This is a genomic window from Pseudomonas sp., from assembly GCF_049653025.1.
GTDB lineage: Bacteria > Pseudomonadota > Gammaproteobacteria > Pseudomonadales > Pseudomonadaceae > Aquipseudomonas.
In genome coordinates, this window is the sequence record NZ_JBASFM010000008.1 from 114,520 (window position 1) to 229,053 (window position 114,534).

General features: G+C 63.2%; 97 protein-coding genes, 1 tRNA gene, 2 pseudogenes and 1 riboswitch (2 of these 101 cut by a window edge). Of the genes and pseudogenes, 50 read left to right on the forward strand and 50 right to left on the reverse strand.

Features of this window, described 5'->3' with window-relative positions; genetic code table 11:
• Positions 1-707, forward strand: partial view of a lipid IV(A) 3-deoxy-D-manno-octulosonic acid transferase gene (gene waaA, locus WBK23_RS08360; protein ID WP_424483521.1) — the 3' portion only. Its footprint begins 577 nt before the window's first position; only the last 707 of its 1,284 coding nucleotides appear in the window; its start codon lies beyond the left edge, outside the window; its stop codon occupies positions 705-707.
• 68 nt (positions 708-775) lie between these two features.
• Here the strand turns inward: waaA and WBK23_RS08365 are convergent, their stop codons facing one another.
• Positions 776-2,218: a TolC family outer membrane protein gene (locus WBK23_RS08365; RefSeq protein WP_424483522.1), complete on the reverse strand. Its 1,443-nt coding sequence runs from the start codon at positions 2,216-2,218 to the stop codon at positions 776-778.
• A 221-nt stretch (positions 2,219-2,439) separates the two neighbouring features.
• Positions 2,440-2,546, forward strand: a riboswitch (TPP riboswitch).
• A gap of 93 nt (positions 2,547-2,639) precedes the next feature.
• On the opposite strand from WBK23_RS08365, the gene thiC reads away from it, so the two are divergent.
• The 10 genes from thiC to WBK23_RS08415 all read left to right on the forward strand — a co-directional run bounded on the left by thiC (position 2,640) and on the right by WBK23_RS08415 (position 13,881).
• Entirely contained in the window at positions 2,640-4,532 is a 1,893-nt protein-coding gene (gene thiC / locus WBK23_RS08370) for a phosphomethylpyrimidine synthase ThiC (protein WP_424483523.1), read from the forward strand.
• 90 nt (positions 4,533-4,622) lie between these two features.
• Positions 4,623-5,222, forward strand: coding sequence for an NUDIX domain-containing protein (locus WBK23_RS08375; protein ID WP_424483524.1), 600 nt, complete (start codon positions 4,623-4,625; stop codon positions 5,220-5,222).
• A complete protein-coding gene (locus WBK23_RS08380) occupies positions 5,213-5,677 on the forward strand; it encodes a DUF1249 domain-containing protein (protein ID WP_424483525.1) in 465 nt (154 codons plus the stop codon). Before WBK23_RS08375 ends, WBK23_RS08380 begins: the two co-directional genes overlap by 10 nt.
• A gap of 173 nt (positions 5,678-5,850) precedes the next feature.
• Positions 5,851-6,675, forward strand: a complete 825-nt coding sequence (gene cpdA, locus WBK23_RS08385) for a 3',5'-cyclic-AMP phosphodiesterase (protein WP_424483526.1) — start codon at positions 5,851-5,853, stop codon at positions 6,673-6,675.
• Between the two features lie 65 nt (positions 6,676-6,740).
• Complete coding sequence (locus WBK23_RS08390) at positions 6,741-7,352, forward strand: YqiA/YcfP family alpha/beta fold hydrolase (protein ID WP_424483527.1); 612 nt, start codon at positions 6,741-6,743, stop codon at positions 7,350-7,352.
• 15 nt (positions 7,353-7,367) lie between these two features.
• The gene (gene parE, locus WBK23_RS08395) at positions 7,368-9,272 is read left to right on the forward strand and encodes a DNA topoisomerase IV subunit B (protein ID WP_424483528.1); all 1,905 of its coding nucleotides are present in this window, start codon (positions 7,368-7,370) and stop codon (positions 9,270-9,272) included.
• On the forward strand, positions 9,272-10,255 hold the full coding sequence (locus tag WBK23_RS08400; protein WP_424483529.1) for an esterase-like activity of phytase family protein: 984 nt from the start codon (positions 9,272-9,274) through the stop codon (positions 10,253-10,255). The genes parE and WBK23_RS08400 overlap by 1 nt, the downstream gene beginning before the upstream one ends.
• A gap of 35 nt (positions 10,256-10,290) precedes the next feature.
• Complete coding sequence (locus WBK23_RS08405) at positions 10,291-10,776, forward strand: retropepsin-like aspartic protease family protein (protein WP_424483647.1); 486 nt, start codon at positions 10,291-10,293, stop codon at positions 10,774-10,776.
• A gap of 7 nt (positions 10,777-10,783) precedes the next feature.
• Positions 10,784-13,039: a DNA topoisomerase IV subunit A gene (parC, locus tag WBK23_RS08410; protein ID WP_424483530.1), complete on the forward strand. Its 2,256-nt coding sequence runs from the start codon at positions 10,784-10,786 to the stop codon at positions 13,037-13,039.
• 137 nt (positions 13,040-13,176) lie between these two features.
• Positions 13,177-13,881 carry a PqiC family protein gene (locus WBK23_RS08415; protein ID WP_424483531.1) on the forward strand — a complete coding sequence of 235 codons (705 nt, stop codon included), beginning with the start codon at positions 13,177-13,179 and terminating at the stop codon, positions 13,879-13,881.
• Positions 13,882-13,933: 52 nt separating this feature from the next.
• On the opposite strand, the gene WBK23_RS08420 is transcribed toward WBK23_RS08415, so the two are convergent.
• Complete coding sequence (locus WBK23_RS08420) at positions 13,934-15,490, reverse strand: AhpA/YtjB family protein (RefSeq protein ID WP_424483532.1); 1,557 nt, start codon at positions 15,488-15,490, stop codon at positions 13,934-13,936.
• Positions 15,491-15,663: 173 nt separating this feature from the next.
• Here WBK23_RS08420 and serB point away from each other — a divergent pair, with 173 nt between their 5' ends.
• Positions 15,664-16,878 (forward strand): phosphoserine phosphatase SerB, encoded by a 1,215-nt coding sequence (gene serB, locus WBK23_RS08425; protein ID WP_090249722.1) that lies wholly within the window; start codon positions 15,664-15,666, stop codon positions 16,876-16,878.
• A gap of 58 nt (positions 16,879-16,936) precedes the next feature.
• On the opposite strand, the gene WBK23_RS08430 is transcribed toward serB, so the two are convergent.
• From WBK23_RS08430 to WBK23_RS08450, 5 genes are all read right to left on the reverse strand, one after another.
• Entirely contained in the window at positions 16,937-19,006 is a 2,070-nt protein-coding gene (locus tag WBK23_RS08430) for an EAL domain-containing protein (protein ID WP_424483533.1), read from the reverse strand.
• 63 nt (positions 19,007-19,069) lie between these two features.
• Positions 19,070-20,875: a molecular chaperone gene (locus WBK23_RS08435; protein WP_424483534.1), complete on the reverse strand. Its 1,806-nt coding sequence runs from the start codon at positions 20,873-20,875 to the stop codon at positions 19,070-19,072.
• 255 nt (positions 20,876-21,130) lie between these two features.
• Positions 21,131-21,991 carry an archaetidylserine decarboxylase gene (gene asd / locus WBK23_RS08440; protein ID WP_424483535.1) on the reverse strand — a complete coding sequence of 287 codons (861 nt, stop codon included), beginning with the start codon at positions 21,989-21,991 and terminating at the stop codon, positions 21,131-21,133.
• Positions 21,992-22,029: 38 nt separating this feature from the next.
• Entirely contained in the window at positions 22,030-22,845 is an 816-nt protein-coding gene (locus tag WBK23_RS08445; protein ID WP_424483536.1) for a rhodanese-like domain-containing protein, read from the reverse strand.
• Positions 22,846-22,890: 45 nt separating this feature from the next.
• Positions 22,891-24,405, reverse strand: coding sequence for an HDOD domain-containing protein (locus tag WBK23_RS08450; protein WP_424483537.1), 1,515 nt, complete (start codon positions 24,403-24,405; stop codon positions 22,891-22,893).
• Between the two features lie 119 nt (positions 24,406-24,524).
• Between WBK23_RS08450 and motA the strand changes: the two genes are divergently transcribed.
• Positions 24,525-25,376: a flagellar motor stator protein MotA gene (gene motA, locus WBK23_RS08455; protein ID WP_424483538.1), complete on the forward strand. Its 852-nt coding sequence runs from the start codon at positions 24,525-24,527 to the stop codon at positions 25,374-25,376.
• Between the two features lie 8 nt (positions 25,377-25,384).
• Positions 25,385-26,422 (forward strand): flagellar motor protein MotB, encoded by a 1,038-nt coding sequence (gene motB, locus WBK23_RS08460; RefSeq protein ID WP_424483539.1) that lies wholly within the window; start codon positions 25,385-25,387, stop codon positions 26,420-26,422.
• A gap of 120 nt (positions 26,423-26,542) precedes the next feature.
• Here the strand turns inward: motB and rsgA are convergent, their stop codons facing one another.
• Positions 26,543-27,574, reverse strand: a complete 1,032-nt coding sequence (gene rsgA, locus WBK23_RS08465) for a small ribosomal subunit biogenesis GTPase RsgA (protein WP_424483540.1) — start codon at positions 27,572-27,574, stop codon at positions 26,543-26,545.
• Between the two features lie 112 nt (positions 27,575-27,686).
• On the opposite strand from rsgA, the gene WBK23_RS08470 reads away from it, so the two are divergent.
• Positions 27,687-28,463 carry a class I SAM-dependent methyltransferase gene (locus WBK23_RS08470; RefSeq protein WP_424483541.1) on the forward strand — a complete coding sequence of 259 codons (777 nt, stop codon included), beginning with the start codon at positions 27,687-27,689 and terminating at the stop codon, positions 28,461-28,463.
• 95 nt (positions 28,464-28,558) lie between these two features.
• A complete protein-coding gene (gene orn / locus WBK23_RS08475; protein WP_424483542.1) occupies positions 28,559-29,101 on the forward strand; it encodes an oligoribonuclease in 543 nt (180 codons plus the stop codon).
• A 55-nt stretch (positions 29,102-29,156) separates the two neighbouring features.
• Here orn and queG read toward each other — a convergent pair whose 3' ends face one another.
• Positions 29,157-30,218, reverse strand: coding sequence for a tRNA epoxyqueuosine(34) reductase QueG (queG, locus tag WBK23_RS08480; protein WP_424483543.1), 1,062 nt, complete (start codon positions 30,216-30,218; stop codon positions 29,157-29,159).
• Between the two features lie 54 nt (positions 30,219-30,272).
• Between queG and WBK23_RS08485 the strand changes: the two genes are divergently transcribed.
• The 14 genes and pseudogenes from WBK23_RS08485 (at position 30,273) to WBK23_RS08550 (ending at position 45,387) form a co-directional block, all read left to right on the forward strand.
• A complete protein-coding gene (locus WBK23_RS08485) occupies positions 30,273-31,748 on the forward strand; it encodes an NAD(P)H-hydrate dehydratase (protein WP_424483544.1) in 1,476 nt (491 codons plus the stop codon).
• Between the two features lie 11 nt (positions 31,749-31,759).
• Positions 31,760-32,227 carry a tRNA (adenosine(37)-N6)-threonylcarbamoyltransferase complex ATPase subunit type 1 TsaE gene (gene tsaE, locus WBK23_RS08490; RefSeq protein WP_424483545.1) on the forward strand — a complete coding sequence of 156 codons (468 nt, stop codon included), beginning with the start codon at positions 31,760-31,762 and terminating at the stop codon, positions 32,225-32,227.
• Positions 32,228-32,249: 22 nt separating this feature from the next.
• Positions 32,250-33,668 (forward strand): N-acetylmuramoyl-L-alanine amidase, encoded by a 1,419-nt coding sequence (locus WBK23_RS08495; protein ID WP_424483546.1) that lies wholly within the window; start codon positions 32,250-32,252, stop codon positions 33,666-33,668.
• Complete coding sequence (mutL, locus tag WBK23_RS08500; protein ID WP_424483547.1) at positions 33,665-35,563, forward strand: DNA mismatch repair endonuclease MutL; 1,899 nt, start codon at positions 33,665-33,667, stop codon at positions 35,561-35,563. Before WBK23_RS08495 ends, mutL begins: the two co-directional genes overlap by 4 nt.
• A 36-nt stretch (positions 35,564-35,599) precedes the next feature.
• Positions 35,600-36,574 (forward strand): tRNA (adenosine(37)-N6)-dimethylallyltransferase MiaA, encoded by a 975-nt coding sequence (miaA, locus tag WBK23_RS08505; RefSeq protein ID WP_424483548.1) that lies wholly within the window; start codon positions 35,600-35,602, stop codon positions 36,572-36,574.
• A 102-nt stretch (positions 36,575-36,676) separates the two neighbouring features.
• Positions 36,677-36,937 carry an RNA chaperone Hfq gene (gene hfq, locus WBK23_RS08510; RefSeq protein ID WP_090249679.1) on the forward strand — a complete coding sequence of 87 codons (261 nt, stop codon included), beginning with the start codon at positions 36,677-36,679 and terminating at the stop codon, positions 36,935-36,937.
• A 14-nt stretch (positions 36,938-36,951) separates the two neighbouring features.
• The gene (gene hflX, locus WBK23_RS08515) at positions 36,952-38,253 is read left to right on the forward strand and encodes a ribosome rescue GTPase HflX (protein WP_424483549.1); all 1,302 of its coding nucleotides are present in this window, start codon (positions 36,952-36,954) and stop codon (positions 38,251-38,253) included.
• A 96-nt stretch (positions 38,254-38,349) separates the two neighbouring features.
• Positions 38,350-39,501, forward strand: a complete 1,152-nt coding sequence (hflK, locus tag WBK23_RS08520) for an FtsH protease activity modulator HflK (protein WP_424483550.1) — start codon at positions 38,350-38,352, stop codon at positions 39,499-39,501.
• Positions 39,501-40,370 carry a protease modulator HflC gene (gene hflC / locus WBK23_RS08525; RefSeq protein ID WP_424483551.1) on the forward strand — a complete coding sequence of 290 codons (870 nt, stop codon included), beginning with the start codon at positions 39,501-39,503 and terminating at the stop codon, positions 40,368-40,370. Before hflK ends, hflC begins: the two co-directional genes overlap by 1 nt.
• Positions 40,371-40,469: 99 nt before the next feature.
• Positions 40,470-40,655 carry a DUF2065 domain-containing protein gene (locus tag WBK23_RS08530; protein WP_296216989.1) on the forward strand — a complete coding sequence of 62 codons (186 nt, stop codon included), beginning with the start codon at positions 40,470-40,472 and terminating at the stop codon, positions 40,653-40,655.
• A 37-nt stretch (positions 40,656-40,692) separates the two neighbouring features.
• Positions 40,693-41,880, forward strand: a complete 1,188-nt coding sequence (locus WBK23_RS08535) for an ATP phosphoribosyltransferase regulatory subunit (RefSeq protein ID WP_424483552.1) — start codon at positions 40,693-40,695, stop codon at positions 41,878-41,880.
• A 66-nt stretch (positions 41,881-41,946) separates the two neighbouring features.
• On the forward strand, positions 41,947-43,242 hold the full coding sequence (locus WBK23_RS08540; RefSeq protein ID WP_160085653.1) for an adenylosuccinate synthase: 1,296 nt from the start codon (positions 41,947-41,949) through the stop codon (positions 43,240-43,242).
• Between the two features lie 1,089 nt (positions 43,243-44,331).
• Positions 44,332-44,529, forward strand: a pseudogene (locus WBK23_RS08545) (HAMP domain-containing protein); the annotation flags it as partial.
• Positions 44,503-45,387: a methyl-accepting chemotaxis protein gene (locus WBK23_RS08550; RefSeq protein WP_424483648.1), complete on the forward strand. Its 885-nt coding sequence runs from the start codon at positions 44,503-44,505 to the stop codon at positions 45,385-45,387. The pseudogene WBK23_RS08545 and the gene WBK23_RS08550, both read left to right, overlap by 27 nt.
• A 116-nt stretch (positions 45,388-45,503) precedes the next feature.
• Here WBK23_RS08550 and WBK23_RS08555 read toward each other — a convergent pair.
• A tRNA-Leu gene (locus WBK23_RS08555) sits at positions 45,504-45,590 on the reverse strand.
• 215 nt (positions 45,591-45,805) lie between these two features.
• Here WBK23_RS08555 and rnr point away from each other — a divergent pair.
• From rnr to dnaB, 7 genes are all read left to right on the forward strand, one after another.
• Positions 45,806-48,352 carry a ribonuclease R gene (gene rnr, locus WBK23_RS08560; RefSeq protein ID WP_424483553.1) on the forward strand — a complete coding sequence of 849 codons (2,547 nt, stop codon included), beginning with the start codon at positions 45,806-45,808 and terminating at the stop codon, positions 48,350-48,352.
• Positions 48,349-49,101: a 23S rRNA (guanosine(2251)-2'-O)-methyltransferase RlmB gene (gene rlmB / locus WBK23_RS08565; protein ID WP_424483554.1), complete on the forward strand. Its 753-nt coding sequence runs from the start codon at positions 48,349-48,351 to the stop codon at positions 49,099-49,101. The genes rnr and rlmB overlap by 4 nt, the downstream gene beginning before the upstream one ends.
• A gap of 227 nt (positions 49,102-49,328) precedes the next feature.
• A complete protein-coding gene (gene rpsF, locus WBK23_RS08570) occupies positions 49,329-49,751 on the forward strand; it encodes a 30S ribosomal protein S6 (protein ID WP_305622542.1) in 423 nt (140 codons plus the stop codon).
• Positions 49,752-49,779: 28 nt separating this feature from the next.
• Positions 49,780-50,010 (forward strand): 30S ribosomal protein S18, encoded by a 231-nt coding sequence (rpsR, locus tag WBK23_RS08575; RefSeq protein ID WP_069519637.1) that lies wholly within the window; start codon positions 49,780-49,782, stop codon positions 50,008-50,010.
• 36 nt (positions 50,011-50,046) lie between these two features.
• Positions 50,047-50,940 (forward strand): hypothetical protein, encoded by an 894-nt coding sequence (locus WBK23_RS08580; RefSeq protein WP_424483555.1) that lies wholly within the window; start codon positions 50,047-50,049, stop codon positions 50,938-50,940.
• 21 nt (positions 50,941-50,961) lie between these two features.
• Complete coding sequence (rplI, locus tag WBK23_RS08585; protein WP_424483556.1) at positions 50,962-51,408, forward strand: 50S ribosomal protein L9; 447 nt, start codon at positions 50,962-50,964, stop codon at positions 51,406-51,408.
• A 117-nt stretch (positions 51,409-51,525) separates the two neighbouring features.
• Positions 51,526-52,920: a replicative DNA helicase gene (gene dnaB / locus WBK23_RS08590; protein ID WP_424483557.1), complete on the forward strand. Its 1,395-nt coding sequence runs from the start codon at positions 51,526-51,528 to the stop codon at positions 52,918-52,920.
• A gap of 24 nt (positions 52,921-52,944) precedes the next feature.
• Here dnaB and WBK23_RS08595 read toward each other — a convergent pair whose 3' ends face one another.
• On the reverse strand, positions 52,945-53,646 hold the full coding sequence (locus WBK23_RS08595; protein ID WP_424483558.1) for a helix-turn-helix transcriptional regulator: 702 nt from the start codon (positions 53,644-53,646) through the stop codon (positions 52,945-52,947).
• Between the two features lie 64 nt (positions 53,647-53,710).
• On the reverse strand, positions 53,711-54,076 hold the full coding sequence (locus WBK23_RS08600) for a VOC family protein (protein ID WP_173209701.1): 366 nt from the start codon (positions 54,074-54,076) through the stop codon (positions 53,711-53,713).
• 249 nt (positions 54,077-54,325) lie between these two features.
• Here WBK23_RS08600 and alr point away from each other — a divergent pair, with 249 nt between their 5' ends.
• On the forward strand, positions 54,326-55,405 hold the full coding sequence (alr, locus tag WBK23_RS08605; RefSeq protein WP_424483559.1) for an alanine racemase: 1,080 nt from the start codon (positions 54,326-54,328) through the stop codon (positions 55,403-55,405).
• A 1-nt stretch (position 55,406) separates the two neighbouring features.
• Here alr and WBK23_RS08610 read toward each other — a convergent pair whose 3' ends face one another.
• Complete coding sequence (locus WBK23_RS08610; RefSeq protein ID WP_424483560.1) at positions 55,407-57,311, reverse strand: diguanylate cyclase domain-containing protein; 1,905 nt, start codon at positions 57,309-57,311, stop codon at positions 55,407-55,409.
• 122 nt (positions 57,312-57,433) lie between these two features.
• Positions 57,434-59,311 (reverse strand): diguanylate cyclase domain-containing protein, encoded by a 1,878-nt coding sequence (locus WBK23_RS08615; RefSeq protein ID WP_424483561.1) that lies wholly within the window; start codon positions 59,309-59,311, stop codon positions 57,434-57,436.
• A 231-nt stretch (positions 59,312-59,542) separates the two neighbouring features.
• Between WBK23_RS08615 and WBK23_RS08620 the strand changes: the two genes are divergently transcribed.
• Positions 59,543-61,858: a YgiQ family radical SAM protein gene (locus WBK23_RS08620; protein ID WP_424483649.1), complete on the forward strand. Its 2,316-nt coding sequence runs from the start codon at positions 59,543-59,545 to the stop codon at positions 61,856-61,858.
• Positions 61,859-61,917: 59 nt separating this feature from the next.
• Here WBK23_RS08620 and WBK23_RS08625 read toward each other — a convergent pair whose 3' ends face one another.
• The 4 genes from WBK23_RS08625 to WBK23_RS08640 all read right to left on the reverse strand — a co-directional run bounded on the left by WBK23_RS08625 (position 61,918) and on the right by WBK23_RS08640 (position 65,773).
• On the reverse strand, positions 61,918-63,183 hold the full coding sequence (locus tag WBK23_RS08625) for an Hsp70 family protein (protein WP_424483562.1): 1,266 nt from the start codon (positions 63,181-63,183) through the stop codon (positions 61,918-61,920).
• 162 nt (positions 63,184-63,345) lie between these two features.
• The gene (locus WBK23_RS08630; protein WP_424483563.1) at positions 63,346-64,299 is read right to left on the reverse strand and encodes a lysylphosphatidylglycerol synthase transmembrane domain-containing protein; all 954 of its coding nucleotides are present in this window, start codon (positions 64,297-64,299) and stop codon (positions 63,346-63,348) included.
• A gap of 261 nt (positions 64,300-64,560) precedes the next feature.
• On the reverse strand, positions 64,561-64,998 hold the full coding sequence (locus WBK23_RS08635) for a YqaA family protein (protein WP_424483564.1): 438 nt from the start codon (positions 64,996-64,998) through the stop codon (positions 64,561-64,563).
• 46 nt (positions 64,999-65,044) lie between these two features.
• Positions 65,045-65,773, reverse strand: coding sequence for a VC0807 family protein (locus tag WBK23_RS08640; RefSeq protein WP_424483565.1), 729 nt, complete (start codon positions 65,771-65,773; stop codon positions 65,045-65,047).
• A 417-nt stretch (positions 65,774-66,190) separates the two neighbouring features.
• Between WBK23_RS08640 and WBK23_RS08645 the strand changes: the two genes are divergently transcribed.
• The 6 genes from WBK23_RS08645 (at position 66,191) to WBK23_RS08670 (ending at position 71,153) form a co-directional block, all read left to right on the forward strand.
• Positions 66,191-67,066 carry a substrate-binding domain-containing protein gene (locus WBK23_RS08645; protein ID WP_424483566.1) on the forward strand — a complete coding sequence of 292 codons (876 nt, stop codon included), beginning with the start codon at positions 66,191-66,193 and terminating at the stop codon, positions 67,064-67,066.
• 95 nt (positions 67,067-67,161) lie between these two features.
• Positions 67,162-67,941, forward strand: coding sequence for a substrate-binding periplasmic protein (locus WBK23_RS08650; RefSeq protein ID WP_424483567.1), 780 nt, complete (start codon positions 67,162-67,164; stop codon positions 67,939-67,941).
• 70 nt (positions 67,942-68,011) lie between these two features.
• Entirely contained in the window at positions 68,012-68,749 is a 738-nt protein-coding gene (locus WBK23_RS08655; RefSeq protein WP_424483568.1) for a substrate-binding periplasmic protein, read from the forward strand.
• Between the two features lie 69 nt (positions 68,750-68,818).
• A complete protein-coding gene (locus WBK23_RS08660; RefSeq protein ID WP_424483569.1) occupies positions 68,819-69,808 on the forward strand; it encodes a type II secretion system F family protein in 990 nt (329 codons plus the stop codon).
• 138 nt (positions 69,809-69,946) lie between these two features.
• Positions 69,947-70,810: an isocitrate lyase/PEP mutase family protein gene (locus WBK23_RS08665; RefSeq protein WP_424483570.1), complete on the forward strand. Its 864-nt coding sequence runs from the start codon at positions 69,947-69,949 to the stop codon at positions 70,808-70,810.
• A 76-nt stretch (positions 70,811-70,886) separates the two neighbouring features.
• Positions 70,887-71,153 carry a DksA/TraR family C4-type zinc finger protein gene (locus WBK23_RS08670; protein ID WP_424483571.1) on the forward strand — a complete coding sequence of 89 codons (267 nt, stop codon included), beginning with the start codon at positions 70,887-70,889 and terminating at the stop codon, positions 71,151-71,153.
• Between the two features lies 1 nt (position 71,154).
• Here the strand turns inward: WBK23_RS08670 and WBK23_RS08675 are convergent, their stop codons facing one another.
• The 29 genes and pseudogenes from WBK23_RS08675 to WBK23_RS08815 all read right to left on the reverse strand — a co-directional run bounded on the left by WBK23_RS08675 (position 71,155) and on the right by WBK23_RS08815 (position 103,724).
• Positions 71,155-71,631: a hypothetical protein gene (locus WBK23_RS08675; RefSeq protein ID WP_424483650.1), complete on the reverse strand. Its 477-nt coding sequence runs from the start codon at positions 71,629-71,631 to the stop codon at positions 71,155-71,157.
• Positions 71,632-71,713: 82 nt separating this feature from the next.
• Complete coding sequence (ureC, locus tag WBK23_RS08680; RefSeq protein WP_424483572.1) at positions 71,714-73,414, reverse strand: urease subunit alpha; 1,701 nt, start codon at positions 73,412-73,414, stop codon at positions 71,714-71,716.
• Positions 73,414-73,719 (reverse strand): urease subunit beta, encoded by a 306-nt coding sequence (locus tag WBK23_RS08685; RefSeq protein WP_424483573.1) that lies wholly within the window; start codon positions 73,717-73,719, stop codon positions 73,414-73,416. The genes ureC and WBK23_RS08685 overlap by 1 nt, the downstream gene beginning before the upstream one ends.
• Positions 73,716-74,249, reverse strand: a complete 534-nt coding sequence (locus tag WBK23_RS08690) for a GNAT family N-acetyltransferase (protein ID WP_424483574.1) — start codon at positions 74,247-74,249, stop codon at positions 73,716-73,718. The genes WBK23_RS08685 and WBK23_RS08690 overlap by 4 nt, the downstream gene beginning before the upstream one ends.
• Positions 74,246-74,758, reverse strand: coding sequence for an N-acetyltransferase family protein (locus WBK23_RS08695; protein WP_424483575.1), 513 nt, complete (start codon positions 74,756-74,758; stop codon positions 74,246-74,248). The genes WBK23_RS08690 and WBK23_RS08695 overlap by 4 nt, the downstream gene beginning before the upstream one ends.
• A 155-nt stretch (positions 74,759-74,913) precedes the next feature.
• Positions 74,914-75,216, reverse strand: coding sequence for an urease subunit gamma (ureA, locus tag WBK23_RS08700; RefSeq protein ID WP_172143556.1), 303 nt, complete (start codon positions 75,214-75,216; stop codon positions 74,914-74,916).
• Entirely contained in the window at positions 75,216-76,049 is an 834-nt protein-coding gene (locus WBK23_RS08705; RefSeq protein ID WP_424483576.1) for an urease accessory protein UreD, read from the reverse strand. Before WBK23_RS08705 ends, ureA begins: the two co-directional genes overlap by 1 nt.
• Complete coding sequence (locus WBK23_RS08710) at positions 76,046-76,462, reverse strand: hypothetical protein (protein WP_424483577.1); 417 nt, start codon at positions 76,460-76,462, stop codon at positions 76,046-76,048. Before WBK23_RS08710 ends, WBK23_RS08705 begins: the two co-directional genes overlap by 4 nt.
• A gap of 63 nt (positions 76,463-76,525) precedes the next feature.
• Entirely contained in the window at positions 76,526-77,224 is a 699-nt protein-coding gene (gene urtE / locus WBK23_RS08715) for an urea ABC transporter ATP-binding subunit UrtE (RefSeq protein ID WP_424483578.1), read from the reverse strand.
• Between the two features lie 95 nt (positions 77,225-77,319).
• Complete coding sequence (urtD, locus tag WBK23_RS08720) at positions 77,320-78,171, reverse strand: urea ABC transporter ATP-binding protein UrtD (protein WP_424483579.1); 852 nt, start codon at positions 78,169-78,171, stop codon at positions 77,320-77,322.
• Positions 78,168-79,259, reverse strand: a complete 1,092-nt coding sequence (gene urtC, locus WBK23_RS08725; protein WP_424483580.1) for an urea ABC transporter permease subunit UrtC — start codon at positions 79,257-79,259, stop codon at positions 78,168-78,170. The genes urtD and urtC overlap by 4 nt, the downstream gene beginning before the upstream one ends.
• A complete protein-coding gene (gene urtB, locus WBK23_RS08730) occupies positions 79,259-80,830 on the reverse strand; it encodes an urea ABC transporter permease subunit UrtB (protein ID WP_424483581.1) in 1,572 nt (523 codons plus the stop codon). The genes urtC and urtB overlap by 1 nt, the downstream gene beginning before the upstream one ends.
• Before the next feature lie 116 nt (positions 80,831-80,946).
• The gene (gene urtA / locus WBK23_RS08735) at positions 80,947-82,212 is read right to left on the reverse strand and encodes an urea ABC transporter substrate-binding protein (RefSeq protein ID WP_424483582.1); all 1,266 of its coding nucleotides are present in this window, start codon (positions 82,210-82,212) and stop codon (positions 80,947-80,949) included.
• An 82-nt stretch (positions 82,213-82,294) separates the two neighbouring features.
• Positions 82,295-83,026, reverse strand: a complete 732-nt coding sequence (locus WBK23_RS08740; RefSeq protein WP_424483583.1) for a GntR family transcriptional regulator — start codon at positions 83,024-83,026, stop codon at positions 82,295-82,297.
• A 2-nt stretch (positions 83,027-83,028) separates the two neighbouring features.
• Positions 83,029-84,831 (reverse strand): allophanate hydrolase, encoded by a 1,803-nt coding sequence (gene atzF / locus WBK23_RS08745; protein WP_424483584.1) that lies wholly within the window; start codon positions 84,829-84,831, stop codon positions 83,029-83,031.
• A 149-nt stretch (positions 84,832-84,980) separates the two neighbouring features.
• On the reverse strand, positions 84,981-85,583 hold the full coding sequence (locus WBK23_RS08750; protein WP_424483585.1) for a MarC family protein: 603 nt from the start codon (positions 85,581-85,583) through the stop codon (positions 84,981-84,983).
• A gap of 62 nt (positions 85,584-85,645) precedes the next feature.
• Positions 85,646-88,387, reverse strand: a complete 2,742-nt coding sequence (locus WBK23_RS08755) for a response regulator (RefSeq protein ID WP_424483651.1) — start codon at positions 88,385-88,387, stop codon at positions 85,646-85,648.
• 152 nt (positions 88,388-88,539) lie between these two features.
• Positions 88,540-89,832 carry a phosphoribosylamine--glycine ligase gene (gene purD / locus WBK23_RS08760; RefSeq protein WP_424483586.1) on the reverse strand — a complete coding sequence of 431 codons (1,293 nt, stop codon included), beginning with the start codon at positions 89,830-89,832 and terminating at the stop codon, positions 88,540-88,542.
• 198 nt (positions 89,833-90,030) lie between these two features.
• Positions 90,031-91,638 carry a bifunctional phosphoribosylaminoimidazolecarboxamide formyltransferase/IMP cyclohydrolase gene (purH, locus tag WBK23_RS08765; RefSeq protein ID WP_424483587.1) on the reverse strand — a complete coding sequence of 536 codons (1,608 nt, stop codon included), beginning with the start codon at positions 91,636-91,638 and terminating at the stop codon, positions 90,031-90,033.
• A gap of 91 nt (positions 91,639-91,729) precedes the next feature.
• Positions 91,730-92,050, reverse strand: coding sequence for a DNA-binding transcriptional regulator Fis (fis, locus tag WBK23_RS08770; RefSeq protein ID WP_160013071.1), 321 nt, complete (start codon positions 92,048-92,050; stop codon positions 91,730-91,732).
• Positions 92,047-93,045, reverse strand: coding sequence for a tRNA dihydrouridine synthase DusB (gene dusB / locus WBK23_RS08775; protein WP_424483588.1), 999 nt, complete (start codon positions 93,043-93,045; stop codon positions 92,047-92,049). The genes fis and dusB overlap by 4 nt, the downstream gene beginning before the upstream one ends.
• 179 nt (positions 93,046-93,224) lie before the next feature.
• Positions 93,225-94,583: a DUF3426 domain-containing protein gene (locus tag WBK23_RS08780; protein ID WP_424483589.1), complete on the reverse strand. Its 1,359-nt coding sequence runs from the start codon at positions 94,581-94,583 to the stop codon at positions 93,225-93,227.
• Between the two features lie 76 nt (positions 94,584-94,659).
• The gene (gene prmA, locus WBK23_RS08785) at positions 94,660-95,538 is read right to left on the reverse strand and encodes a 50S ribosomal protein L11 methyltransferase (protein WP_424483590.1); all 879 of its coding nucleotides are present in this window, start codon (positions 95,536-95,538) and stop codon (positions 94,660-94,662) included.
• A gap of 143 nt (positions 95,539-95,681) precedes the next feature.
• Positions 95,682-97,031, reverse strand: a complete 1,350-nt coding sequence (gene accC, locus WBK23_RS08790; RefSeq protein WP_424483591.1) for an acetyl-CoA carboxylase biotin carboxylase subunit — start codon at positions 97,029-97,031, stop codon at positions 95,682-95,684.
• A 17-nt stretch (positions 97,032-97,048) separates the two neighbouring features.
• The gene (accB, locus tag WBK23_RS08795; protein ID WP_424483592.1) at positions 97,049-97,510 is read right to left on the reverse strand and encodes an acetyl-CoA carboxylase biotin carboxyl carrier protein; all 462 of its coding nucleotides are present in this window, start codon (positions 97,508-97,510) and stop codon (positions 97,049-97,051) included.
• A 23-nt stretch (positions 97,511-97,533) separates the two neighbouring features.
• Positions 97,534-97,983 (reverse strand): type II 3-dehydroquinate dehydratase, encoded by a 450-nt coding sequence (gene aroQ / locus WBK23_RS08800; protein ID WP_424483593.1) that lies wholly within the window; start codon positions 97,981-97,983, stop codon positions 97,534-97,536.
• 120 nt (positions 97,984-98,103) lie between these two features.
• A complete protein-coding gene (locus WBK23_RS08805) occupies positions 98,104-99,870 on the reverse strand; it encodes a protein-disulfide reductase DsbD (RefSeq protein ID WP_424483594.1) in 1,767 nt (588 codons plus the stop codon).
• 126 nt (positions 99,871-99,996) lie between these two features.
• Positions 99,997-100,512: pseudogene (locus WBK23_RS08810) on the reverse strand (methyl-accepting chemotaxis protein); the annotation flags it as partial.
• Positions 100,513-102,107: 1,595 nt separating this feature from the next.
• Positions 102,108-103,724, reverse strand: coding sequence for a diguanylate cyclase (locus tag WBK23_RS08815; protein ID WP_424483595.1), 1,617 nt, complete (start codon positions 103,722-103,724; stop codon positions 102,108-102,110).
• Between the two features lie 322 nt (positions 103,725-104,046).
• On the opposite strand from WBK23_RS08815, the gene WBK23_RS08820 reads away from it, so the two are divergent.
• The 4 genes from WBK23_RS08820 (at position 104,047) to speA (ending at position 108,411) form a co-directional block, all read left to right on the forward strand.
• On the forward strand, positions 104,047-105,120 hold the full coding sequence (locus WBK23_RS08820) for a DUF2333 family protein (RefSeq protein ID WP_424483596.1): 1,074 nt from the start codon (positions 104,047-104,049) through the stop codon (positions 105,118-105,120).
• Between the two features lie 3 nt (positions 105,121-105,123).
• Positions 105,124-105,660, forward strand: coding sequence for an NUDIX hydrolase (locus WBK23_RS08825; RefSeq protein WP_424483597.1), 537 nt, complete (start codon positions 105,124-105,126; stop codon positions 105,658-105,660).
• Positions 105,661-106,001: 341 nt separating this feature from the next.
• Positions 106,002-106,373: a translation initiation factor Sui1 gene (locus WBK23_RS08830; RefSeq protein WP_424483598.1), complete on the forward strand. Its 372-nt coding sequence runs from the start codon at positions 106,002-106,004 to the stop codon at positions 106,371-106,373.
• 124 nt (positions 106,374-106,497) lie between these two features.
• A complete protein-coding gene (gene speA, locus WBK23_RS08835) occupies positions 106,498-108,411 on the forward strand; it encodes an arginine decarboxylase (RefSeq protein WP_424483599.1) in 1,914 nt (637 codons plus the stop codon).
• Positions 108,412-108,481: 70 nt separating this feature from the next.
• On the opposite strand, the gene WBK23_RS08840 is transcribed toward speA, so the two are convergent.
• Together WBK23_RS08840 and WBK23_RS08845 are read right to left on the reverse strand one after the other, a co-directional pair.
• Positions 108,482-110,545: a putative bifunctional diguanylate cyclase/phosphodiesterase gene (locus WBK23_RS08840; RefSeq protein ID WP_424483600.1), complete on the reverse strand. Its 2,064-nt coding sequence runs from the start codon at positions 110,543-110,545 to the stop codon at positions 108,482-108,484.
• Between the two features lie 182 nt (positions 110,546-110,727).
• Positions 110,728-112,083: a 3-oxoacyl-ACP reductase gene (locus tag WBK23_RS08845; protein WP_424483601.1), complete on the reverse strand. Its 1,356-nt coding sequence runs from the start codon at positions 112,081-112,083 to the stop codon at positions 110,728-110,730.
• A gap of 165 nt (positions 112,084-112,248) precedes the next feature.
• Between WBK23_RS08845 and WBK23_RS08850 the strand changes: the two genes are divergently transcribed.
• Positions 112,249-113,526: an acetyl-CoA C-acetyltransferase gene (locus tag WBK23_RS08850; protein WP_424483602.1), complete on the forward strand. Its 1,278-nt coding sequence runs from the start codon at positions 112,249-112,251 to the stop codon at positions 113,524-113,526.
• Between the two features lie 101 nt (positions 113,527-113,627).
• Here WBK23_RS08850 and ada read toward each other — a convergent pair whose 3' ends face one another.
• A protein-coding gene (gene ada / locus WBK23_RS08855; RefSeq protein WP_424483652.1) for a bifunctional DNA-binding transcriptional regulator/O6-methylguanine-DNA methyltransferase Ada crosses the window boundary here: on the reverse strand, positions 113,628-114,534 show its 3' portion. Its footprint extends 134 nt past the window's final position; only the last 907 of its 1,041 coding nucleotides appear in the window; its start codon lies beyond the right edge, outside the window; its stop codon occupies positions 113,628-113,630.

The following is a 114,534-nucleotide window of genomic DNA, read 5'->3' on the forward strand; positions in this document are numbered from 1 at the left end:
CCGAGCGCTTTCGCAGCCTGGGCGCGCGCCCTGAGTGCGTCGAAGTCACCGGTTCGATCAAGTTTGACCTGAGCATTGACCCGGAGCTGCTCAGCCGTGCGGCCTTGTTGCGTGAACAATGGCAAGCCGAGTCGCGGCCGGTGTGGATCGCGGCCAGCACCCATGCCGGCGAGGATGAGATCGTTCTGGCGGCGCACCGTGAGCTGCTCAAGCAATGGCCCGAGGCGCTGCTGATTCTGGTGCCACGCCATCCTGAACGCTTCAATGCGGTGTTCGAGTTGTGTCAGCGTGAAGGCTTTACCACCCAGCGTCGCTCCACCGGCGCAGCGGTGCAGGCGGCGGATCAGGTGCTGCTTGGCGACACCATGGGCGAACTGCTGTTTCTCTATGCGCTGGCCGACACCACATTTGTCGGCGGTAGCCTGGTGGCCAACGGCGGGCATAACCTGCTGGAGCCGGCGGCGCTGGGCAAACCGGTGCTGAGCGGGCCGCAGCTGTTCAACTTCCTGGAAATTGCCGCGCAGTTGCGTGCCGCTGGTGCCTTGGTCGAAGTGGCGGATGCGTCGGGCCTGGCGCAGCAGGTGGCGCAGCTGTGGCGTGAGCCTGAGGCCGCACAAGCCATGCGCACGGCGGGGCTGGCGGTGATGCAGGCCAATCAGGGCGCGCTGGCGCGCTTGCTCGCAGGCTTAGGCCGTTTGCTCGGCTAGCCCGTGCGCGTTAAACCCCACGCATAAAAAAGCCCGGAGCAAGGTCCGGGCTTTTTTATGCGACTAACTCAGTAGTCCGTGTTGCCACGCAGTTGCGCTTCGGCGGCCTTGGCCAGATCCGGCGGCAGGAAGTCCTCGTCCGGGTTGTAGTCGGATTTCAGGTACTGCTCGAGGGCGTTGAGGTCGTCCGGGCTCAGGGTGCCGGCGGCCTGCTTCAAGCGCAGGTTATTGAGGATGTAGTCATAGCGCGCGTTGTTGTAGTTGCGCACCGAGCTGTACAGCTCGCGCTGGGCGTCGAGCACGTCGACGATGTTGCGCGTACCGACCTGGTAGCCGATTTCGGTGGCTTCCAGGGCGCTCTGGTTGGAGATGATCGACTGCTTGCGCGCTTGCACGGTTTCCACGTCGGTGTTGACCGCGCGGTGCAGGTTGCGGGTGTTCTGCACCACCTGACGACGCAGGCTTTCGCGCAGCTGCTCGGTCTGGTTCAGGCGCTGGTAGGACTCGCGCACCTGGGAGCTGGTCAGGCCGCCGCTGTAGATCGGGATATTCAGTTGCAGGCCGATGCTGGTCTGTTCGGCATCGCCGTTGTAGCCCGGCAGCCCGTTGCTGTTGCTGAAACCCAGCGAGTCGTTGTCGCCTTTCTGGTAGCTGGCAACCGCATCCAGGGTCGGTGCGTGGCCGGCTTTACGCTGGCGCAGGGTTTCTTCGGCAGCGTTCACCGCATAGTTGCTGGCCTGCAGATTGAGGTTCTGCGCGGCGGCGGTGTCGACCCAGGCTTTGGCGTCATTCGGCGTTGGCGCGAGGATCGGCAGGCTGTGCTCGATGCCTTCCAGCGCATTGAAGTCGCGGTTGGTCAGGGTGATCAGCGCCTGGAAGGCGTCCTCGACCTGGCGCAGGGCGATGATGCGGTTGGCGCGGGCGGTGTCGAAACCGGCCTGGGCTTCCAGTACGTCGGTCTTGTCCGAGAGGCCGACGTCGAAACGCTCATTGGCCTGGTCCAGCTGACGCTTGAACGCCGCTTCTTCGGCCTTGGTCGAGGCCAGGTTGTCCTGGGCGCGCAGCACCGCGAAATAGGTCTCGGCGCTCTGCAGAATCAGGTTCTGTTCGGTGGCCGACAGTTCCAGTGCTGCTTGCTCGTTGCTCGCCTCGGCGGCCTGCAGCTGGAACCAGCGGTCGGCACGGAACAGCGGTTGGCTCAGGTTGGCGCGGTAGGACGTGCCGCTGCGCGAGGAGTCCACGTCACTAATGCTGCGATCAACCTTGGTTTCGGTGTTGGCCATGTCGGCGCCAGCGGACAGGTTCGGCAGCAAACCGGCACGGGCCTGCGGCACCACTTCGCGGCGCGCTTCATAGTCAGCGCGGGCGGCGGCCAGGTCGGCGTTATTGTTGGCGGCTTCCTGGTAAACCGTGACCAGGTCGGTTTTGCTGGACTGCGGGGCTTGTTCGGCCCAAGCCAACCCATTGGAGGCGGCGGCCACGGCGATAGCCAGAGAGAGTCTGCGCAACATTAGGGGAATCATCCTGAATTTGGCGGTAATCCTCAAGGCTAAGGGGCCGTGCCGAGAGGGTCAAGGACAGTTATGGCGGCTGGAGTGTAGTTTGCAACAAGCTATGTTGCCTTAGCGCAACAATCCAGGTGATTTTGTTCCTGTCGTCACTATCCGACGCGTGGGTCATGAATATTTGACCCGCGGGTTGGTTTTATTGGCTGGGGTTGATTAGACTGGCCGCGTTCTTGTCGGGGTGCCCCAATTGCGGGGCTGAGATTGGCAGCTGCCGGATCCCGTTGAACCTGATCAGGTTAAAGCCTGCGTAGGGAACAAGATGTGCTCGCCCATTCTCTGGCGAGCCTCTGGCACCGCCCCAGGTGCGCCTCTCGCCGCTCATCCGTCCAGGTTCGCTCCGACATTCAGCCCTGGAGAGCCGCCGATGAGCACACAAGAAAAAAACCTCAATCCGATCCTGAGTGAATCCGCCCAGGTCGACCAACAGTCGATCCAACCCTTCACCCGTTCGCAGAAAGTTTACGTCCAGGGTTCGCGCCCGGACATTCTGGTGCCGATGCGTGAAATCAGCCTGGACGTTACCCCCACCGACTTTGGCGGCGAGATCAACGCCCCGGTGGTGGTCTACGACACCTCCGGCCCGTACACCGATCCCAAGGTCATCATCGACGTGCGCAAAGGCCTGGCCGACGTGCGTTCGCCGTGGATCGAAGCGCGTGGCGATACCGAGCGTTTGAGCGGTCTGAGCTCGAACTTTGGCCAGCAGCGCCTCGCCGATGCCGAGTTGACCAAGCTGCGTTTCGCTCACGTCAACAACCCGCGTCGGGCCAAGGCCGGGGCCAACGTCAGCCAGATGCACTACGCCCGTAAAGGCATCATCACCGCCGAGATGGAATACGTCGCCATCCGCGAGAACATGAAGCTGGAGGTGGCGCGCGCCGCCGGCCTGCTCGATCAGCAGCACGCCGGGCACAGCTTCGGTGCCAGCGTACCGAAGATCATCACCCCCGAATTCGTCCGCGAAGAGATCGCCCGCGGTCGCGCGATCATCCCGGCCAACATCAACCACACCGAACTGGAACCGATGATCATCGGCCGTAACTTCCTGGTGAAGATCAACGGCAACATCGGCAACTCGGCGCTGGGCTCTTCGATTGAAGAAGAAGTGGCCAAGCTGACCTGGGGCATTCGCTGGGGCTCGGACACGGTCATGGACCTGTCCACCGGCAAGCACATTCACGAAACCCGCGAATGGATCATCCGCAACTCGCCGGTGCCAATCGGTACCGTGCCGATCTATCAGGCCCTGGAGAAGGTCGGCGGCGCAGCCGAAGAGCTGACCTGGGAGCTGTTCCGCGACACCCTGATCGAGCAGGCCGAGCAGGGCGTGGACTACTTCACCATCCACGCCGGCGTATTGCTGCGTTACGTGCCGATGACTGCCAAACGGGTCACCGGTATCGTTTCCCGCGGTGGTTCGATCATGGCCAAGTGGTGCCTGGCGCACCATAAAGAGAACTTCCTCTACACCCATTTCGAAGACATCTGCGAAATCATGAAGGCCTACGACGTCAGCTTCTCGCTGGGCGATGGCCTGCGTCCGGGTTCGATTGCCGACGCCAACGACGAAGCGCAGTTCGGTGAGCTGGAAACCCTCGGCGAGTTGACCAAGATCGCCTGGAAGCACGACGTGCAGACCATGATCGAAGGCCCCGGCCACGTGCCGATGCAGCTGATCAAGGAGAACATGGACAAGCAGCTGGAGTGCTGCGACGAGGCACCGTTCTACACCCTCGGCCCGTTGACCACCGACATTGCGCCGGGCTACGACCACATCACCAGCGGCATCGGTGCGGCGATGATCGGCTGGTTCGGTTGCGCCATGCTCTGCTACGTCACGCCCAAGGAACACCTGGGCCTGCCGAACAAGGATGACGTCAAAACCGGCATCATCACCTACAAGATCGCCGCTCACGCTGCGGACTTGGCCAAGGGACATCCGGGCGCGCAGATTCGTGACAACGCCCTGTCCAAGGCGCGCTTCGAGTTCCGTTGGGAAGACCAGTTCAACCTCGGTCTGGATCCCGACACCGCGCGCAGTTATCACGACGAAACGCTGCCCAAGGACTCGGCGAAGGTGGCACACTTCTGCTCCATGTGCGGGCCGAAGTTCTGCTCGATGAAGATCACCCAGGAAGTTCGCGTCTATGCTGAAGAGCAACGCATCGCCGCACTCGACCTGGATGCCGAGGCGGGTATGCAAGCCAAGGCAGAGGAGTTCAAGGCGCAAGGTGCGCAGCTCTACCACAAGGTCTGATAGAGCTTCTGCTGCGCCATGTTTCGGCGCAGCATAGGGTGTAACCAGAACGGGCCTTCGGGCCCGTTCCTGTTAATTCAGGGGGACGTTATGCAGCGGGATGATGTCGAAGTGATCCAGCGTGAGGCCTGCTTTAGCGGCTTCTACAAGCTCGATCGACTGCGTTTGCGCCATCGCCAGTTTGCCGGTGGCATGGGGCCTGAGCTGAGTCGTGAGCTATTTGTGCGTCACGATGCGGTGTGCGTGCTGCCCTACGATCCGCAGCGCGATTGCGTGGTGCTGATCGAGCAGTTCCGCGTTGGTGCGCTGGATAAAAGTGCCAATCCCTGGCTGCTGGAGCTGGTCGCCGGCTTGATCGACAAGGATGAGGTGCCGGAGGAAGTAGCCCGTCGTGAGGCGCTGGAGGAAGCCAATCTGCCGCTGACCTCGTTGTGGCCGATTACTCAGTACTACCCGTCGCCGGGTGGCTCGGATGAACGTGTGCATTTGTTCGTCGGCCGCTGCAACAGTGAAGGTGCGGGCGGCGTGCATGGGTTGGCGGAGGAGGGCGAGGACATTCGCGTGCATGTCTGGCCGCTGGAAGATGCCCTGGATGCGCTGAAAGATGGGCGGATCGACAATGCCGCCAGCATCATCGCCCTGCAGTGGCTGGCGCTGAACCGCGCCGAAGTGCGGGGGCTGTGGTCGTGAACCTGCTGCGCGAGCGTTATCGGGTCGACCTGGTCGAGCTGCAAGCCGCTTGCGAGGCTAACTATGCACGCCTGATGCAATTGCTACCGGCGATGCGCGAGAGCCCGGATGCTTATCGGCAGGCGCGCCGTGTGGCCATGAGTCAGGGTGAGCAGCAACTGGGGGTGCTGGCGCTGCAAGTGCTGGAAACCTGCCCCTACACCTCGACCCTCTCCGTGTGTCAGGAGCACAGCCTGTCCTGGTTGCCGGCACCGCAGATGGAGGTGCGCGTGTACCACGATGCGCGCATGGCGGAAGTTATCGGGGCGCAGAGCGCACGGCGGTTTCGCGGCATCTATCCCTATCCCAATGCGGCCATGCACCAGCCGGATGAGAAGACCCAGCTCAACCTGTTTCTCGGTGAATGGCTAAGCCACTGCCTGGCCTGCGGTCACGAGCTAGTCCCGGTACGTTAGGCTTTTCCACGTTCTGCCGATAACCCGTCGCAGGCGCATCGTTCCTATACGCGCTAGCCTTAAGGCGGGCGCTGGATTTACAGCGGACGTTCTGTGACCTATTCCCCTTTCGCGGGTTTACCGGCGGCAGGGCTAGCCAGCATAATTCACGCATTCCGCTCAAGGAGAAGGTCTTGCCGGGCGCGCCAACGAAAACCACTGCTGCTGTTGATCGCTCGGTACTGCTGGTGCAGTTATCCGACAGTCATCTGTTTGCCGATGCGGCAGGCAAGCTATTGGGCATGGATACCCAGGACAGCCTGCAGCGGGTGATTGAGCGCGTGTTGCAGGAACAGCCGCAGATTGACCTGATTCTGGCCAGTGGCGACCTGTCGCAGGACGGCAGCGCAGAGTCTTATCAGCGTTTCCGCGAGATGACCGCCGCCATCCCTGCGCCCGCGCGCTGGTTCCCCGGTAACCATGATGAGGTGCCTGCTATGCAGGCGGCCTGCGTTGGCAGTGATCTGTTGGAGCCGGTGATCGACCTGGGCAACTGGCGCGTGACCCTGCTCGACTCCTCGATCCCCGGTGCCGTTCCCGGCTATCTCGATGATCAGCAACTGGCCTTGCTGGAGCGCGCACTCAGCGAAGCGCCGGATCGTCATCACCTGATCTGCCTGCACCATCACCCGGTGTCCATCGGCTGCAAGTGGATGGAACCCATCGGTCTGCGCAACCCGGATGCTCTGTTTGCCGTGCTGGAGCGTTTCAGCCAGGTGCGAGCGGTGCTCTGGGGGCATATCCATCAGGAACTCGATCAGCAGCGCGGCCCGATTCGCCTGCTGGCGTCGCCCTCGACCTGTGTGCAATTTGCTCCCGGCAGCGAGGAGTTTCAGGTGGATAAAACCGCGCCGGGCTATCGCTGGCTGCGCCTGTTCGACGATGGTCGCCTGGAAACCGGGGTGTCGCGGGTTACTGGCATCAAGTTCGAAATCGATTACACCATCAAAGGCTATTAAGGCCTTTGCGGCTGCGTGGCTAACCGGTTGCAGCCGGTCGCCGCAACCGGTTAGCCTCCCGCCCCATGACCACATCCATTCTCTATATCCACGGGCTTAACAGCTCTCCGGCGTCGCTCAAGGCCAGCCAGTTGCAGCGCGCTATGGCGCAGCTGGGCCTGGCCGCGCAGCTGCGGGTGCCGGCCCTGCATCACCATCCGCGCCAGGCCATTGCCCAGCTCGAAGCGCTGATCGCCGAGCTTGGTCGGCCCGTGCTGGTTGGCAGCTCGTTGGGCGGCTACTATGCGACCCACTTGGCCGAACGCCACGGCCTGCCGGCGCTGCTGATCAACCCGGCCGTGCGTCCGCACCTGCGTTTCGACGGCTACCTGGGTCCGCAGAAGAATTATTACAGCGACGAGACCTGGGAGCTGACCGCCGATCATGTGGCAGCCCTGGCCGAACTGGATGTGCCGGCCCTGCAAGATCCGGCGCGTTATCAGGTGTGGCTGCAGACTGCCGACGAAACCCTCGATTACCGCGATGCCCAGAGCTATTACCGCGCCTGCGCGCTGCGTATCCAGGCCGGCGGCGATCATGGTTTTCAGGGTTTTGCCGAGCGTCTGCCGATGCTTTTCGCTTTCGCCGGTATTCCTCGCCATCTGTGGCAGGATATCGACTTTTCCGCTCTCAATTGACGAACAAGAGACCCCATGGCCCAGCAAGGTTCTAGCTCTTACAACGCCGATGCCATCGAAGTCCTTTCCGGCCTCGACCCGGTGCGCAAACGCCCGGGCATGTACACCGACACCAGCCGGCCCAACCACCTGGCCCAGGAAGTTATCGACAACAGCGTCGACGAAGCACTGGCCGGGCATGCCAAATCGATTCAGGTGATCCTCCACGAGGACAACTCTCTGGAAGTGCTCGACGACGGTCGCGGCATGCCAGTGGACATCCACCCGGAAGAGGGCGTGCCGGGGGTCGAACTGATCCTGACCAAGCTGCACGCCGGCGGTAAGTTCTCCAACAAGAACTACCAGTTCTCCGGCGGCCTGCACGGCGTGGGCATCTCGGTGGTCAACGCGCTGTCGACCAGCGTGATCGTCACGGTCAAACGCGACGGCAACGAATACCAGATGAGCTTTGCCGACGGCTACAAGGCCAGCGACCTGGCCGTGGTCGGCACGGTGGGCAAGCGCAATACCGGCACCAGCGTACATTTCTGGCCGGACGCCAAGTATTTTGACTCCTTCAAATTCTCCGTCAGCCGCCTTAAGCACGTACTCAAAGCCAAGGCGGTGTTGTGCCCGGGGCTCGCGGTCAGTTTCGAGGACAAGGCCAGCGGCGAGAAAGTCGAGTGGCTGTACGAAGACGGCCTGCGTTCCTATTTGGTGGATGCGGTCAGTGAGTTTGAACGGCTACCCACTGAACCCTTCTGCGGCAGCCTGGCAGGCAATAAGGAGGCGGTCGATTGGGCGCTGCTGTGGCTGCCGGAAGGCGGCGACGCGGTGCAGGAAAGCTACGTCAACCTGATTCCCACGGCCCAAGGTGGCACCCACGTCAACGGCCTGCGCCAGGGCCTGCTGGATGCCATGCGTGAGTTCTGCGAGTTCCGCAGCCTGCTGCCGCGCGGGGTCAAGCTGGCTCCGGAAGATATCTGGGAGCGCATTGCCTTCGTTCTGTCGATGAAGATGCAGGACGCGCAGTTCTCCGGGCAGACCAAGGAGCGCCTGTCGTCTCGCGAGGCGGCCGCCTTCGTCTCCGGTGTGGTGAAAGATGCCTTCAGCCTGTGGCTTAACGGCCATCCGGAACTCGGTCAGCAGCTCGCCGAACTGGCGATCAGCAACGCCAACCGCCGCCTCAAGGCCGGCAAGAAGGTCGAGCGCAAGCGCATCACCCAGGGCCCGGCGCTGCCCGGCAAGCTGGCCGATTGCGCCGGCCAGGACCCGATGCGCTCCGAGCTGTTTCTGGTGGAAGGTGATTCCGCCGGTGGCTCGGCCAAGCAGGCGCGCGACAAGGAGTTCCAGGCGATCCTGCCGCTGCGCGGGAAAATTCTGAACACCTGGGAAGTCGATGGCAGTGAAGTGCTGGCCAGCCAGGAAGTGCACAACATCGCCGTGGCGGTTGGCCTCGATCCGGGTTCCAGCGACCTCAGCCAGCTGCGCTACGGCAAGATCTGCATCCTCGCCGACGCCGACTCCGACGGCCTGCACATCGCCACCTTGCTCTGCGCCTTGTTCGTCCAGCATTTCCGCCCGCTGGTGGATGCCGGTCACGTCTACGTGGCCATGCCGCCGCTGTACCGCATCGATCTGGGCAAGGAGATCTTCTATGCCCTCGATGAGGGTGAGCGCGATGGCATCCTCGATCGCCTGGTGGCCGAGAAGCGCCGTGGCAAGCCGCAGGTCACCCGCTTCAAGGGCCTCGGTGAGATGAACCCGCCGCAACTGCGCGAAACCACCATGGACCCCAACACTCGGCGTCTGGTGCAGCTGACCCTGGATGATTACCCTGGCACCCAGGAGATGATGGACATGCTGCTGGCGAAAAAACGCGCCGGCGACCGTAAATCCTGGCTGGAGTCCAAGGGCAACCTGGCCGAGGTGTTGCTCTGATGCAACGGCTGCTGGCCGTCTGTTTGCTGGCCTGTTCACCGCAGCTGGCCGCCGCCTCGGCGCTGGAAGAGTTGAAATTACTCAGCGAGCAGCCGGTCGAGGGCATCGCCGCCGGCAATCTGTCCGGGCTGGCCTGGTGCGAGGGCGCGCTATGGGCGGTTTCGGACCGCGAAGACGAGCGCCTTTATCGACTGCAGCCGGGCACCACGCAGTGGCAGGCCGAGGCCGAGCACTTTGTCGCCCCTAACCCGCCTGAAGTGCGCTTGCCCTGGGGCTTGCGCATGCGCGGCTGGGTGGCCGGCCTGGTGCGCGGTGGGGCACTGGATTTCGAAGGCTTGAGCTGTGACGCCGCCGGTAACCGTTACCTGGTCAGTGAGGCCAAGGCCGCAGTGCTGCAATTGCCAGCGATCGGCGAGCCGGTTTGGCTGAAACTCCCACAAGGTCTGCTGCGCCAGGCGCGGGCCAGCGGCATGCTGCTGCATTACAACTCGTTGTTTGAGGGCATCGCGGTCGACCCCGCGGGTGCGCGTCTGTGGCTGGCCGCCGAGCGCATGCGCCGTGGCCTGCTGGTGGTGCACAAGCAGCGCTCAAGCTGGGACTGCACCGGCGGTTGCGTGTTGTTCAGCGAAGCCGGCAGCGAAGCGGGGCCCGCACAGTTGGGCGGCAAGGAGCAGCCGCTGGATTTTTCCGGGCTGGCGTTCCATAACGAAAAACTCTTCACCCTTGAGCGTCAGGCCCATCGTATTTGTCGGCGCAGCCTGAGCGATGGCAGTGTTGAGCGCTGTTGGTCGTTTGCCAGCGAGGCACTGACGGACGCGCGGCGCTATAGCCCAACGTATGGCCTGGCGGAGGCGCTCTGGGTCGACGCCGACGGTGCCTGGATCGGTGTCGACAATGGCCGCTTCAGCCGCGCCGATGGCGAGCAACGACCGATCATCTGGCGCTTTGCCGCGCCGCAAGGCGGTTGGGGGAGCACTCAGTGAGCCAGCAGAGTCCGAGCCAGCGTGCCGGCCGGGTGATGCTGGTGCTGGCCTGGGGGGCCGGCTTGTGGCTGGCCACGCATTTCTTCGGCAGATGGGAAGACGCTCAGCGCAATCCCAACAGCGCTCCCGAATCCGTGCATGGCAGTGGCTATGTGGAAGTGCAACTGGCCAGCAGCCGTCAGGGCCACTACCTGGCCAGTGGCAAGATCAACGGCGAGGAAGTGACCTTCCTCCTCGATACCGGGGCCACCCAGGTGGCGGTGCCGATCGAAGTGGCGCAGCGTTTGGGTTTGCAGGCGGGGGCGCCGATCACCATCAGCACCGCCAATGGCCGCGCCACGGCGCACCGTACGCGCCTGCAGCGTTTGCAGCTGGGCGATATCGTGCTGACCGAGGTGGACGCCTTGATCGCTCCCGGCATGGGCGGCGATGACGTATTGCTGGGCATGAGTGCCCTGAAACAACTCGAATTTACCCAGCGCGGCGGCACCTTGCTGTTGCGCCAATCCACCTTGCAATGAGGCACGCATGAGCGAATCCCTCGATTTGAGCCTGGACGGTGTTGAACGCCGTTCCCTTGCCGACTTTACCGAGCAGGCTTACCTCAACTATTCCATGTACGTGATCATGGACCGCGCGCTGCCGCATATCGGCGACGGCCTCAAGCCCGTGCAGCGGCGCATCGTCTACGCCATGAGCGAGCTGGGCCTGGACGCCGACTCCAAGCACAAGAAGTCGGCGCGTACCGTCGGCGACGTGCTCGGCAAGTTCCACCCGCATGGCGACAGCGCCTGCTACGAAGCCATGGTGCTGATGGCGCAGCCGTTCAGCTATCGCTACACCCTGGTCGACGGCCAGGGTAACTGGGGTGCGCCGGATGATCCGAAGTCCTTCGCCGCCATGCGTTACACCGAGGCACGCCTGTCGCGCTATTCGGAAGTACTGCTGACCGAGCTGGGCCAGGGCACCGTCGACTGGGTGCCGAACTTCGACGGCACTATGAATGAGCCGGCGACCCTGCCGGCACGCCTGCCGAATATCCTGCTCAACGGCACCACCGGCATCGCGGTCGGCATGGCCACCGACGTGCCGCCGCACAACCTGCGTGAAGTCGCGGCCGCCTGCGTGCGCTTGCTGGATGAGCCGAACGCCACGGTCGAGCAGCTCTGTGAGCATGTGCTCGGCCCGGACTATCCGACCGAAGCCGAGGTCATCACCCCGCGTGCCGATCTGCTGAAGATCTACGAAACCGGCAAGGGCTCGGTGCGCATGCGCGCGGTCTATCGAGTGGAAGACGGCGACATCGTGGTCACCGCGCTGCCGCACCAGGTCTCCGGGGCTAAGGTGCTGGAGCAGATTGCCGCGCAGATGCAGGCGAAGAAGCTGCCGATGGTCGCCGACCTGCGTGATGAGTCGGACCACGAGCACCCGTGCCGCATCGTCATCATTCCGCGCTCCAACCGGGTGGATGCCGACGAGCTGATGCAGCACCTGTTCGCCACCACCGAGCTGGAGTCCAGCTACCGGGTCAACACCAACGTCATCGGCCTGGACGGCAAACCCTCGGTCAAGGACCTGCGCACTCTACTGACCGAGTGGCTGGTGTACCGCGTCAACACCGTGCGTCGTCGCCTGCAGTTCCGCCTGGACAAGGTCGAGAAGCGCCTGCACCTGTTGGAAGGCTTGCTCACCGCCTTCCTCAACCTGGATGAAGTGATCCACATCATCCGCACCGAGGATCAGCCCAAGCCGGTGCTGATGGAGCGTTTCGGTCTCACCGATATCCAGGCGGACTACATCCTCGACACCCGCCTGCGTCAGCTGGCCCGCCTGGAGGAGATGAAGATCCGCGGCGAGCAAGACGAGCTGGCCAAGGAGCGCGCCAAGCTGCTGGCCCTGCTCGGCAACGAAACCAAGCTGAAGAAGCTGGTGCGTGACGAAATCATCAAGGATGCGGAAACCTATGGCGACGACCGTCGTTCGCCGATCGTCGCCCGCGCCGAAGCCAAGGCGCTCAGCGAAACCGAGTTGATGCCGACCGAGCCGGTCACCGTGGTGATCTCCGAGAAGGGCTGGGTGCGCTGCGCCAAGGGCCACGATATCGACGCCACTGGCCTGTCGTACAAGGCCGGCGACGGCTTCAAGACGTCCGCGCCAGGCCGCTCCAATCAATTCGCCGTGTTTATCGACTCGACCGGACGCAGCTACTCGCTGGCCGCGCATTCGCTGCCGTCTGCCCGTGGCCAGGGCGAGCCGTTGACCGGTCGCCTGCAGCCGCCGCCGGGCGCGATCTTTGAGTGTGTGCTGTTGCCTGATGACAGCGCGCTGTATGTGATCGCCTCGGACGCCGGTTATGGCTTTGTGGTCAAGGGCGAAGACCTGCAGGCCAAGAACAAGGCCGGCAAGGCGCTGCTCAGCCTGCCGACAGGCGCGCTGGTGGTGCCGCCCAAGCCGTTGGCCAATCGTGAAGAGGACTGGCTGGCTGCGGTGACCACCGAAGGTCGTCTGCTGCTGTTCCCGGTGCGCGATCTGCCGCAACTGGGCAAAGGCAAGGGCAACAAGATCATTGGCATCCCCGGCGAGCGCGTCGCCAGCCGTGAGGAATACCTGACTGATCTGGCTGTGTTGCCGGCAGGTAGCACCCTGGTGCTGCAGGCTGGCAAACGCACTCTGTCGCTCAAGCCCGATGATCTGGAACACTACAAAGGTGAGCGCGGCCGTCGTGGCAACAAGCTGCCGCGTGGCTTCCAGCGCGTCGACAGCCTGTTGGTCGAAGCGGGCTGACGCATGCCGCTACAGTGCTGCGCTGGAGTCGCAGGCGGCTTTCAAGGATGATACGCGGCCGCGAGGTGGGCTGGTTAAAGCGGCCCACCTGCACGTATTGGTAGGCACGCCGGCGACTTGCCGGCTGGATGAGTGAGATGACTGCACTGCGTTTTCCCGGAATTCTGCTGCTGGCCGGCGTGCTCAGCCTGGCAGGCTGCGCGCGTTACCAGCAGGTACCGCTGTATCAGCTCGATAGCGGCACTATCAGTGTGCCGACGGCCGAGCAGGGCGTCGCCGTATTGCTCGGGCCGGTAGCCATTGCCGACTACCTGCAACGCGAGGCGCTGTTGCAGCGCCAGGTCGATGGCAGTCTGACCAGCGCCGAAGATGCGCGCTGGGCTGGCAGCTTGGCTGCTGAGATCGATCAGCAGCTGTTGCGTCAGCTGGCTTCGCGCCTCGACAGCCAGCGCCTGGTGTTGGCCCCGGCGGCGCCTGGTTTTATCCCGCAGGTGCGTTTGGCATTGTCGATTACCCGCCTCGATTCGGGCCCACAGCGCCCGGCGGTGCTGGAGGCGCAGTGGCGTCTGGCCGGAGCCGACGGCAAGTTGCTCGATGGTCGCCTGGTGCGTCTGGAAGAGGCCCATGGTGGTGCTATCGTCGATCAGGTGCGCGCGCAGAGCCTGCTGGTGCAGCAACTGGTCGAGCAGCTGGCTGTCGCGGTGGAAGAGCATGGCGCGCCGGCACCGGCTGTCGCGCAGCCGGCGCGCAAGCCCGCTCCAGTGAAGCCTGCGCCGCCGAAAACACCGCGGATTCCGGTGGCGGATCCAATGCGTGGTGAGAGTGAGGTGTTCCGCTTCTAAGCGCAGCCAACAAAAAAGCCCGCCAATCGGCGGGCTTTTTTGTTGGGTTGGATTAACGGCTTTCGTGCATCCGCGCCAGTTGGCGCTCCAGCAATGACGGGTAAGGCTCCAGCAGCCGTTCCACGCAGCAGGCCCCTTGCGGGCTGGCGATGGCGCGAATGCGTGCGCGCTGGCTGACCAGGGCATCGTCGGCAATGCTGCGCTCGACCAGCAGCAGATTGCGGCTGTGTTGCGACAGCGCCAGGGCGTTCTGCGCGGTTTCACTGAGCAGCAGGTCGCCCTGGGTCAGGCCGCTGAGGTTTTCACCGAGGGTCAGGCCCAGCTGCAATTGCAGGGTGATACCGCTGTCAGCGACCTCGATCTGCAGGGCGTGACCGAGGGCGCGCATCAGTTCGCCACAGCAGATGGCGTGGGTCAGGTAGTCCTCGCCGCAATCCTGCTGGTGGAACAGCATCAGGCTGCTGCCGTCGCTGAGGGTATGCAGCTCGGCCTGATACAGGCTGGCGGCTTGGTCCAGGCAATCGCGGTAGCGCTGCAACAGTTCCATCAGGCGGGTGCGCGGCAGGCGGCGCAGTTGTTCCTGGGCGCCCAGCTGAATCGCCAACACCGCGCTGGGCAGTTTTTGTTGCGGCACTACGGGTGCACTGAGCGGCGCTTCGTCGAATGCCGTGTCGTCGCGCAGTTCGGCAAACGGGTCATCGGCCATGTTGCTGTCGAGTTCGCGGTGGGCGTTAGGTTCGGACGCTGCTGGCTCGTCGAGGTCTTCCAGTTCGTCGAGATCGTCGAAGCGTTCGTCACGCAGATTGGGTACTTCGAAATCCGGGTCGTTATCGAACTGCTCCGCTGGATAATCGTCATCATCCTCTGCGGCCGGTTCGGAATCGTAGAAGGCGGGCTCTTCCACTGGCGCGGGCTTCTCCGGCACCAGGCGCGCTTGCAGCTGACGGGCCAGGTCACCGATCTCATCCTGCCGCCCGGCACCAGGGGCCGGGTCATCGGGGTCACGCAGCCATACCCGCAATTGCAGCAACGGGGTGGAGATATGCCGACCCAGGCGCATGCTCAAGGATAGGGTCAGGGCCAGCAGGATCAGGCTGAGAATGCCCATGCTCTGCAGGCTGATGGTCATCGGTTGCTGGAATTGCTGCATGTCCAGGCTGATGCGCAGCTGCCCGGCGATCACCTCCTGGAAGGTGATCGGCGTCGAATACAACCCCTCGGTTTCGCCGAGCATGCTCTGGCTGGGGCGCGATCCGGCTTCGGCGAGGATGCGGTTGTCCACGCTGTAGATGGCCGCATGCGCCACCAGCGGGTTTTTCACCAGGTTATTCAGCAGCACGTTGAGGCTGAGAATGTCGTTGGACACCAGCAGCTCGGTGGCAGAAGCAGCCGTCTGGGTAATCAGGCTGGTGCCCAGGGCTTCGGCCTGTTGCTGCATGGCATGCTTGAACTGCATGCCGATCACCCAGCCATAGATCACCAGGGCCAGCGCCACCAGCAGCAGGCTATGGCTGACAATGCGCAGCGCCAGGGGAATGCGCCGTTGACGCAGAGCCTGGAACAGCAGCAGGAAGAAATTATCGGGTTTTACGGGGGCGGGCCGGTTCACAGAGCTCGGCTCTTGTCGACTTAGTTGGCGCGCAGTATAGCGGTGCCCCCGCAGTGGGCAAAGCGCCGTGCGTGGCTGTTTACCGGTGAAAATGGGTAGAATGTGCGCCTTTTCCACGGCTTGTGATCTGTTCAGCAAGCCGCTGCCCCTGACGCTGTCCTGGAGACCGAGCCTTGCGCGAAATCGTCCTGATCAATATCACCGGCGAAGATCGCCCCGGTTTGACTGCCGCCATCACCGGCGTGCTGGCCCAGGGCGGGGTGAATATCCTCGATATTGGCCAGGCGGTGATCCATGACACCCTGTCGTTCGGCATCCTGGTCGAGATTCCTGATACCGAGCGCGCCTCGTCGGTGCTCAAGGACATTCTGTTTACCGCCTACAAGCTCGATCAGCAGGTGCGCTTCACCCCGGTATCCGAGGCGGATTACCAGCAGTGGGTCAGTGGCCAGGGCAAGGCGCGGCACATCGTTACCCTGCTGACGCGCAAGGTCACGGCCGAGCAGCTGCAGCGCGTCAGTGCGATTACCGCGCGTTATGACCTGAATATCGACCATATCGACCGCTTGTCCGGGCGCATGCCGCTGGATATGCCGGCCGAGCAGGGCAAAGGCTGCATCGAGTTCTCGGTGCGCGGCGAACCGGCCGATCCGGCGGCCCTGCGCGCCGAGTTCCTCAGCGTGGCCCAGGAACTCAACGTCGATATCGCCTTCCAGCGCGACTCACTGTTCCGCCGTAATCGCCGCCTGGCGGTGTTCGATATGGATTCGACGCTGATCGAGGCCGAGGTGATCGACGAGCTGGCCAAGGCTGCCGGCGTCGGCGAGCAGGTTTCGGAGATCACCGAGCGTGCCATGCGTGGCGAGCTGGATTTTGCCGCCAGCTTCCGCGAGCGCCTGGCGCTGCTCAAGGGCCTGCCGGAAACTGTGTTGGCCGATATCGGTGCGTCCCTGCGCCTGACCGAGGGCGCGGAAACCCTGTTCAGCGAGTTGCGCCGCCTGGGGTACAAGACCGCGATTCTCTCCGGTGGCTTCACCTACTTTGCCAAGCAGCTGCAGGCCAAGCTCGGCATCGACTATGTGTTCGCCAACGAATTGCAGATTGTCGATGGCCTGGTCACCGGGGTCGCGGTCGAGCCGATTGTTGACGCTCAGCGCAAGGCTGACCTGCTGCGCGAACTGGCCGCCAAGGAAGGGCTGCGTCTGGAACAGACGATTGCCGTGGGCGACGGTGCCAATGATTTGCCAATGCTGGCGATTGCCGGGCTGGGCGTGGCGTTTCGCGCCAAGCCGCTGGTCAAGCAGTCGGCCAAGCAGGCGATCTCGACCCTGGGCCTGGATGGCATTCTGTATCTGCTCGGCTTTCGCGACCGCGACGGGCTGGAATAGAACTCTGTCTCAATAAAAAAGCCGCCTTCGGGCGGCTTTTTTATTGCAGACGATAAAACTACTCGTCGCCAGCCGAGAAGTCGTAATCCATCGACTGGCTGGGGCCTTGCAGGTAATGGCCCTGGATATAGTTGACCCCGGCCTGCCAGAGCGTCGCCAGCACGCTGGCGCTTTCGACGAAGGGCACGATGGTCAGCTTGGCCTGGGAGTGCAGGCTGGCCAGCATGGTTTTCAGTGCTTCCTGATTCTCCGCCTTGCTCAGGTCCTGGGAGAACGAGCTGTCGACTTTGACGAAATCGATATGCAGGTGCTTGAGCGTGTTGAACGGATTCAGCGAACAGCCGAACTGGCTCAGGGCGACCTTGCAGTGCAGTTCGTTGAGGCCCTGGGTAATCGCCTTGGCCTGCTTGAGGTAGGCGATGGCATCCGGTTCGCTGAACTGGAACACCAGCGAGTCCGACGGCAGGCGTGCGGCTTTCAGAGCCACGCTGAGCCACGGCAGCAGGGTCTGGTCCTGCAGGCTGGCGCTCGACAGGTGCACGAACAGGCGGGTGTTGTGGCCCTTGCTGCGGTGGTCGGCGAGCAGCTTGATCGAGTTGAGGATCACCCAGCGGTCGACCTTCTCGGCCAGGCCGGCATCCTTGGCCGCACTGAACAGCTCCAGCGGCGGGATTTCCTCGCCTTGCGGGCTGATCAGGCGCAGCAGCGCCTCATAGTGCTCAAAGCTGTCGCCGCGCAGGCTGATTATCGGCTGGAACAGCAGGCGGAAGCTGTTGTTCTCCAGCGCCTGCTGGATCATCGCGACGATGTTGCCGCGGCTGGCGGCGGCGGCCAGTTCATCGGCCGGGTTGAACAGTTTCAGGGCGTTGCCCTGGCTCAGTTCGTCGGCACAACGGTGGGCGCGATCCACCACTTCCTGGGCCTTGGCGGTTTTTTCGTTGAGTCCGGCGACACCGATCGACAGCGTGCTTTGCACGGTGCGGCCGCTGACATCGAACAGGTGGCTTTCGACCTTTTTCAGCAGGCTGGCCAGGCTGTCCTTGGCGTTCTCGGGGGTGATGCCTTGCTGCAGTACGGCGAATACGTCATCGCCAAAGCGGGCCAGCTGCGCATCGCTGCTGAAGTGCGCGCGCAGCATGCCGGCCAGGTCGGTGAGCAGCATGTCGATGCCGGCCAGACCGACTTCTGCGAGCAGGCTGGCGTAACGGTCGACGCGGATATAGGCGAGGGTGGACGGCTGCCCGGCATTCACGGCGCGTTCGGCGGCCGAATCCATCAGTTCGAGGAAGTGGCTGCGGTTGAACAGGCCGGTGACCAGGTCCTGGCTGCTGATTTCGCGCAGCTTTTCTTCCAGCTCGGCGTTGCCGCTTTCGGCACGAATCACCACCTGGATGCAGGGTTCGCCATCGTAGGTGGCCGGGGAAAAGCTCATCTGCGCCGGGAAGCTCTGGCCGCTGGCCTTGATCCCTGCGCAGTTGAGTTCGGCGTTACCTTCGACGCCGTGGTAGTTCTTCAGGAAGTCCTTGAAACTGGCCTGGTCGCTGCTGCCGATCAGGTCGATCATCGGCATGCCTTCGAGTTCGTCGGCATCTTCGTAGGCGAACAGCTCAAGGTAGGCGCGGTTGGCATAGATATGCATGCCATCGTGCACATAGGTAATCGCGTCGACGGAGCTGTCGAGCAGCAGCTGGCAGCGTTTCTCCGCTTCGCGCAGGGCCACTTCCGAGGCGCGGCGGGCGCGGCGCTCTTCCAGATTGGCCAGTTCGCGTTTGGCCACCAGCACCAGGCGCTCGTCCTCGCCTTGCGGCAGGGCGTCCTGGGCACCGAGCATCAGCGCTTCGGTGATGCTGTCGGAGTCGTTATCGGTCAGCAATTGAATGACCGGAATGTCTTTGGCCTGACGGCGGATCGCGCCTATGGCTTCGCTGGGGGGCAGTTGCTCGCTGCTGGGGGCGCAGATCAGCAAGTCCCAGCTTTGTTGCAGCGCCTCGTTGAGATCGTCGCTGGACGTCAGGCGATGCACGCGGGTCGCGCGCCCGGCGTTACGAAACAGGCTGACCAGGCGCTCGGCCTCGTTCTGCGAGTCTTCGAGAATCAGTAGCCGAATAGTTTTTTTTTCGATGGCCATGGTGGGTATCAAATCTGCGCCGAACGGACGCGAAAAGGCGACAAAAGGGGGTGCGTCGGCAATCTACAGCGACTTCCAGAGCGAGTCAAAGTCTTCCTCCCCGCCTGGGCCGCGGCTTTTCTGCGCTGTGACGGGCTTCCCGTGCTCACTTGTGGGCTGCTCTACACCGCGGTATTCGAACTGGTTGAAGCTGCCGGTGCTGGTCTGCCGGCGGCTGAGTACGGCGCGGTGTTCATTGCCATTGAGGTTGATGCTGACCTTGTTGCCTTCCTGAAACGGCAGGCGTGCGGTGATCAGGCTGGCCGGGCGCGAGATCGCGCTGATTTCAGGCAGCAGCAGGGCGCGCAGGTACTGGCTGTTCTGTTCGGCCTTGCGCACCAGCTGCAGGCCGCAGGCCTGTGCGTGCGGGGCAATCAGCTCGATGCCCATCTGGGTGCCGCCGCCGCGTACCTGGCGGATCCAGCGCACCACGGCAATGCTCCAGCCTTGTTGCTGCAGGCTTTGCACGCCGAGCAGCTCGCCGGCTTGCAGCTGGCTGGGCACCTCTTTATGCCAGGACAGGCAGTAGCCGCCCGGGCTGATATTGACGATGGCGACTTCGTACGTCGGGTAGCTTTCCGGGCCGCTGGGTTCGGCTGGCGCGTTGGGCTTGTGCGGCTTGCTGTACTGGATCTCCTCAAAGGGCATGCCGTTGTCCCATTGATTGGTCTTCTGCGCATCAAAGGCATTCGACCAAACATCGGGGGCTCCCGTATCGGCTTTGAACACTGCAGTGTTGGTGGTGGCGGGCAGCTGCAGCACTTCGTTGAACGGGCGTTTGCCGGCCAGGTAGAAGTGCAGCGCGCTCATGCCGATACAGAGGGTCAGTGCTCCCTGGCCCTGGCTGCGCTGGAAGGTCCGTTCGGCGATATCACCCCAGGCGGCAGCGAGGTGCTGGAGCATGTCCTGGCTAAAGCCTTCCGGGACATTCAGGCGCGACTGGCTGAGGCTTTCGGCCGGCAGCAGCAGGTGTTCCTTGATGGCATCCACCAGCGTGGCGGGGTCGATGCCCACGGCGTTATGCAGTTCGTTCTGCTGGAACAGCGAGATATAGCGCGGCGGGCCATCCAGTTGCGGGGCGATGGCGAACAGGCTGGAGGGCACATCGCCTGCCTGCAGGGTCACCATTGTGCTCCAGGGTTCGAGCACTTCTGCCAGGCGGGCAATCGCGCCCTGGCGCATCTGGTTGCAGCGCGCGCAGCCGAGCAGCAGGGCCACCAGGTAGCTTTGCTCGCAGCTCAGGCCTTGCGTGTGGCGCGCCTGAGCGTCGCGGATCATGGTCTTCTGCAGGCCGCGGCTGACGGCGATCTGGTACAGCTGATGCAGCTCCAGCCACAGCCCTTCGGGAACCGGGCAATACAGCTGGCTGGCGCGAATCAGTGGGCCGCAGAGGCTGTGTGTGGCGCGTTGCAGGGCTACGGCCAGCAGTTGGTTGCGTGCCGGGTTACCTTGCGCGGCGAGGCGCGCCACGATCAGTTTGTAGCCGACGGCCAGGTGGTTTTGCAGCGCCTGGCATAGGTTGGCGACCTTGCGCGGACGTTCATCCAGCACGATGGCCTGATTGAGGAAGTGCTTTTCCAGCTGCTTGCAGACGAAATAGATTTCCGGGCGCAGAATTTCCAGCAGTTGCAGGCGGTTTTCCGAAGGGGTGAGCAGCTGGTTGAGTTCCACCAGCGCCTGATAAAGCTGGCGGGCGGTTTCACCAATGTTGGCCTTGGGCAGGCCGTCGACCCATTTCTTCAGATCGCGTGGACTGGCTTCGCAGAATGACAGGCTTTGCTTATCCGGTGTGGTTACGCGGAGCAGCAAGTGAGAATTCTGTTTATCCATCTAAATCGGATACTCCAGCACGCAGGCAAGGCAGGTGATTCTAGGAATTATGTTTCGACTCTAGCAGCATCTGGCGGGCCTCGCAGCCCTACGTTTGGCTGTACAGGCGCTAGAGTTCGGCCGCACGACGACGACCGAATCGGCGGAAGTCTTTGTTGTGACTCGTTCTCGTGGGCTGAGGTTCAGTCGCGGGTGCGTTGAGCAGCATGGCAGCGTGCGGCTTGGTACTTATCGAGCCGCACGGTGATCGGGTGATCAGCCCTTGGCGGTGCCCAGGCGTTCGCCCATTTGCACGGCGCTGTTGGCCGCCAGTTGCTCGGCCCACTGCACTTGCTCTGGGCCAAACAGCACGATGGCAGTGGAGCCCAGCTTGAAGCGGCCCAGCTCGGCACCTTTCTCCAGAACGATCGGCGCGCGCGACGCTTCGTCATATTTGAAGGTTTTCAGCTCGCGCTTGGGTGGCGTCACCAGGCCGGCCCAGACGGTTTCGATCGAGGCGACGATCATTGCGCCGACCAGCACCACCGCCATCGGCCCGCGCTCGGTGTCGAACAGGCAGACCACGCGCTCATTGCGGGCAAACAGTTCCGGCACATTTTCCGCAGTGGTCTGGTTGACCGAGAACAGCCGGCCCGGCACGTAGACCATCTCGCGCAGGGTGCCGGTCAGCGGCATGTGCACGCGGTGGTAGTCCTTGGGCGACAGGTAAATAGTGGCAAAGTCGCCGCCCATAAATGGGTTGGCGCGCTGGCTGTCGCCGCCCAGCAGTTCGATCACGCTGAAGCTGTGGCCTTTGGCCTGGAAGACGCGGCCTTGCTCGATCTTGCCAAGCTGGCTGACAGCGCCATCGGCGGGGCAGAGCACGGCACCGGGCGTGCTGTCGAGCGGACGCGCACCGTCTTTCAGGGCGCGGGTGAAGAAGTCATTGAAGTGGGCGTAGGCGTTCAGGTCTTCGACCTGGGCTTCGCTCATGTTGACCTGGTACTGCTGGGCGAACCAGTTGATCAGGCGGCTCTTGAACCAGACGGCGCGGTATTCGGCGGCGCAGCCGATCAGGCGCGACAGCAGGTGATGCGGCAGCAGGTACTGGCTGAGGATAAACAGGCGGTCTTTCATTGGGTTTCCTTAAAAATGGTGGTCGGTCTGTCGAGCGCTCAGCGTTCGACCGGCGTATCCGGGTGGTTGCCCCATTCGCCCCAGGAGCCTGCGTAGGCCTTGACCCGTGGGTAGCCGAGGATCTTGGCGACCAGGTAGGTAAAGCCGGAGCGGTGGTGGGTCTGGCAATGGGTGATGATTTCTTTGTCTGCCGTGATGCCGCGGCTGTCGAGCTGGGCCTGGATGTCCTGACGAATGCGCAGGGCGCGGGACGGGTCCATACCGGCGGTCCATTCGAAGTTGACCGCGCCGGGGATGTGCCCGGCCTTTTGCGCCAGGGCTTTCTCGCCGCTGTATTCGCCGGGGGCGCGGGCGTCCCAGATGGCCAAATCGGCCGCGCCGAGACGGCTCTGCAGGTACTCGCGGGTGGCCGTGGGCGCGGGGTCGATGCTCAGGCTGGCGGTGCGAGTGCCGGCTGGCGGCACTAGGGTGCTCAGTTCACGGCTTTCCGCCTGCCAGGCCGGCAGGCCGCCATCCAGGTAGTGATAGTTACGATGGCCGATCACATCCAGCAGCCAGATAAAGCGCCCGGCCCAGCCGCCGCCTTCATCGTCATACACCACATAGACCGCATCCGGGTTATGCCCCAGCTCGCCGAACAACTGCTCAAGCTGCGTCAGTTCTGGCAGCAAGCCAGGAGCCGGAGGCTGTCCGAGTTGGGTGCGCTTGGGGTCGACAAAGTGCGCGCCCGGGATGTGGCCTGCGGCGTAGCGTGCGCTGCTGGTCAGGTCGACCAGGATCAGCTCGGGCGTATCCAGGCGGCTGGCCAGTTGGGCGGGCTCGATCAGCAGTGGCAACTCTGCGAAGGCGGTCATGTCGGGCCTCTTTTGACAGGAAAGGGACGGATTGTAGCGGAAAGCCTAGCGCCCGCGGTTGGCAAAGCTGCTCAGGGCGCGCTCAATGCATTGCACGGTTTTGCCAAAGCCCTGCACGCTGGCATCGCTCAGGGGCTGGCCGCCCTGATCGGCGAAGGTCAGCATGACCACGCGGCTATTGCTGGCGATCGAGCGAATCAGCAGGTGTTCGCTGGGGAACAGGCTCTTCAGGGTGCCGGGTAGCATGGCGGAGAACTGCGCAATATTGGCCGGGCTCAGGCGCAGCTGTGCAGGGGCGCTGAGCAGGCGGCGTAGCACCTGGCTCTGTTGCGGGTCGAGGCTGAGGCTGGCCGCGGCCTTGTCCAGGCCGCTCTGTTGTTGCGCGATCAGGCGAGTATGGTTGCGGTCGGCCAGCAGGATCAGCACGCGCTGCATGCCGCAGGCTTGCAGGGCCTGGTTGGCGCAGGCGGTGAGCTGCAGAACGTTGGTAAAGACGCTGGGTTGCGCCAGCAGTTGCGCGCACTGCTGACGCCAGGCACTGACCACGGGTGTCTTGGGCTGTTCCACGGTGGCGCGCAGGTGACGCGCGGCCCATGGCCACAGCAATGCCTGCGCCGGGTGCCAGAGATCGGCGGCCGGGTGCTGGCGAGCGCTGCTGGCGGCCTGCTGGTGGATCAACTGCTGCACATCATCCAGCGGCAATTGCATAAACAGGCCGGTCAGGCGCTGCCAGCGCAGGCTGTGTTGGCTATTCCACGCATAGTGGGCGGAGAGCGCGATGCCGTTGGCCAACAGGATGCTATTGGCCGGCTGGGTCAGCCAGCGGCGCAGGTGGCTGTCGGCGTCTAGGTATTGCTGTTGGTGCAGTGGGTGCTGGTTGTCGCGGGCGATATGCAGGGCTTTCACCAGCAGGCGCCGGTCGCTGACCAGTAGGCGATAACCTTGGGTGATCCACTCAGGCAGGTGCCACTGCTCGCTCAACTTCAAACACAGTTGCAGCAGCGGCACGCCCAGCAACTCCTGTTCGACCTTGGCTGCTGGCTCGCCCTTGACCAGCACACGCTGTTCCCACACTTCAAACAGTTCGGGATGGGCGGCGAGCAGGGTCCAGATGGGGGCGAGAAACAGCAGGCTGCCCCAGTGCACTTCCTGCCAGAGCCGCGCCAGTCGCCCGGCAAACAGCCCATTGGCTTGTTGGCTGGCATGTTGGCTGATCAGCAGGATCTGTCTGAGGGCCTTGGGCAGCTCCAACTCGGGCAATGCCGGCAGGCGTTCTAGCAACTCTTCGGTGCGTTTCAGGCCAAGACGACTGATGGCCGCTTCCAGGCTCTCGGTCTGTTCATTCAGTCCAGTGCTTTTGCGATTGGCTTCGCGCAGCACACTCAACGCCAGGGCTGGGCAGTCCTGCATCAGCTCGGCCAGATCGCGCATCGAGCGATTACTGTCAGCCAGGGCACGGCGAACCCGTTGCAGGCTGCCGCTGGAGGCAGGCAATAGCTGACTGTCTAGCTGTTTGAGCCAGTCGGTCAGGGTGCGCGGGTAGTGGGCGGGCTTTGGCATGCGGGTTGAGACAAGCTGGCTTTTGACCTTAACTGGCTATAGTCTCGCGCAAAACTTCCGATAAATAGAAGGGTTGTTTTGCAAAGCCCCTTTCTACCCTCTCTGGCAAGTCTCTTTCTATGGCAAAGATCATTGGCATTATTGTTGTACTCGCCAGCGTTTTAGGGGGGTTTATCCTCTCTGGCGGTAAGTTTATGGCGCTGGTCCATCCCTTCGAAGTGATGATCATTGGCGGGGCCGCATTGGGGGCTTTCCTGCAGGCCAACCCCGGCAGCATGTTTATGCAGGTGTTCAAGAAATCGCTGAGCATGTTCAGCTCGCGCTTCACTCACCACTACTACCTGGATGTGCTCAAGCTGCTTTACGAGATTCTCAACAAGAGTCGTCGTGAAGGCATGATGGCTATCGAGGCGGACGTCGAAGACCCCGCCGCCAGCCCGATTTTCAGCAAGTATCCGGGCATCCTCAAGGATGCGCGGATGACCGCGTTTATCTGCGACTACCTGCGCATTATGTCCTCCGGCAACATGGCTCCGCATGAGCTGGAAGGACTGTTCGACATGGAAATCACCAGCCTCAAAGAAGAGCTCGAACACCCCTCCCATGCCGTGGCCAAGGTTGCCGATGGCATGCCGGCCATGGGGATCGTGGCGGCGGTGCTGGGGATTGTGATCACCATGTCGATTCTCGCCTCGGCGGATAACGCCGAGATTGGCGAGAAGGTCGGTACCGCATTGGTGGGGACCTTCCTCGGTATCCTCGCCTCCTATGGCTTCTTCGGCCCGCTGGCCGGCGCGCTGGAGCATGATGCCAAGGAAGAGCTGAATGTCTACGAGGCGATCAAGGCGGGTCTGGTGGCCTCAGCCTCGGGTATGCCGCCGTCGCTGGCCGTGGAGTTCTCGCGCAAGGTGCTCTACCCGGCGCATCGCCCAAGCTTTACCGAGCTTGAACAGGCCATGCGTGGGGGCTGACGCGAGCCATGGAAAATAACCAGCCGATTATCGTCAAGCGGGTCAAGAAGATTGCCGGTGGCCACCACGGTGGTGCCTGGAAAATCGCCTTTGCCGACTTTGCCACGGCGATGATGGCGTTCTTTATGGTGATGTGGCTGATGTCTTCGGCCACGCCGGAACAGAAGAAGTTGATCTCCGGTTACTTCCAGGACCCGGTCGGCTTCTCCGAAAGTGCCAGCCCCTATGTGATCGACCTGGGTGGCACGCCTACGCCGGCACCCGACCGCACCCTTAACGACGAGCCGCAGGAAGAGCAAAGCCCGGCCGAGGATGCGCAGGCTGATGTCGACAAGCAGCAGGCCGAGTCGATTGCCGAGGAAATTGAGCGCGAGCGCCTGGAGTTGCTGCTGCAGGAGTTGCAGAACAAGGTCGAAGAAAATCCCCAGCTGAAGAACTTCAAGGACCAGATCCTCTTCGAGATTACCCAGGATGGCCTGCGTATCCAGATCATGGATGCCGAGAACCGGCCGATGTTTGCCTCCGGTAGCGCGCGCTTGCAGCCGTATTTCGAGGACATTCTGCTGGCCATGACCGATACCATCGCCGCCGTGCCGAACAAGATCAGCGTCAGTGGCCACACCGATGCCCAGCCGTTTGCCGGCACTGGCGGTTACGGCAACTGGGAGCTGTCGGCCGATCGCGCCAATGCCGCGCGGCGGGTGTTGATCGCCGGTGGCTATGACGAAGGGCAGGTGGCGCGGGTGGTTGGCTATGCCTCGTCGGCGCTATTTGATCGTGAAGACCCGCTCAATCCGGTCAACCGCCGTATCGATATCATCGTGCTGACCAAGAAGGCCCAGCGCGCCATCGAGGGCTCGCAGGGCGCTGGCGAAACTGAGGCGGCTCCCGAGGAGGGCGCTGCTGTGCCGGCTGTCCCGGGCGAGGTGCCGCCCGTTGATGCGCTGCCAGCGGCGGCCGATCAACCGGCGCAGCCCGCCGAATTGCGCGAGAAGCTGAATATCTTCGAGGACGGCACGCTGAAGTTCGACGAGCCTGCCGAGTAGGCCCCGCACAGACAAAAAGACCGCGATGATCGCGGTCTTTTTGTTTATGGCCAGCCATCCCTGGCTGCCACCCTGCGGGCCGTCGCTGCGCGACGTTAAAAATCGCTCCCAGCGATTTTTTCAGTATTCGGCTGCGGGCAGGCTGGCCAGGATATGCCGGTAACTGGCCATGCGTTGCGGGTGCAAGCGGCCGTCTTCCAGGGCCTTGAGCAGGGCGCAGCCGGGCTCGCGGTCGTGTTTGCAGTCGCGGAAGCGGCATTGGCCGATCAGGTCGTGAAACTCGATAAAGCCCGCTTCGACGTCATCACGACTGACATGCACCAGGCCGAATTCGCGAATCCCCGGGGAGTCGATCAGTTCGCCGCCGCCCGGGAAGTGGAACAGCCGCGCGGTGGTGGTGGTGTGAGTGCCTTTGCCGGTCAGTTCCGACAGCGGGCCGACGCGGGTATCGACTTCTGGCAATAGGCTGTTGACCAGCGATGATTTGCCCACCCCGGACTGGCCGACGAACACGCTGACATGGCCGTCGAGTTGTCGTTGCAGCTGCTCCATGCCGTCGCCGCCGTGGGCCGACACTTCCAGCAGTGGATAACCCAAGTCGCGATAAACGCCGAGCATGCGGTTGAGTGCCACGGCGTTTTGCTCATCCAGCAGGTCGGTCTTGTTCAGCAGCAGCAGCGGGCGGATGCCGGCGTGCTCGGCGGCGACCAGGTAGCGGTCGATCAGGTTGGCATGCGGCTCGGGCAGTGGGGCGAATACGATCACGATCAGGTCGACGTTGGCCGCCACCGGCTTCAACTGGCCACGGGTATCCGGGCGGCACAGTTCGGTGCTGCGCGGCAGCTGGGCGACGATAACGCCGATGCCCTGGTTGCCGGCCCGCCATACCACTTGGTCACCGGTGACCATGGTCGGCAGGTTGGCGCGCAGGTGACAACGGAATACCTGGCCGGCCAGTTCGCCATCCAGTGCTTCAACTTCGATCTGCACGCCGAAGTGGGCGATCACCAGGCCGGTCTGCTCCGGGCCGAGGTCGCCGCCTTCGAGGGTTTGCACGGCTTGTGACTCGCGCTTGGCGGCGCGTGCGGCGCGCTCGCCCTGAATTTTTTCGATGCGCCAGTTTTGCCGGCGGTTGAGTTGGCGTTTGGCCATGAAGGTTCCGAGTGTGGAGTTGCAATGAAATCGCCCGCGAGTTTAGCAGCCTATTGCCTGCAGGCTGCGGCTAAACTGCGCAGCATCAATAGCCGGGCGTCTGGAGGGAAGCATGAGTGTGCGGTTAGCCAGGCAATACCCGGCGCTGCTGGCGTTACTTGCGCAGTTGCTGGCGACGCTGCTGATCGCCGTGCTGGTCTATCTGGCGGCGCACTTCTCGACCTGGCGGCCAAGCGTGCTGGCTGCCGGCCTGGCTCAGGGCGTACTGGCTGCCGGCCTGGCACGCGGGCTGGGTTTGTCGCGCTGGTGGTGCGCTTTGAACCTGCTGTTTGCTCCGGCGTTGCTGCTGGCTAGCGGCTCGGCGTTGCCGTCCTGGGTATTTCTGGCTGGGTTTGTATTGCTGTTGTTGCTCAACTGGAACAGCGTCAGCGAGCGTGTGCCGCTGTATCTCACCGCTGCGCCGGCGCGGCGTGAGCTGCGCGGGTTATTGGAGCAGCAGCCGGCAGAGTTCCGGTTTGTCGACCTCGGCTGCGGCCCTGCCGGCACCCTGCTGAACCTGGCGCGGCAGTTTCCTCAGGCGCAGTTTGTCGGTGTGGAAACTGCGCCCTTGTCGTTTGCCTTGGCCTGGCTGCGGGCGCTGCCGGTGCGCAATTGCCAGATTCGCTATGAAAATCTCTGGCGCTGCGACCTGGCGGCATTCGACGTGGTGTATTGCTTCCTCTCACCCGCGCCCATGGCCGAGCTGTGGGCCAAGGCGCGCGGACAGATGCCGGCTGGCAGCTGGTTGCTTAGTAACACCTTCGAGGTGCCGGGGGTGCCGGCCGATGAGCAGATCGAACTGCACGATTGGCGCAAGTCGCGGCTGTTGTTGTGGCGCATGCCGGGCTGATTTATTCGCCAGCAGGTCGAGTTCAACGTTGCATGGCCGGTGCAGTAGTTTTTCGGCGGCCTGTTAAACTGGCGGCATTAGACGAGGAGCACAGCATGCAGAACCCACAGAATTTGATCTGGATCGACCTGGAAATGACCGGTCTGGAGCCCGAAACGGATGTCATCATCGAAATGGCCACCATCGTCACCGACAGCGAGCTGAACATCCTTGCCGAAGGGCCGGTGATCGCCGTGCACCAGAGCGATGCGCTGCTGGCTGGCATGGATGAGTGGAATACCCGCACCCACGGCGCCAGCGGCCTGACCCAGCGCGTGCGTGAGAGCAAGATTGGTCCGGCTGAGGCTGAAGCCATGACCATCGCCTTCCTTGAGCAGTGGGTGCCGAAAGGCAAGTCGCCGATCTGCGGCAACAGCATCGGCCAGGACCGGCGCTTTCTCTACAAGTACATGCAGAACCTGGAAGCCTATTTCCACTACCGCTATTTGGATGTGTCGACCCTGAAGATCCTGGCGGGCATGTGGGCACCGCAGGTCAAGGAGTCATTCCAGAAGCAGGGCACCCACCAGGCGCTGGACGATATCCGTGAGTCGATTGCCGAGCTGAAGCATTATCGCCAGCATCTTTTAAAGGTGTGATGGGCGAAAAAGCCCGCGAATGCGGGCTTTTTTATGCGGACTTAACCGTATTTGGCTACAGGCCGTGGCGTGCCAGCGCCCATTCGACGTGCTCGCGCACTAGCTCAGACGGATAATCGCGGCGCGCCTTGAGCGCCTCCAACACGGGGATGCTCGACGGTGCATTGCCCAAACCGACCGCCAGGTTGCGCAGCCAGCGCTCGTAACCGGCGCGGCGCAGCGGCGAGCCTTCGGTGCGGCTGAGAAACTCTTCCTCGCTCCAGCAGAACAGCTCGGCCAGTTCGGCATTATCCAAACTGTGGCGCGGTTGAAAGTCGCTTTGCTCGGTGGGTTTGGCGAAGCGGTTCCACGGGCAGACCATCTGGCAGTCATCGCAGCCGAACACCCGGTTGCCGATGGGCGCGCGCAGCTCCTCGGGAATCGGGCCCTTCAGCTCGATGGTCAGGTAGGAGATACAGCGCCGCGCATCCAGCAGGTAGGGGCCGACGAATGCGGCGGTTGGGCAGATGTCCATGCACGCCGTGCAGCGCCCGCAGTGCTCGCTGGCGTGCGGCTCATCCACCGGTAGCGCCAGGTCGACGAACAGCTCGCCGAGGAAGAAGTAGCTGCCGGCCTTGCGGTTGAGCACCAGGGTGTTCTTGCCGATCCAGCCGAGGCCGGCCTGTTCGGCGATGGCTTTTTCCAGCACTGGCGCGCTGTCGACAAAGGCGCGAAAGCCGAAGGGGCCGATCTCTTGCTGAATGCGCTCGGCCAACTGCTGCAGGCGTTTGCGGATCAGCTTGTGGTAGTCGCGGCCCAAGGCGTAGCGCGACACATAGGCTTTCTCCGGCTGGCCGAGGCGCTGCGCCATCTGCGTGTCGCCGGGCAGGTAGTCCATGCGCAGCGACACCACGCGCAGGGTGCCAGGCACCAGTTCATCCGGGTGCGAGCGCTTGCTGCCGTGGGCGGCCATATAGTCCATTTCGCCCTGGTAGCCGGCGTCCAGCCAGCGCTGCAGGTGCTGCTCATGCTCGCCCAGCTCCAGCCCGGCGATGCCGACCTGCTGAAAACCCAGCTCGCGGCCCCAGTCTTTGATCGACTGGGCGAGGGCGGCGAGATCGAGAGGCGCGCTGGACATAGGGGGAAACCGGGCTGAGGTGGGTATAATTCTGCCAGACATCGGAGCCAACGCATGCCGCATTCGCCAGACAATCTTCCCTTGAGGCTGTATAGCGCCGCGCAAGTGCGTGAGCTGGACGCTCGCCTGATCGCCGCGGGAACCCCAGGGTTCGAGCTGATGAGTCGTGCAGCTACTGCCATCTGGCGCGCGCTCCAGCAGCGCTGGCCGGATATCGGGGTGCTGACGGTGCTCGCCGGGCGCGGCAATAACGCCGGCGACGGCTACCTGGTTGCCGCGCTGGCGCTGCGTGCGGGCTGGCGGGTGCAGCTGTTGGCGGTGGGTGATGCGGCGCAGTTGCAGGGCGATGCGGCATTGGCCCGCGACCAGGCGCTGGCCTCCGGAGTGCCTATGCTGCCGTGGAGCGAGTGCGCCGAGCTGCAGGGCGTGGTTGTCGATGCCTTGCTCGGTACCGGCTTGCAGGGGCCGGTGCGCGAGCCTTATGCCCAGGCCATCCACTTGCTCAATGCCAGTGGCCTGCCGGTGCTGGCGGTGGATCTGCCGTCTGGGCTGTGCGCTGATACCGGCCAGGTGCTGGGCGTGGCGGTACGTGCGCAGCTGACGGTCAGTCTGATCGGTTTGAAGCTTGGCTTATGCAGTGCGGCCGCCGCTGAGTGGGTCGGTGAATTGCTGTTCGATGATCTGCAGGCTGATGCCCAGCTGCTGGCTGCGCAGCCCTACACTGCGCAACGCCTGACAGCAGTTAATCTGCCGCGGGTGCCGGCGCGTACGGCGGCGACGCATAAAGGGCAGCTGGGGCATGTGCTGGTGGTGGGCGGTGATCGCGGCTTTGCCGGCGCCGGCCTGCTCGCGGCGCAAAGCGCGCTGCGTGCGGGTGCCGGGTTGGTGAGTCTGGCCACTCGCAGTGAACACCTGGCGGCTGCCCAGGCCCGTGTGCCGGAAGTAATGGCGGCCGGGGTGGCGTCGGCCAATCAGTTGCTGGCGTTAGGCGCGAATGCCAGTGTCTGGGTGGTCGGCCCCGGCCTGGGTCAGGCGGCCTGGGGGCGGAGCCTGTTGTCGGCAGCAGCGATCAGCCAGGCGGCGCAGGTGTGGGATGCCGATGCCTTGAATCTGCTGGCGCAAGGCCTGGTTGAGTTGCCGCCCGGTGCGGTGCTGACGCCGCATCCGGGTGAGGCGGCGCGCTTGCTCGGTATCAGCAGCGCCGCAGTGCAGGCGGATCGCCCCGCCGCTGCGCGCGGGCTGGCGCAACGCTATCAGGCCGTGTGTGTGCTCAAGGGGGCAGGCAGCTTGATTGCCGATCCCGATGGACGGTTGTGGTTGTGCGAGCGTGGCCATCCGGCGATGGCGGGTGCGGGGCTGGGGGATGTGTTGGCTGGCCTGATTGGCGCGTTGCTGGCCCAGGGCTTGGCTCCGCTGGCGGCAGCCCAACTGGCGGTATATCAGCACGCCTGTGCGGGTGAACGCCTGGCGCAGCAGGGCTCGGGTATGGCGGCCAGCGATTTGTGTGCAGTTATTCGTGAATTATTGTAGGAGCAGTCCGTGTGTCTGAATTAGAGCTGTTTGCCGCCGATGAAGAGGCGATGCTGGCGCTGGGTGCGCGTCTGGCCGAGGCGACCGGCGGTAGTGGGGTGATTTATCTGCATGGCGACCTGGGGGCCGGTAAAACCACCCTGTCGCGTGGGATTATCCGTGGCCTGGGGCATGTGGGCGCGGTGAAGAGTCCGACCTTTACCCTGGTTGAACCCTATGAAATTGGCGACCTGCGCGCCTTTCACTTCGACCTCTACCGCCTGGTGGATGCCGAAGAACTGGAGTACCTGGGGATTCGCGACTATTTCGACGGCGAGGCGCTATGCCTGGTCGAGTGGCCGCAGCGCGGTGCAGGCGTTTTGCCAAAGGCTGACCTGGACATTACCATTAGCCCGCAAGGGGCCGGTCGCGTGCTGCGTCTGCAGGCGCACAGTGTGCGCGGTTCCACCTGGTGCGCCGCTTTGGCCGTCGGGGCATGAATAGAATAATGGGGTTGGCTCTATGCGCATAAGCGCGCGTTTCATCGCAATTGGCGTGGCATTGGTGGGGCTGACCGCCGATGTGCTGGCCGCCTCGGATGTGCGCAGCGTGCGCCTGTGGCGCGCACCGGACAACACCCGCCTGGTCTTTGACCTGTCTGGCCCGGTGCAGCACAGCGTGTTCCTGCTGTCCGCGCCCAACCGCATCGTTATCGATGTCAGTGGGGCCAAGCTGGCGACCCAGCTCGACCAACTGACCCTGAGCAATACCCCGATCACCGGCGTGCGCTCGGCGCAGCGCACCCCCGAAGACCTGCGCGTGGTCATCGACCTGTCGGCCGCAGTCACCCCGAAGAGCTTCACCCTGGCGCCGAACCAGCAGTACGGCCACCGCCTGGTGGTTGACCTGTTTGACCAGGAGTCCGGTGCGGCACCAAGCCTGCCGTCCACCGCTGTAGCTACTGCGCCGCAGATCCCGGTGACGCCGACCCAGGCCCCGGTCAAGTTAACGCCAGTGCCCAATGGCAAGCGCGATATCGTTATCGCCATCGACGCCGGCCACGGCGGCGAGGACCCGGGTGCGTTGTCGCCGGTCAAGGGCCAGTTCGAGAAGCACGTGACCCTGGCGATCGCCAAGGAGCTGCAGCGGCAGATCAACGCCGAGAAAGGTTTCCGCGCTGAGCTGGTGCGTACCGGCGACTATTTTATCCCCCTGCGCAAGCGCACCGAGATCGCCCGTAAGAAGGGTGCAGACCTGTTTGTTTCCATCCACGCCGATGCCGCGCCACGGGCGGCGGCCTTCGGTGCCTCGGTGTATGCGCTGTCGGACCGCGGCGCAACCTCGGAAACCGCGCGCTGGCTGGCCGATTCGGAAAACCAGTCGGACCTGATCGGCGGTGCCGGCAACGTCAGCCTGGACGACAAGGACAAGATGCTCGCCGGGGTGCTGCTCGATCTGTCGATGACCGCCTCGCTGTCCTCCAGTCTGAATGTCGGCAACAAGGTGCTGGGCAATATGGGCCGGGTCACCCCGCTGCATAAGCGCCGCGTGGAACAGGCCGGCTTTATGGTGCTGAAATCGCCGGATATTCCCTCGATCCTGGTCGAGACCGGGTTTATCTCCAACCCCAATGAGGCGCGCAAGCTGTCCTCGGCCAGCCATCAGCAGGCGCTGGGGCGCTCGATTCTTACCGGCGTGCGGCAGTTCTTCCACGAAAACCCACCGCCGGGCAGCTACGTGGCCTGGCTGCGCGATAGCGGCAAGATCACCCTCGGCCCGCGCGAGCATGTGGTCAGTTCCGGCGAGAGCCTGGCGCTGATCGCGCAGCGCTATCAGATCAGTCTGGCCACGCTGCGCAGCGCCAATGGCCTGAAAAATGACGTGATCAAGGTTGGTCAACGCTTGCAGGTGCCGGCCACCGCTCTGGCTGCACAGCCATGAACAGCCATGAGCCGTCGGTAAAAGAGTCTGCGCGTATCCAGCTGCTGAGCCCGCGGCTGGCGAACCAGATTGCCGCCGGTGAGGTAGTCGAGCGGCCTGCCTCGGTGATCAAGGAACTGCTGGAAAACAGCCTGGATTCGGGTGCCAAACGCATCGAAGTGGATGTCGAGCAAGGCGGCGTCAAGCTGCTGCGGGTGCGCGATGATGGCGGCGGCATTTCCTCAGATGACCTGCCGCTGGCCCTGGCGCGCCACGCCACCAGCAAGATTCGTGAGTTGGAAGACCTCGAGCAGGTGATGAGCCTGGGCTTTCGCGGCGAAGCCCTGGCCTCGATCAGCTCGGTGGCCCGCCTGACCCTGACCTCGCGCACCGCTGATGCCGAGCAGGCCTGGCAGGTGGAAACCGAAGGCCGCGACATGCAGCCGCGGGTGCAGCCAGCGGCGCATCCGGTCGGCACCTCGGTGGAAGTACGCGACCTGTTCTTCAACACCCCGGCGCGGCGCAAGTTCCTCAAAACCGAAAAAACCGAATTCGATCATCTGCAGGAAGTGATCAAGCGCCTGGCGCTGGCGCGTTTCGACGTGGCCTTTCACCTGCGCCATAACGGCAAGACCGTGCTCGGCCTGCATGAAGCACCGGATGAACAGAGCCGGGCGCGGCGGGTGGCCTCGGTCTGCGGCCCTGCGTTTCTGGAGCAGGCGCTGCCCATCGATATCGAGCGCAACGGTTTGCATCTGTGGGGCTGGGTCGGCTTGCCGACCTTCTCGCGCAGTCAGGCGGACTTGCAGTATTTCTACGTGAACGGGCGCATGGTGCGCGACAAGCTGGTCGCCCACGCGGTGCGCCAGGCTTACCGCGATGTGCTGTTCAACGGTCGGCATCCGACCTTTGTGCTGTTTCTCGAGATCGACCCGTCGGTGGTCGATGTCAACGTGCACCCGACCAAGCATGAAGTGCGCTTCCGCGACGGCCGTATGGTGCATGACTTCCTTTACGGCACCTTGCACCGCGCGCTCGGTGAAGTGCGCCCGGAAGATCAGCTGGCGGCTCCGGCTGGCATCACCGAGATAGTCCGGCCAACCGGCCAGGCCGCAGGCGAGTTCGGTCCACAGGGCGAGATCGGCCTGGCTGCCAGCTTGCTGGAGGCTGCGCCGAGTGCCTCGGTCTGGCGTTCGCCGGGTGCCGGCTATCAGGGCGCTCGCCCCGATTCGGTCTTGCCGGCGGCCGAGGCGCAAGGTGCCTATCGGGATTACTTCGCGCCGCTGAGCCAGGCCTCTGCGCCGACAGCCTTACCGATGGCGCAGGGCGATATTCCACCGCTGGGTTATGCGATTGCCCAGTTGAAGGGCATCTATATCCTCGCGGAAAACGTGCAGGGGTTGGTGGTGGTGGATATGCACGCGGCCCATGAGCGGATTACCTACGAGCGGCTCAAGGTGGCCATGGCCAGCGAAGGCCTGCGTGGTCAGCCGTTGCTGGTGCCGGAGTCGATTGCGGTCAGTCAGCGTGAGGCCGATTGCGCCGAAGAACATGCTGAGTGGTTCCAGCGCCTGGGCTTTGAGTTGCAGCGCCTGGGCCCGGAAACTCTGGCGATCCGGCAGATCCCCGCTCTGCTCAAGCAGGCCGAGGCGACTCGTCTGGTGCAGGATGTGCTCGGTGATCTGCTCGAATACGGCACCACTGACCGCATTCAGGCGCATCTCAATGAGCTGCTCGGCACCATGGCCTGTCATGGCGCAGTGCGGGCTAACCGGCGGCTGACCTTGCCGGAAATGAACGGCCTGCTGCGCGACATGGAAAGCACCGAGCGCAGCGGTCAATGCAACCATGGTCGTCCCACTTGGACCCAGCTGGGTATGGACGATTTGGATAAGCTGTTCTTGCGCGGTCGTTAAGTCAGTCGCGCTACTCCATTTAGAGACTTCTTGAGCATGTCCGAGCGCCTGCCTCCGGCGATATTCCTGATGGGGCCGACTGCCGCCGGCAAGACCGACTTGGCCATCGAGCTGGCGCGGGTGTTGCCCTGCGAGCTGATCAGCGTCGACTCGGCATTGATCTACCGCGGCATGGATATCGGTACCGCCAAGCCGGATAAGGCGACTCTGGCTGAGTTTCCCCACCGCTTGATCGATATTCGCGACCCGGCCGAAAGTTATTCGGCGGCCGAATTTCGCCGTGACGCCCTGGCGGCCATGGCTGAAATCACCGCGCGCGGGCGTATTCCGCTGCTGGTGGGCGGCACCATGCTGTATTACAAGGCATTGCTCGAGGGGCTGGCGGATATGCCCAGCGCCGATGCGCAGGTGCGCGCCGAGCTTGAGGCGCGCGGCCAGGCTGAAGGTTGGGAGGTGTTGCATGCCGAGTTGCAGTCGGTCGATCCCGAGTCTGCCGCACGCATCCATCCCAATGACCCGCAGCGCCTGATTCGGGCGCTGGAGGTCTATCGCGTGAGCGGTTTGAGCATGACCGCCCATCGCCAGCGTCAGGCTGCAGAAAATACTGCCAGCGGCGCATCGGCCGCCGGTCAATTCCCCTATACTGTGGCGCAATTGGCCATTGCGCCGGCGCAACGACAGCTGTTGCACGAGCGAATTGCTCTGCGTTTTCAGCTGATGTTGGAACAGGGGCTGGTTGCCGAGGTCGAAGGCCTGCGTCAGCGCAGTGACTTACACGTGGGGTTGCCGTCTATACGTGCAGTGGGTTATCGCCAAGTCTGGGATTACCTGGATGGCAACCTCAGTGCGCAGCAGATGCAGGAGCGCGGCATCATTGCCACGCGCCAATTGGCCAAGCGGCAGTTCACTTGGTTACGTGGTTGGCAGGATGTGCAGTGGCTGGATAGTTTGGCCTGTGACAATCTGCCGCGTGCCTTGAAATACCTGGCAGCGGTCTCCATATTGACCTGAGACCTTGCCGTTGGCCGTCTATCCTTGGGGGTAAGACGGCTTTAAGCCGTTCGTTGGTTTACTAAAAATTATTGAAAATTGATCCTTAAAGGAGTGCGGCACATGTCAAAAGGGCATTCGCTACAAGACCCTTACCTGAATACCTTGCGTAAGGAACGCGTACCGGTTTCTATTTATTTGGTTAACGGCATCAAGCTGCAAGGCCAGATCGAATCTTTCGACCAGTTCGTGATTTTGCTGAAAAACACTGTCAGCCAGATGGTCTACAAACACGCCATTTCCACTGTAGTGCCTAGCCGTCCGGTGCGTCTGCCGAGCGCCAGCGAGACCGAGCAAGCTGAAGCTGAGCCTGGTAACGCCTGATTTAGGAGGCTGCATTGTTCTTCGAGCGCCATGAGGGTGGAGAGCGGGCCATTCTGGTTCATCTGGACGGCCAAAATTCCGAGGTGCGCGAAGATCCGCAGGAGTTTCAGGAGCTGGCGCTGTCTGCCGGCGCTGAAACTGTCGCGTTTTTCAGCATTCCGAGTAATCGGCTAACGGCCAAGTACCTGATCGGCAGTGGCAAAGTTGAAGAGTTGCGTGATCAGGTCAAGGCCGCCGAGGCTGACCTGGTTATTTTCAACCATGTGCTCACGCCCAGTCAGGAACGCAACCTTGAGCGAGTCTTCGAGTGTCGGGTGTTGGACCGCACCGGTCTGATCCTCGATATTTTCGCCCAGCGCGCCCGTACCCATGAGGGCAAGTTGCAGGTCGAGCTGGCTCAGCTTGATCACATGAGTACGCGCCTGGTGCGAGGCTGGACCCACCTTGAGCGGCAGAAGGGGGGTATCGGCCTGCGTGGGCCGGGTGAGACCCAGCTCGAGACCGACCGCCGCCTGTTGCGCGTTCGGATTCGCCAGATCAAACAAAAGCTCGAGAAGGTGCGCAGCCAGCGTGAGCAGGCTCGGCGTGGGCGTCAGCGTGCCGATATTCCTTCGGTGTCGCTGGTGGGTTATACCAACGCCGGCAAATCGACACTGTTCAATGCGCTGACTTCCTCCGATGTGTATGCCGCCGATCAGTTGTTCGCCACCCTCGACCCGACGCTGCGGCGGCTGGAGCTGGATGACCTGGGGCCAATCGTACTGGCCGATACCGTGGGCTTTATCCGCCATTTGCCGCATAAGCTGGTCGAGGCCTTCCGCGCGACGCTCGAAGAGTCGAGCAATTCCGACTTGCTGCTGCACGTAATCGACTCCCATGAGCCCGAGCGCGATCAGCAGATCGAGCAGGTGTTGGCGGTGCTGGGGGAGATCGGCGCGCATGAGTTGCCGTTGCTTGAGGTGTACAACAAGCTCGACCTGCTCGAAGGCGTGGAGCCGCAGATTCAGCGCGATGCTGATGGCAAGCCGCAACGGGTCTGGCTGTCGGCGCGTGACGGGCGCGGTTTGCCGTTGCTGCACCAGGCGATAGCCGAGCTGTTGGGTGATGACCTGTTTGTCGGTACATTGCAGTTGCCGCAGCGCCTGGGGCGTTTGCGAGCGCAGTTTTTTGCCTTGGGCGCGGTGCAGAGCGAGGCGCATGCCGAGGATGGCAGCAGCTTGCTCAGCGTGCGCCTGTCGCGAATCGAGTTGAACCGGCTGGTCAGTCGCGAAGGGCTGAAGCCGCAGGAATTTATCGAGCAACACACTTTGCAATAAAGCCTGCGCCAGTGGCTTTGCCGCTGGCTGCATGCATTCTGTAGCATTGGCGGGCGCGCCGTGGGCGCGTCTTTGCTTTATCAGATGGAGAGCGCTATGGCTTGGAATGAGCCGGGTGGCAACTCGAATAATCAGGACCCATGGGGTGGCCGTAAGAACGGTGATCGCAAGGGGCCGCCGGATATCGATGAGGCCTTCCGCAAGCTGCAGGAGAGCCTGAATGGGCTGTTCGGTGGCGGCAAGAAACGAGGCGGCGAGACTGGCTCAGGCAGTGGCGGCGGTTTTGGCCTGCTGTTTGTCGGCCTGGGTCTGCTGGCCGCGATCTGGCTGTACAGCGCCATCTATGTGGTCGATGAGCAGGAGCAGGCCGTGGTGCTGCGCTTCGGCAAGTACTACGAGACGGTCGGTCCGGGCCTGAATATCTATTTCCCGCCGATTGATCGCAAGTTCCAGGAAAACGTCACCCGTGAGCGTGCTTACAGCAAGCAGGGCCAGATGTTGACCGAGGACGAAAACATCATCGAAGTGCCGCTGACCGTGCAGTACAAGATCAGCAACTTGCAGGATTTTGTGCTCAACGTCGATCAGCCGGAAATCAGTTTGCAACACGCCACCGATAGCGCCGTGCGCCACGTGGTGGGTTCCACCGAGATGGATCAGGTGCTGACTGAAGGTCGTGAACTGATGGCCAGTGAGGTCAAGGAGCGTCTGCAGCGCTTCCTCGATACCTATCGCACCGGTATCACCGTGACCCAGGTCAACCTGCAGAGCGCGGCTGCGCCGCGTGAAGTGCAGGAAGCCTTCGATGACGTGATTCGTGCCCGTGAAGACGAGCAGCGTGAGAAGAATCAGGCGGAAACCTACGCCAATGGCGTGGTGCCGGAAGCGCGTGGTCAGGCTCAGCGCCTGATTGAAGATGCCAGCGGCTACCGTGATGAAGTGGTTTCCCGCGCCCAGGGTGAGGCAGATCGCTTTACTGCTCTGGTTGTCGAGTACCGCAAGGCACCGGAAGTGACGCGCGAGCGCCTGTATCTGGACACCATGCAGGAGATGATGACCAACACCAGCAAGGTGCTGGTAACCGGCGACAAGGGGCAGAACAACCTGCTCTATCTGCCGCTGGATAAAATGATCGATGGCCGTAGCGCGCCTGCTGCGCCGACCTCGAGCGCTGCTGCCAGCGATGCGAGTTCGCGCGTGAGTATCGACCCGCGTCAGGTTGAGCTGCGTACAAGGGAGAGCCGTTGATGAGCAATAAATCGCTGATCGCCCTTATTGTTGGCGTGGTCTTGGCGCTGGTCGCCTGGAACAGCTTCTATATCGTGGCGCAAACCGAGCGTGCGGTGCTGCTGCAGTTCGGCCGTATCGTCCAGCCGGACGTGCAGCCTGGCGTGCATGTGAAGATTCCGTACGTCAACCAGGTGCGCAAGTTCGATGCGCGTCTGCTGACCCTGGATTCCAGTAGCTCGCGTTTTCTCACGCTCGAGAAAAAGGCGCTGATGGTCGATGCCTTCGCCAAATGGCGCGTACTGGATGCCGAGCGTTACTACACCGCGACGTCCGGTATGAAGCAGATTGCCGACGAGCGTCTGGCCCGTCGTCTGGAGGCGTCGCTGCGTGACCAGTTCGGCAAGCGCACCCTGCACGAATCGGTGTCGGGTGAGCGCGATGCGCTGATGGCAGATGTGACCGCCTCTTTGAATAAGGCTGCGCAGAAAGAGCTGGGTATCGAAGTGGTGGACGTGCGCGTCAAGGCCATCGACCTGCCGAAGGAGGTCAACCGCAGCGTGTTCGACCGCATGAGTTCGGAGCGTGAGCGTGAGGCTCGCGAGCACCGCGCCAAGGGTAAGGAGCTGGCCGAGGGTATTCGTGCCGACGCCGACCGTCAGCGTCGTGTGCTGCTGGCCGATGCCTACCGTCAGGCTGAAGAGCTGCGTGGTACGGGCGATGCCCAGGCCTCGGCGATCTACTCCAAGGCGTATGGCATGGACCAGGAGTTCTATTCGTTCTATCGCAGCCTGAGGGCTTATCGCGAGAGTTTCGCCGATAAGCGTGACGTGCTGGTGCTGGATCCGAAGAGCGACTTCTTCCGTTACCTGGAGCAATCCAAGCCTTAAGTCATCACCCCGGCGGGCACCGCCGGGGTGATCCTTGTGGAAAACGTGGTATCATGCGGCAGCCGGGAAAATCCCGGCTTTTTTGCGTCTGTGGGAAGCATGTGGCAGGAACTGGGCATCGCATTGTGTCTATTGCTGGTGCTGGAGGGCATCCTGCCCTTCCTGTGTCCGCGCCATTGGCGTGGTGCGCTTTTACAATTGACCCGGCTGTCTGACCGACAGCTGCGTCTGATCGGGTTGGCCAGCATGCTGCTGGGAACAACTGTCCTTTATTGGCTTCACTGAAGGCTTGTGCCGCCCGGTCCAAGAGGGGAATGGCGAAATGGCAACGGTAGACCGCTGGCTGCTGCCAGATGGCATCGAAGAAGTACTGCCGCCGTACGCGGGGCGTATTGAAGTGGCGCGCCGCCAGGTGCTGGATCTGTTCCAGCGCTGGGGCTATGAATTCGTGGTAACGCCGCACATCGAATATCTGGAGTCGCTGCTGACCGGCGCGGGCCAGGATCTGGATCTGCGCACCTTCAAAGTGACCGACCCGCTGTCCGGTCGGCAGATGGGCTTTCGTGCCGACATCACGCCGCAAGTGGCGCGCATTGATGCGCATACCTTGCGTCGCGAAGGCCCGAGCCGCCTGTGCTACGCCGGCAGCGTGGTGCATGCTCAGCCGCGTGCGCTGACCACTTCGCGCAGCCCGATCCAGTTGGGTGCCGAGCTGTACGGCGACGCCAGCCCGGCCAGCGATGTGGAGGTGATCAGCCTGCTGGTCAATACCCTTGAGCTGGCGGCGGTGCCGGACGTGCATATGGACCTGGGCCACGTCGGTATCTACCGCGGCCTGGCGCGTGCTGCCGAACTTTCTGGCGAAGTCGAGCAGCAGCTGTTTGACGCACTGCAGCGCAAGGCCATGGATGAAGTGGCTGAGCTGACCGAAACCCTGCCCGATGAGCTGCGCAAGATGTTGCGCGCGCTCAGCGAACTGTGTGGCGGTCGCGAGGTGCTGGACTTGGCGCAGGCTTGTCTGGTCGATGCTCCCGATGACGTGCATGCGGCGCTGGACGACCTGATGGCGATTGCCGATGCGCTGAGCTTGCGCTACCCGGAATTACCGCTGTACTTCGATCTGGGCGAATTGCGCGGCTACCACTATCACACCGGTGTGGTGTTTGCGGCCTTTGTGCCGGGGGTGGGTTATGCGATTGCCCAGGGCGGCCGTTATGACGACATCGGCGCCGACTTCGGTCGCGCCCGTCCGGCGACAGGTTTCTCGACCGATTTGAAAACCCTGGTCAGCCTGGGTCAGATGCAGCTTGGCGAAGAGCCTGCTGGCGTCTGGGCTCCGGATAACCATGATGTGTTTTTGTGGCAGGCGATTCAGCGCTTGCGCCAGGACGGTCAGCGCGTGGTTCAGGCATTGCCTGGCCAGGTTGCGGCTGATGCCGAGGCGGCAGGCTGTGATCGTCAGTTGCTGTTGCGTGATGGTCGTTGGCAGTTGGCTGCGTTGGCATCCTGAGCGGCGTCCTGAAATGTTTCCGTCGGCTGCGGCCGGCATCAAGTTTGCGCGAAGAGGGTTAGTGTTATGGGTAAGAATGTCGTAGTCCTGGGCACCCAGTGGGGCGATGAAGGCAAGGGCAAGATCGTCGACCTGCTGACCGAACAGGCTGCAGCTGTTGTGCGTTATCAGGGCGGCCACAACGCCGGCCACACCCTGGTGATCGACGGCGAGAAGACCGTTCTGCACCTGATCCCTTCGGGCATTCTGCGTGAAAACGTGCAGTGCCTGATCGGCAACGGCGTAGTGGTCGCCCCTGACGCGCTGATGCGTGAAATCATCAAGCTGGAAGAGAAGGGTGTACCGGTGCGCGAGCGCCTGCGCATCAGCCCGTCTTGCCCGCTGATTCTGCCGTACCACGTGGCCCTCGATCAGGCGCGTGAGAAAGCCCGTGGCGATGCCAAGATCGGCACCACCGGCCGCGGCATCGGCCCGGCCTACGAAGACAAGGTGGCGCGTCGCGGTCTGCGCATTGGCGACCTGTTCCACCGCGAGCGTTTCGCCGCCAAGCTCGGTGAGCTGCTGGATTACCACAACTTCGTACTGGTCAATTACTACAAAGAGCCGGCCATCGACTTCCAGAAGACGCTCGACGAGTGCATGGAGTACGCCGAGCTGCTCAAGCCGATGATGACCGACGTGACCGCCGTGCTGCACGACATGCGTCGTGAGGGTAAGGACATCATGTTCGAAGGCGCGCAGGGTTCGCTGCTGGATATCGACCACGGTACCTACCCCTACGTCACCAGCTCCAACACCACCGCAGGCGGTATCGCCACCGGTTCCGGTTTCGGCCCGATGTACCTGGATTACATCCTCGGTATCACCAAGGCCTACACCACCCGCGTTGGCTCGGGGCCGTTCCCGACTGAGCTGTTCGACGAAACCGGCGCGTTCCTCGCCAAGCGTGGCCATGAGTTCGGTTCGACCACTGGTCGCGCCCGTCGCTGCGGCTGGTTCGATGCGGTAATCCTGCGTCGCGCCATCGAAATCAACAGTATCTCCGGCCTGTGCCTGACCAAGCTCGACGTCCTCGACGGCCTGGAAACCATCCGCATCTGCGTGGGTTACAAGGATCAGAATGGCGACGTGCTGGTCGATGCACCGACCGATGCCGACAGCTACCTGGGCCTGCAGCCGGTTTACGAAGAAATGCCGGGCTGGAGCGAGTCGACCCTGGGTGCCAAGACCCTGGAAGAACTGCCCGCAGCTGCGCGTGCCTACATCAAGCGTGTGGAAGAGTTGGTCGGTGCGCCGATTGATATCGTCTCCACCGGCCCGGACCGCAACGAGACTATTGTGTTGCGTCATCCGTTTGCCTGATAGTCACAGGCAGTGCACAGGGGGTCGCCAATTGGCGGCCCTTTGTCGTTTCTGGTCTGGGCAAAAATGACCGGGAGCCATGTTTGACGTCGCGTAGCGACGGCCCGGAGGGTGACTGCCATGGATGGTGAGCCATAAAAAATTCGGGCTAGCCTTTATAAATCAGTGTCCCCGCCGTTATAGGCAATACCGTTGTCAGGAGTGTCTGCCGTGTTTGCCATTATTTCTGTGCTGCGCAGTCGTTTGTTGTTGCCGGTGTTTCTGGCGCTGGGCGTGGCCTTGCTGGTGCAGGTTGTTGTGGCGGTAGCCTTGACGCGGACCACGGTGGCAACCCTTGAGGCGGATTTGGCCAAAGGCATGCAGGCCGATACGGCGCGTTTGGTCGATGAGTTGAGCAAGGCTGGTGATGAAGTGCGTGGCGGCCTGGACAGTCTTTCTGCCAGCACTCAGGCGCAGTTGGCCAAAGGCCTTTCCGTCCGGTTGGCTGAAGAGCAGGTACAGATTCGCGGCGTGCTGGACAGTAACCTCAAGCGCTCGGCGGATGAGTTGGCGCAGTTGTTATCGGCTGTAGCGCCGAAGGCGATCTGGGATGCCGATGTGCCTGCTTTGACCGAGTTGGTGCGCGGTGCGCATCGCAATCCGGCGGTGTTGTTTGCGGTGTATCTCGATGCGCAAGGCCAGCGCCTGACGCGTCACCTCAACCGGCAGGACTCGCGCGTGCGTGCGCTGATGGCCAAAGGTGAAGGTGAAGGTGCGTTGGATAAAGTGCTGCAGGCGGCAACCAATGACCCGGGTGTGTATATAGCGGAGGCGACGATCAGCCCGATGGGTTCGGATATCGGCAAGGTTCTCTTGGGTGTTTCCACGGCATCAGTGGATGAGGAATTGGCGAAGCTGGACAAGCGCTTTGTCAGTTTGATCGACAGCAGTGGTCAGTTGGTTTCCGAGAGTTTGAGTGGTGCGGCAGCAAGCAGCGCCGAGGCATTGTCGACACGTTTGGGTGTGGCGCGCGAGGCGGCCGGCGGCATGGCAGAAAACAGCCGTGAAGTGGTGCAGGCCGCCGCCGCCGGTTTGCGCTGGAATATCAGTATGGGTCTGGTGGTGGTCGCTCTAGTGATCTTGCTGGTATTGGCCTTGGTGCTGGGGCGGCGCGTGGTCAGCAAGCTGCACACCCTGATTGCGGTGTTGAACGATTGGGCCGCGGGTGAGGGTGATCTGACTCGCCGGGTTGAGCTTAATAGTCGTGATGAGATTGGTGACATGGCGGCGGCGGTCAATCGCTTCGTCGCCAAGCTGCAGCCGATTGTGCGTGAGGCCGGCGAGGTGGCATCGCTGACCGGGCAGGAAATCGCCAATCTAGCCTCGCGCAGTGCCGCCGCCGAGTCTGCGGCCGAGCGCCAGCGCGATGAGGTGGCTGGTAGCTTGCAGGCACTGGCGGAAATGGCGGGTGAGGCGCAGGCCGAAAGTCAGGCCATGCAGGAGGCCTTGCAGCGCGTTGGTGCCATTCGCCAGGCGGCCGACGACAATGCGGCGATTGCTCAGCGTGTGGGCGGTTCAATCGAAGAATTGGTGCGTCGCGTCGAGACGGGTGCCGCGGTGATTGAGCGTCTGGCCAAGCAGAGCGAGCAGATCGAGGTGGTGTTGACGGTGATCCGCTCGATTGCCGAGCAAACCAATTTGCTCGCTCTGAACGCCGCCATCGAGGCCGCGCGGGCGGGCGAAAGTGGTCGCGGGTTTGCGGTAGTGGCCGATGAGGTGCGCGCCCTGGCCAGCAAGACGCAGCAGTCCACAGGAGATATCCAGACCCATATCGGTGCCTTGCAGCAGGGCGCGCGCGAGGCGGTCGAGGCGATCAGTCAGGCCGGCAAGCAGGCAGATCAGGGCTTGGCCGCGTTGCATGAGAGTGCGCGGGTGCAGCAGTCGGTGCGTTCGGCGGTTGAGGAGGTGCATGGCGCGATCAATGCGGCAACTGAGGCAGCGGCGCATCAGGCGCAGGGTGCGGATGCGGTGCGTGGGCGGGTCGAGGTGATTCATGTCGAGGCGCGCCGCGCGGCTGAGGCGGTGGCGGCGACCGCGAGCAGCGGGCGCATCCTCGATGGCCTGGCGAAGAAACTCAAGGCCAGCTTGGGGCAATTCCGCGTCTAAGGGCTACGTTTAAGGCGTGTGGCGGGGCTGCTGGGCGCTCGCCATATGCTTGGCGAGCCTGGGTGCGGTAAATCGCAGGCAATAAAAAACCGAGCGCTTGGCTCGGTTTTTTGAATTGGTGCCCAGGAGAAGACTCGAACTTCCACGACCGTAAGGTCACCAGCACCTGAAGCTGGCGTGTCTACCAATTTCACCACCTGGGCATTGATTGCAAATGTTGCTTGTTTGCGATCAACTACAACTCGGTTAACTTCGTTTCCCGTCGTTGTGGCGCGCATAATACGGACCGTGTTTTTACTTGTAAACCCCTGTTGTTAAAAAATTTTATTCCGTGTGCCGGGCTGACCCGGACAGTGGTTTCGCGCTTCAATAGGCACATGGCAAACCGAATTTGTGTAAATAAGGTGAATTACCTCTAATGGCCGATTGGCAATCCCTCGATCCCGAGGCCGCTCGTGAAGCGGAAAAATACGATAACCCCATTCCAAGTCGCGAGCTGATCCTGCAGCACCTGTCTGATCGTGGCTCACCGGCGGCTCGTGAAGAGCTGGCTGACGAGTTTGGTCTGGCCAGCGAAGAACAGCTGGAAGCCTTGCGCCGTCGCTTGCGCGCCATGGAGCGCGATGGTCAGTTGATCTATACGCGCCGTGGCACTTACGCGCCGGTGGACAAGCTTGATTTGATCCTCGGCCGTATCAGCGGTCACCGTGATGGCTTTGGTTTCCTGATTCCTGACGATGGCAGCGATGATCTGTTCCTGAGCCCGGCGCAGATGCGTCTGGTATTTGATGGCGACCGTGCGCTGGCGCGCGTCACCGGCCTCGATCGTCGTGGTCGCCGTGAAGGTGGCGTGGTCGAGGTGATTTCCCGCGCCCATGAATCCATAGTCGGTCGTTACTACGAAGAAAGTGGCATCGGTTTCGTCGTCGCCGACAACCCGAAGATCCAGCAGGAAGTGCTGGTCACCCCCGGCCGTAACGCCAACGCCAAGCAGGGCCAGTTCGTCGAGGTGAAGATCACCCACTGGCCGACTCCGCGCTTCCAGCCGCAAGGCGACGTGGTTGAGGTGGTTGGCAACTACATGGCACCGGGCATGGAAATCGATGTTGCCCTGCGCAGCTACGACATTCCGCATGTCTGGCCAGAAGCCGTGGTCAAAGAGGCGCGTAAGCTCAAGCCGGAAGTCGAAGAGAAGGACAAGGAAAAGCGCATCGATTTGCGCCATCTACCGTTCGTCACCATCGACGGCGAAGACGCGCGCGACTTCGATGACGCGGTGTATTGCGAGAAGAATGGCAGCAACTGGCGGCTGTTCTCCGGCGGCTGGAAGCTCTATGTCGCCATCGCCGACGTTTCCCACTATGTGAAGATCGATTCGGCGCTGGATGCCGAGGCCCAGGTGCGTGGCAACTCGGTGTACTTCCCGGAGCGGGTTATCCCGATGCTGCCGGAGGAGCTGTCCAACGGCCTGTGCTCGCTGAATCCGCATGTTGATCGTCTGGCCATGGTCTGCGAGATCAGCATCTCGAAAACCGGCAAGATGACCGATTACCAGTTCTACGAAGCGGTGATCCACTCCCATGCGCGCCTGACCTACAACAAGGTCAGCGCCATGCTCGAGCAGCCAAAAGGTAGCGAAGGCAAGGCCCTGCGCGGTGAATACAAGGAGGTGCTGCCGCACCTCAAGCAGCTGTATTCGCTGTATCAGGTGCTGTTGGCGGCGCGCCATGAGCGCGGTGCCATCGATTTCGAGACCCAGGAAACCCGGATCATCTTCGGTGCCGGGCGCAAGATTGCCGAGATTCGCCCAACCCAGCGCAACGATGCGCACAAGTTGATCGAAGAGTGCATGCTGGCCGCCAACGTGGCCACCGCCGCCTTTATGCAGAAGCATGAAATTCCGGCGCTATACCGCGTGCACGACGGTCCGCCGCCGGAGCGGGTGGAGAAACTCAAGGCATTCCTCACCGAGCTGGGTCTGTCGCTGCATCGCGGCAAGTCCAAGGACGGTCCGTCGCCCAAGGACTACCAGCTGCTGCTGGAGAGCATTCGTGAGCGCCCGGATTACCACCTGATCCAGACCGTGATGCTGCGTTCGCTCAGTCAGGCGGTGTACAGCGCCGACAATCAGGGCCACTTCGGCCTGAATTACGAGGCCTATGCGCACTTCACCTCGCCGATTCGCCGCTACCCGGATCTGTTGATTCACCGGGCGATTCGCAGCGTGGTTCGCTCCAAGCTCGATACTCCGCACGTCAAGCGTGCGGGTGCGGCGATCATGCCGCGGGCACGGATCTACCCGTACGACGATGCGATCCTCGAGCAGCTCGGCGAGCAGTGTTCGATGTCCGAGCGCCGCGCCGATGAGGCCACGCGCGATGTGGTGAACTGGCTCAAGTGCGAGTTTATGAAGGATCGCGTCGGTGAGACCTTCCCTGGTGTGATCACCGCGGTGACCGGTTTCGGCCTGTTCGTCGAGTTGAAGGACATCTATGTCGAAGGCCTGGTGCATGTCACTGCGCTGCCGGCGGATTACTACCACTTCGACCCGGTTCATCACCGCTTGGCGGGTGAGCGTAGTGGTCGTAATTTCCGTCTTGGCGACAGCGTTGAAGTCAAGGTCATGCGCGTCGATCTGGATGAGCGCAAGATCGATTTCGAAATGGCCGAAGGCAAGGCAGTTGCGCCAGTGGGTGCGCGTCGTGGCGGTTTCGAGTCGGCCGCCGGCAAAACCGGGCGTCGCGGTGAGCGCGCCAGTGCCGGCAATACCGATGTTGAGAAAAGCCGCGCGCTGAAGAAGTCGCTGCTGAGTGAATCGAAAAGCAAGGCGAGCAAGCCGGCTGCCAAGGGCGAGCCAGTCAAGCCGGCGGGTCGCTCCAGCAAGCCAGGCAGCCACCGCAAGGGCGCGCCAGCCGGTGGTGCGCCGACGTCCGGTGGGCCGCGCAAGCGTAAGGCGAAATCATGAGTCAGTTGGAGAAGATCTACGGCGTGCATGCCGTAGAGGCTTTGCTGCGGCATCACCCGAAGCGGGTCAAGCAGGTTTGGCTCGCGGAGGGGCGTAACGATCCGCGCGTGCAGGTGCTGTTGGCTTTGGCCGCGGATGCGCGGGTTGCAGTTGGCCAGTGCGAGCGCCGCGAGATGGATGCCTGGGTCGAGGGCGTGCATCAGGGCGTGGTCGCCGATGTCAGCCCTAGCCAGGTGTGGGGCGAGGCCATGCTCGATGAATTGCTCGATCGCACCGATGGGCCGCCGCTGCTGTTGGTGCTCGACGGTGTGACCGATCCGCACAACCTCGGCGCCTGCCTGCGTACCGCCGATGCCGCGGGTGCGTTGGCGGTGATCGTGCCGAAAGACAAGTCGGCCACGCTCAACGCGACCGTGCGCAAGGTGGCCTGCGGTGCCGCCGAAGTGATTCCGCTGGTGGCCGTGACCAATCTCGCGCGCACTCTGGAGAAGCTCCAGCAGCGCGGCTTGTGGGTGGTCGGCACGGCGGGCGAGGCCGAGCAGGAGTTGTATCAACATGATCTGACCGGGCCGACCGTGCTGATCATGGGTGCAGAAGGCAAAGGCATGCGCCGCCTGACTCGCGAGCACTGCGATTACCTGGTCAAGCTGCCGATGGCCGGCAGCGTCAGCAGCCTCAATGTCTCGGTCGCCACCGGGGTTTGCCTGTTCGAGGCCCTGCGCCAGCGCAAAGCTGTCGGCAAGCGTTAGGGCTGCGGTACGGGCTTCGCCATGCGGGGCCCGGCATTGTCGTTACCTTTACGCTGTTCAAATAATCACCAGTTCGCCTTGCGTGTGGCGGGGGGCTTCTCTAGAATGTCGCCCCTTGCCGCGACGGCAGGTGCGTTTGTGCCTTTCTGTCGCAGCAAGACAAACAGTGTCATTCACTCCTTGCCTGACCGCATTTGGCGGCAGGCTACAACCCGTAAGGAGCATTTATGCGTCATTACGAAATCATCTTTCTGGTTCACCCGGACCAGAGCGAGCAAGTCGGCGGCATGGTTGAGCGTTACACCAAGCTGATCGAAGAAGACGGCGGCAAAATTCACCGCCTGGAAGATTGGGGCCGTCGTCAGCTGGCTTACGCCATCAACAACGTTCACAAAGCCCACTACGTGATGCTTAACGTAGAGTGCACCGGCAAAGCCCTGGCTGAGCTGGAAGACAACTTCCGTTACAACGATGCCGTGATCCGTAACTTGGTCATCCGTCGCGACGAGGCCGTTACTGACCAGTCCGAGATGCTCAAGGCCGAAGAAAACCGCAGTGAGCGTCGTGAGCGTCGTGACCGTCCTGAGCATGCCGATTCTGTTGATGGCGATGACAGTGACAGCAGCGACAGCGACAACGCTGACGAGTAATCCACGGATCTATTGAGGAGCCACTCTCATGGCACGTTTCTTCCGTCGTCGTAAATTCTGCCGTTTCACCGCAGAAGAAGTGAAAGAGATCGATTTCAAAGATCTCAACACTCTGAAAGCCTACATCTCGGAAACCGGCAAAATCGTTCCTAGCCGTATCACCGGTACTAAGGCTCGTTATCAGCGTCAGCTGGCTACCGCTATCAAGCGCGCCCGCTTCCTGGCCCTGCTGCCTTACACCGACAGCCACGGCCGCTGAGACCAGATGTTCGACAAGAAGTAAGGGATAAATTGCATGCGCGCCTTAGCTGAATTCATTATGCGCGGCCGTATGCAGGCCACTCTCGTAGTGGTGGTTTCTGCGGCATTGCCGCTGCTGTTCTGGTTGAGTGCTGCCGCTGGAAGCCTGGTGCTTCTGCGGCGCGGTTGGAGTGATGCCCTCGGCATCCTCGCCTGGGCCCTGCTGCCGGCCATTGGCTGGTGGTATTTCGGTGAGCCGCGCACCCTCTTGGTGTTGCTCGGTGCGCTGAGTTTGGCGTTGTTGTTACGCGCCAATCTGTCCTGGAATCGCGTGCTGCTGTGCAGCGTGGCATTAGGCCTGGTGTATGGGCTGGTCCTGGGTGCGGTGTTCCGCGAACCCATTGAAGCCATGGCGTTTGAGCTGCAAAAGCTCATGCCGCAAATGCTCGATGGGGTTCACCAACAGATGTCGGTGGATGAGCGAGCGCAGCTGGATAGCCTGATTGCACCGGTGCTGACCGGTTTGATCGCGGCGTTGTTGCAGATAGTCAGTCTGTTGAGCCTGATGCTTGGGCGCTTCTGGCAGGCGCAGTTGTATAACCCCGGCGGTTTCGGGCGCGAGTTTCGCGCGCTGCGACTGCCGACCCCGCTGGCGATGTTGCTGCTGGTAGGCATGCTGTTGGGGCCCAATCTGGGTCCGCAAATGGCCATGCTGACACCGTTGTGCAGTGTGCCGTTGGCGTTTGCTGGCATCGCCCTGTTGCATGGGCTGGTGACGCAGGGTCGGTTGGCGAAGTTCTGGCTGGTTGGGTTGTACATCACGCTGTTGCTGTTTATGCAGCTGACTTATCCGTTACTGGTGGTTTTGGCCATCGTCGACAGTCTGCTTGATTTTCGTGGTCGCTTTGAGCGCAAACAAGGCTCTGGCTCCGCGAACGGTGAAGGTTAAAAGTTAAGAGGTTATTACCAAATGGAACTGATCCTGCTGGAAAAAATCGCCAACCTGGGCAACCTGGGCGATAAAGTGAATGTTAAGTCCGGTTACGGTCGTAACTTCCTGTTGCCGCAAGGCAAAGCCACCGCCGCTACTCCTGCAAACGTTGCTGCGTTTGAAGCGCGTCGCGCCGAGCTGGAAAAACTGGCTACCGAGAAGAAAGCGTACGCTGAATCCCGCGCTGCCCAGTTGGCTGAACTGGAAGTCACCATCACCGCTACCGCGGGCGATGAAGGCAAACTGTTCGGCTCCATCGGTACTCACGACATCGCCGAAGCCCTGACCGCCTCTGGCGTTGAAGTGGCCAAAGCTGAAGTGCGTCTGCCGAACGGCACCATTCGCCAGGTTGGCGAATACGACGTAGCTGTGCACCTGCACACCGACGTTGAAGCAACCGTTAAGGTTGTTGTAGTAGCTGCCTAAGGTAGCCTGCTAAGCGGGCCTTGCACTTAGGTGCAGGCCCGCTAACATCGGGCACGGCATTGCGAAAGCGATGCCGTGCCCTTTGTTTTTCTACACCAGAATTTTGCCCAGAGCCTTATGAACGACATCAGCCTGCCCGAACAGTACGACCTGCAAGCCTCCGCCTTGAAGGTGCCGCCGCACTCGATTGAGGCCGAGCAAGCCGTACTGGGCGGCCTGATGCTCGACAACAATGCCTGGGAGCGGGTGCTCGATGCGGTGTCCGATGGCGACTTCTATCGGCATGACCACCGCCTGATCTTCCGTGCGATCTTCAAGCTGGCCGAGCGTAACCACCCCTTCGACGTGGTCACCGTGTCCGAGCAGCTTGACCAGGAAGGGCAGCTGTCGCAGGTCGGTGGCTTGGCCTATCTCGGTGAGCTGGCGAAGAACACACCGTCGGTGGCCAACATCAAGGCCTATGCGCAGATCATTCGTGAGCGCGCCACGCTGCGCCAGTTGATCGGTATCAGCGGTGAAATCGCCGACAGCGCCTATATGCCGCAAGGCCGTACCGGTGCCGAGATTCTCGATGAGGCCGAGCGCCTGATCTTCCAGATCGCCGAGGCTCGGCCGAAGACCGGTGGCCCGGTGGGGATCAACGACATCCTGGTCAAGGCCATCGACCGCATCGATACCCTGTTCAATTCGGGCGATGCGATCACCGGGCTGTCCACCGGCTTTAGCGATCTGGACGACCTGACCAGCGGCTTGCAGCCGGCTGACCTGATCATCGTCGCCGGTCGACCGTCGATGGGTAAGACCACCTTCGCCATGAACCTAGTAGAAAACGCGCTGATGCGCAGTGACAAGGTGGTGATGGTGTACTCGCTGGAGATGCCTTCCGACTCCATCGTCATGCGTATGCTCGCCTCCCTGGGGCGCATCGACCAGACCAAGGTGCGTGCCGGTCGCCTGGATGACGACGATTGGCCGCGGCTGACCAGTGCGGTCAACCTGCTCAACGACCGCAAGCTGTTTATCGACGATACCGCCGGCATCTCGCCCTCGGAGATGCGCGCGCGCACCCGGCGCCTGGCTCGTGAGCACGGCGAGATCGGCCTGATCATGGTCGACTACCTGCAGTTGATGCAGATCCCCGGCTCCAGTAGCGATAGCCGAGTCAACGAGATTTCTGAAATCTCCCGCTCGCTGAAGGCCCTGGCCAAGGAATTCAACTGCCCGGTGATTGCCCTGTCGCAGCTTAACCGTGGCCTGGAACAGCGTCCGAACAAGCGCCCGATCAACTCCGACTTGCGTGAATCGGGGGCGATCGAGCAGGACGCCGACATCATCATGTTTGTGTACCGCGACGAGGTGTACCACCCCGAGACCGAGTACAAGGGCGTCGCCGAGATCATCATCGGCAAGCAACGTAACGGTCCGTTGGGTACGGCGCGGCTGGCCTTCCTCGGCAAGTACTCGCGCTTCGAGAACCTGGCACCGGGTAGTTACCAGTTCGACGACGAGTGATCCTAAACCGCGATCTTCCGGCGTTTAGCTTTTGTACAGCGGTGCGGTGGCGTGCTCGCCCAGATACGGTTTGAGGTAGTCCTCCAGGCGTTGGCCCGCCGCCGGCTCAAAGGTTTCCGCGCGGTCCTGCAGCTGTTCCACGCGGTCGATGCGGAAGTTGCGGAAGTCGTTGCGCAGCTCACACCAGCTGCACAAGGTCCAGGTTTGCCCCCAGAAGAACAGCCCCAGCGGCCAGACGCAGCGTTGACTGGTTTCTCCGCGTTCATCGCGGTAGTCGATCAGCAGTTTGTGGCGCTGGCGTATGGCTTGGCGCAGCTGGCCGAGCCAGTGCACGGGATACGGATTGGTTTCGGGGGCAAACAGCTGGTTGCGATTGAGCTCATCACGCAGCTCGTTGGGCAGCACGCCGTGGATCTTCGCCAGTGCCGATTCGGCGGCCCGTTGTAGTTGTGGGTCCGCCCAGGCCTTGACCATGCGCGCGCCCACGAGCAACGCCTCTATCTCCTCGCGCTCGAACATCAAGGGTGGCAAATCCATCGGTTGGCGCAGCACGTAGCCGACACCGGCTTCACCTTCCAGCGGGACTCCGGAAAGTGAAAGGTCTTGGATATCGCGATAAATAGTGCGCACCGATACTTGCAGGCGCTCGGCCAGCCACTGTGCGGTGGTCAGGCGACGGCTGCGCAGAAACTGCACGATTTGAAATAGACGGTCGGCGCGCCTCATGTTGCCTCAGGTGTTCTCGCTCTGGGTTGCCGGGCGCGCTGACGCACGCCCGGTGTGGTGCGGTTTAGGACATGCTGTGCAGGCCCACTTCATTACCTTCGCTGTCTTTTATCACAGCGATAAAGCCATGCGGCGCGATCGACATCTTGCTGTGGATGATGACGCCTCCTGCCGAGGGCACCCGGTTGACCACGGCATCCAGTTGGCCCTCGACGTTCAGGTAGATGCGGGTGCCGCCAATGCCACTCTGTTGCTCAGCTGACTCGCTCAGGCAGCCACCGACACCGCTTTCCTGTGCATGGGGGAACAGGGCCATGCGCCCGCCCATGCCTTCCATGACCTCCAGCGGAGTGGCCAGGGCGCGCTCATAGAAGCCACGGGCCCGCTCGAAGTTGCTGACAAATAGTTCGAACCAGTTGATCGCATTCATTTTCTCTCTCCTTGAAGGTTAGGGTGCGACAGGCAACCGCAGTATCTGACGGCGCGTTTTAGCCTGTGGAACCCACTCTAGGGGAGTGCTACTGACAGCTTATTGTCAGTAGCCTTTGCCTCTGTGCAATTAAATTTAAGCCGCTAACGTCGGTGCCGCTGGGCAGTGGCTGTGGTTGCCTACCTGGCGCTTGCAGCCCGGGAACTGAGGGTTAAGATGCTCGGCTTTAGCCTGCCGTGGAGCCCAGTCATGCGTCCTCTCGTTGCCACCATTGATCTGTCAGCCATCGTCCACAACTACGCCGTGGCTAAGCGTTGTGCGCCAGGGCGGCAGGCGTTTGCGGTGGTCAAGGCGAATGCCTATGGGCATGGCGTGCGTGAGGTGGTGACGGCCCTGCACGATGTGGCCGACGGTTTCGCCGTGGCCAGCCTGGAGGAGGCGGCCGAGGTGCGCGCGTTGCATGGCACGGCGCGAATTCTGCTGCTCGAAGGCTGTTTCGAGGCGGCCGAATACCAGTTTGCCGCGCAACTGGGCCTGGATCTGGTGCTGCACAGTGAGCCACAGGCGCAGCTGCTGCTGGCGGCCAGCCTGGCGCGGCCGTTGAATGTCTGGCTCAAGCTGGACAGCGGCATGCACCGCCTGGGTTTCAGCGCGGCGACGCTGCGTGAATGGCACGGGCGTTTGCAGGCGGCGGTGCAGGTCGCCGAACTGAACCTGCTGAGCCACTTCGCCTGCGCCGATGAGCGCGGCAGTGAGATGACCGAGTTGCAGCTTGAGCGGTTTCTCGACGTGTTGGACCTGGACTTCGGCCAGCGCTCACTGGCCAATTCGGCGGCGATCCTGACCATTCCGGCTGCGCATATGGATTGGCTGCGCCCCGGCATCATGCTCTACGGTGCCTCGCCCTTTACCGAGTTAGGCGCAGCTGAGCTGGGCCTGCGTCCGGCCATGAGCCTGACGGCGCAGCTGATCGCCTGCCGTGAGGTGGCAGTGGGTGAAACCGTAGGCTATGGCGGCAACTGGCGCGCCGAGCGGCCCTCGCGAATCGGTACGGTGAGCTGTGGTTATGCCGATGGCTACCCGCGTCATGCGCCCAGTGGCACACCGGTGATCGTGGGTGGGCAGCGGGTGGCGCTGGTCGGGCGGGTTTCCATGGATATGCTGACGGTCGATTTGACTGATTTACCGGCGGCCGAGGTTGGCGATGCGGTCGAGCTGTGGGGCGCGCAGCTGGCGGTCGATGAGGTGGCCCAGGCGGCCGGTACGATTGGCTACGAGCTGCTGAGCAAGGTTACCGCGCGAGTGCCACGGCGTTATCGCAACAGCTGAGTCAGAGCAGGCCGCTCGGCACCTTCAGTACGTCCAGGTGCAGGCGTGCACTGTTGCTCAGCTCACCGTCCTCGCCGCACACCGCAGAGCCTGAACGGCCGCGACCCTTGACCTTGTAGAGCATCTCGTCGGCGGCCTTGTACAGCCCGGTGAAGGTGGTCGCGTGTTGTGGGTACAGCGCCACGCCGATGCTGATGGTCACGGTCAGGCGCTCGGCGCCGTAGCTCACCGGCTTGGCCAGCTCGTCGAGCAGGCGGCTGGCGATTTCCCGGGCGTGGTCTTCGGCGTCCGCACCGCAGATCAGTACGGCAAATTCGTCGCCACCCAGGCGCGCCACGGCATCGCCTGAACGCACGTGTTCACGCAGGCGCTGGGCGATGGCTTGCAGCATCAGGTCGCCGGCGTCGTGGCCATATTTGTCGTTGATTGGTTTGAAGTGATCAAGGTCGATCAGTAGCAGGGCAATGGCTTCGCTGTGGCGGCGGGCGTTGGCCAGTGCGGCCTCGCAGCGCTCGACCAGGTAGCGGCGGTTCGGCAGGTCGGTCAGCGGGTCGTGGAAGGCAGCGTGCTGCAACTCGCGCTCGCGTTGCCGCAGGCGCTCGTTGGCGGCGGCCAGTTCGGCCGTGCGCAGTTCGACCGAGTGCTTGAGTTCGGCGGTATTGGCTTGCGCCTGAGTCAGCCGCGCGGTTTTCTCGCGATCGGCCTGCAGCACCGCGTCGGCCTTTTCCTGCTTGAGGATCTGGATGCGGTACGCCAGGGCGAAGGAGAACAGAATGGCTTCGGCCGCCACGGCGAGCGGGAACAGGTAGGCGGTGGACTCGCCCGGCTGCACCACGCCGGCGGCGCGCAGCACCAGGATCACGAAGCTCAGCAGCACGCTACCGTAGCCCAGCAGATAGAACAGGGCTGGGGTAAAGCCCTGTTTCCAGCGGATCGCCGCGCTGAGCAGCAGGGTGGGCACGGTAACAATCGGAATCAGCCCGATCAGCATGCCCGTTTCACTGCGATAGCCGGCCAGGTTGACGGCCAGGGCCAGCAGGTAGAGCGCGATACAGCCATTCAGAATGTAATGGGCAATCCGCAGGGTGGTGCGGGTGGACAGCAGCTCCTGGGCGAAGCGCAGGATGCCGAGGCTGACCAGGATGGGCAGGGTGATGCGATCCAGCCAGCTGGGTACTGGGCCGTCGGGCCAGAGGTACTGGAAGCCGTGGCCGCTCATGCTGGCAATAAACACCAGCGAGGCGGCCATGGTCAGCACGTACCAGAGGTAGGCGCGGTCGCGCAGGGCCAGCAGGATAAACAGGTTGTACAGCAGCAGGGCGAGGATCACCCCGTAGATCAGGCCCAGGATCAGGTGCTCGCGCTTGGCCAGTTGTTCGAGGTCATGCAGCTGCCACGCGCGCAGCGGAAAGGAGTTGCCGGCGGGGTCATAGGTTCGCAGGTAAAGGGTCTGCGGCTGTTCGGTCAGGGTTGGCAGCTTGAATACCGTGCGACGGTAGTCATGGTCGCGGCCTTCGGCAAAGCCGACGCGCTCGCCGGCCTGGCGCAGCTGCCATTGGCCCTGGGCGTCGGGCAGAAAGATTTGCAGGTCGAGCAGGGTGACCGCGCCCACTTCCAGCCACCATTGCGCTGGCGCGTCGCCGCTGCGTTGCAGGCTGAGCTTGAGCCACCAGGGATTGCGGCTCTGGCCGACGCTGGTGCGCCCGGCGGCTGGCTGAAAGCGGCTTTGCACGGCCGGATCGGCCATGTCGGCAATGGTCAATTGCCCGCCGATATCCTCGAGCAGTTCAACCTGGTTATTCAATACGCTGCCGCTGCTGGGCGCGCTCAGCAGGATCGGGGTCGAGTAGGCCAGGCCGCTGAACAGGCTCAGCAGCAGAAGGAGCGAAAGGCTTAGGCGCGGCACTGCGGACTTCCTGATGGCGAGTGGCGTTTTTCGCGAGTATAGGCGCAAGCCCGGCAGGGTGCCGAAATTGCGGGCAGGTCGTTGGTTTGGCGCTTGGCGCGGGTGTTCGCGCCTCTCCGTGGTCAGCTTAGCCCGCTGGGTACATTCAGCACATCCAGTTGCAGGCGGGCGCTGCTGCTCAGCTCGCCGTCTTCACCGCATACCGCATAACCTGAGCGGCCACGGCTCTTGGCTTTGTAGAGCATCTCGTCGGCGGCCTTGTACAGCGTGGTGAAGGTGTTGGCATGGTGTGGGTACAGCGCCACGCCGATGCTGATGGTCACCGTCAGGCGTTCCGCCCCATAGTTCACCGGCTTGGCCAGTTCATCCAGCAGGCGGCGGGCGATGTCACGGGCATGCTGCTCGGCATCTTCACCGCAGATCAGCACGGCAAACTCGTCGCCGCCCAGGCGCGCCACCGCATCGCCGGCACGCACATGTTCGCGCAAGCGTTGGGCGATGCTTTGCAGCATCAGGTCGCCGGCGTCGTGGCCGTATTTATCGTTGATCGGCTTGAAGTGATCGAGGTCAATCAGCAGCAGGGCGGTGGCTTCACTCTGCCGGCGCGCATTGGCCAGCGCCGCCTCGCAGCGCTCGACCAGAAAGCGCCGATTGGGCAGCTCGGTCAGCGGATCGTGGAAGGCGGCGTGTTGCAGTTCGTGCTCACGTTGTAACAAGCGCTCATTGGTGGCTGCGAGTTCGGCTGTGCGTTGCTCGACCGAGTGCTTGAGTTCGGCCGCATTGGCTTGTGCCTGGGCCAGGCGTGCCGTTTTTTCACGGTCGGCCTGTCGCAGGGCTTCAGCCTTTTCCAGCTTGAGCATCTGAATGCGATAGGCCAGTGCAAAGGAGAACAGGATGGTTTCGGCGGCGACTGAAATAGGGAACAGATAGGCGGTGAAGTTGCTGGGTTCAATCAGGCCGGCGGCGCGCATTACCAACACCACGGTGCTGGCGAGTACCGCGCCGTAGCCGAGTAGATAAAAACGCGAAGGTATAAAACCCTGATAACAGCGGATGCCCGCACTGAACAGGGCGGTGGGAACGGTGACGATTGGGGTCAGGGCAATCATCAGTGCGCCCTCGGCTCGATAGCCAAAGGCGTTAATCACGATGGCGGTGATATAAAGCGCGCAGCCTGCGTTGAGCAACCGGTGCGGCCAGATAAGGCCGCGCTTGGTGTAGAGCAGTTCCTGGGTGAAGCGCATAACAAAGATGCCCCACAGCGAGGGCAGGGTGATGCGATCCAGCCAGAAGGGCACGGGGTTGTCCGACCAGAGGTATTGGGCACCATGGCCGGTCATGCTGAGGATGAAGATCAGTACGCAGGCCGTCGCCATCACGTACCAGAAATAGGCGCGGTCGCGCAGGGCAACCAGAATAAACAGGTTGTACAGCAGCAGGGCGAGGATCACCCCGTAGATCAGGCCAAAGCCAATGTTCTCGTTGCCTGCTTGCTTGGCCAGGTCGGGTAGTTGCCAGACTTTCAGCGGGAAGGAGTTGCCGGCGGGGTCCAGGCTGCGGAAGTACAGGGTCAGCGGCTGCTCACCGATTTCCGGTAGCGTGAACACCATGCGTCGGTAGGCGTAGTCGCGACCCTCCAGGTAAGGCACGGCCTCACCGCTTTCGCGGACAGTCCAGCCGCCTTGGCCATCGGGCAGGTAAAGCTGCAGATTGAAAATGGTGATGCCAGCGTTTTCCAGCCACCATTGGGCGGGGGCATCGGGCGCGCGTTGCAGGGTTACCTTGATCCACCAGGGGTTGCGGCTCTGGCCCACAGTGGCGCGGCCATTGGCTGGTTTAAAACGGCTTTGCACGGCCGGGTCGGCCATGTCGGCGATGCTCAGCTGCGCGCCTTGGTCTTCCAGCAGTTCGATGCCTGCGTTCAGGGAGACGCCGCTGCTGGTGGGTGTCAGCGTGATGGCGGCGCTCGCCAGGCCAGGCAGTAGGGCTAGGCTCAGCATGATAAGAATTGAGAAAGCTAAGCGTTGCACCACGTTCACCCCTTGTCCCGGCTACTGGCCGCCGATGTTATGGGCTGGAGTATAGCCGTAAGCCATTACAGCGAAGCTACCTCTGCGTGGGTGTTGCGGCCATTAAACCTAGCGCTTGAGTCGGATTTGGTTAAATTTTGTGCTATATTCCGCGCCCGCGATTTTCCATCCTGTTCGCCAACGCCGGTCACTTTCATGTCCATGCAAACCGCCAAGCCGTTATTCGATTATCCAAAGTACTGGGCCGAGTGTTTCGGGCCTGCGCCTTTCCTGCCGATGAGCCGGGAAGAGATGGATCAGCTTGGCTGGGATTCGTGCGACATCATCATCGTGACCGGTGACGCTTATGTGGATCACCCGTCCTTCGGTATGGCGATTATCGGCCGGCTGCTGGAGTCGCAAGGCTTTCGCGTCGGCATCATTGCCCAGCCGAACTGGCAGTCGAAAGACGATTTCATGAAGCTCGGCGAGCCGAACCTGTTCTTCGGTGTCGCGGCCGGCAACATGGACTCGATGATCAACCGCTACACCGCCGACAAGAAGATCCGCTCGGACGACGCCTACACCCCCGGCGGCATGGCGGGCAAACGCCCGGACCGCGCCAGCCTGGTGTACAGCCAGCGCTGCAAGGAAGCCTACAAAAACGTGCCGATCGTGCTCGGCGGCATCGAGGCTTCGCTGCGTCGCATCGCCCACTACGACTACTGGCAGGATCGCGTGCGCAACTCGATTCTGATCGATGCCAGCGCCGATATCCTGCTGTACGGCAACGCCGAGCGCGCCATCGTCGAAGTGGCCCAGCGCCTGTCCTACGGCCACAAGATTGAAGACATCACCGACGTGCGCGGCACTGCGTTTATCCGTCGTGATACGCCACAGGGCTGGTACGAGGTGGATTCCACCCGTATCGACCGCCCGGGCAAAGTCGACAAGATCATCAACCCGTATGTGAACACCCAGGACACCCAGGCCTGCGCCATCGAGCAGGAAAAGGGGCCAGTGGAAGATCCGAACGAAGCCAAGGTGGTGCAGTTACTGGCCAGCCCACGGATGACCCGCGACAAGACGGTGATCCGCCTGCCGTCCATGGAAAAGGTGCGCAACGACTCGGTGCTCTACGCCCATGCCAACCGCGTGCTGCACCTGGAAACCAACCCGGGCAACGCCCGCGCGCTGGTGCAGAAGCATGGCGAAGTGGATGTGTGGTTCAACCCGCCGCCCATCCCGATGACCACTGAAGAGATGGACTATGTGTTCGGCATGCCCTACGCGCGCATCCCGCACCCGGCGTACGGCAAGGAGAAGATCCCGGCCTACGACATGATCCGTTTCTCGGTGAATATCATGCGTGGCTGCTTTGGTGGCTGCACCTTCTGCTCGATTACCGAGCACGAAGGCCGGATCATCCAGAACCGCTCGGAAGAGTCGATCATCCGCGAGATCGAGGAGATCCGCGACAAGGTGCCAGGCTTTACCGGGGTGATTTCCGACCTCGGCGGGCCGACCGCCAACATGTACCGCATTGCCTGCAAGAGCCCGGAAATCGAGTCCGCGTGCCGCAAGCCGTCGTGCGTGTTCCCCGGCATCTGCCCGAACCTGAACACCGATCACTCCAGCCTGATTCAGCTGTACCGCAGCGCGCGTGCACTGCCGGGTGTGAAGAAGATCCTCATCGCCTCGGGCCTGCGTTACGACCTCGCCGTCGAGTCGCCGGAGTATGTGAAGGAGCTGGTCACCCACCACGTCGGTGGCTACCTGAAGATCGCCCCGGAGCACACCGAGGAAGGCCCGCTCAATCAGATGATGAAGCCGGGCATTGGCAGCTATGACAAGTTCAAGCGCATGTTCGAGAAGTACTCGAAAGAGGCGGGTAAAGAGCAGTACCTGATCCCGTACTTTATCGCCGCGCACCCGGGCACCACCGACGAAGACATGATGAACCTGGCCCTGTGGCTCAAGGGTAACGGCTTCCGCGCCGACCAGGTGCAGGCCTTCTACCCGTCGCCGATGGCCACTGCCACGGCCATGTACCACTCGGGCAAGAACCCGCTGCGCAAGGTCAGCTACAAGAGCGACGGCGTGACCATCGTCAAGAGCGAGGAGCAACGCCGTCTGCACAAGGCCTTCCTGCGCTACCACGACCCGAAAGGCTGGCCGATGCTGCGTGAGGCGCTGACCCGCATGGGTCGTGCCGATCTGATCGGGCCGGGCAAGAACCAGCTGATCCCGCTGCACCAGCCGGCGACCGACAGCTACCAGAGCGCGCGCCGGAAGAACTCGACGCCGGCCGGTAGCCACAAGGTCGCTAAGGATGCCACCAAGAGCAAGCCGATGCTGACCCAGCACACCGGCTTGCCGCCGCGTGATACCGGTGCTGCAGGTGGCAATCCCTGGGACAAGCGTGAACAGGCCAAGGCAGCCGCGCAGGTGCGTAACCAGCAGGCGGCCAAGGAGCGTGCCGACGCGGCCAAGGGCAAAGGCAAGAAACCGGTGAAGAAGCCGGCCGTGCCGCGCTAAATCTGCGGGAATAAAAAACGCCAGCGAAAGCTGGCGTTTTTTATGGTGCACGTAAGGTTTTAGCCGTAACGCTTTTTCGCTTCGATGGCCAGGCCGCTGCCAATGCTGCCGAAAGTGTTGCCTTCCACATGCCGGGCATTGGGTAGCATCGCGGCGACGCTCTGGCGCAACGCCGGAATGCCGCTGGAACCACCGGTAAAGAACACCGTATCGACCCGCGCAACGCTGATGCCGGCATCGCTGAGCAGCTGGGTGACGCTGGCGCGTACGCGCTCCAGCAGCGGCTCGATGGCGTTCTCAAACAGCTCGCGGGTCAGCTCGGCGACCAGGCCGTCTTCCAGGCGGCTGAGGTCGATGGGGCGGGCATCCTGCTCAGTCAGGGCGATCTTGCTTTCTTCCACCTGCATGGCCAGCCAGTGGCCGTCGCGGCGTTCGATCAGCTGGAACAGGCGGTCGATGCCGGTCGGGTCGACGATGTCGTAGCGCATGCTCTGCAGCTGGCGCTGCGACTGCGCTGAATAGACCGCGTTGATGGTGTGCCAGGTAGCTAGATTGAGATGGGTGCTGGTGGGCATCGGCGCATCGCTCTTCATCCGGCTGCCGTAGCCGAACAGCGGCATCACGCCGGCCAGGGAGAGCTGCTTGTCGAAGTCGGTACCGCCGATATGCACGCCGCCGGTGGCGAGGATGTCGGCATGCCGGTCGGCCACAGTGCGGCGCTCGGGGGCCAGGCGCACCAGGGAAAAGTCCGAGGTACCACCGCCGATATCGACGATCAGCACCAGCTCTTCGCGGCTGATGCCGGACTCGTAGTCGAAGGCGGCGGCAATCGGTTCGTACTGGAACGATACGTCCTTGAAGCCGAGCTTGTGCGCCACGGCCACCAGGGTGTTCTGCGCTTCCAGATCAGCTACCGGGTCGTCATCGACGAAAAACACCGGGCGGCCCAGCACCACTTCCTCGAACGGTCGGCCGGCGGCGTTTTCCGCGCGGTTTTTCAGCTCGCCGATAAAGAAACCGAGCAGGTCCTTGAACGGCAGGGCGCTGCCCAGCACGGTGGTTTCGCTTTTCAGTAGTTTGCTGCCCAGCAGGCTCTTCAGCGAGCGCATCAGGCGGCCTTCATAGCCTTCCAGGTATTCCTGCAGGGCCAGGCGGCCGTAGACCGGGCGGCGCTCTTCGAGGTTGAAGAACACCACGGACGGCAGGGTGATCTTGCCGTCTTCCAGTGGAATCAGGGTCTCACTGCCGGGGCGCAGCCAGCCGACGGTGGAGTTGGAGGTGCCAAAGTCGATGCCGCAGGCGCGGGCGGGAGTGGTGAAAGGCATGCGGCGCGCTGTTCCTGAAAAAATTACCGGGAGAAATTTTTGACGTCGCGTAGCGACGGCCCGGAGGGTGGCCGCCATGGAGGGCTGGCCGCAAAAACGGCCGCGCATTCTATGCGAGTGCGCCGCGCAATGCTGCCCCCGATTATCCGGAGGTTGCGCGGCTCAGGGTTGCGCGGGGGTATCGCTGTCGGCGCGCCGAGTCTTCCACTGCGCCCACTCGAAGCCGACGACCACCAGCAGCGACAGGGCGAACGGCAGCAGCAGGTAGAAGCCGCGGAATACGATCAGCGCGGCGAGCACGTCGGAGGCAGGCAACTCGGGCATTGCGGCGAGGAAGGTCACTTCGAGGACGCCCAGCCCACCAGGGGCGTGGGACAGCAGGGCCAGTGAGAAGGACGCAAGGAACACGCCGAACACCACCAGGTAGCCCGGATTGCTTTCCGCCGGCAGGGCGAAGTAGATGATCGCCGCCGCACAGGCCAGCTCCAGCGGCCCGGCCAGCAGCTGGCGAGCGACAATCCCCAGGCGTGGGTATTCGACGTGCAGCTTGCCCCAGCGCCAGGGTTTGAATTGGCGCCAGGAGCCGAGCACGTACAGGCCGACCAGCAGCAGCAACAGCGTGCCGATCGCCACGGAGAACAGCGGGGTGATCTTGGCCACGCGGTGGATCAGGTTCGGCTCCAGCACCAATACGCAGCCGCTGGCCAGCAGGGTGCCGAGGGCGAAGGTGAACGAACAGAAAACGATCAGGATGCCAATTTCATGGGGCGTCATGCCCTTGGTGCGGTAGGCGCGGTAGCGCACCAGGGCACCGGAGAACACCGATGCGCCGATATTGTGGGCCAGCGCATAGGTGGTGAAGGAGCAGAGGGTAATAAAGCGCCAGGGGATCTTCTTGCCCAGGTGGGCGAGGGCGATGCGGTCATACCAGGCCAGCGCGCTATACGCGCCCAGGGTGGCCCCGGCGGCCAGCAGCCAGTTGGTGCGCGGTATTGCGTAGAGGCTGTCGGCAATCTCATGCAGGGAAATATTGCGCACTTCGTGATAGAGCAGATAGCACGACAGCAGAACGGCTCCGAGACCTACCAGGGTCCAGATTAGATCGCTCCTCTTCATGACTGATGTAGCTCCTTCACCTGACAACGACCATTGCGCACTTCTGAGGCATAGGGGTGATCAACCTGTCTGGGACCGTACTGGCTTGCTGGAACGCCCGGTTCTGCTTGCCTTGAGCGTAACTGGCACAGCCATTTGTCGCGCTGATTTTTTGCACCGTGACGGCGCAAGGCTGCGCAGTATCACGGAGGCGAGCCAGATGCTCAACCTTCGGACTCGCCATGGGCGTTACCGAGTGTGTCTCATGGCCGGTACTGCGGCTCAATTCCAGCCCAGGGTCAGGGCGGCCACTGCAGCGTAGCGAGTGGTTTTCGCCAGGCTGACAATCAGCAGAAATACCCACAGTCGCTCGCGCATAACACCGGCCACCAGGGTCAGCGGGTCACCAATGATCGGCAGCCAACTGAGCAGCAGCGACCAGCGGCCGTAGCGGCCATACCAGTGCTGCGCCTGCTGCAGGCGTGTTGTGCTGACGGGAAACCAGCGGGCCTGGCGAAAGTGTTCGAGGTAGCGCCCGAGCAGCCAGTTGAGCAGCGAGCCGAGCACGTTGCCGACACTCGCCACCGCCAGCAAGGCCCAGAGTGGGTAGGCGTCGCTGAGCAGCAGGGCGATCAGCACGCTTTCCGATTGCAGCGGCAGCAGGGTGGCGGCACCCAGCGCGGAGAGAAACAGGCCGAAGTAGGCCGTCAGGGTCAGCATCGCTCGGCCCGGCAGGTGCGCCTCGCGACGCGCCCACCCACGGCACTCAGGAGGATTTGCCCTGTTCGGCGTTGGCCATCACGTCTTCCAGCTTCAGGCCGGTCAGGCCGTGGATGGTGCGCCACAGGTAATAGAACACGGCCATCAGCATGATCATCGAGGGGATCGCGATCATCGGGTAGCTGAGCAGGTTCATCCGCCCCAGTTCGGCATTGAAGGCCTCGCTGCCGGCCGGGCTGATGACGATCCACTTGGCCAGCGCGTAGTTCATCGCCGAGGAAAAGAAGAAGGTGCCGCTCAGCCAGTAGGTGGCCTTGAGCAGGCGCGCCTCGAACTGTTCGGTATTACCGGCCTGCTCCAGGCGCTCATGGATCTTGTCGACGTTGAGCACGTTCTTGTTGAACAGCATGGTGCGGATCAACGGGTAGCGGGTGCGGGTCGACAGCAGCACAGCGATGCCGATCAGCCCCGGGATCGCCGCTTCCTTGATCGCCAGCCACTGGTTGTCCAGCTTGAGCAGGCCGATACCGCCGGTGAGCAGCACGCTGAGTAGGCCGAGCAGGGCAATAAAGTTGAATTTGCGGTACTTGAGCAGTTCGAAGCTGCCCCAGCCCAGTGGGAATGCCAGGGCCAGCATCAGCGCGCCATCGGCACCGAGGCGGGCCTCACCGCTGAGTTTCATCAGAATCACCGACGGAATCAGGATGCTGATCAGCAGATCCATCAGCGGACGGGGCTTGTGTGTGGCGTGAGTGCTCGGCGTGGTATCGGTCATGTCATTCAAAATGCAGGAAAGAAGCGCGATCATCGCCTGCCACGGGCGCGGCTACCAGCCCAGCGGTCGCCTTGAGTGTGAAAAAATGGCTGGGAGCCATTTTTAACGTTGCGCAGCAACGGCCCGCAGGGTGGCCGCCAGGGATGGCTGGCCATCAAAACGCAGCGACTCAAATGTGCGGGCTTACCCATTCCCCGCATCCCCGCCGCTTTCTTGCAGATAGCCGGCACTGTTGCGCGCGGCGTGGATAAAACCCTGATGCTAAAGTGACACTAGTTAATCCACGGTGCCCCTCTTTGGCGCTGTGCGTCCGCGGCTACGGCAGGCCATGGTAGTGGGAGTATCCCGATGTGTTGTCTGCGAGGGTTGAGGCGAGCGGTTCTGCTGTGCGCACTGTGTGTCTGCGGGGCAACCCAGGTGGCGGCCAAGGAGTGCGTCGGCGTGGTGTCGGCGGGTGCTACGCCGTTCTGGCAGCAGGTTGAGGCCGGCACCCGGCAGGCCGGGCTGGACCTGGGGCTGGATGTGTATTTTCGTGGCCCCAGCCGCGAGGGCCGGGTGGAAAGCCAGTTGCAGATGATCGACCGGGTCGAGGCCCGTGGCTGCAAGGTGCTGGTGATCGCACCCAGTGGTGACGGTATCGCGCAGCGGGTGCGTGAACTCGAGGCGCGTGGTATTGCGACCATTTATTTTGACCGCGACCTGGTGGGCAGCCCGGTGCGTGGCCTGGTCAGCACCGATAATTTTCTCGCCGGTCAGCGCGCCGGCCAATACCTGGCGGCGCAACTGGGCGGGAAGGGGCAGGTGGCCGTGCTGCGCTTGCAGCCTGGGGTGCATTCCACCAGCGAGCGAGAGCGCGGTTTTCGCCAGGCCGCCGAGGCGGGCGGCTTGCTGATTCTGCTCGACACCTACGTGGGTGAAGACAGTCAGGCGGTGGTCAGTGCCGTGCAGCGCGATCTGGCGCATCTCGACGGCCTGTTCACGCCCAACAGCACCAGCTCGCGGGCGGCGTTGGCCGGCCTGCGTCGGCTGGGCAAGGCCGGCCAGTTGCTGCATATAGGTTTCGATGGGGACCAGTTGCTGCTTGAGGCGCTGAGCCAGGGTGAGATTCACGGCCTGTTTATCCAGCAGACCCATGCCATCGGCTATCAGGCGGTCAAGCTGGCGGCCCAGGCATTGCGGGGCGAGCTGCCGGCGACGCCTGTGCGCATCCAGCTGGATGTCTGGCAGGTGGATCGCGGCAATCTTTCCGAGTGGCAGCGCGCCCGTGCGCTGGAGTTAAGCGTTGAGCCCTAGGGCTGATCGTGCCCGTCGCGGCTGTTGATCATGCGCGCCGTGCCCCGAGGCGGGACGTGGGTGCTTGTTATGGCTGTTCTTGCAGGTGTGCTCCGATGAGGCTGAATTCCAAACTCTGTGCGTGGCTGGGGCTGCTGGCGTGCTGCGTTGGCGGCTCGGCGCTGGCCGAACCGCTGCGTTTGTACACCGAGGAATACCGGCCGCTGAGCTATATGGATCAGGGCAAATTGACCGGTATGGCGGTGGATGTAGTCGAGCTGCTGATTCAGCGCACCGGGCAAGCGGTCACGGTGCAGGTGGTGCCGTGGACCCGTGGCTATCAGCGGGTGCAGCAGGAAGCCAACAGCGCGCTGTTTACCGTCGTGCGCACGGCCAAACGTGAGGCGTTGTTCCAGTGGGTCGGGCCGATTACCCAGGGCTACACCAGCTTCTACGCGCGCCGTGACTCCGGGCTGCATGTGCGCCGCCTGGCGGATGTCGGGCGTTTTAGCACCCTGGCGGTGCCCAAACAGTGGTACTCCCACGAGTTTCTCAGTGACCAGGGCCTGGACAACCTCTACGGCGTGCCGACCCCGCAGCACATGGTGAAGATGTTCAAGCATGGGCGGATCGAGTTGCTGGTGGCCGATGACCTGGCGCTGGACGACATGCTCGCGCAGGTGGGCATGAGCCGCGCCGATGTCGAGCTGCAATTCACCTTTATGCACAATGATTCCTATATCGCCTTCTCCAACAACACCGACCCGGCCGTGGTGCAGCGCTGGCAGCAGGCGCTCAACACACTCAAGCGCGATGGCAACCTGGAACGCATTCACCAGCACTGGTTTGCCCGCTCCCATGAAATGCCATCCCCACTCGCCCAGCCGTCGCCTTAGCACGCCTTGCCCTGTGCTGAGCTAGTCTGAAGCCAGGCGGGGAGGATCCATCTTGCTGAAACGATGCTGCATGCTGAGTGCCTGGCTGCTGTGCTGTGCGGCCGGGCATGCCGTGGCCGAGCTGCAACTGCTGACCGAGGAGGCACCGCCGACCAGTTTCAGCCGTGACGGCGAGCTGCACGGGCTGGCGGTGGATATCGTTCGCGTGCTGATCAAACGCACCGGGCATGCCGCGCACATCGAACTGCTGCCTTGGACGCGCGCCTACCGACTGGCCCAGGAGCAGGCCGATACGGCGATTTTTTCCACGGTGCGCACCCCCGAACGTGAAGCCAAGTTCCAGTGGGTCGGCCCGCTGCTGATCGGCACCACCAGTTTCTACTCGCTGAAATCGCGCAACCTGAGTTTCACCAGCCTCGAGCAGGCGGCCGCCAGTGGTCCGCTGGCGGTGCCGAAGCAGTGGTACACCTTTGAGACCCTCAGTGCGCGCGGCTTCAAGAACCTCTACGGGGTGAGCAGTTCGAAAAACATGGTGACCATGCTCAAGCACAGTCGCGTGCAGCTGATCGCCACCGAGGACCTGACCCTCAAGGACGAGCTGGCCAGCGGCGGCCTGCGCCCGGATCAGGTGCAGGCTCACCTGCCCTTTATGCGCTCGGCCTACTACATCGCCTTTTCCCCGCAAACCGATGCCGCGGTGGTCGAGCGTTGGCGTCAAGAGCTGGCGGGAATGCGCAAGGATGGCAGCTTTACCGCGATATTTCGCCGCTGGCTGCCGGATGCGGAAATGCCACTGGCCAACGACTAGCCGACTGCCGGCAGCGCTATCAGGCTGTTAGGCTGCATGCTTGATCTCCCATTCGAACTGAGCCACTCCATGCCTGTCGCCGCAATCCTCAGCCTGCAAACCCGTGCGCAGTTGTTTGGCCACCTCGCCGCTATGGAAAAGGCCGGCGTGCCGGTCGAGCGCGCCTTGCTCAGCCTGAGTGTGCCCGCTCGCGCCCGTGCGGCCCTGGACCGCCTGCAAAAGCAGATCGCCGGTGGCAGTGATATGGCCAGCGCCGGCCTGCGCAGCGGCTTGTTCAGCCCGCTGGAGAGCAACCTGTTGCACGCCGCGCAAACCAGTGGCTGCATGGCCGCGGTGTACCAGCGCCTGGCCGAACGTTATACGCACCGGGCGCAACAGGCGGCCGCAATCAAGTCGCGGTTGCTGATGCCGGCAGCCGTGCTGGGGCTGGCGCTGTTTATCCAACCGCTACCGGCGCTGGTGGGCGGTCAGCTCAGCCCCGTGGCTTATCTGTGGCAGTGCCTGTGGCCATTGCTGCTGCTTGCCGTGCTGTATCAGCTGGGGCGCTGGTTGTTTGCCCGTGATGGCCAGGCCGCCACTCGCGCTACACCGCTCGACCAGCTGCAGGGCTATGTGCCGTTGCTCGGCACGGCGAGTATCCGGCGCAATCTGCGCGACTTTTTCGACAGCCTGGGATTGCTGCTCGACGCCGGTGTGCCGCTGCTGGATGCCTTGCCCAAGGCCGCTGCGACCTTGCGTAGCCTGGCCTTGCGCACGCAGTTCGCTCAGCTTGGCGCGGCGGTGCAGCGCGGCCAGTCATTGGCACAAGCCCTGACTGCGCTCGACTTCCCTGGCCAGCCACTGCTCCTCGGCCTGGTGCGTACCGGCGAAGCCAGCGGCACCTTGCCGGCCAGCCTGTTGCGTTACGCCGCCCTGGAAACCCAGAAGCTCGACAGCCTGACTGAACAGCTGGCCACCTGGCTGCCGCGCTTGCTGTATGCCGGGGTGATGCTGTGGATGGCCTATGGGCTGCTCACGGGCGCAGGCTTTGGTCCGCGGTTGCCGGCCGAGTTGGGCTGACGTTAAAAGGTTGTTGTCAGCGTACTGAAAGCCGGCAGCAAGGTTGCTGGTCGATTATGTAGTTTTACTACATGACGGCTTTTGTAGTTCTGCTACATAATCCTCGCTCAGAATCGACCATGACCGATGGTGCATCCCATGCAAAGAGCCTCGCATCACGACCTTCGCGCGCAATTTCGTGCGCTTCTTGCTTCAAACAGCTGCTATCACACGGCTTCAGTGTTTGACCCCATGGCAGCGCGGATTGCCGCCGATCTTGGTTTCGAAGTGGGCATCCTGGGTGGTTCTGTAGCGTCACTACAAGTTCTGGCCGCACCGGACTTTGCCTTGATCAGCCTGAGCGAGTTCGTCGAGCAGGCCACCCGGATTGGCCGGGTCAGCCGCCTGCCGGTAATCGCCGATGCCGACCACGGCTACGGCAATGCGCTCAACGTGATGCGTACCGTGGTCGAACTGGAACGTGCCGGGATTGCCGCGCTGACCATCGAGGACACCTTGCTGCCGGCACAGTTCGGGCGCAAATCCACCGATTTGATTGGTATCGACGAGGGCGTTGGCAAAATTCGCGCGGCCCTGGAGGCGCGGGTCGATCCGGACCTGGCGATCATCGCCCGTACCCATGCCGGGGTGCTGGATGTCAGCGAGGTGATTCGCCGTACCCAGGCTTATCAAGCCGCCGGTGCCGATGCCATCTGCCTGGTCGGGGTCGAGGATTTTGCCCACCTGGAGCAGATCGCCGAGGCGTTGAGCATCCCGCTGATGCTGGTTACCTATGGCAATCCCAAGCTGCGCGACAACGCGCGCCTGGCCGGGCTTGGCGTACGTATCGTGGTCAACGGCCATGCGGCCTACTTCGCGGCGATCAAGGCCACCTACGATTGCCTGCGTGAGCAGCGCGGGGCCGAACTCTGCGACCTCAACGCCACCGAGCTGACCCACAAGTACACCCAGCCCGAGGACTACATCGTCTGGGCCCGGGAGTTTATGGAGGTCAAGGAGTAGGGCGACGGCGGGCTCTTGAGATTCGCCGGATACCGGCGCATATCTAGAGGCGCGCGCATAGCGGAGGGTGAGGCTGATGGCCGGCGGTTGGGCAAATGATGGTGCGGTGCAGGAACAGATCGACAGCAGCATCGAGGACGCCATCCAGCGCGCCCGTAGCCAGCTGCCCAGCGGCGAGAGCCTGAGCCACTGTGAAGAATGCGCCGCGCTGATTCCCGAGGCGCGCCGCCAGGCCATTCCCGGCGTGCACCTGTGCGTGGCCTGCCAGACCGTGCACGACAAGGAGCAGGCCCGTTTCAGCGGCTACAACCGCCGCGGCAGCAAGGACAGCCAGTTACGTTGAGTCAGGGGGTAACTGAGTAGCCGCGCCCGCTCATGCAGTTGACGTAGGCCTGGTCCGCGCTGCTCTGGGACTGGGCGGTTGCGTCGGCGCTGCGGCGGTCTTCACGGCGGTCCTGACGCAGGCGCGAGCCACCGACCACGACCCCGACGGCGGCCGCGTCGCGGGCCTGGTTCTGCCGGTACTCCTGCTTGACGTCGTCATCCACCCGGTCATAAATCTCATCATGCTGATTACCGCGTACCTGGGCCGCTGCTGCGCCGACCGCTGCGCCTTTGGCGGCTCCGCGCAAGCGTTCACCGCCATTGCTGTCATTGGTACTGGTCGTGGCACTGCTCGAGGTCGTGCCGGCCTGGGCCTGGCAGGCGGCGACGTCACTCTGGATCTGTTGCTGGCTCTGGCCCTGCAGGGGCGTCAGGGTTTGCGCCTGCGCCTGCGTCAGGCTGATAAGCAATAGGTAACCGAACAGGCTTTGCCGCATCGTTAAACGGTACATGGTGCCTCCCGCGCGAGTGCTGGAATTTGCAGTCTAGCCTCGCGCGGTGATTGTCCAACGCCATAGGTCAGAAAAGGAAATAACGCTGCGCCATCGGCAGCACCTCGGCCGGCTCGCACCAGAGCAACTGGCCATCGGCCTTGACCTGATAGTTCTGCGCATCCACCTCGATGGTCGGCAGGTAGTCGTTGTGGATCAGGTCGGTTTTCTGCACCTCGCGGCAACCTTTGACCACGCCGATCTGCTTCTTCAACCCCAGCTGTTCGGGTACGCCGGCATCAAAGGCCGCCTGGCTGATAAAGGTGATGCTGGTGGCATGTCGGCTGCCGCCATAGCTGGCGAACATCGGTCGGTAATGTACCGGCTGCGGGGTGGGGATCGAGGCATTGGCGTCGCCCATCAGACTGGCGGCAATCGCCCCGCCCTTGAGAATCAGCGTGGGTTTAACCCCGAAGAACGCCGGGCGCCAGAGCACCAGGTCGGCCCATTTGCCCACTTCGATGGAGCCCACTTCATGGCTGATGCCGTGGGTGATCGCCGGGTTGATGGTGTATTTGGCGATATAGCGTTTGGCGCGGAAGTTGTCGTTGCCCGGGCCGTCGCCGGGCAGCGGGCCGCGCTGTTTTTTCATCTTGTCGGCGGTCTGCCATGTGCGCATCACCACCTCGCCGACGCGGCCCATGGCCTGGCTGTCGGAGCTGATCATGCTGAATGCGCCGAGGTCATGCAGGATGTCTTCGGCGGCAATGGTCTCGCGGCGGATACGCGATTCGGCGAAGGCGACGTCCTCGGCGATGCTGGGGTCGAGGTGGTGGCAGACCATCAGCATGTCCAGGTGTTCGTCGATGGTGTTCTTGGTGAACGGCCGGGTCGGGTTGGTCGAGCTCGGTAGCACATTGGGCAAGCCGCAGGCCTTGATGATGTCCGGCGCGTGACCGCCGCCAGCACCTTCGGTGTGATAGGTGTGGATGGTGCGGCCTTTGAACGCGGCCAGGGTGGTTTCGACAAAGCCGGATTCGTTCAGCGTGTCGGTATGAATCGCCACCTGCACATCGAACTGGTCGGCCACGCTCAGGCAGTTGTCGATCGCCGCCGGGGTGGTGCCCCAGTCTTCATGCAACTTGAGGCCGATGGCCCCGGCCTTGACCTGCTCGATCAAAGGCTCCGGCAAGCTGGCGTTGCCTTTGCCGGTAAAGCCCAGGTTCATCGGGAAGGCATCAGCGGCTTGCAGCATGCGCGCCATATGCCAGGGCCCGGAGGTGCAGGTTGTGGCGTTGGTGCCGGTGGCAGGTCCCGTGCCGCCGCCGATCATGGTGGTGACGCCGCTCATCAGCGCCTCCTCGATCTGCTGCGGGCAGATAAAGTGGATATGCGTATCGATGCCACCGGCGGTGAGGATCATGCCCTCGCCGGCGATCACTTCGGTGCCCGCGCCGATGGCGATGGTCACGTCCGGCTGGATATCCGGGTTGCCGGCCTTGCCGATCGCCGCGATACGGCCGTCCTTCAAGCCGACGTCGGCCTTGACGATGCCCCAGTGGTCGATGATCAGCGCGTTGGTGATCAGCGTGTCGACTACATCTTTAGCGCAGAGCTGGCCCTGGCCCATGCCGTCGCGGATCACCTTGCCGCCGCCGAATTTCACTTCCTCGCCGTAGGTGGTGAAGTCCTGCTCCACCTCGATCCACAGCTCGGTATCGGCCAGGCGCACCTTGTCGCCGACGGTGGGGCCGAACATATCGGCATAGGCTTGGCGGGAAATCTTCATCACAGGTCTCCCATCACGCGGCCGGCAAAGCCGAATACGCGGCGATGGCCGGCCAGGTCGACCAGTTCGACCTCACGCGACTGCCCCGGCTCGAAGCGCACGGCGGTGCCGGCCGGGATATTCAGGCGCATACCTCGCGCCGCGCTGCGATCAAAGGCCAACGCGTCATTGGTTTCGAAGAAGTGGTAGTGCGAACCGACCTGGATCGGCCGATCGCCGCTGTTGGCCACGGTCACGCGCAGGGTGCGGCGGCCGGCGTTGAGTTCGATCTCGCCGTCCTGAATCTGGTATTCGCCGGGAATCATGGCAGGGGCCTCGACAGGGTCTTGTAGTAGATGGCGTTGGCTCGGTAGGTACCGTCCGGGCCGCAGGCGTAATCGGGCAGGCCGCCGATGCTGGTGTAACCCTGGGCCTGGTAGAAGGCCTCGGCGTCGCTGCCGGCCTCGGTATCCAGATACAGCAAACCGCGTTGCAGTTCGGCCGCTTCGCCCTCCAGGCGCTGCATCAGGCTGTTGGCGATGCCGCGGCGGCGGGCGTTGCTGTGCACCAGTAGCTTCTGCACTTCGGCACGATTGAGGCCGTTGCGTTTCTGGCACAACACCAGTTGCACGCTGCCCAACACCTGGCCCTGCTCATGGGCCAGCCAGAGCAGGTGGGAACCGTCGCGCAACCCAACCAGTACCTGGTCGAAATAGGCGCTGGCGGCGGCCGTATCCAGGTCGGCGAGAAAGCCCACCGAGGCTCCCTGTGCAACGGAGTCCAGCAGTAGGTTCAGGAGGCCCTGGCGATAAGACTCAAAATCTGCCGCGTTGAGGCGCTCGATGGTCAGCATCATGGCGCGCTCCTGTCGGGGCTAAGGGTCAGTTGCATAAAGGTCAGGTCGAGCCAGCGACCGAACTTGCGCCCTACCTGGGGCATTTGTCCGGTGATGCTGAAGCCGAAGCGCTGGTGCAGACCGATGGAGGCGAGGTTGCCGCTCTCGATGGCGGCGACCATCACGTGCTTGCCGCCGGCCTTGCCGCGTTCGATCAGTGCACCGAGCAGCAGTACGCCGAGGCCCCGGCCGCGCTGGTCGGCGCGTACGTACAGGGAGTTTTCCACGGTGTTGCAGAAGCCGTCGAAGGGGCGCCAGTCGCCGTAGGCGGCGTAGCCGAGCACACTGTCATCGGCGTCCACCGCCACCAGCACCGGGTAGCCTTGCTGGCGGCGTGCGGCCAACCAGGCCTGGCGGTTGGCCAGGTCAACGATGGCGTCCATCCAGATCGCCGTGGTGGTGAGTACCGCGTCGTTGAAGATGGCGCGGATGGCTTCCAGGTCGTCGTCGCGGGCATCGCGAATAATCATTCTTCGTGTCTCCAGGAAGTCGTCCAAGGCCGTAGCGAGCGCAGCTCAGGCAAGGCGCAAGTCGGCGAGGATGCGGAGTTGACGTCTGTCAATGAGCAATCCGAGACGGCTTGCAACGCCGCATGGGCAAGCGCAGTAGGCATTGGGCGATTTCCTCAGGCAATCGGCTGATGGACGGTCACCAGTTTGGTACCGTCGGGGAAGGTGGCCTCGACTTGGATCTCTGGGATCATTTCCGGGATGCCCTCCATCACCTGATCGCGAGTTAACAGGGTGGTGCCAAAGTGCATCAGCTCGGCGACGGTCTGGCCGTCACGCGCGCCTTCGAGCAGTGCGGCGGAGATATAGGCCATGGCTTCCGGGTAGTTGAGTTTTACCCCGCGTGCCAGACGACGCTCGGCGACCAGGCCGGCGGTGAAGATCAGCAGTTTGTCTTTTTCTCTCGGGGTCAGGTCCATCAGGTACTCCAGATGCGTGGGGGCACGGCGGTGCGGCCGAGCAGGGCTGGGCGCAGCAGGTGCCAGAGTTCGATCAGCCAAGCGCGGGCGTGCAGGGCCTCGCTGGCCAGGCAGCGGGCCACCAGCAGGCCGGGTAATTGGGTCAGGTCACCGCGCACCGGCGTGCTTAGGCTGCGGCAGCGTTCGAGCAGTTCGCCGTCGATTTCACCGCTGATCAGCAGGGTGGCGAACACCGGTTTGCCGTCCAGGCCTATGGGCGAGTCGAGCAGGCCATCGCCGCCGACCACGCGCTGGCGTTCGTGCCAGAGCAGTTGGCCGTCGCGGCGGATATTCAGTTGCGCTTGAAAGTGCCCGGCGTCGAAGCGTTCGCCACTGGCCGGGCGGCCGAGGGCGACGATATCCCAGTAGAGCAGCTTGGCATCGCCGAGCAGTTCGATATCGGTATTCAGTTCGGCCTGGGCGGCGGCGTAGACGATGGTCTCCTGCGGCAGCCATTCCAGGGTTGCGCCGGCCTCGACGCGCAGCCTGAGGCTCTGGTAAGCCGGGCCGGCGGCGCGGTACCACTTTGCTGCGCCGGGGCTGGTCAGCTGCGCCCAGGCACCCGCACCAACAGTGGCCGAGATATCCAGGCGATCCCCGCCGGCAATCCCGCCGGGCGGGTGCACGATGATGTGCTGACACACCTCGGGCCCTTCGGCGTACAGGTGCTTCTGCACCCGCAGCGGGCCTTTATGGCGGCGCAGGGTCGGCCGCGTGCAATCGCCATCGCGGCCATAGCCCAGCTCCAGCTCGGCGTGCCAGCTGGGGGTAAACAAGGCGGCGGGTGCGTTCACGCCGCTACCCCGGCACGGCGTTGCCGCCAGGCCTGAAATGCGGAGTAAGCAGTCAGCAGTACCAGCCCCAGGTTGACCGCCAGCCACCATTGCAGGTGCATGCCGTAGTAGGGCGGGGCATGCAGCATGCCTTGAATCCAGAACAGCGCCAGGCCCAAGGCCAGCACGCTGGCGCACAGGGCGCGGCCCCAGGAGCGGCAGTAGGAGCGCGGGCGCAATACCGCCAGCAGCAGGCCGCATTCGGCCAGAACGATGGCGCAGAAGATCAGCACCGGCTTGAGCGGATACACCGCTTCGCTGCCGACCGGCATGGTGCGCAGCATCCAGTAGTCCGGCAGGCTGCCGGCCCAGATCACCAGGGCCATGCCGGCCAGTGCCGTGAGCGGGAGAAGCAACGTGCGCAAGGGTGGCATGGGGGCCTCGAGTCCATGGGCGAAAGCCTGATTATGCGCAAAGTGCAGGTGCGGCGTCGCCATTCAGATTGCGACCAATCCACGCACGCCATCGGCCTGCATGGTTTCGCCACGGCCCTGCTGGACGATCTCGCCACGGCTCATCACTAGGTACTGGTCGGCCAGTTCGGCGGCAAAGTCATAAAACTGTTCGACCAGCAGGATGGCCATATCGCCACGCTCGGCGAGCTTCTTGATCACCGCGCCGATCTCCTTGATCACCGAGGGTTGGATGCCTTCGGTGGGCTCGTCGAGGATCAGCAGGCGTGGCTTGCTGGCCAGTGCGCGGCCGATGGCCAGCTGTTGCTGCTGACCGCCGGAGAGGTCGCCGCCGCGGCGTTGCTGCATCTCGCGCAGCACCGGGAACAGTTCGTAGATAAATTCCGGCACCACCTTGGCTTCGCTTCCAGGGAAGCGTGAAAGCCCCATCAGCAGGTTTTCTTCCACGGTCAGGCGGCCAAAGATTTCCCGGCCCTGGGGCACGTAGGCGATGCCGGCGTGCACGCGCTGGTGCGGCTTGAATGCGGTGATCGGTTGGCCTTCCCAGTTGACTGCGCCTTGCTTGGCCGGGATCAGGCCCATCAGGCATTTCAGCAAGGTGGTTTTGCCCACGCCATTTCGGCCGAGCAGGCAGGTGACTTCGCCGACCTTCACGTCGAACGACAGGCCGCGGAGGATATGGCTGCCGCCGTAGTACTGATGCAGTTGTTGGACTTGCAGCATGGTTTTGTCCCTTATTCGTGTTGTGGGAGGGGCTTTAGCCGCGACGCTTTTGAGCTTTAAGCGCTCGCGGCTAAAGCCCCTCCCACAGGTATGCGTTAGCGGCCGAGATAAACCTCGATCACTCGCTCATCGGCCTGCACTTGTTCCAGCGAGCCTTCGGCCAGCACGCTGCCCTGGTGCAACACGGTGACGTGGTCGGCAATGCTGCCGACGAAGCCCATATCGTGTTCCACCACCATCAGCGAGTGCTTGCGCGCCAGCGACTTGAACAGCTCGGCGGTGAACTCGGTTTCGGCGTCGGTCATGCCCGCCACCGGCTCATCCAGCAGCAACAGTTGCGGGTCCTGCACCAGCAGCATGCCAATCTCGAGGAACTGCTTCTGGCCGTGGGACAACAGCCCCGCCGGGCGATTGCGCGAGCTGTCGAGCTTGATCGTCTGCAGCACTTCATCGATGCGGTCTTTCTGCTCGCCGCTGAGTTTGGCGCGCAGGCTGGCCCACACCGACTTGTTGGTTTTCTGCGCCAGTTCGAGGTTCTCGAACACGCTCAGCGCCTCGAACACCGTCGGCTTCTGGAACTTGCGGCCGATGCCGGACTGGGCGATTTCCACCTCGCTCATCTGGGTCAGGTCGAGGGTTTCGCCGAAGTAGGCGACGCCGTTATCCGGGCGGGTTTTGCCGGTGATCACGTCCATCATGGTGGTCTTGCCGGCACCGTTGGGGCCGATGATGCAGCGCAGTTCACCGACGCCGATATACAGGGTCAGGTTGGTCAGCGCCTTGAAACCGTCGAAGCTGACGTTGATATCTTCCAGGGTCAGGATGGTGCCGTGACGGATATTCAGGCCCTTCTGCGCAACCTTGCTGGCACCAATCGCATCGCGGCCAGTGCCTGAGGGATCGAACACCGGTTCGAGCATCAGTTCCGGAATCGGCAGGGTTTTCATTGCTTATCTCCCTTCTTCAGCAGGCCGATCACGCCCTTGGGCAGGAACAGTGTCACGACGATAAACAGGAAGCCCAGGGCGAACAGCCAGTATTCCGGGAAGGCCACGGTAAACCAGCTCTTCATGCCATTGACCAGGCCGGCACCCAGCAGCGGGCCGATCAGGCTGCCGCGTCCGCCGAGGGCGACCCAGACGGCGGCCTCGATGGAGTTGGTGGGCGACATCTCGCTGGGGTTGATAATGCCCACCTGCGGCACATACAGCGCGCCGGCCAAACCGCACAGCACCGCACTCAATACCCAGATAAACAGCTTGTAGCCGCGCGGGTCATAGCCGCAGAACATCAGGCGGTTTTCCGCATCGCGCAGCGCCGTCAGCACCCGGCCGAACTTGCTGCGCGCCAGCGTCCAGCCCAGATATAGACTGGCCACGAGTAAGGCGACTGTGGCGAGAAATAGCACCGCGCGGGTGTGCGCCGAGGTGATGTCGAAGCCGAGAATCGTCCTGAAATTGGTAAAGCCGTTATTGCCGCCGAAGCCGGTTTCGTTGCGGAAGAACAGCAGCATGCCGGCGAAGGTCAGCGCCTGGGTCATGATCGAGAAGTACACGCCCTTGATCCGCGAGCGGAAGGCAAAGAAGCCGAACACCAACGCCAGCAAGCCAGGGGCCAGCACCACCAGGCACAGCGCCCAGAGGAAGTTGCTGGTGCCGTACCAGTACCAGGGCAGCTCGGTCCAGGCGAGGAAACTCATAAAGGCTGGCAGGCCGTCGCCGGCTGCTTCGCGCATCAGGTACATGCCCATGGCGTAACCGCCCAGCGCGAAGAACAGGCCGTGGCCGAGCGACAGCATGCCGGCGTAACCCCAGACCAGATCGAGCGCCAGGGCGACGATGCAGTAGCAGAGAATTTTGCCGACCAGGGTCAGGCTGTAGGCCGAGACGTGTAGGGAGTTGTCCGCAGGCAGCAGGTGCAGCAGCGGCATGGCCAGCAGCACGGCGAGTACCAGCAGGCCAATGCCGATCGACACTTGCGGGCCGAGCTTGGCGCTGGCGCGGGCCAATAGCGTTTGATTCAGGGGCATAGTCATCAGTCGATCACCCGTCCTTTCAAAGCAAACAGACCTTGCGGGCGTTTCTGAATAAACAGAATGATCAGCGCGAGGATAAGGATCTTGCCGAGTACGGCACCGATCTGCGGTTCGAGAATCTTGTTGGCGATGCCCAGACCGAAGGCGGCCATCACGCTACCGGCCAGTTGGCCGACACCACCGAGTACCACCACCAGGAACGAGTCGATGATGTAGCTCTGCCCGAGATCGGGGCCGACGTTGCCGATCTGGCTCAAGGCCACGCCGCCGAGACCGGCGATACCGGAGCCCAAGCCGAAGGCGAGCATGTCCACCCGACCGGTCGGCACGCCACAGCAGGCGGCCATATTGCGGTTCTGCGTCACGGCGCGGACGTTAAGGCCGAGGCGGGTCTTGTTTAGCAGCAGCCAGGTCAGCACCACCACAAACAGGGCGAAGCCGATAATCACGATGCGGTTGTACGGCAGCACCAGGTTCGGCAGCACCTGGATGCCGCCGGACAGCCAGTAGGGGTTGGCCACTTCGACGTTCTGCGCGCCGAAGATCACGCGCACCAGCTGGATCAGGATCAGGCTGATGCCCCAGGTAGCCAGCAGGGTTTCCAGCGGGCGACCGTAGAGGTGGCGAATCACCGTGCGTTCCAGCGCCATGCCGATGGCGGCGGTGACAAAGAACGCTACGGGCAGCGCCACCAGCGGGTAGAGCGCCAGGGCTTCCGGGGCGAAACGCTGGAACAGCACCTGCACCATATAGGTGGAGTAGGCACCGAGCATCAGCATCTCGCCGTGGGCCATATTGATTACGCCGAGCAGGCCGAAAGTGATGGCCAGACCGAGCGCCGCCAACAGCAGAATCGAGCCGAGCGACAGGCCGCTAAAGGCCTGGCCGAGCAGCTCTCCAATCAGCAGTTTGCGTTTGACCTGGGCCAGGCTGGTTTCGGCGGCGGTGCGTACCGTTGGGTCGCTTTCCACGGCCGGGTCGAGCAGGGTTTCCAGGCGCGTGCGGGCCAGCGGGTCGCCGGTTTCACCGAGCAGGCGTACAGCGGCCAGGCGCACGGCCAGGTCGCTGTCGACCAGCTGCAGGTTGGCCAGGGCCAGAGTCAGGGCATCACGCACGCCGTCGTCGGTCTCGCTGGCGACCTGGGCGTTAAGCAGTTGCAGCTGCGCTGGCTTGGCGCTCTTCTGCAGTTGCTGAGCGGCTGCCAGGCGCAGCGCCGGGTCGTCGGCCAGCAGCTGGTGGCTGGCCATGGCGGTGCCGATCAGCCCGCGTAGGCGGTTATTCAGGCGCAGTTTGCGCGGTGTTTCAGTGGGCACAGCTTCGCCTTCGGCGGGCTGATACACGCCACTTACTTCGATAAAGGCGGTTTTGCTGCTGTCGGCGGCGACGCGGCCTTGTTGCAGGGCTTCGAGCAGCGGCAGGCGCGCGCTATCCGGGGCGGCGGACCAGCTTTCCAGCAGGCTGGCCTGCTTGGCCGGGTTGGCGGTGACAAAGTCCTGGGCGTCACCGGCGTGCGCGGCCATGGGCCGCAGCAACAGCAGGCTCAGCAGAATTCGGGTAAAGGCAGTGGGCATAGGGCAGTCCTTTGGGAGTACCACCCGCCGCGCTGGCGCGGCGGGTGGCAAGCCTTGGCCCGGATGCGATCCGGGCAGGGCGTTCCCGGATTACATCCGGGCTTACTGGCAGTTGCTTAGTTCGACTTGACCGCGTAATCCGGCTTCTTGTCGTTGCCTTCGATAAACGGGCTCCACGGCTGGGCGCGGACTGGGCTGCTGGTTTCCCAGACCACGGAGAACTGCCCGTCTTCCTGGATTTCACCGATCATCACCGGCTTGTGCAGGTGGTGGTTGGTCTTGTCCATGGTCAGGGTGTAGCCGCTCGGCGCGGCGAAGGTCTGGCCGTAGAGGGCGGTGCGCACTTTGTCGACGTCAGTGGTGCCGGCTTTCTCGACCGCTTGCGCCCACATATGAATGCCCACATAGGTGGCTTCCATCGGGTCGTTGGTCACGGCTTTGTCCGCGCCCGGCAGGCCCTTGGCTTTGGCGTAAGCCTTCCATTTGTTGACGAACGCGGTGTTGACCGGGTTTTCCACCGACTGGAAGTAGTTCCACGCGGCCAGGTGGCCGACCAGCGGCTTGGTGTCGATGCCGCGCAGTTCTTCTTCACCTACGGAGAAGGCCACCACCGGTACGTCGGTGGCTTCCAGGCCCTGGTTGGCCAGTTCCTTGTAGAACGGCACGTTGGAGTCGCCGTTGACGGTGGAGATCACCGCAGTCTTGCCGCCGGCGGAGAACTTCTTGATGTTGGCGACGATGGTTTGGTAGTCGCTATGACCGAACGGGGTGTAGACCTCTTCGATGTCTTTCTCGGCCACGCCCTTGCTGATCAGGAAGGCGCGCAGGATCTTGTTGGTGGTGCGTGGGTAGACGTAATCGGTGCCGAGCAGGAAGTAGCGCTTGGCCGCGCCGCCGTCTTCGCTCATCAGGTACTCGACCGCCGGGATGGCTTGCTGGTTTGGCGCGGCGCCGGTGTAGAAGACGTTCGGCGACATCTCTTCGCCTTCGTATTGCACCGGGTAGAACAGCAGGCCGTTGAGCTCTTCAAAGACCGGCAGCACGGACTTGCGTGACACCGAGGTCCAGCAGCCGAAGACCACGTCGACCTTGTCCTGGGTCAGCAGCTGGCGGCCCTTCTCGGCGAACAGCGGCCAGTTGGAGGCCGGGTCAACCACCACGGCTTCCAGTTGCTTGCCGTTGACGCCGCCCTTGGCGTTGATCTCGTCGATGGTCATCAGCGCCATGTCTTTCAGCGAGGTTTCCGAGATGGCCATGGTGCCGGACAGCGAGTGCAGGATGCCGACCTTGATGGTCTCGGCGGCTTGCACGGTCCAGGTCATGCCCATGGCGGCGATGGATGCGGACAGGGTAAAGGCCTTGATCAGATTGCGACGTTGCATGGTGCGATCTCCATTCACGAGCTTAGGTATTTGAACTGCTGGTTTTTAGTTGTTTGTCTGGCAGTGAAAACAGGGTCTACGCCTAAGGGGCCACTTCGGGTGCCGGCATGCTGCGCTGACGCGCGCTGTGCAGCATGTGCAGGGTGATCTTGCGCACTTCGGCCTTGCTGACCTCTATATGGGTCCTGAGCAATAGCTGTGCCTCTTCGCACCGGCGCGCCAAAATCGCCGCGAGAATTTCTCCGTGTTCCTCATAAGTGGCCGCCACGCGCGGGCTCTGGGTGAAGTCCAAACGCCTGATAATGCGGATCTTCTCGCTGATCTCGGCGTGCAGGCGGGCCATCTCGCGGTTGCCAGCGGCCTCGACCAGCAGGCAGTGAAAACGCTCATCCAGGCGTGAGACTTCGCGGCCGTCCGCTAAACGTTGCTCGGGTTGCACCAACCAGGTGCGCTCAAGTTGCACCAGTGCGGCGGATTGCTCGTCTTGGGGGCGCTCGCACAAATGCCGCACAGCCTCCAGTTCGAGGACGATGCGCACCTCGTACAGCTCTTCGAAATGGGCGAAGTCGAACGGCTTGACCTGCCAGCCGCTGCGGAAATACACCTGCAGGTAATCCTCACGCTGCAGGCGATACAGCGCCTGGCGCACCGGCGTACGGCTGACCGCCATGCGCTCGGCGATCTCTCCTTCGGAGAAGCGATCACCGGGCAGCAGCCGGAACTCAAAGATGTCGTCCTTGAGCTGCTGGTAGATGCGCTCGGCGAGATTCTCCGGACGCTCTTTAGCTGTGCGCGCTGCGCCGGTCAGTTGCATGCTCAGGCCTGCTGCTGGCTGGCGATAAACGCGCGCCAGCCGCCGAAGCTGGTGATATCGCGGGCGCCGTTCAGGGCGCAGGGCTCGCAGATAAAACCTTTGACCCAGCGGCCGTCGGCCAGCTGCAGGTTGCCGATACCCAGCGGGGTGGGGATTTCCGCGACAAATTCGCCAAAGCGCGCCTGCGGGATATCCCACAGCTCGACGATGATCGCCGCGCCGTCTTCGGTCACTCGCGCCAGGCCGGGTTTCGGCGGCACGGTGCCGGGCAGAGCATACAGGCGATACGTGGCGGCGCTGCTGGTTTGCTCGACCAGCACGGCATCGCGGTTGGTCAGCTGGAAGTTCAGCGGCATGCCGGTCAGGTGCGCGCCGACTACGGCGACGCGTACGCAGCCCGGAGCTGGACTGTTGCTGGCAGCTTGCGCGGGCAGTGCGCGGCCGGTGGCACCCAGTGGCAGATTGAGGGCCTGCTGCCAGCGCTGGCCAAAGGCGGCGAGTGCTTGGTCGTGCCAGGCCGGGGCGATCAGGGTGATACCGGCGGGCAGACCGTCGGCACGCATACCGGCGGGTACCGCCAGGGCCGACAGGTCCGCGAGGTTGGTGAAGTTGGTGTAGGTGCCGAACTGGCTGTTAAACAGCACTGGCTCGGCGTCCATCTCGGCCAGGCTGCGAAGGGTCGGCGAGGTCGGTACTACCAGGGCATCGAAGCCGGTCAGGATTTCGTTGATCGTGCGGCTCAGTTCGGCGCGGATATATTCGGCCTTGTAGGCATCGCAGGCGCTGTACGTGTGGCCGTTGGCGACGATGCCGCGCACCACCGGGTTGATATGTTCAGGGTTGACGCCCTCCACCGCCACCGTGCGTTCAGCGACCCAGCTGCCGTAATAGAGCTGCTCGGCCAACTGCTGGAAGGGCGTAAAGTCGATTTCCACCAGTTCCGCGCCCAGTTCGCACAGCTGGCCCAGGGCCTGCTCGAACACCGCCTGGTTCTGCGTATCGCCAAAGAACTCGGGGTTGCTCGGCACTGCCAAACGCGGTTTGGCCGGCATGCCGACCTTGGCGCTGTTGGGGTTCTTGCGGCTGTAGGGATCGGCTGCGTCATAGCCACCGGCGATCTGCGCCACGCTCAGGGCATCGCTGACGGTCAGGGCAAAGACCGAGATGCAATCCAGCGTCTTGCAGGCCGGCACCAAGCCGCTATTGGACAGCCAGCCCTTGCTCGGTTTGAGTCCGACAATATTGTTGAAGCCGGCCGGCACGCGGCCGGAGCCAGCGGTGTCGGTGCCCAGGGCAAACGGCACCAGGCCGCGCGCCACCACACTGGCCGAGCCCGAGCTGGAACCGCCGCTGACGTAAGCGGGGTTGAAACTGTTGGGCACCGCGCCATAAGGCGAGCGGGTGCCGACCAGACCGGTAGCGAATTGGTCGAGGTTGGTCTTGCCGAGCAGGATCGCCCCGGCGGCGCGCAGGCGCGCGATCACCGTGGCATCGGCCTGTGCGGTGTAGGCGAATTCAGGGCAGGCGGCGGTGGTGGCCCAGCCGGCGGCGTCGATATTGTCCTTGCTGGCGAAGGGTACGCCGTACAGCGGCAGCTTGCTCAGGTCGCCGCCGACGCTTTGCAGCAGCGCCGGCAAGGTGTCGAGCTGGGCGTTGAGCTGCGCTTCGCTGGCCAGGCTGATCCAGGCGTTATCGGCGCTGCTCAGTTCAAGGTGCAGGCTATGCAGCAGTTCGGCAGGCGATTGGCCATCGCGGTAGGCCTGTTGCCAGTCGGCGAGGGTGAAGGCGAGCGGTGCTTGGCTCATGCGTTAAATCCCATCTTGTATCCAAGTGATGGGGTGGCCTGAGCAAGGCGGATGCCAGTTCTAAAAACTGGATTTATTTCAATGAGTTGAAGGGTAGTCGCGGGGTTCGGCGGGTGCTTGTGTGCACCGCCGCGGGGCTGGCTGCGAGCTTATGGTGCGCCGCCCAGGTAGTTGCGCACGCCGGTGAAGATGATCTGCGCCGCCAGGGCACAAACGAACAGGCCCATCAGGCGACTGACGATCTGCAGGCCCTGGTCGCCGAGCAGGCGCTCGAACTGGTTGGACAGATAGAGCACCACGCCCACCGTGAAGCTGGCCAGGGCAATGCCCAGCACCGCGACGGCCTTGTCGCCCCAGTCCGGCTGGCTCGCGCCCATCAGCAGCAGTGCGCCGATGGTGCCGGGGCCGACGGTGAGCGGGATGGTCAGCGGCACGATGGTCACGTCCTGCTGCACGTTATCGCTCTGCACCGCCGATTTGCCCTGGGCCATGCCGAGGGCCGAGATAAACAGCACGCTGCCGGCACCGATGCGGAAGGCGTCGATGGTGATGCCGAACAGGGTGAAGATGTGTTTACCGAACAGGTACAGCAGCACGCTGGCGATCAGCACGCCGAGCGCGACTTTCCAGGCCAGGCGCTTGCGCTCCTTGACCGTGTAGCCGCGGCTCAGGCCGATAAAGCACGACAGCACGAAGAACGGGCTATAGAGCACCAGCAGTTTCAAATACAGGCTGAACAGCGCGGACGCCATGGAAAGGACTCGTCTCTAAAAATGATTGGGCTTGAGTGTAGAAGCCGCCCGGAGCAAGGCGGTCAGGACGGCAGGGCGTCGCGCTGGCGGCGGATTTCCCGTTCGGCGACCCAGTGCTCGATCAGCTCGCGCAGTTGCGACATTTCCACCGGTTTGGACATGTGTCCGTCCATGCCGACCTGGCGCGCTCGCTCCTTGTGCTCATTGAGGATATGCGCGGTGAGCGCCACCACCGGGGTGCGTGGGCGCTGTTCGGCGGCCTCCCAGGCGCGCAGCTGCTCGGTGGCGGAGAAGCCGTCGAGTATTGGCATTTCGCAGTCCATCAGCACCAGGTCGTACTGCTGCGCCTTCATCGCGCTGAGCGCTTCCTCGCCGTTGCTGGCCGTCTCGGGCTGCAGGTTGAGCTTGCCGAGCATGCCGCGAATCACCTTGGTGGAGATGGTGTTGTCCTCGGCGACCAGGATGCGGAAATCGCTCGGCACATGCAGTGGCGGGCTGGCCGGGTTGGCTGTGAACAGCGGCGAGTCGCCCTTGCCGCGCTGTGCCAGCTCGTCGGCCAGGGTGGTTTTCAGGGTGTAGCCGGCCACCGGCTTGGCCAGGATGCGTTTGATCCCGGCGTTGCGCGCGATGATCTTGCTCGGCGCATTGCTGATGCCGGTGAGCATGATCAGCAGAATGTCGTGGTTGAGGTTGGCGTCTTCCTTGATTCGCGCGGCCAGTTGCATGCCGGTCATGCCGGGCATGTCCTGGTCGAGCAGCACCGCATCGAAATATTCACGCAGGTGCGCCTTGGTGCGCAGCAGGGCCATGGCCTCCTTGCCGGAGGGCACGGCGCTGACGTGCATGCCCCAAGCCGTGCATTGCTGCACCAGGACCTTGCGGCAGGTGTCGTTGTCGTCGACCACCAGCAGGCGCGCGCCTTGCAGGGATGCGTCGAGATCGGCGGTCGGTTGTTCCAGGCGCGCGGCGTCCAGCGGCAGGGTCAGCCACAGGGTCGAGCCCTGGTTGCCGCCGCTCTGGATGCCGAACTCGCCGTCCATCAGGCGCACCAGCTGGCGCGCGATGATCAGGCCGAGGCGGCCGCCGAGTTTGGTCGCGGCGAGGAAGTCCTTGCTGTGCAGTTCGGCATTCAGCAGGGCATCGCGTTCGCTGGCATCCAGCGGCTTGCCGCTGTCCTGTACGGCAATCCGCAGGCGCGCGTGCTCGGTGGTGGTGTCGAGCGCCACCACCAGGAGAATCTCGCCTTCGTCGGTCTGCTTGAAGGCGTTGTCCAGCAGGCTCAGCAGGGTCTGGCGCAGGCGCGTGGGGTCGCCGCTGATCACCCGTGGCACTTGCGGCTGCATAAAGCTAATCAGCTCGACTTTCTGCTGCTCGGCCTTGGCGCGGAAGATATCCAGGCAGTCTTCGATCAGCGCGTTGAGGTCGAACTGCACGTCGTCCAGTTCGATCTGCCCGGACTCCAGCTTGGAAATGTCGAGAATCTCGTTGATCAGGGTCAGCAGCTCGTTGCCCGAGCTGTGGATGGTCTGCACGTAGTCGCGCTGCTTGGCCGACAGCGGGGTGCCGAGCAGCAGTTCGGTCATACCCAGCACACCATTCATCGGGGTGCGGATCTCGTGGCTGATCTTGGCGAGGAATTCGGCCTTGGCTTTCAGTTCGGCGGAGCTGGCGGCGAGGGCGCGGCTGGTGCTGAAGTGGTCGTGCATGATGCGTCGCTGTCGTTCGCTCAACGCCATGCTGAGGATAAAGCCGCTGGTCGCGGTCACGGCCAGCAGGCCGTAGGCCATCCATTCGCTCTGCACCGCCCAGTAGCCGAACAGCACCGGCAGGGCGCAGATAAAGGCCACGCAGAACAGCAGGATGGCCAGGCTGAACAGCCGTGCCGGCTGGTAGCCATGCCGCCAGTGGGTCAGCGACACCAGCAGGATGCTCAGGCCGGCGATGGCGTTGAGCAGGTAGACCAGTTGGTTGAATTGCAGGTTGGTGGCCACCAGCAGGATCACGCAGACCAGGCTGATCACTACCACCTCGCCCGTCAGCAGGTGGTTCAGCGGCGTGCTCGGGCAGACCTTATGGAAAAAACTGGCGGTAAAGCACAGGGCGCAGAGTGCGGCCAGCAGCATCGACAGGTTGGCGATCTGCGGCTGCAGGCTTTGCCATTCGCTGAGCCAGGGCGTGCTGATGCCGAGCAGGCTGACCACCGCCACCAACTGGCAGGCCTGGGTCGCCGCCAGCCACAGGCCGCTCACCGCGCGGGTGTAGGCAAAACGCACCAGGTTGTAGGTCACCAGCATGCCGAGGCAGCCGAGCAGCAGGCCGAACAGCAGTGGGCGGTTGTCATCGGCGACCATCGCCTGCGCGCTTTGCAGGCTGATGCTGGGGCGTAGCGAATGTTCCGAAGCCAGACGCAAATAGATATCCAGCGGCTGTTCGGCTTTTGGCAGTGGCAGGAGGAAATCGCGGCTGGCCAGTGGCCGGCTGGAGAACGGCAGGTTGCTGCCGGTGTGGGCCTGCTCGATCAGGGTGTCGCCTTGCAGCACATAGAGGTCGAGGTAGGCCAGGTAAGGCGCGAATACGCGCAGCATCTGCGCATCGGTGTTGGCCTGCAGGCGGTGGTGCAGCCACAGCGCGCTGGAACCACCCGGGGTGTAGAGCTGGGTCAGGTCTGTGGGACGGAACTGCGCCTGCTGTTCGGGGCTGTGCACATCATTGAATTGCAGCTCGGCCGTAGGGTCGGTGAGGCTTGACCAGAATGCCTGCGGCTCTGCCTGGGCTGACGCTACGGTGAGCGCCATCAGCAGCATGCTGAATAGCAGGTGTGTGGCAGTCCTCAGCCGGGGCACAGTGAATTCCCTTCGAAAGTAAGTGGTCGGATTATAGCCAAGCTGTCCGCGAGGGAAATATGACAAAGGTGGCCATTTGGCCACCTTTGTCGTGTTTTACCCTTTATTTACCTTCACTTTTCCCCGCGTTCGCGGGCAATGGCGCGGTAACCGATATCGTTGCGGTAGAAACTGCCGCTCCAGCGCACTTTCTCGGCCAGGCGGTAGGCCTGTTGCTGGGCTTCCTCGACCGTACGGCCGATGGCAGTGGCGCAGAGTACGCGGCCGCCGGCGGTGACGATCTGCCCCGCCGCGTTCAGTGCGGTGCCGGCATGGAAGACTTTGCCTTCCAGTTGCGCGGCAGCCTCCAGGCCTTCGATCACATCGCCCTTGGCGTAGTCGGCTGGGTAACCGCCCGCGGCGATCACCACGCCCACGGTCGGGCGCGGGTCCCAGGTCGCTTCAACCTTGTCCAGCGCCTTGGCCAGCGCGGCCTCGACCAGCAGCACCAGAGAGGATTCCAGGCGGCACATGATCGGCTGGGTTTCCGGGTCGCCGAAGCGGCAGTTGAATTCGATGACCTTAGGGTTGCCGGCCTTGTCGATCATCAGCCCGGCGTAGAGGAAGCCGGTGTAGACGTTGCCTTCGTTGGCCATGCCGCGCACGGTCGGGTAGATGACTTCGTCCATCACCCGCTTGTGCACCTCGGCGGTAACCACTGGGGCCGGCGAATAGGCACCCATGCCGCCGGTGTTCGGGCCGGTATCGGCATCGCCGACGCGCTTGTGGTCCTGGCTGGTGGCCATCGGCAGCACGTTCTCGCCGTCGACCATGACGATAAACGAGGCTTCTTCGCCATCGAGGAATTCCTCGATCACCACGCGCGAGCCCGCTTCGCCAAAGGCATTGCCGGCGAGCATGTCGCGTACGGCGTCTTCGGCCTCAACCAGGGTCATGGCGACGATCACGCCTTTACCGGCGGCCAGGCCGTCGGCCTTGATCACGATTGGTGCACCGACCTTTTGCAGGTAGGCCAGGGCCGGCTCGACTTCGGTGAAGTTCTGGTAGTCGGCAGTCGGAATCTGCTGGCGGGCGAGGAAGTCCTTGGTGAACGCCTTGGAGCCTTCCAGCTGGGCGGCGGCGGCGGTAGGGCCGAAGATGTCCAGCTTGCGTGAACGGAACAGATCGACCACTCCTTTTACCAGCGGCGCTTCGGGGCCGACGATGGTCAGTTGTACGTTCTTCTCGGCGAAGTCGGCCAGCTGCTCGATGGCCAGCACGTCGATGGCGACGTTCTCGCACTTGGCTTCGGTAGCGGTGCCGGCGTTGCCGGGAGCGACGAAGACTTTGGCGACGCGCTTGTCCTGCGCCACTTTCCAGGCCAGGGCGTGTTCACGACCGCCGCTGCCAATAATCAATACGTTCATTGCGTTCTCCTTCAGGAGGCGGGCCTGCGGCCCGTTTGGTGGATAGAAAAGCGCTATCCACCCTACGAATTTCGAGGTTGCGATCGGGCTGGTAGATGCAAGGCGTCCGGTCCTTCACCCAGCGGAGTTGCCTTCTGGCAATGAGCATGGGGGGAGGGCCGGGCAACGCCGCAGATGCCTGTCCGAGTGCGGCCGATTTTAGTGCCTAAAGTGGCGCATGCCGGTGAACACCATGGCGATACCTGCTTCGTCGGCGGCGGCGATCACTTCCGCATCGCGCATCGAACCACCCGGCTGGATCACCGCGGTGATGCCGTTGGCCGCCGCGTTGTCCAGGCCGTCGCGGAACGGGAAGAAGGCGTCGGAGGCCATGACCGAGCCGGCGACTTGCAGGCCGGCGTGTTCGGCCTTGATCGCGGCGATACGCGCGGAGTTCACGCGGCTCATCTGGCCGGCACCGACGCCGATGGTCTGGCGGCCCTTGGCATAGACGATGGCGTTGGATTTAACGAACTTGGCCACTTTCCAGGCGAAGATCAGGTCGTGCACTTCCTGCTCGCTCGGCGCGCGCTGAGTGACGATCTTCAGGTCTTCTGCCTTGATCATGCCGATGTCGCGGCTCTGTACCAGGAGGCCGCCGTTGACGCGCTTGAAGTCCCAGCCGGCGCTGCGCTCGGCCGGCCATTCGCCGCATTCGAGCAGGCGCACGTTGGCTTTGGCGGCGACGATGGCGCGGGCTTCGGCGCTGATTTTCGGCGCGATGATCACTTCGACAAACTGGCGCTCGACGATGGCCTGGGCGGTGGCACCGTCCAGCTCGCGGTTAAAGGCGATGATGCCGCCAAACGCGGATTCGGTATCGGTGGCGTAGGCCAGTTCATAGGCCTGGCGGATGCCGCCTTCGCTGTCCAGGGCCACGGCCACGCCACACGGGTTGGCGTGCTTGACGATGACGCAGGCCGGTTTGACGAAGCTCTTCACGCATTCCAGCGCGGCGTCGGTGTCGGCGACGTTGTTGAACGACAGCTCCTTGCCCTGCAGCTGAATGGCGCTGGCCACGCTGGCCTCACCTTTCTGCGCTTCCACGTAGAACGCCGCGCTCTGGTGCGGGTTCTCGCCGTAGCGCATTTCCTGGGCCTTGATGAACTGGCTGTTGAAGGTGCGCGGGAAGGCACCGCGCTCTTCGGTGGAGAGGGTGTCGCGGCTCTGGTCGATGGTGCCCAGGTAGTTGGCGATCATGCCGTCGTAGGCGGCGGTGTGCTCGAAGGCTTTCAGCGCCAGGTCGAAGCGCTGGGCGTAGCTCAGGCCGCCGGCTTTCAGCGACTCGACGATGCCGGCGTAGTCGCCGGCGTTGACCACGATGGCCACGTCTTTGTGGTTCTTCGCCGCGGAGCGAACCATGGTCGGGCCGCCGATGTCGATGTTCTCGATGGCGTCGGCCAGGTCACAGCCCGGCTTGGCCACGGTGGCGGCGAACGGGTAGAGGTTGACCGCGACCAGGTCGATCGGCTTGATGCCGTGCTGCTCCATCACCGCGCCGTCGAGGGCGCGACGGCCGAGGATGCCGCCGTGGATCTTCGGGTGCAAGGTCTTGACGCGACCGTCCATCATCTCCGGGAAACCGGTGTAGTCGGCCACTTCCACGGCGGCGATGCCGTTGTCCTTGAGCAGCTTGTAAGTGCCGCCGGTGGAGAGGATTTCCACATTCAGGGCGACGAGCTCGCGGGCAAACTCGAGGATGCCGGTCTTGTCGGAAACACTGATCAAGGCGCGGCGAACGGGAAGGCGGGTGGTCTGGTCGGTCATTTCAGAGTCCATCAGGCGGAGGTATCGACATTTAAGGAGCTATCAGCAAAAAAGGCGGCCTAGATAAGCCGCCCTTTTCGGGAGTTCGGGGTCAGAGCAGGTCGTATTGCTTGAGCTTCTTGCGCAGGGTGCCGCGATTCAGGCCGAGCAGCTCGGAGGCCTTGGTCTGGTTGCCCTTGACGTAGTTCATCACGGTTTCCAGCAGCGGTGCTTCCACTTCGGTGAGCACCAGGTTGTACACGTCACTGACGTCTGCGCCCTCAAGATGGGCGAAATAATTATGCAGGGCCTTCTCGACGCTGCCGCGCAGGGTTTGTCCCTCTTCGCTTGGCGTATTGAGATGCTGCTTCAAACTGCTGTTGTCACTCACGGGAGCCATTCCACTCTCTAAGGTCTCAGTCAACATCGTCATGCGGCCACCCCTTCTCCATTGTTATGACGTTCGCTGAAAAACTCGCGAACGTTGGTGCACTGCGCGTCCGTACTGTCCAGACGATTGAAGTGGGCGCGAAACTCCCTGGCGCCCGGCAAGGTTGCGAGATACCAACTGACATGCTTGCGGGCAATGCGAACGCCCATTACATCGCCGTAGAAGGCGTGCAGTGCAGCCAGATGTTCAAGCAGAATGCGTTCCACTTCGAGCAGGCTGGGTGCCGGGAGCTGTTCACCGGTACGCAGGTAATGCTCGATCTCACGGAATATCCACGGCCGGCCCTGAGCCGCGCGACCGATCAGCAGGCCGTCGGCCCCCGTGGCGGCGAGCACGGCCTTGGCCTTCTGCGGCGAGTCGATATCGCCATTGGCCAGCACCGGAATCGACACCGCCTGCTTGATCGCTGCGATGGTGTCGTACTCGGCCTCGCCCATATACAGGTCGGCGCGGGTGCGGCCATGCACGGCCAGCGCGACGATTCCGGCGTCTTCGGCGATTTTCGCCACGGCGATGCCGTTCTTGTTCTCACGGTCCCAGCCGGTGCGGATCTTCAGGGTCACCGGTACGTCGACGGCGGCGACCACTGCCTGAAGAATCTCGCGAACTAACACTTCGTCTTTCAACAGCGCAGAGCCGGCGGCCTTGTTGCAGACCTTCTTGGCTGGGCAGCCCATGTTGATGTCGATGATTTGCGCGCCCATTTCCACGTTGCGCCGCGCTGCTTCGGCGAGCATCTCGGGATCACCACCGGCGATCTGCACCGAGCGTGGCTCGGGATCGCCGCTGTGCATCATGCGCAGGCTCGACTTGCGGGTGTTCCACAGGCGCACATCGCTGGTGACCATTTCCGACACCACCAGCCCCGCGCCCATGCGCTTGCACAGCTGCCGGAACGGCTGATCGGTGACGCCCGCCATGGGGGCGAGGATCAGCGAGTTTGGCAGTGTGTAGGGGCCGATGCGTAGCGCCGACATAGGGCTTCCCTGCTCAAGAGACCTGCTGTTGAACGAATAGGAGAGTGCGAAAAAGGGTGGGCATGATACCCGCTCTGGATGACCGGAGAAAGGCTGTTTTGAACAAATTCTGAACAGCTCTGGGCTTATCGCGAAGGGTTTGGTTGCGGCGGATTCTCAAGCAATTCGCCGCGTTCAGCCTATTCCGGCGAGTGGAAGCTCAGGCTGTAGTTCACCGCCTGGGTGCCTGGGTCGAGGATGTCCAGGGAGATGTGAATCGGCGTCTGCGGCGGCATTTCCGCGTTGCCGGCCAGCTCGCCGGCGAGGTATTCGCTGGGCTTGAAGCGACGGCTGGCGAGCAGTTGGCCGTTGATGTCGGCAAAGCGCATTTCCAGCAGCGGGAAGGGTTGCGAGAACGCCGCGCGGTTGTAGAGGATGGCGTCGACCACCAGCGCACCGCTGAACTCCGGGTGGCTGCGCACCACCAGGTTGCTGCTCTTGATCTGGGCGATATCGACCTTGGATGGCAGCTGGCAGCCGATGGCCGGGCACAGTTGTTCGAACCAGGGGCGGTACTGATCCTGGCGCGCCAATTCATCGAAGTGATAGATCACGTACTGCCCGGCCAGGGCGCTGGCCCCGATCAGGTTCAGCAGGCCCCAGCCGATCCAGCGGCCCCAAGGCTTCTGCGGTTGTTGCCAATCCAGTTGCAGCGGCTCGTCATCCAGTTCGAACAGGTGCTCGTCACGCAGTCCGGGTTCGTTGCGCGCGGCTTTCTTGGGCTCGATGGGTGCTTCGTCCTCATCGTCGTCGGCAGGCTCGTCGACGTACGCGGTAAAGGACTCGCGCTCGGCGTGCAGCTCGATATGTTCGATTTCAGGCTCAGGCTCAGGCTCAGGCTCAACGGCACGGCGGTCGAGAGGGCTAAAGATGGGCTCGTCTGCGGCCGGACTAAACGGCGGCAGCGGCGCAGCTGCAGGCTGCGGCGGTGTAACGGGACGCGCAGCGGGCAGTACGGCGGCGCTGGGTTCCGGGGTGAATGTAGGTTCGGTTCTGAGCGTCAGGTTGGCGGCGGGTTTGGGCTTTTCATCCTGCAGCAACGCTTCGGCCCAGCGTTCATCGAGCGGGTCGTGCTCAACCGGCTCAGGCGCCAGGAAGGTTTCGGCGTACTTGGGGGCGCTATCGATGGCGAGAAACTGCTTGGACAGCTGCTGCTCTTGCTCTTCCAGCTTGGCCAGTTCTTCGTCCAGATCGAGGCTGTCGAGATCCAGGTCGTCATGAATCCACAGGGTTTCGCTGGCCTTGGTGCTGGGCGCGGCAGCTACGGGCGCGACGCTCGGTGTAGGCGGTCGCGGGCTGGGCGATTCAGCTACAGGCTTGCTCGGTGCCGGTGTGGCGGCAGGCAGTGCCTGGCCTTGTTCGCGCAGTTGCTGCGCCGCATTGAACACATGCAGGCAGGCCCCGCAGCGCACGGCACCATGGGCTGCGCCCAGCTGCGTGAGGCTCACGCGAAAGCTGGTGCGGCAATGGGGGCACTGGGTGACGAAACTCTGGGTCATGCGGCGATCCGGCTAAACAAGGCGGCTAGTCTAACGCAAGTGCTCGGCAATGCAGCAGCTGTGCGCACTGGGGCGGTTAGCGGCGTACGCCACTGATACGTACCCAGCCGTCCTTATCGGCGGTCGGGTCGAGGATAAAAGCGTCGTTGTAAGCGGCGCGCACCTCTTCGGCCTGTTCGGCGAGGATGCCCGACAGCGCCAGGCGCCCGCCTGGCTTGACCAGGCTGGTGATCTGCGGTGCCAGCGCTACCAGTGGACCAGCGAGGATATTGGCCACCACTACGTCGGCCGGCTGTTGCGGCATGTCGTCCGGCAGGTAGAGCGGGAAGCGCGTTGGGTCGATACCGTTGCGCCCGGCGTTGTCGCGCGAGGCCTCGATGGCCTGGATGTCGATATCGGTGCCGACTGCCTGTGGCGCACCGAGCAGCAGGGCGGCAATCGCCAGGATGCCCGAGCCGCAACCGAAGTCGATCACGCTGCAATCCTGCAGGTTCTGGCCGTCCAGCCATTCCAGGCACAGTGCGGTGGTCGGGTGGGTGCCGGTGCCGAAGGCCAGGCCCGGATCGAGCAGCAGATTGACCGCGTCCGGCTCCGGCGCGGCGTGCCAGCTAGGCACGATCCACAGGCGCTGACCGAAACGCATCGGCTGGAAACCATCCATCCAGCTGCGCTCCCAGTCCTGATCGGCGATCACTTCGGCTTGGTGTTCCGGTAATTCGGCGCCGGTCAGCAGTTGCAGGTGAGCGAACACCGCGTTGGCGTCGGTATCGGCTTCGAACAGAGCGAGCAGGTGAGTGTGCGACCACAACGGCGTGGTGCCCAGGTCCGGCTCGAAAATTGGTTGGTCTTCGGCGTCCATAAAGGTCACCGACACGGCGCCGACTTCCAGCAACGCATCTTCGTAGGTTTCCGCTTGCTCCGGGGTGATGGCGAGACGGACTTGTAACCAGGGCATGGGAAACCTCGTGAACCTTGTGGCGGGATGGCGCAAATTGGCGCGCAGCTTACTTGAAGCCTGGGGTTACCTGCCACCTCAGGTAGGCCGGAAACGACAAGGGCTGCCGAATGGCAGCCCTTGTCTGTGTGCTTAGCCGAAGCTTAGTGCTTATCCATGCCCAGTTTCTTTTCGAGGTAGTGGATATTCACGCCGCCTTTGCAGAAGCCTTTGTCGCGGACCAGCATGCGGTGCAGCGGCACGTTGGTTTTGATGCCGTCGACCACGATCTCGTCCAGCGCGTTGCGCATACGGGCCATGGCCTCGTCGCGGGTGGCACCGTAGGTGATGATCTTGCCGATCAGCGAGTCGTAGTGCGGTGGTACGCTGTAGCCGCTGTACAGGTGCGAGTCCATCCGTACGCCGTTACCGCCTGGGGCGTGGAAGTGTTTGACCTTGCCGGGGCAGGGCATGAAGTTGTCCGGGTCTTCGGCGTTGATTCGGCATTCCAGCGAATGGCCGCGAATCACCACGTCACTTTGCTTGAACGACAGCTTGTTGCCAGCGGCGATGCTGAGCATCTCCTTGACGATGTCGATGCCGGTGACCATTTCCGAAACCGGATGCTCCACCTGAACGCGGGTGTTCATCTCGATAAAGTAGAAATGCCCATCTTCGTAGAGGAACTCGAAGGTGCCTGCGCCGCGGTAGCCGATCTCGATGCAGGCATCGACGCAGCGTTGCAGTACTTCGGCGCGGGCTTTTTCATCGATGCCCGGTGCTGGTGCTTCTTCCAATACCTTCTGGTGGCGGCGCTGCAGCGAGCAGTCGCGGTCACCTAGGTGGATGGCGTTGCCCTGGCCGTCGGACAGTACCTGGACTTCCACGTGACGTGGGTTGCCGAGGAACTTCTCCAGGTAGACCATCGGGTTGCCGAACACCGAGCCGGCTTCGCTGCGGGTCAGCTTGGCCGATTTGATCAGGTCTTCTTCCTTGTACACCACGCGCATGCCGCGACCACCGCCGCCGCCAGCGGCCTTGATGATCACCGGGTAACCGACTTCGCGGGCAATCTGCAGGGCGGTTTCTTCGTCTTCCGGCAGCGGGCCGTCAGAGCCGGGAACCACCGGTACGCCGGCGCGCTTCATGGCATCTTTGGCCGAGACTTTGTCGCCCATCAGGCGAATGGTCTCGGCTTTCGGGCCGATAAAGGCGAAGCCGGAGTTTTCCACCTGTTCGGCGAAATCGGCGTTTTCTGCAAGGAAGCCGTAGCCAGGGTGGATGGCGGTGGCACCGGTGACTTCAGCTGCGCTGATGATCGCCGGAATATTCAAATAGGACAGCGCGCCAGAGGCCGGGCCGATGCACACCGACTCGTCGGCCAGGCCCAGGTGCATCAGTTCGCGGTCAGCGGTGGAGTGCACCGCGACGGTCTTGATGCCCAGCTCTTTACAGGCGCGCAAGACGCGCAGGGCAATCTCGCCGCGGTTGGCGATCAGAACTTTTTCCAACATCGCAGGCTCTCCGCGGATCAAACGATGGTGAAAAGAGGTTGATCGTATTCCACCGGCTGGCCGTTCTCGCCCAGGATGGATTCGATCACGCCGCTGGTTTCGGCCTCGATGTGGTTCATCATCTTCATCGCTTCAACGATGCAGAGAATGTCGCCTTTCTTCACGCTCTGGCCGACTTCAACGAAGTTGCCCGACGTCGGGCCGGAGGCGCGGTAGAAGGTGCCGACCATCGGCGAGCGCACCACGGTGCCATTCAGCTTGGCGGCAGCCGGAACGGCGGCTTCGGCGGCAACCGGGGCAGCTGCTACTGGTGCAGCGGCAGGAGCAGGTGCCTGGGCATACATCGGCTGCTGCATAAAGGCCGGCTGCTTGCTGTGACGGCTGATGCGCACGGACTCTTCGCCTTCGCGAATCTCCAGCTCGTCGATACCGGACTCTTCCAGCAGCTCGATCAGTTTTTTGACTTTACGAATATCCATAGTTTTTTCAACTCCCGGTGAGGTCAGGGGCGCTTAAGTTCAAGTTGTTCGAGTGCAGCCTCCAGGGCCAGTCGATAACCGCTGGCGCCAAGGCCGCAGATCACTCCCACCGCAACATCTGAAAAGTAGGAGTGATGGCGGAAAGCTTCGCGTTTGTGCACGTTGGACAAATGCACTTCGATGAATGGGATGCTCACTGCCAGCAATGCGTCACGTAATGCGACGCTGGTATGAGTAAAAGCGGCAGGATTGATCAGGATAAAGTCGACACCTTCGCCTTTCGCGGCGTGAATACGGTCAATCAGTTCGTATTCGGCATTGCTCTGCAGGTACAGCAGGTGGTGGCCGGCTTCGCGTGCGCGGCGCTCCAGGTCGAGGTTGATCTGCTCCAGGGTGACGGCACCGTAGACCCCAGGCTCGCGAGTGCCGAGCAGGTTGAGGTTGGGGCCGTGCAGTACCAGAAAGGTCGCCATGATCCTTGATCCTTGTTTTTGTGCTGCGCAGGACTATGCCGCGACCGTGCAGGACTGTCCAGTTCTCAGCAATAGTCGACACGATGACCGCAGATTGCGGCAGATATATGACTCAGGGCGCTAAAAGCGTTCCCGTGCCGTGCTCAGGCGGGCGGCGAAGGTCGCGGCGTCCACCTCACCTACGACACGCAAATCCAGCCATTCGTCACCCTTGGCGTCGAACAACAGAATCGCCGGCGGGCCGAACAGCTGGTAGCGGTCGAGCAGGGCGCGTTGCGCGGGGTTGCTTGCCGTGATGTCGAAACGCACCAGTTGATAGTCGCCCAGCTGGCGAGCAACTTCCGGGGCGTTAAGCACTTCACGCTCGATCACTTTGCAGCTGATGCACCAGTCGGCGTACCAGTCGAGCAGCAGTGGTTTGCCGTTGTTCTTTGCGGCGACCAAGGCGGCATCCAGTTCGGCGGGGGTGCTGATGGTTTGCCACTGCCCGGATTGCACCTGGGTGACTTCGACGCTGGTGACCATCCGCCCGAGCGGGCGCAGCGGGTCATCCTGGCCTTGCAGCGCGCCGACCCAGGCCACCAGGGCGTAGACCAGCAGCGGCAGGCCGAGCAGTTTGGCGAATTTCTGGTGATGGGTTTTCGGCGTCAGTTCCAGCACCCCGAGCCAGAGTGCCACGCCTGCGGCCAGCAGGCCCCACAATGCCAGGCTGACCTGGCCTGGCACGACGCGCTCCAGCAGCCAGATGGCTACCGCCAGCAGCAGTGCGCCAAACAGGTTGCGTACGGTAAGCATCCAAGGGCCGGACTTCGGCAGCAAGGCACCGCCACCGACGGCAAACAGCACCAGTGGCGCGCCCATACCCAGACCCAGGGCCAGCAACTTGAGGCCGCCGCCGAGGGCGTCACCGCTGGCGCTGATATACAGCAGCGCGCCGGCCAGTGGCGCGGAGACGCAGGGTGAAACCAGCACACTGGAGAGCACGCCGAGCGCCGCCGCACTGAAAAGCGTGCCGCCGTGCAGGCGCTGGCTCAGACGCTGCAGCGGGCCGTCGATTGACGCTGGTAAGCGCAGTTCGAGAAAGCCCAGGCTGGCCGCGCCGAACAGGGCGAAGAAGATTGCAAATGGCACCAGCACCCAGGGCGATTGCAGGCGCGCTTGCAGATTGAGTTCCGCACCGAACAGCCCCATCAGTGCGCCGAGGATGGCAAAGCTCAGCGCCATCGGCAGCACATAGGCCAGCGACAACACCAGGCTGCGCATGCCGCCGGGTTGGCCGCGCAGGACCACGCCGGTAAGGATCGGCAGCATCGGCAGCACACACGGGGTGAAGGTCAGCGCCAGGCCGCCGAGGAAGAACAGTGCCAGGTCGGTCCAGCTCCACGGTGTTGCGGCATCCGGCGCGGCGCTGCTGGTCGCTGCACCGCCGCCAATCGCCAGCACTTCGGTTTCCGGCGGGTAGCACAGGCCTTTGTCGGCGCAGCCCTGGTAGTTGACGCTGAGGTTGAAGGGGCGATTGTCCGGGTTGTCGACCGGCACCTCGACATCCAGCACCTCGTAGTACACCTCGACATCGCCGAAGTACTCATCATGCTTGGCCTTGCCGGCCGGCAGCACGGCCTGGCCCAGGCTGATAGCGGCCGGCTCGCTGCTAAAGCTGAAACGATGGCGATACAGGTAATAACCTTCGGCGGCGACAAAGCGCAGTTTCACTGACTCGCTGGAGCTGCTGATCAGGCTCAGCTTGAACGCCTCGCGTACCGGCAGGAAGTCCGCGCTGTTGTTCAGTGGCGCGCCGAATTGCGCAGGGGCGGGCGGCTTGTCGAACAGGCTGGCGCTGGCCGGCAGCACGACCAGAAGCAGAAGCAGGCTGAGTAAACGGTGCATGGCAGACTCGTGATGCGGGAATCGCCGCATCATAGCGGAGGCATAAGGCTGCGCGCATGCCTTAGCCTGTAAGCGGTCTTGTCTGCAGGTCGGATGGCGCGCGACAGATTGCCGCGCCAGCGGCCGTCAAACGCGGAACGCCTGCACGGCGGTATGCAGCTGGCCGCCGAGGTGCAGAAGCTGTTCGCCCTGATGGCGACCCTCGCCGATGCGCTGCAGGTTATCGCCGCCGAGGGTGTGGATGCGCTCGCTGTGGCCGCGAATCTCGCTGACTGCGCCGCTCTGCTGGGCGGTGGCATCGGCGATGCGCTCGGCCATGCTGGCGATGGTGCGGATCGCCGCGACGATTTCATCCAGCGCACCGTCGGCGGCTTCGGCCTGGTTGGCGGTGTGTTCGGCATGTTCGACCTGGGCGCGCATCGCCTGCACCGATTGCAGGGCGGCCTGTTGCAGGCGGCCGATCAGCTCCTGGATTTGTGCGGTCGCGCCGCTGGTGCGTTGCGACAGCGAGCGTACTTCGTCGGCGACCACTGCAAAGCCGCGGCCCAGCTCGCCGGCCCGTGCCGCTTCGATGGCGGCATTCAAGGCGAGCAAGTTGGTCTGTTCGGCGATGCCGCGAATCACCGTCAGCACATTGCCGATGGTGGCGGTTTCCTCGGCCAGGCGTTCGATGGCCTGGGCATTGCCCTGCACCTCGCCGACCAGCGAGTGCAGCCCGCTAAGGCTTTGTCCGATCACCTGCTGGCCCTGTTCCAGGGCGCGGTCGGCGTGGCGGCTGGCGTCTGCGGTCTGGCTGGCGTCACCGGCCACCTGTTGGATGGTGGCCTGCAGTTCGCCGAGGGCATCGCGAATCTGCGCGGTGCCACCGGCCTGGCGTTCGGCGCCACTGTGCAGGCCGCCGCTGAGGTCGGCCAGGGTGCGGCTGGAGCCGACCACCTGTTCGGCGTGCAGGCGAATGGTGCCGACCAGGTCGACCAGGTAGGCGCGCAAACGGTTCAGCGACTCTTCGATATCGCGCAGCTCCCGGGTGCGCGAGCCGAGCCGGATGTCATTGGCGAAGTCGCCCGCCGCCCAGGCCGACAGGGCCGGTACCAGGCGCTCGAGGACACCGGTCAGACGGCGCTGGATGGTGTCGATGATCAGTGCGATCAGCAGGATCAGGCCGATCATCAGGCCGAGGATCAGCTGCACTTCGCCCTGAATCCGACCGTGTTCGGCGCGCACCTGCGGCTCCAGCGCGGCCAGGGCCTGCTGCACCTTGTCGATCTGTACACGGGTGCTGCTGGCGAGGCTGGCGCGCTGTTCGATCAGGTTGCGGGTGCGTTGCAGTTCGCCGGGGTAGCGCTTGAGCAGGCTGCTCAGTTCGCGCTTGAGGGCGATGCCGCGGTCTTCGGTCTGGCTGCTCTCGCTGCTGGCGTCCAGGCCCAGCAGGTCGGCAAACGAGTTGCTGGGCGTGGCGCTGGAGTCGGCCACGCCGAGCAACGGTAACTCGTTGAGTGCTTGCGCCTGCTTGTCCAGGGCGACCAGCTCGCGTTCGACTTCGCCGGCCAGTTCGCTGCGGCCGCTGCGCACCAGCTTGTCGCGGGCATGGGCCAGGCGCGTGAGGTGGCGGGCGGCATTGAACAGCGGGCGGCGATAACTGGCGGCGGCACTGGCCTCGCCACTGTCGGCGTAGCCCGCCAGTTGTTCCAGGGCGGCGTCCATTTCCCGTTCGGCCTGCAGCAGCAGGCCCTGCGGGTCGGCGGAAAGCTTGCCGGCGGCGAGCAACTGGTTGGCGCTGAAGGCCTGCAGTTCGTCGAGGCTGGGGCGCAGATTGGCGCTCAGCTGGCTGGGCAGCTCGGTGATGGACTGGTTGAGCGCGTCCAGTGACTGCAGCGCCGCGCTGTGGCGCAGGGCGTCGCCACTGCCCAGGTAGGCGCTGATATTTTGCGCGACTTCCCCCTGGAACTGTTGCGACAGGCTCAGGTAGCGGGTCATCAGCAGGTAGGGGCGCTCCAGGGCGCGCTGCGACCACCAGAGTGTGGCGGCCAGGGCGACGCAGACGGTGACCAGCAGCAGGGAGTTGAGGTTGGTGAGGGATTTCAGGCGCATAGGGCTCGACCGACAACGAACGGTTCCGGCCGCCGACGCATGCGTCAGGGCGGCCGCTAAGCCTCAGAATTTATTGCTTTTTCATGACCGGAATATGACGGCGCGAACTGCGTCACGTTTTCCCGCCGGGTGGCGCTCTTCCACGGTTAGCCCTGGAAGATCGCCACCTGGTTGCGCCCGCCATGCTTGGCGACGTAGAGCGCCTGGTCGGCCTGCTGCGACAGCAGTTTGCCGTCCAGATGCGGAGCCAGCTGGGCGATGCCGCAGCTGAAGGTGCAGGACAGGTCGTGCGGCTGCGCCGAGTACTGGATTTCGGCGAAGCGCTGACGAATTTCGTCGAGTACCCGGCGGGCCGACTCGGCGTCGGTATCGGGCATCACCACGGCGAATTCTTCGCCGCCGTAACGGCCGATATGGTCGCTCTTGCGCAGGCGTTGCTTGAGAAACAACGCCAGGCTCTTGATCACCCGGTCGCCCATGGGGTGGCCGTAGGTGTCGTTGACCTTCTTGAAGAAGTCGATATCGATCATCGCAAAGCTCAGCGGCTGGCCATCGCGTTTGGCGCGAAAGCGGGCGTCTTCGAGCAATTGCAGGGTGTGGGTGTGGTTGTACAGCCCGGTCAGGCTGTCACGCACCATCCGTGCCTTGAGGCTGCGCGCGCGGGCGGCGCGGTTGCGCACGGTGGCGATCAGGTGGCGCGGCTTGATCGGTTTGGTGAGGAAGTCGTCGCCGCCTTCGCTCATCGCATCGAGCTGCTTGTCGAGGTCGTCTTCGGCCGACAGGTAGATGATCGGCACGCTGACATAACGGTCGTTGTGGCGGATTACCTGGGCCAGTTCCGGGCCGTTGCACTCGGGCATGTACATGTCGAGGATGATCAAATCCGGCTGAAAGTCGGCCAGGTGGCTCATCGCCTCGATCGGTTCGATCAGGGTGCGGGTGACGATGCCGGCGCTGTTGAGCACGCGCTCGGTGTGCGTGGCCTGGGCGCGCGAGTCGTCGATGATCAGCACCTTGTAGGGCTCGTACTGGGCGACGTTGGTCAGCACCTCGATGCGCTCGAACAGGTTCGAGGCGTCCAGGCTGCCGGTGAAGAACTCCTGACCACCCGCACGCACGGCGGACAGGCGGGTCATGGTGTCGGTGTCTTCAGGGCTGAAGAACAGCAGCGGAATCGGATGCTCCAGGCCTTCCTGCACGCTCTTCGCCAGTTCCAGGCCGCAACCGGGGCCGGAGAAGTCGACTTCCATCAGGATCGCCGCTGGGTGGCGTTCGCGCATGGCGTTGCGGAAGGCGTTGGCGCTGTCCAGGGCGATGGCGGTCATGCCGAAGAATTCCAGGCGCTGGGCCAGCTGTTCCGAGCGCTCGATGTGCTGCAGGGCCAGGTACACCGGCTTGCGCAGGGGCGGCAGCACTGTTTGCTCGAAGCGGTCACCGTGGCGCAGGCCGGTGCGCGACAGTCGCTGCATCAGCAGGTTGAGCTGGCTGATCAGCTCGCTGTTGAGCCGGCAGCGGTTGTCGGCCACCCGCTGCAGGCAAATGCCAATTTCCTTCGCCAGGTGCCAGTGCTCGGCCTGATCGAAACGCTCGGCGTAGCGCAGCAGCAGTTGCGCGGCTTCATCCTGCTCGCGCATGCCCGACTCGCTCCACTCGCTGCGTTGCAGGCGCTGCCAGACCTCCAGCACCTGACGTGCCTGGTTGATCACGCGCTGGGCGAAGTGTTGCTTGAGGCGGTCGCGGCTGGGATCTTCGTGCTCGTTCATAGCCTTGTTCAGTTGGCGCGGCGTTGCGGCGCAGATGATGGCGTAGTGCTAGCAATGCTAACACTCGTTTGAAATTTTGCGAGTGCCGTCGATCTATTGGCGTCGGCCTTCTGTCTATAAGGTCACAGAACGGTCATGGGGCGAACCGGCGCTAAGTTTGCCGTTCGCCGCTGCGCACTGGGCTGCGCTTCACTTATAGTGCAAGGCAGTTGCGCAACCCTGTTTTGGGGTTGTGGTCGAACGAGCCGTTGCCGGGTTGCGCTGCCGCTGCGCAGGGACACCCGGTCGCTGCCTCGCTATTTGGGTAAAAAAGGACAAGGCCATGCTGGATTGGAAGAACCGTACTGCCGGTGCGCGTGATGGCGCGGCAGACTCAGTCGACAATGTACGTAGCTATTTCGCCGGAGGTTGGGCGACCCGCACGGTGGGTGGTTTGCTCGCGCTCTACCTGCTGCTGGCGCTGGTCGTCGGCTGGTACTGGAGCCAGGAGCCCGCGCAGTTTTCCGTGCAGCAACAGGCCGAGGCCGCTGCCCAGGCCAAGCAACGCAAACTGGTGAACGGCTATACCACGGTGGAAACCCTCAAGCAGGTCACCGGCATGCTGCTGGACAAGCCCGGTGGCTACCTGTCCAACGACCTCGCGCCGCCCGGCCTGTGGCTGGACAATATGCCGAGCTGGGAGTTTGGCGTGCTGGTGCAGGTGCGTGACATGTCCCGCGCGTTGCGCAAGGACTTTACCCGCTCGCAGTCGCAGTCCACCGAAGATCCGGATTTGGCCAAGGCCGAACCGCGCTTCCACTTCGACAACAAGAGCTGGGCGCTGCCGGCCTCCGAGGCTGAATACGCCGAAGGCATCAAATCGCTGGACCGCTACCTGGCGCGTCTGTCGGACCCGAGCCAGCCCAACGCGCAGTTCTATACCCGCGCCGATAACCTCAATAACTGGTTAGGCGATGCCGCCACTCGTTTGGGTTCGCTGTCGCAGCGCCTGTCGGCCAGCGTCGGTCAGGTACGTTTGAACACCGCGGTGAAAGACCCGTCGCTGGCGCCTGGCGTGGCGCAGCCGGATTTTGTCGAGGGGGTCAATTACGAAACCCCATGGCTGCAGATCGACAACGTGTTCTATGAGGCCCGTGGCCAGGCCTGGGCACTGTCGCACCTGCTGCGCGCCATCGAGGTGGATTTCGCCGATGTGCTGGCGAAGAAGAACGCCACCGTCAGCGTACGGCAGATCATTCGTGAGCTGGAGGCCGCGCAGGAAACCCTGTGGAGCCCGATGATTCTCAACGGCAGCGGTTACGGCCTGCTGGCCAACCACTCGCTGGTGATGGCCAACTACATTTCGCGCGCCAATGCCGGGTTGATCGACCTGCGCCAGCTGCTGTCGCAGGGCTAAGCGATGGCCTGGTCCGAAGCCGAGGTGGCGCACCGCGCCGCCTCCGATGCCGAGCGAATTGCCTGGGTCGATGAACAGGATCGGCCCCTGGGCGGCATCACCCGCAGCGAGTTGCGCGAGCGTCGGCTGCTCGGGCGTGGCACCTATATCCTGCTGTTCAACAGCGCCGGCCTGCTCTGCGTGCATCGCCGTACGCTGAGCAAGGCGCTGTATCCCGGTTACTGGGATGTGGCCGCCGGTGGCATGGTGCTGGATGGCGAGAGCTACGCCGAATCCGCCGCCCGCGAGCTGGCCGAAGAGCTGGGGATTGAGGATGCGCCGCTGGTCGAGCATGCGCATTTTCTCTACGACGCGCCGGAAAGCCGCTTGTGGTGCATGGCCTACTCGGCGGTGTCCGATGCGCCGCTGCGCTTGCAGCCGGAGGAAGTGCTGGAAGCGCGCTTTATCTCCATCGACGAAGCGCTGGCCGAGACCCAGCACCTGCCGTATTGCCCTGATTCGCTGGCGGCCTTGCAGCGTTATCTGGCGACTATTGCGTAGGATGGGTTAGCCGTAGGCGTAACCCATCGCTGCCAGCATGGGTATCGCGGTGCTCACCCCATCCTACGGCCACGCTCAGACCAGCCAGGGCCGCGCGGTTGCTGGCTTTGTGCAGGATATCTGGACGTTTTGTTCGGCATCCTGAACAACGTCGCCAATCCGCCGATTAATGGCGCATTTTTACACTTAGCAGCTGTGGTTTTTGCCGTTACACTGCGCGGCCTTCAAGCCCTGGCCGTGTATCACCAGGGTGCGCTGCCCCTGCCAGAGTGGGGCTTCGCGGTCGACGCTCCAAGCACTTGTCGACCAGTCGCTATCCTGACCCCTTCGAGGACAAACCGGTGGTCAAGAAAGCTTCGTCATTCGCCGCGCTCAGCGGCCTGGTGTATTCCACCGACAGCGGCCGGCATTGCCCGGACTGCAGTCAGCCGGTGGACGCCTGCATCTGCAAACAGACCCTGATCCCCGAAGGTGATGGCATCGCCCGCGTGCGCCGTGAGACCAAAGGTCGCGGCGGCAAAACGGTGACCAGCATCAGCGGAGTGCCCCTGGCCATTGATGCGCTCCAGGAGCTGACCAGCGCGCTGAAAAAGCGCTGCGGCTGCGGTGGCTCGCTCAAGGACGGGGTGATCGAGATCCAGGGCGATCACGTCGAACTGCTGATTGCCGAACTGATCAAGCACGGCTTTAAAGCCAAGAAGTCCGGCGGCTGATCCCGTCTTTTCTAAACTTACTCAGCTGACCTCGGGTCACAGCTGAGCAATCGTCATTTCCAGACTTTAATCTGTATGTGCCTTGGCGTTGCCAAGGCCTCTACCGCCAGCAAGGGAGACATCGATGTCTGCACGACGCACACGCAAAGATGACGGCAGCCAGTGGACAGTGGCCGACAGCCGTAGCGTCTACGGGATTCGCCATTGGGGCGCGGGTTACTTCGCGATCAATGACAAGGGTCGTGTCGAGGTGCGCCCGAATGGCCCGCAGAGCCAGCCGATCGACCTGTTCGAACAGGTCGAGGAATTGCGCTCCAGTGGCCTCAGCCTGCCGTTGCTGGTGCGCTTTCCAGACATCCTGCAAGACCGCGTGCGTCAGCTGACCGGGGCTTTCGACGCCAATATCGCCCGGCTGGAATACCAGAGCCCGTATACCGCCCTGTACCCGATCAAGGTTAACCAGCAGGAAGCGGTGGTGGAAAACATCATCGCCACGCAGAACGTCTCCATCGGCCTGGAAGCCGGCTCCAAACCCGAGCTGATGGCCGTGCTGGCGCTGGCGCCGAAAGGCGGCACCATCGTCTGCAACGGTTACAAGGACCGTGAATTTATCAAGCTGGCGCTGATGGGGCAGAAGCTCGGCCACAACGTGTTTATCGTGATCGAGAAGGAGTCCGAGGTGCAGTTGGTGATCGAGGAGGCGGCCGAACTCAAGGTCGCCCCGCAGATCGGCCTGCGCGTGCGCCTGTCGTCACTGGCGTCGAGCAAGTGGGCCGACACCGGCGGCGAAAAGTCCAAGTTTGGCCTGTCGGCGGCGCAGCTGCTGTCGGTGGTTGAGCGCTTCCGTGCGGCCAAGCTGGATCAGGGCATCCGCCTGCTGCACTTCCATATGGGCTCGCAGATCGCCAACCTGTCCGACTACCAGCACGGCTTCAAGGAAGCCATCCGCTATTACGGCGAGCTGCGCGGCCTGGGCCTGCCGGTTGACCATATCGACGTCGGCGGCGGTCTGGGCGTGGATTACGACGGTACCCACTCGCGCAACGCCAGCTCGATCAACTACGACATGGACGACTACGCCGGCGTGGTGGTCGGCATGCTCAAAGAGTTCTGCGACGCGCAGGAATTGCCGCACCCGCACATCTTCTCGGAAAGCGGCCGCTCGCTGACCGCGCACCACGCCATGCTGGTGGTGCAGGTCACCGATGTGGAGAAGCACAACGACGAAATTCCACCGATCGAAGACGTCACCAGTCTGCCGGAAACCGTGCGTTACCTGGTCGAGCTGCTCGGCCCGACCGATATCGAGATGGTCACCGAGACCTACTGGCGCGCCACCCACTATATGAGCGACGTTGCCACCCAGTACGCCGACGGCAAACTCAGCTTGACCGAAAAGGCCCTGGCCGAGCAGTGCTACTTCGCCGTGTGCCGCCGCCTGCACAACTCGCTGAAGGCGCGTCAGCGCTCGCACCGTCAGGTGCTGGACGAACTCAACGACAAGCTGGCCGACAAGTACATCTGCAACTTCTCGGTGTTCCAGAGCCTGCCGGACACCTGGGCCATCGGCCAGGTGCTGCCGATTCTGCCGCTCAACCGACTCGACGAAGAGCCGCTGCGCCGCGCCGTGCTGCAGGACCTGACCTGCGACTCCGACGGCAAGATCCGCCAGTACGTCGACGAGCAGAGCATCGAGACCAGCCTGCCGGTGCACGAGGTGCGCGAGGGCGAGGACTACCTGCTGGGGATCTTCCTGGTCGGTGCCTATCAGGAAATTCTCGGCGACATGCACAACCTGTTCGGCGACACCGACTCGGTGAACATCTACCAGAACGCCGATGGCAGCGTGTACCACGCCGGTATCGAGACCCATGACACCATCGAGGACATGCTGCGCTACGTGCACCTTTCGCCGGAGGAGTTGATGAACCACTACCGCGACAAGGTCGCCAGCGCCAAGATCAGCCCGCGCGAGCGCACCCAGTTCCTCGACGCGTTGCGTCTGGGCCTGACTCGTTCGTCCTACCTGTCGTCCTGACCGTTGGTTTTCCCTGGATAAACAGCCCGGCTTAAGCCGGGCTTTTTTATGTCGGGTTTGGGGGCACCGCTTACCAGGTCGGTGTTCGCGCCAGCAGTGCCTCGGCCTCGCTCGCCGGCAGCGGCTTGGCGAACAGGTAGCCCTGGCCGAACTGGCAGCCCAGCCCGCGCAGCAGTTCCAGCTGGGCCGGCGTCTCTATGCCTTCGGCCACCACCTTCAGCCCCAGCACCTGAGCCAGGGCGATAATGGTGCGGACAATTTCCAGGCCCTGGCGGTCGTCTTGGTCCATCTTGCCGACGAAGGAGCGGTCGATCTTGAGGATGTCGAAGGGGAAGCGGTGCAGGTAGCTGAGCGAGGAATAACCGGTGCCGAAATCGTCGATGCTGAGCTGGATATCCAGGTCCTTGAGGCGAGCGAGCAGCAGGTTGGCGCTGTCCGCATCGTTCATGATGGCGCTCTCGGTGATCTCCAGTTTCAGGCTGTGGTGCTCGACGCCAGAGCCCGCCAGGGTGCGAGCGATTTCCTCGAGCAGGCCTTTCTGGGCGAACTGCTTGCCCGACAGATTGACGCTGATGCCCAGCTCGGCATCGCTGGGGAAACGCTGATGCCAGGCGCGAATCTGCGCCACGGCCTGGCGTAACACCCACAGCCCCAGCGGGATGATCAGGCCGGTGCTCTCGGCCAGGGGGATAAACAGCTCGGGCGAGATCATCCCCTGCACGGGGTGACGCCAGCGGCACAGCGCTTCGAAACCGGCGATGCGGCCGCTGGCCAGGTCGACTATGGGCTGGTAGTAGAGCTCGAATTCCTCATGTTCCAGGGCGCGGCGCAAGTCGTGCTCCAGGCGCATGCGCGCCACTGCGCGCACCTGCATGGCGGCGTCGAACATCTGGTATTCGTTGCCGCCGCGTTCCTTGGCGCGGCCCAGGGCGGTCTCCGCCGCTTGCAGCAAGTCGCCGCCTTGGCACTGGTCGATGGCGGCCACGCCCATGCTGGCGGTGACAAAGAACTCCTGTGCGTCGTGGCACAGGGGCTCGGCGAAGGCTTTCTGCATGCGTTCGGCGACGCGCAGGGCATCTTCCTGGTGCTCCAGGCTATCGATCAGCACGGCGAATTTCACCCCGCCGAGGTAGGCCAGGGTATCGGAGGGGCGCGCCTGCTGATCCAGACGTCGGGCCAGGCCGATCAACAGCTGGTTGGCGGTCTGGCCGAGGCTTTCGTGGATCAGGTGGAAGCGATCCGGTTCGATCAACAGCAGGGCGAACAGCGTCTGTGGGTGGCGCGCGCGGCGACTCAGGCAGCGTTCCAGGCGGTCGTCAAACAGCACCCGGTTGGGCAGGTTGGTCAGGGCGTCCACGGTCTTGCGTTCGGTCAGGTCGGTGCAGGAGCCGGCCAGGCGCACGATGCGCCCCAGCTCGTCGCGCTTGGCCTGGCCGCGGCAGAGCAGCCAGCAGCAATCCCCAGCCTGACTGTAGACCCGCACCTCGACCTGGAACTGTGGCGTGCGCCCGGCCAGGTGGGCCTTGAAGGCGCTCTTGAGTTTGCTCAGGTCCGCCGCGTAGACCCGCGCTAGCCAGCTGTCCAGGCGCTCGACGCACTCGTCCGCAGGGTAGCCAAGGATGCTCTTGAGCCGCGGCGAGAAGAAGATGCTGTGGTTGCGCCTGTTCCAGTCCCAGATGCCGTCGTTGCTGGCCTGGCCTATCAGTTGGTAGAACTCGAGGTGCTCGCTGCTGGCTTGTTCCATGCGTTTGAGCGCCAGCTGGGTGCGAAGTCGCGCCAGGACCAGGGCACCGTCGCAGGGCGTGAGCAGGTAGTCGTTGGCACCGCGGGTCAGGGCTTGAGTGATGTCCGCGCTGCGCTCGGGCCCGCCGAGCAAGATGATGGGCAGCTGTTGCGGGCTGTAGCCTTGACGCAGGCGCTCGAGCAGCGCCAGGCCACTGATGTCGGGCAGTTCGAGATCGAGCAGGATCAATTCGGGCAGCGCGGCGGCGAGCAGTTCCTCTGCGTGCTGGGCGCTGGTGGCGCATTGCAGGGCGTAGCCGGGGTATTCCAGGCTGCGCAGTTCGTTCTGCTGGTTCAGGGCGGCGACTAGCAGCAGGCGCGGCGGCGAGTGGGTCGAGCTAGACAGAGGCATGCGGATCCTCCTTGAACGATGGCGGCTCTGCGGACGTCGAGTCCGCGCGGCGGCTTCCAGCCCCGCAGGCAGGGGAGGCTGGCGGGCGTCACGGCAGTGGTCGCCCGGATGATCCCTACACTATAGAACGCCTGTCAGCCCGGCGGACTGCCATTTCTGCCGCCCTGCTGGGCATGCGTCGATCAGGCCCCCAGCAGGCTCTGCCCACAGACCCGCAGCACTTGTGCCGTAGCCGCGCCTGAGCCGGGTTGGGCGAACCAGGCCACGGCTTCGGCGACGTCCTGCGGCAGGCCGCCCTGGCCCATGGAGTTCATCCGCCGGCCGGCTTCGCGGATGGTCAGCGGGATGGCGGCGGTCATCTGGGTTTCGATAAAGCCGGGTGCCACCGCGTTGATGCTGATGCCGCGCTTGCCCAGCGTCGGTGCCCAGGCCTGGGCCAGGCCGATCACCCCGGCCTTGCTCACCGCGTAGTTGGTTTGGCCCAGATTGCCGGCGATGCCGCTGATCGAGGCGATCAGCACCACGCGGCCATTGTCGTGCAGTTTGCCGGCGTCCAGCAGGGCCTGGGTCAGTACCTGCGGGGCATTCAGGTTGACGTTGATCACCGAGTTCCAGAACTCGTCGCTCATCTTTGCCAGGGTCTTGTCGCGGGTGATGCCGGCGTTGTGCACGACGATATCGATGCCGTCCGGCAGCGCTTCAATAAGCTGCGCGGCGGCATCACTGGCGCAGATATCCAGGGCCAGGCCGCGCCCGCCGAGGCGGGCAGCCAGGGCGTCGAGCGCATCCTTGGCCGGCGGCACATCCAGCAGCACCACTTCGGCACCGTCGCGGGCCAGGGTTTCGGCGATGGCCGCGCCGATGCCGCGGGATGCGCCGGTAACCAGGGCCTTCTTGCCGGCCAGCGGGCGGGTCCAGTCCTTGACCTGCTCGGCGCAGGCATTCAGGCGCAGCACCTGGCCCGATATATAGGCACTTTTCGGCGAGAGGAAGAAGCGCAGCGCGCCTTCCAGTTGCGCCTCTCCACCCTTGCCGACGTAGATCAGCTGCACGTTACCGCCGCGGCGGATTTCCTTGCCCAGGGAACGGCTAAAGCCTTCCAGCGAGCGCTGCACGCTGGCGGCAATCGGGTCTTTCAACGACTCCGGGGCGCGGCCGAGAATCACCACGCGCGGGCACTTATCCAGGCCCTTGAAAGCCGGCTGGAAGAAGTCGCGCAGCTCGATCAGCTGCTCGAAACGGGTCAGCCCGCTGGCGTCGAACACCAGCGCCTTAAGCTTGGGGCCGTGTTCGGCGGTCCAGCGCGGCAGCTCCAGCTGGCCTTCGCGGGCGGCGAACAGGGCGTCGGTCAACTTGTTGGCGAATGGCAGCACGGCTCTGGCCAGGCTGCCTTCACCGCCCAGCAGCAGGGCCCCTTCCACCGGCCGGCTGCGCCCGGCCATCCAGCGCTCCAGCAGCAGCGGGGCCGGCAGGCCGAGTGCGCTGACCAGACGGCGACCGGCGTTGGAGTTGGCAAAGGCGAGATAACGGTCGGACATGGGGCAGCTCCTGCGCATGGATCAAAAGTGCGCCCACTCTACGCAGGCCATAGAAATGCGCAATTGACCGCGCCGCCTGCTGTGCCGGCAAGGCGGCCAATGCCACACTGCGGCGACAGGTTAGCCTGTGCGCCATTCATCTCAGCCCCATCCCAGGAGTCGTCCATGACCCAGCCGCGCCGCGTCGCCATCGTTGGTGGTAACCGCATTCCGTTCGCCCGCTCCAACACCGTCTACGCCACCGCGAGCAACCAGGAGATGCTGATCAGCGCGCTGGATGGCCTGGTCGAGCGTTTCAACCTGCATGGCGAGCGCCTCGGCGAGGTGGTGGCTGGCGCGGTGCTCAAGCATTCGCGTGATTTCAACCTGACCCGCGAATGCGTGTTGGGTTCGCGCCTGGCCCCGGAAACCCCGGCCTATGACCTGCAACAGGCCTGCGGCACCGGCCTGGAAGCGGCGCTGCTGGTCGCCAACAAGATCGCCCTGGGGCAGATCGAGTGCGGCATCGCCGGCGGCGTCGACACCACCTCGGATGCGCCAATCGGCGTCAATGAAGGGCTGCGGCAGATCCTGCTGCAGGCCAATCGCGGCAAGAGCACCGGCGAGAAGATCAAAAGCCTGCTGCAGATTCGCCCACGCCACCTGGCTCCGGCGATTCCGCGCAACGGCGAGCCGCGCACCGGCCTGTCGATGGGGGAGCATTGCGAGCTGATGGCGCAGACCTGGGCCATCCCGCGTGACGAGCAGGACCAACTGGCCGTGGCCAGCCACCAGAAGCTTGCCGCCGCCTACGCCGAAGGCTGGCATGACGACCTGCTGACGCCGTTCCGTGGCCTGACCCGTGACCAGAACCTGCGCGCCGATATCAGCCTGGAAAAACTCGCCACCCTCAAACCCTGCTTCGAGCGCAGCCCACGCGGCACCATGACCGCCGCCAACTCGACGCCGCTGACCGATGGCGCGTCCCTGGTGCTGCTGGCCAGCGAGGACTGGGCCAAGGCCCGTGGCCTGCCGATTCTGGCTTACTGGAAGGATGGCGAGGCTGCGGCGGTGGATTTCGTCGGCGGCAAGGAAGGCCTGCTGATGGCCCCGGCCTACGCGGTGCCGCGTCTGCTGGCGCGCAACAAGCTGAGCCTGCAGGACTTCGACTACTACGAAATCCACGAAGCGTTCGCCGCGCAGGTGCTCTGCACCCTCAAGGCCTGGGAAGACGCCGACTACTGCAAGACCCGCCTGGGCCTGGACGCGCCGCTGGGTTCCATCGACCGCAGCAAGATGAACGTCAAGGGCAGCTCACTGGCTGCCGGCCACCCCTTTGCGGCCACCGGCGGACGCATCGTCGCCAACCTGGCCAAGCTGCTCTCGGTGGCGCAGGAAGGCCGCGGGCTGATCTCGATCTGCGCCGCCGGCGGTCAAGGTGTGACCGCGATCCTGGAAAAGTAATCCAACAGCAGTATTCGCATGCTGTGCGGGTACTGATGTATGCAACTCCGTGATTTGGAGCGGCCCACGAAGGTGGAGCCGCTCTTTTTTATTCTGGCTTTTTATGGCTCAAGCGATGCGCTGGCTTCCTGCTTAAGCAGCGCGGCCTTGCGCGCCAGGCCCCAGCGGTAACCGCTGAGGCTGCCATTGCTGGCGATCACCCGGTGGCAGGGCACCAGCAGGCCCAGCGCATTGCTGGCGCAGGCCCGCGCGACCGCGCGCGGGTGGCTGTCGAGCTGCGCGGCCAGTTCGGCGTAGTTGCGCGTCTGCCCAGGCGGAATCTGCTGCAGGGCGCGCCACACCTGTTGCTGAAATACCGTGCCGCGAATATCCAGGGGCAATTGCGCGGCGCGTTGCGGCTCTTGCAGGTGCGCCAACAGCTGTTGCAGCCAGTCGCCCAGGCCGTTGTCATCACGCTGCAGATGGGCGGCGGCAAAGCGCTGCCGCAACTCTTCTTCCAGCGCCGCCGGGCTGTCGGCAAACAGCACGGCGCATACGCCCTTGGCGCTGCTGGCCAACAGCACCTGGCCGAGCGGGCAGGCGGCGATGGCATAGCGCAGGCATTCCCCGGCCGCCTGCCGCCGACGCTGCGCCGGGCTGAGCGCCTCGCCCAGCTGATACAGCGCGCGGGTGCCGGAATAGCCGGCGGCCAGGGCCGCATCCAGCACGCTGTCGGCCTTGGCCAGCTGGGTATCGAGCCGCGTGCGTCGCTGGGCGGCGCTCCAGGCGTTGGGGGTCAGCCCGGTACGCGCCTTGAAGGCGCGCGCCAGGTGCGAGGCGGACAGGCCGATCCGGGCGGCCAGCTGTGCGAGGGTCAGGCGCTGTTCGCTGTCAGTCAGCAGGCGGCAGGCGGCCACCACCAGCGCATCGAGCTGCTCGGCCGGGCTCTGGCCCTGCGGCGAGCAGCGTTTGCACGGGCGAAAGCCGGCTGCCGCCGCGTCGCTTGCGGCGGCATGGAAGCTGACGTTG

Excerpts from the sequence above, each read along its gene's own strand:
- WBK23_RS08365 (WP_424483522.1), bottom strand. The coding sequence starts at position 2,218 with ATGTTGCGCAGACTCTCTCTGGCTATCGCCGTGGCCGCCGCCTCCAAT.
- thiC (WP_424483523.1), top strand. The coding sequence starts at position 2,640 with ATGAGCACACAAGAAAAAAACCTCAATCCGATCCTGAGTGAATCCGCC.
- WBK23_RS08375 (WP_424483524.1), top strand. The coding sequence starts at position 4,623 with ATGCAGCGGGATGATGTCGAAGTGATCCAGCGTGAGGCCTGCTTTAGC.
- WBK23_RS08390 (WP_424483527.1), top strand. The coding sequence starts at position 6,741 with ATGACCACATCCATTCTCTATATCCACGGGCTTAACAGCTCTCCGGCG.
- parE (WP_424483528.1), top strand. The coding sequence starts at position 7,368 with ATGGCCCAGCAAGGTTCTAGCTCTTACAACGCCGATGCCATCGAAGTC.
- WBK23_RS08400 (WP_424483529.1), top strand. The coding sequence starts at position 9,272 with ATGCAACGGCTGCTGGCCGTCTGTTTGCTGGCCTGTTCACCGCAGCTG.
- WBK23_RS08405 (WP_424483647.1), top strand. The coding sequence starts at position 10,291 with ATGCTGGTGCTGGCCTGGGGGGCCGGCTTGTGGCTGGCCACGCATTTC.
- parC (WP_424483530.1), top strand. The coding sequence starts at position 10,784 with ATGAGCGAATCCCTCGATTTGAGCCTGGACGGTGTTGAACGCCGTTCC.
- WBK23_RS08415 (WP_424483531.1), top strand. The coding sequence starts at position 13,177 with ATGACTGCACTGCGTTTTCCCGGAATTCTGCTGCTGGCCGGCGTGCTC.
- WBK23_RS08430 (WP_424483533.1), bottom strand. The coding sequence starts at position 19,006 with ATGGCCATCGAAAAAAAAACTATTCGGCTACTGATTCTCGAAGACTCG.
- WBK23_RS08435 (WP_424483534.1), bottom strand. The coding sequence starts at position 20,875 with ATGGATAAACAGAATTCTCACTTGCTGCTCCGCGTAACCACACCGGAT.
- asd (WP_424483535.1), bottom strand. The coding sequence starts at position 21,991 with ATGAAAGACCGCCTGTTTATCCTCAGCCAGTACCTGCTGCCGCATCAC.
- WBK23_RS08445 (WP_424483536.1), bottom strand. The coding sequence starts at position 22,845 with ATGACCGCCTTCGCAGAGTTGCCACTGCTGATCGAGCCCGCCCAACTG.
- WBK23_RS08450 (WP_424483537.1), bottom strand. The coding sequence starts at position 24,405 with ATGCCAAAGCCCGCCCACTACCCGCGCACCCTGACCGACTGGCTCAAA.
- motA (WP_424483538.1), top strand. The coding sequence starts at position 24,525 with ATGGCAAAGATCATTGGCATTATTGTTGTACTCGCCAGCGTTTTAGGG.
- motB (WP_424483539.1), top strand. The coding sequence starts at position 25,385 with ATGGAAAATAACCAGCCGATTATCGTCAAGCGGGTCAAGAAGATTGCC.
- rsgA (WP_424483540.1), bottom strand. The coding sequence starts at position 27,574 with ATGGCCAAACGCCAACTCAACCGCCGGCAAAACTGGCGCATCGAAAAA.
- WBK23_RS08470 (WP_424483541.1), top strand. The coding sequence starts at position 27,687 with ATGAGTGTGCGGTTAGCCAGGCAATACCCGGCGCTGCTGGCGTTACTT.
- orn (WP_424483542.1), top strand. The coding sequence starts at position 28,559 with ATGCAGAACCCACAGAATTTGATCTGGATCGACCTGGAAATGACCGGT.
- queG (WP_424483543.1), bottom strand. The coding sequence starts at position 30,218 with ATGTCCAGCGCGCCTCTCGATCTCGCCGCCCTCGCCCAGTCGATCAAA.
- WBK23_RS08485 (WP_424483544.1), top strand. The coding sequence starts at position 30,273 with ATGCCGCATTCGCCAGACAATCTTCCCTTGAGGCTGTATAGCGCCGCG.
- WBK23_RS08495 (WP_424483546.1), top strand. The coding sequence starts at position 32,250 with ATGCGCATAAGCGCGCGTTTCATCGCAATTGGCGTGGCATTGGTGGGG.
- mutL (WP_424483547.1), top strand. The coding sequence starts at position 33,665 with ATGAACAGCCATGAGCCGTCGGTAAAAGAGTCTGCGCGTATCCAGCTG.
- miaA (WP_424483548.1), top strand. The coding sequence starts at position 35,600 with ATGTCCGAGCGCCTGCCTCCGGCGATATTCCTGATGGGGCCGACTGCC.
- hfq (WP_090249679.1), top strand. The coding sequence starts at position 36,677 with ATGTCAAAAGGGCATTCGCTACAAGACCCTTACCTGAATACCTTGCGT.
- hflK (WP_424483550.1), top strand. The coding sequence starts at position 38,350 with ATGGCTTGGAATGAGCCGGGTGGCAACTCGAATAATCAGGACCCATGG.
- hflC (WP_424483551.1), top strand. The coding sequence starts at position 39,501 with ATGAGCAATAAATCGCTGATCGCCCTTATTGTTGGCGTGGTCTTGGCG.
- WBK23_RS08530 (WP_296216989.1), top strand. The coding sequence starts at position 40,470 with ATGTGGCAGGAACTGGGCATCGCATTGTGTCTATTGCTGGTGCTGGAG.
- WBK23_RS08535 (WP_424483552.1), top strand. The coding sequence starts at position 40,693 with ATGGCAACGGTAGACCGCTGGCTGCTGCCAGATGGCATCGAAGAAGTA.
- WBK23_RS08540 (WP_160085653.1), top strand. The coding sequence starts at position 41,947 with ATGGGTAAGAATGTCGTAGTCCTGGGCACCCAGTGGGGCGATGAAGGC.
- WBK23_RS08550 (WP_424483648.1), top strand. The coding sequence starts at position 44,503 with ATGGCGGCGGCGGTCAATCGCTTCGTCGCCAAGCTGCAGCCGATTGTG.
- rnr (WP_424483553.1), top strand. The coding sequence starts at position 45,806 with ATGGCCGATTGGCAATCCCTCGATCCCGAGGCCGCTCGTGAAGCGGAA.
- rlmB (WP_424483554.1), top strand. The coding sequence starts at position 48,349 with ATGAGTCAGTTGGAGAAGATCTACGGCGTGCATGCCGTAGAGGCTTTG.
- rpsF (WP_305622542.1), top strand. The coding sequence starts at position 49,329 with ATGCGTCATTACGAAATCATCTTTCTGGTTCACCCGGACCAGAGCGAG.
- rpsR (WP_069519637.1), top strand. The coding sequence starts at position 49,780 with ATGGCACGTTTCTTCCGTCGTCGTAAATTCTGCCGTTTCACCGCAGAA.
- WBK23_RS08580 (WP_424483555.1), top strand. The coding sequence starts at position 50,047 with ATGCGCGCCTTAGCTGAATTCATTATGCGCGGCCGTATGCAGGCCACT.
- rplI (WP_424483556.1), top strand. The coding sequence starts at position 50,962 with ATGGAACTGATCCTGCTGGAAAAAATCGCCAACCTGGGCAACCTGGGC.
- dnaB (WP_424483557.1), top strand. The coding sequence starts at position 51,526 with ATGAACGACATCAGCCTGCCCGAACAGTACGACCTGCAAGCCTCCGCC.
- WBK23_RS08595 (WP_424483558.1), bottom strand. The coding sequence starts at position 53,646 with ATGAGGCGCGCCGACCGTCTATTTCAAATCGTGCAGTTTCTGCGCAGC.
- WBK23_RS08600 (WP_173209701.1), bottom strand. The coding sequence starts at position 54,076 with ATGAATGCGATCAACTGGTTCGAACTATTTGTCAGCAACTTCGAGCGG.
- alr (WP_424483559.1), top strand. The coding sequence starts at position 54,326 with ATGCGTCCTCTCGTTGCCACCATTGATCTGTCAGCCATCGTCCACAAC.
- WBK23_RS08615 (WP_424483561.1), bottom strand. The coding sequence starts at position 59,311 with ATGCTGAGCCTAGCCCTACTGCCTGGCCTGGCGAGCGCCGCCATCACG.
- WBK23_RS08620 (WP_424483649.1), top strand. The coding sequence starts at position 59,543 with ATGCAAACCGCCAAGCCGTTATTCGATTATCCAAAGTACTGGGCCGAG.
- WBK23_RS08625 (WP_424483562.1), bottom strand. The coding sequence starts at position 63,183 with ATGCCTTTCACCACTCCCGCCCGCGCCTGCGGCATCGACTTTGGCACC.
- WBK23_RS08630 (WP_424483563.1), bottom strand. The coding sequence starts at position 64,299 with ATGAAGAGGAGCGATCTAATCTGGACCCTGGTAGGTCTCGGAGCCGTT.
- WBK23_RS08635 (WP_424483564.1), bottom strand. The coding sequence starts at position 64,998 with ATGCTGACCCTGACGGCCTACTTCGGCCTGTTTCTCTCCGCGCTGGGT.
- WBK23_RS08640 (WP_424483565.1), bottom strand. The coding sequence starts at position 65,773 with ATGACCGATACCACGCCGAGCACTCACGCCACACACAAGCCCCGTCCG.
- WBK23_RS08650 (WP_424483567.1), top strand. The coding sequence starts at position 67,162 with ATGAGGCTGAATTCCAAACTCTGTGCGTGGCTGGGGCTGCTGGCGTGC.
- WBK23_RS08655 (WP_424483568.1), top strand. The coding sequence starts at position 68,012 with ATGCTGAGTGCCTGGCTGCTGTGCTGTGCGGCCGGGCATGCCGTGGCC.
- WBK23_RS08660 (WP_424483569.1), top strand. The coding sequence starts at position 68,819 with ATGCCTGTCGCCGCAATCCTCAGCCTGCAAACCCGTGCGCAGTTGTTT.
- WBK23_RS08665 (WP_424483570.1), top strand. The coding sequence starts at position 69,947 with ATGCAAAGAGCCTCGCATCACGACCTTCGCGCGCAATTTCGTGCGCTT.
- WBK23_RS08670 (WP_424483571.1), top strand. The coding sequence starts at position 70,887 with ATGGCCGGCGGTTGGGCAAATGATGGTGCGGTGCAGGAACAGATCGAC.
- WBK23_RS08675 (WP_424483650.1), bottom strand. The coding sequence starts at position 71,631 with ATGCGGCAAAGCCTGTTCGGTTACCTATTGCTTATCAGCCTGACGCAG.
- ureC (WP_424483572.1), bottom strand. The coding sequence starts at position 73,414 with ATGAAGATTTCCCGCCAAGCCTATGCCGATATGTTCGGCCCCACCGTC.
- WBK23_RS08685 (WP_424483573.1), bottom strand. The coding sequence starts at position 73,719 with ATGATTCCCGGCGAATACCAGATTCAGGACGGCGAGATCGAACTCAAC.
- WBK23_RS08690 (WP_424483574.1), bottom strand. The coding sequence starts at position 74,249 with ATGATGCTGACCATCGAGCGCCTCAACGCGGCAGATTTTGAGTCTTAT.
- WBK23_RS08695 (WP_424483575.1), bottom strand. The coding sequence starts at position 74,758 with ATGATTATTCGCGATGCCCGCGACGACGACCTGGAAGCCATCCGCGCC.
- ureA (WP_172143556.1), bottom strand. The coding sequence starts at position 75,216 with ATGGACCTGACCCCGAGAGAAAAAGACAAACTGCTGATCTTCACCGCC.
- WBK23_RS08710 (WP_424483577.1), bottom strand. The coding sequence starts at position 76,462 with ATGCCACCCTTGCGCACGTTGCTTCTCCCGCTCACGGCACTGGCCGGC.
- urtE (WP_424483578.1), bottom strand. The coding sequence starts at position 77,224 with ATGCTGCAAGTCCAACAACTGCATCAGTACTACGGCGGCAGCCATATC.
- urtD (WP_424483579.1), bottom strand. The coding sequence starts at position 78,171 with ATGAAAACCCTGCCGATTCCGGAACTGATGCTCGAACCGGTGTTCGAT.
- urtC (WP_424483580.1), bottom strand. The coding sequence starts at position 79,259 with ATGACTATGCCCCTGAATCAAACGCTATTGGCCCGCGCCAGCGCCAAG.
- urtB (WP_424483581.1), bottom strand. The coding sequence starts at position 80,830 with ATGCCCACTGCCTTTACCCGAATTCTGCTGAGCCTGCTGTTGCTGCGG.
- urtA (WP_424483582.1), bottom strand. The coding sequence starts at position 82,212 with ATGCAACGTCGCAATCTGATCAAGGCCTTTACCCTGTCCGCATCCATC.
- WBK23_RS08740 (WP_424483583.1), bottom strand. The coding sequence starts at position 83,026 with ATGCAACTGACCGGCGCAGCGCGCACAGCTAAAGAGCGTCCGGAGAAT.
- atzF (WP_424483584.1), bottom strand. The coding sequence starts at position 84,831 with ATGAGCCAAGCACCGCTCGCCTTCACCCTCGCCGACTGGCAACAGGCC.
- WBK23_RS08750 (WP_424483585.1), bottom strand. The coding sequence starts at position 85,583 with ATGGCGTCCGCGCTGTTCAGCCTGTATTTGAAACTGCTGGTGCTCTAT.
- WBK23_RS08755 (WP_424483651.1), bottom strand. The coding sequence starts at position 88,387 with ATGCTGCTGATGGCGCTCACCGTAGCGTCAGCCCAGGCAGAGCCGCAG.
- purD (WP_424483586.1), bottom strand. The coding sequence starts at position 89,832 with ATGAACGTATTGATTATTGGCAGCGGCGGTCGTGAACACGCCCTGGCC.
- purH (WP_424483587.1), bottom strand. The coding sequence starts at position 91,638 with ATGACCGACCAGACCACCCGCCTTCCCGTTCGCCGCGCCTTGATCAGT.
- fis (WP_160013071.1), bottom strand. The coding sequence starts at position 92,050 with ATGACGATGTTGACTGAGACCTTAGAGAGTGGAATGGCTCCCGTGAGT.
- dusB (WP_424483588.1), bottom strand. The coding sequence starts at position 93,045 with ATGTCGGCGCTACGCATCGGCCCCTACACACTGCCAAACTCGCTGATC.
- WBK23_RS08780 (WP_424483589.1), bottom strand. The coding sequence starts at position 94,583 with ATGACCCAGAGTTTCGTCACCCAGTGCCCCCATTGCCGCACCAGCTTT.
- prmA (WP_424483590.1), bottom strand. The coding sequence starts at position 95,538 with ATGCCCTGGTTACAAGTCCGTCTCGCCATCACCCCGGAGCAAGCGGAA.
- accC (WP_424483591.1), bottom strand. The coding sequence starts at position 97,031 with ATGTTGGAAAAAGTTCTGATCGCCAACCGCGGCGAGATTGCCCTGCGC.
- accB (WP_424483592.1), bottom strand. The coding sequence starts at position 97,510 with ATGGATATTCGTAAAGTCAAAAAACTGATCGAGCTGCTGGAAGAGTCC.
- aroQ (WP_424483593.1), bottom strand. The coding sequence starts at position 97,983 with ATGGCGACCTTTCTGGTACTGCACGGCCCCAACCTCAACCTGCTCGGC.
- WBK23_RS08805 (WP_424483594.1), bottom strand. The coding sequence starts at position 99,870 with ATGCACCGTTTACTCAGCCTGCTTCTGCTTCTGGTCGTGCTGCCGGCC.
- WBK23_RS08815 (WP_424483595.1), bottom strand. The coding sequence starts at position 103,724 with ATGAACGAGCACGAAGATCCCAGCCGCGACCGCCTCAAGCAACACTTC.
- WBK23_RS08820 (WP_424483596.1), top strand. The coding sequence starts at position 104,047 with ATGCTGGATTGGAAGAACCGTACTGCCGGTGCGCGTGATGGCGCGGCA.
- WBK23_RS08825 (WP_424483597.1), top strand. The coding sequence starts at position 105,124 with ATGGCCTGGTCCGAAGCCGAGGTGGCGCACCGCGCCGCCTCCGATGCC.
- speA (WP_424483599.1), top strand. The coding sequence starts at position 106,498 with ATGTCTGCACGACGCACACGCAAAGATGACGGCAGCCAGTGGACAGTG.
- WBK23_RS08840 (WP_424483600.1), bottom strand. The coding sequence starts at position 110,545 with ATGCCTCTGTCTAGCTCGACCCACTCGCCGCCGCGCCTGCTGCTAGTC.
- WBK23_RS08845 (WP_424483601.1), bottom strand. The coding sequence starts at position 112,083 with ATGTCCGACCGTTATCTCGCCTTTGCCAACTCCAACGCCGGTCGCCGT.
- WBK23_RS08850 (WP_424483602.1), top strand. The coding sequence starts at position 112,249 with ATGACCCAGCCGCGCCGCGTCGCCATCGTTGGTGGTAACCGCATTCCG.